The sequence below is a fragment of the Pinibacter aurantiacus genome, assembly GCF_019130065.1.
GTDB lineage: Bacteria > Bacteroidota > Bacteroidia > Chitinophagales > Chitinophagaceae > Pinibacter > Pinibacter aurantiacus.
Genome location: NZ_JAHSPG010000017.1, coordinates 57672 through 154327, shown reverse-complemented (window position 1 = coordinate 154327; position 96656 = coordinate 57672). Strand labels below are relative to the sequence as shown.

71 protein-coding genes (1 of these 71 only partly in view) are annotated in these 96656 nt (G+C 42.6%); 45 read left to right on the top strand and 26 right to left on the bottom strand.

The annotated features are described in order from the left end of the window. Positions 1–131: 131 nt before the first annotated feature. Together KTO63_RS23745 and KTO63_RS23740 are read right to left on the bottom strand one after the other, a co-directional pair. Positions 132–695 (bottom strand): hypothetical protein, encoded by a 564-nt coding sequence (locus tag KTO63_RS23745; protein WP_217794465.1) that lies wholly within the window; start codon positions 693–695, stop codon positions 132–134. A gap of 259 nt (positions 696–954) precedes the next feature. Continuing rightward, positions 955–1449: an Lrp/AsnC family transcriptional regulator gene (locus tag KTO63_RS23740; RefSeq protein WP_217794464.1), complete on the bottom strand. Its 495-nt coding sequence runs from the start codon at positions 1447–1449 to the stop codon at positions 955–957. A gap of 157 nt (positions 1450–1606) precedes the next feature. Here KTO63_RS23740 and KTO63_RS23735 point away from each other — a divergent pair, with 157 nt between their 5' ends. The 8 genes from KTO63_RS23735 (at position 1607) to KTO63_RS23700 (ending at position 14947) form a co-directional block, all read left to right on the top strand. Continuing rightward, positions 1607–2605 (top strand): NAD-dependent epimerase/dehydratase family protein, encoded by a 999-nt coding sequence (locus tag KTO63_RS23735; RefSeq protein WP_217794463.1) that lies wholly within the window; start codon positions 1607–1609, stop codon positions 2603–2605. A 29-nt stretch (positions 2606–2634) separates the two neighbouring features. Next, entirely contained in the window at positions 2635–5076 is a 2442-nt protein-coding gene (ppsA, locus tag KTO63_RS23730) for a phosphoenolpyruvate synthase (protein WP_217794462.1), read from the top strand. 83 nt (positions 5077–5159) lie between these two features. Continuing rightward, entirely contained in the window at positions 5160–5738 is a 579-nt protein-coding gene (locus KTO63_RS23725; protein WP_217794461.1) for a hypothetical protein, read from the top strand. 235 nt (positions 5739–5973) lie between these two features. After that, positions 5974–7167: a FecR family protein gene (locus KTO63_RS23720; RefSeq protein ID WP_217794460.1), complete on the top strand. Its 1194-nt coding sequence runs from the start codon at positions 5974–5976 to the stop codon at positions 7165–7167. 285 nt (positions 7168–7452) lie between these two features. Continuing rightward, positions 7453–10872, top strand: coding sequence for a SusC/RagA family TonB-linked outer membrane protein (locus tag KTO63_RS23715; protein ID WP_217794459.1), 3420 nt, complete (start codon positions 7453–7455; stop codon positions 10870–10872). An 11-nt stretch (positions 10873–10883) separates the two neighbouring features. Then, positions 10884–12224 (top strand): RagB/SusD family nutrient uptake outer membrane protein, encoded by a 1341-nt coding sequence (locus tag KTO63_RS23710; protein ID WP_217794458.1) that lies wholly within the window; start codon positions 10884–10886, stop codon positions 12222–12224. Positions 12225–12240: 16 nt separating this feature from the next. After that, on the top strand, positions 12241–13422 hold the full coding sequence (locus tag KTO63_RS23705; protein ID WP_217794457.1) for a TlpA disulfide reductase family protein: 1182 nt from the start codon (positions 12241–12243) through the stop codon (positions 13420–13422). Positions 13423–13471: 49 nt separating this feature from the next. Beyond that, positions 13472–14947, top strand: a complete 1476-nt coding sequence (locus KTO63_RS23700) for a redoxin domain-containing protein (protein ID WP_217794456.1) — start codon at positions 13472–13474, stop codon at positions 14945–14947. A gap of 266 nt (positions 14948–15213) precedes the next feature. Here KTO63_RS23700 and KTO63_RS23695 read toward each other — a convergent pair whose 3' ends face one another. Next, entirely contained in the window at positions 15214–15819 is a 606-nt protein-coding gene (locus tag KTO63_RS23695) for an RNA polymerase sigma-70 factor (RefSeq protein ID WP_217794455.1), read from the bottom strand. A 141-nt stretch (positions 15820–15960) separates the two neighbouring features. Next, a complete protein-coding gene (gene katG, locus KTO63_RS23690; protein ID WP_217794454.1) occupies positions 15961–18228 on the bottom strand; it encodes a catalase/peroxidase HPI in 2268 nt (755 codons plus the stop codon). A 469-nt stretch (positions 18229–18697) separates the two neighbouring features. On the opposite strand from katG, the gene KTO63_RS23685 reads away from it, so the two are divergent. Continuing rightward, entirely contained in the window at positions 18698–19897 is a 1200-nt protein-coding gene (locus tag KTO63_RS23685; RefSeq protein ID WP_217794453.1) for an OprO/OprP family phosphate-selective porin, read from the top strand. A gap of 156 nt (positions 19898–20053) precedes the next feature. Here KTO63_RS23685 and KTO63_RS23680 read toward each other — a convergent pair whose 3' ends face one another. Further along, positions 20054–22306 (bottom strand): DUF5703 domain-containing protein, encoded by a 2253-nt coding sequence (locus tag KTO63_RS23680; RefSeq protein WP_217794452.1) that lies wholly within the window; start codon positions 22304–22306, stop codon positions 20054–20056. Between the two features lie 212 nt (positions 22307–22518). Between KTO63_RS23680 and KTO63_RS23675 the strand changes: the two genes are divergently transcribed. Next, a complete protein-coding gene (locus KTO63_RS23675; RefSeq protein WP_217794451.1) occupies positions 22519–24576 on the top strand; it encodes an alpha-glucuronidase in 2058 nt (685 codons plus the stop codon). A gap of 109 nt (positions 24577–24685) precedes the next feature. Further along, a complete protein-coding gene (locus tag KTO63_RS23670; protein WP_217794450.1) occupies positions 24686–25969 on the top strand; it encodes a glycosyl hydrolase family 8 in 1284 nt (427 codons plus the stop codon). Positions 25970–26344: 375 nt separating this feature from the next. Here the strand turns inward: KTO63_RS23670 and KTO63_RS23665 are convergent, their stop codons facing one another. After that, positions 26345–28267 carry a sialate O-acetylesterase gene (locus tag KTO63_RS23665; RefSeq protein WP_217794449.1) on the bottom strand — a complete coding sequence of 641 codons (1923 nt, stop codon included), beginning with the start codon at positions 28265–28267 and terminating at the stop codon, positions 26345–26347. A gap of 350 nt (positions 28268–28617) precedes the next feature. Here KTO63_RS23665 and galB point away from each other — a divergent pair, with 350 nt between their 5' ends. After that, positions 28618–31326, top strand: coding sequence for a beta-galactosidase GalB (gene galB, locus KTO63_RS23660; RefSeq protein ID WP_217794448.1), 2709 nt, complete (start codon positions 28618–28620; stop codon positions 31324–31326). A gap of 445 nt (positions 31327–31771) precedes the next feature. On the opposite strand, the gene KTO63_RS23655 is transcribed toward galB, so the two are convergent. After that, positions 31772–34108 (bottom strand): S9 family peptidase, encoded by a 2337-nt coding sequence (locus KTO63_RS23655; RefSeq protein WP_217794447.1) that lies wholly within the window; start codon positions 34106–34108, stop codon positions 31772–31774. 208 nt (positions 34109–34316) lie between these two features. On the opposite strand from KTO63_RS23655, the gene KTO63_RS23650 reads away from it, so the two are divergent. From KTO63_RS23650 to KTO63_RS23620, 7 genes are all read left to right on the top strand, one after another. Next, complete coding sequence (locus KTO63_RS23650) at positions 34317–35693, top strand: redoxin family protein (RefSeq protein ID WP_217794446.1); 1377 nt, start codon at positions 34317–34319, stop codon at positions 35691–35693. A 217-nt stretch (positions 35694–35910) separates the two neighbouring features. Next, positions 35911–36501: an RNA polymerase sigma factor gene (locus tag KTO63_RS23645; RefSeq protein ID WP_217794445.1), complete on the top strand. Its 591-nt coding sequence runs from the start codon at positions 35911–35913 to the stop codon at positions 36499–36501. Between the two features lie 85 nt (positions 36502–36586). Next, the gene (locus KTO63_RS23640) at positions 36587–37603 is read left to right on the top strand and encodes a FecR family protein (protein ID WP_232373314.1); all 1017 of its coding nucleotides are present in this window, start codon (positions 36587–36589) and stop codon (positions 37601–37603) included. Positions 37604–37641: 38 nt separating this feature from the next. Next, the gene (locus tag KTO63_RS23635; protein ID WP_217794443.1) at positions 37642–41160 is read left to right on the top strand and encodes a SusC/RagA family TonB-linked outer membrane protein; all 3519 of its coding nucleotides are present in this window, start codon (positions 37642–37644) and stop codon (positions 41158–41160) included. A gap of 19 nt (positions 41161–41179) precedes the next feature. Beyond that, entirely contained in the window at positions 41180–42625 is a 1446-nt protein-coding gene (locus KTO63_RS23630) for a RagB/SusD family nutrient uptake outer membrane protein (protein WP_217794442.1), read from the top strand. A 17-nt stretch (positions 42626–42642) separates the two neighbouring features. Beyond that, complete coding sequence (locus KTO63_RS23625; RefSeq protein ID WP_217794441.1) at positions 42643–43404, top strand: DUF4843 domain-containing protein; 762 nt, start codon at positions 42643–42645, stop codon at positions 43402–43404. Positions 43405–43529: 125 nt separating this feature from the next. Continuing rightward, complete coding sequence (locus KTO63_RS23620) at positions 43530–45065, top strand: PKD-like family lipoprotein (RefSeq protein WP_217794440.1); 1536 nt, start codon at positions 43530–43532, stop codon at positions 45063–45065. 167 nt (positions 45066–45232) lie between these two features. On the opposite strand, the gene KTO63_RS23615 is transcribed toward KTO63_RS23620, so the two are convergent. Beyond that, positions 45233–45664, bottom strand: coding sequence for a DUF1493 family protein (locus KTO63_RS23615; protein WP_217794439.1), 432 nt, complete (start codon positions 45662–45664; stop codon positions 45233–45235). Positions 45665–45668: 4 nt separating this feature from the next. Further along, positions 45669–47138 carry an amidohydrolase family protein gene (locus tag KTO63_RS23610; protein WP_217794438.1) on the bottom strand — a complete coding sequence of 490 codons (1470 nt, stop codon included), beginning with the start codon at positions 47136–47138 and terminating at the stop codon, positions 45669–45671. Positions 47139–47347: 209 nt separating this feature from the next. Between KTO63_RS23610 and KTO63_RS23605 the strand changes: the two genes are divergently transcribed. The 12 genes from KTO63_RS23605 to KTO63_RS23550 all read left to right on the top strand — a co-directional run bounded on the left by KTO63_RS23605 (position 47348) and on the right by KTO63_RS23550 (position 65129). After that, positions 47348–48925 (top strand): Na+/H+ antiporter, encoded by a 1578-nt coding sequence (locus tag KTO63_RS23605; RefSeq protein WP_317195796.1) that lies wholly within the window; start codon positions 47348–47350, stop codon positions 48923–48925. Between the two features lie 306 nt (positions 48926–49231). Then, positions 49232–49795 (top strand): RNA polymerase sigma-70 factor, encoded by a 564-nt coding sequence (locus KTO63_RS23600; RefSeq protein WP_217794437.1) that lies wholly within the window; start codon positions 49232–49234, stop codon positions 49793–49795. A gap of 374 nt (positions 49796–50169) precedes the next feature. Continuing rightward, positions 50170–51300, top strand: a complete 1131-nt coding sequence (locus tag KTO63_RS23595; protein WP_217794436.1) for a TlpA disulfide reductase family protein — start codon at positions 50170–50172, stop codon at positions 51298–51300. Between the two features lie 387 nt (positions 51301–51687). Next, entirely contained in the window at positions 51688–52893 is a 1206-nt protein-coding gene (locus tag KTO63_RS23590) for a FecR family protein (protein WP_217794435.1), read from the top strand. Positions 52894–53157: 264 nt separating this feature from the next. Continuing rightward, positions 53158–56553, top strand: coding sequence for a SusC/RagA family TonB-linked outer membrane protein (locus KTO63_RS23585; RefSeq protein ID WP_217794434.1), 3396 nt, complete (start codon positions 53158–53160; stop codon positions 56551–56553). 37 nt (positions 56554–56590) lie between these two features. Then, positions 56591–58093, top strand: a complete 1503-nt coding sequence (locus KTO63_RS23580) for a RagB/SusD family nutrient uptake outer membrane protein (RefSeq protein ID WP_217794433.1) — start codon at positions 56591–56593, stop codon at positions 58091–58093. Positions 58094–58124: 31 nt separating this feature from the next. Then, positions 58125–58949 carry a DUF4843 domain-containing protein gene (locus tag KTO63_RS23575; RefSeq protein ID WP_217794432.1) on the top strand — a complete coding sequence of 275 codons (825 nt, stop codon included), beginning with the start codon at positions 58125–58127 and terminating at the stop codon, positions 58947–58949. A 95-nt stretch (positions 58950–59044) separates the two neighbouring features. After that, on the top strand, positions 59045–60457 hold the full coding sequence (locus KTO63_RS23570) for a PKD-like family lipoprotein (RefSeq protein WP_217794431.1): 1413 nt from the start codon (positions 59045–59047) through the stop codon (positions 60455–60457). A gap of 366 nt (positions 60458–60823) precedes the next feature. Continuing rightward, positions 60824–61294, top strand: coding sequence for a hypothetical protein (locus KTO63_RS23565; RefSeq protein ID WP_217794430.1), 471 nt, complete (start codon positions 60824–60826; stop codon positions 61292–61294). Between the two features lie 291 nt (positions 61295–61585). After that, positions 61586–62278: a sugar transferase gene (locus KTO63_RS23560; RefSeq protein WP_217794429.1), complete on the top strand. Its 693-nt coding sequence runs from the start codon at positions 61586–61588 to the stop codon at positions 62276–62278. A gap of 18 nt (positions 62279–62296) precedes the next feature. After that, the gene (locus KTO63_RS23555; protein WP_217794428.1) at positions 62297–63964 is read left to right on the top strand and encodes an ATP-binding cassette domain-containing protein; all 1668 of its coding nucleotides are present in this window, start codon (positions 62297–62299) and stop codon (positions 63962–63964) included. 112 nt (positions 63965–64076) lie between these two features. Then, entirely contained in the window at positions 64077–65129 is a 1053-nt protein-coding gene (locus tag KTO63_RS23550; RefSeq protein ID WP_217794427.1) for a glycosyltransferase family 4 protein, read from the top strand. Here KTO63_RS23550 and KTO63_RS23545 read toward each other — a convergent pair. Genes KTO63_RS23545 through KTO63_RS23535 form a run of 3 tightly spaced genes read right to left on the bottom strand, consistent with a single transcriptional unit; the run spans position 65064 to position 68137 of the window. Further along, entirely contained in the window at positions 65064–66233 is a 1170-nt protein-coding gene (locus KTO63_RS23545; protein WP_217794426.1) for a glycosyltransferase family 4 protein, read from the bottom strand. The genes KTO63_RS23550 and KTO63_RS23545 overlap by 66 nt on opposite strands. Continuing rightward, complete coding sequence (locus tag KTO63_RS23540) at positions 66217–67407, bottom strand: amidohydrolase family protein (RefSeq protein WP_217794425.1); 1191 nt, start codon at positions 67405–67407, stop codon at positions 66217–66219. The genes KTO63_RS23545 and KTO63_RS23540 overlap by 17 nt, the downstream gene beginning before the upstream one ends. Further along, positions 67394–68137 carry a class I SAM-dependent methyltransferase gene (locus KTO63_RS23535; RefSeq protein WP_217794424.1) on the bottom strand — a complete coding sequence of 248 codons (744 nt, stop codon included), beginning with the start codon at positions 68135–68137 and terminating at the stop codon, positions 67394–67396. The genes KTO63_RS23540 and KTO63_RS23535 overlap by 14 nt, the downstream gene beginning before the upstream one ends. Positions 68138–68373: 236 nt before the next feature. On the opposite strand from KTO63_RS23535, the gene KTO63_RS23530 reads away from it, so the two are divergent. The 4 genes from KTO63_RS23530 (at position 68374) to KTO63_RS23515 (ending at position 73714) form a co-directional block, all read left to right on the top strand. Further along, positions 68374–69882, top strand: coding sequence for a B12-binding domain-containing radical SAM protein (locus KTO63_RS23530; protein ID WP_217794423.1), 1509 nt, complete (start codon positions 68374–68376; stop codon positions 69880–69882). Between the two features lie 119 nt (positions 69883–70001). After that, complete coding sequence (locus KTO63_RS23525) at positions 70002–71054, top strand: radical SAM/SPASM domain-containing protein (RefSeq protein WP_217794422.1); 1053 nt, start codon at positions 70002–70004, stop codon at positions 71052–71054. Positions 71055–71393: 339 nt separating this feature from the next. Then, the gene (locus KTO63_RS23520; protein WP_217794421.1) at positions 71394–72851 is read left to right on the top strand and encodes a B12-binding domain-containing radical SAM protein; all 1458 of its coding nucleotides are present in this window, start codon (positions 71394–71396) and stop codon (positions 72849–72851) included. A gap of 17 nt (positions 72852–72868) precedes the next feature. Then, positions 72869–73714 (top strand): class I SAM-dependent methyltransferase, encoded by an 846-nt coding sequence (locus KTO63_RS23515; protein ID WP_217794420.1) that lies wholly within the window; start codon positions 72869–72871, stop codon positions 73712–73714. A gap of 135 nt (positions 73715–73849) precedes the next feature. On the opposite strand, the gene KTO63_RS23510 is transcribed toward KTO63_RS23515, so the two are convergent. From KTO63_RS23510 to KTO63_RS23500, 3 genes are all read right to left on the bottom strand, one after another. Further along, positions 73850–74782 (bottom strand): hypothetical protein, encoded by a 933-nt coding sequence (locus KTO63_RS23510; RefSeq protein ID WP_217794419.1) that lies wholly within the window; start codon positions 74780–74782, stop codon positions 73850–73852. A 140-nt stretch (positions 74783–74922) separates the two neighbouring features. Next, on the bottom strand, positions 74923–76002 hold the full coding sequence (locus KTO63_RS23505) for an AI-2E family transporter (RefSeq protein ID WP_217794418.1): 1080 nt from the start codon (positions 76000–76002) through the stop codon (positions 74923–74925). Positions 76003–76218: 216 nt separating this feature from the next. Then, positions 76219–76422, bottom strand: coding sequence for a hypothetical protein (locus KTO63_RS23500; protein WP_217794417.1), 204 nt, complete (start codon positions 76420–76422; stop codon positions 76219–76221). A 503-nt stretch (positions 76423–76925) separates the two neighbouring features. Between KTO63_RS23500 and KTO63_RS23495 the strand changes: the two genes are divergently transcribed. The 6 genes from KTO63_RS23495 to KTO63_RS23470 all read left to right on the top strand — a co-directional run bounded on the left by KTO63_RS23495 (position 76926) and on the right by KTO63_RS23470 (position 83362). Continuing rightward, positions 76926–79226, top strand: a complete 2301-nt coding sequence (locus tag KTO63_RS23495) for a GH92 family glycosyl hydrolase (protein ID WP_232373313.1) — start codon at positions 76926–76928, stop codon at positions 79224–79226. A 172-nt stretch (positions 79227–79398) separates the two neighbouring features. Next, the gene (locus tag KTO63_RS23490; protein WP_232373312.1) at positions 79399–79896 is read left to right on the top strand and encodes a GtrA family protein; all 498 of its coding nucleotides are present in this window, start codon (positions 79399–79401) and stop codon (positions 79894–79896) included. A 45-nt stretch (positions 79897–79941) separates the two neighbouring features. After that, on the top strand, positions 79942–81123 hold the full coding sequence (locus KTO63_RS23485) for a BamA/TamA family outer membrane protein (RefSeq protein WP_217794415.1): 1182 nt from the start codon (positions 79942–79944) through the stop codon (positions 81121–81123). Positions 81124–81272: 149 nt separating this feature from the next. After that, positions 81273–81812, top strand: coding sequence for a YbhB/YbcL family Raf kinase inhibitor-like protein (locus KTO63_RS23480; RefSeq protein WP_232373311.1), 540 nt, complete (start codon positions 81273–81275; stop codon positions 81810–81812). Between the two features lie 161 nt (positions 81813–81973). After that, positions 81974–82561 carry a TetR/AcrR family transcriptional regulator gene (locus KTO63_RS23475; RefSeq protein WP_217794414.1) on the top strand — a complete coding sequence of 196 codons (588 nt, stop codon included), beginning with the start codon at positions 81974–81976 and terminating at the stop codon, positions 82559–82561. A 60-nt stretch (positions 82562–82621) separates the two neighbouring features. After that, on the top strand, positions 82622–83362 hold the full coding sequence (locus KTO63_RS23470; RefSeq protein ID WP_217794413.1) for an SDR family oxidoreductase: 741 nt from the start codon (positions 82622–82624) through the stop codon (positions 83360–83362). A gap of 152 nt (positions 83363–83514) precedes the next feature. Here KTO63_RS23470 and KTO63_RS23465 read toward each other — a convergent pair whose 3' ends face one another. The 6 genes from KTO63_RS23465 to KTO63_RS23440 all read right to left on the bottom strand — a co-directional run bounded on the left by KTO63_RS23465 (position 83515) and on the right by KTO63_RS23440 (position 88612). Further along, positions 83515–84195 carry a phosphatase PAP2 family protein gene (locus tag KTO63_RS23465; RefSeq protein ID WP_217794412.1) on the bottom strand — a complete coding sequence of 227 codons (681 nt, stop codon included), beginning with the start codon at positions 84193–84195 and terminating at the stop codon, positions 83515–83517. A gap of 303 nt (positions 84196–84498) precedes the next feature. Beyond that, on the bottom strand, positions 84499–85101 hold the full coding sequence (locus KTO63_RS23460) for an NTP transferase domain-containing protein (RefSeq protein WP_217794411.1): 603 nt from the start codon (positions 85099–85101) through the stop codon (positions 84499–84501). A gap of 289 nt (positions 85102–85390) precedes the next feature. Then, positions 85391–86704, bottom strand: coding sequence for a hypothetical protein (locus KTO63_RS23455; protein WP_217794410.1), 1314 nt, complete (start codon positions 86702–86704; stop codon positions 85391–85393). A 113-nt stretch (positions 86705–86817) separates the two neighbouring features. Continuing rightward, positions 86818–87444, bottom strand: coding sequence for a hypothetical protein (locus KTO63_RS23450; protein ID WP_217794409.1), 627 nt, complete (start codon positions 87442–87444; stop codon positions 86818–86820). A 10-nt stretch (positions 87445–87454) separates the two neighbouring features. Further along, positions 87455–87949 (bottom strand): RNA polymerase sigma factor, encoded by a 495-nt coding sequence (locus KTO63_RS23445; protein WP_217794408.1) that lies wholly within the window; start codon positions 87947–87949, stop codon positions 87455–87457. 225 nt (positions 87950–88174) lie between these two features. Then, entirely contained in the window at positions 88175–88612 is a 438-nt protein-coding gene (locus KTO63_RS23440) for an Hsp20/alpha crystallin family protein (protein ID WP_217794407.1), read from the bottom strand. Between the two features lie 217 nt (positions 88613–88829). On the opposite strand from KTO63_RS23440, the gene KTO63_RS23435 reads away from it, so the two are divergent. Further along, a complete protein-coding gene (locus tag KTO63_RS23435) occupies positions 88830–89243 on the top strand; it encodes a BrxA/BrxB family bacilliredoxin (protein ID WP_217794406.1) in 414 nt (137 codons plus the stop codon). A 399-nt stretch (positions 89244–89642) separates the two neighbouring features. After that, entirely contained in the window at positions 89643–90797 is a 1155-nt protein-coding gene (locus KTO63_RS23430) for a prolipoprotein diacylglyceryl transferase (protein WP_217794405.1), read from the top strand. A gap of 258 nt (positions 90798–91055) precedes the next feature. Here KTO63_RS23430 and KTO63_RS23425 read toward each other — a convergent pair whose 3' ends face one another. The 4 genes from KTO63_RS23425 to KTO63_RS23410 all read right to left on the bottom strand — a co-directional run bounded on the left by KTO63_RS23425 (position 91056) and on the right by KTO63_RS23410 (position 94543). Next, on the bottom strand, positions 91056–92618 hold the full coding sequence (locus KTO63_RS23425) for an acyl-CoA mutase large subunit family protein (RefSeq protein WP_217794404.1): 1563 nt from the start codon (positions 92616–92618) through the stop codon (positions 91056–91058). Between the two features lie 184 nt (positions 92619–92802). Further along, positions 92803–93405: a DUF1801 domain-containing protein gene (locus KTO63_RS26335; protein WP_232373310.1), complete on the bottom strand. Its 603-nt coding sequence runs from the start codon at positions 93403–93405 to the stop codon at positions 92803–92805. A 103-nt stretch (positions 93406–93508) separates the two neighbouring features. Further along, complete coding sequence (locus KTO63_RS23415) at positions 93509–93928, bottom strand: SRPBCC family protein (protein ID WP_217794403.1); 420 nt, start codon at positions 93926–93928, stop codon at positions 93509–93511. Positions 93929–94006: 78 nt separating this feature from the next. Continuing rightward, entirely contained in the window at positions 94007–94543 is a 537-nt protein-coding gene (locus KTO63_RS23410) for a DUF7935 family protein (protein WP_217794402.1), read from the bottom strand. A gap of 198 nt (positions 94544–94741) precedes the next feature. Here KTO63_RS23410 and KTO63_RS23405 point away from each other — a divergent pair, with 198 nt between their 5' ends. Together KTO63_RS23405 and KTO63_RS23400 are read left to right on the top strand one after the other, a co-directional pair. Next, positions 94742–95092, top strand: coding sequence for a HesB/IscA family protein (locus KTO63_RS23405; protein WP_217794401.1), 351 nt, complete (start codon positions 94742–94744; stop codon positions 95090–95092). Positions 95093–95359: 267 nt separating this feature from the next. Further along, positions 95360–95986 (top strand): class I SAM-dependent methyltransferase, encoded by a 627-nt coding sequence (locus KTO63_RS23400; RefSeq protein WP_217794400.1) that lies wholly within the window; start codon positions 95360–95362, stop codon positions 95984–95986. Between the two features lie 151 nt (positions 95987–96137). Here KTO63_RS23400 and KTO63_RS23395 read toward each other — a convergent pair whose 3' ends face one another. Continuing rightward, positions 96138–96656, bottom strand: the 3' portion of a protein-coding gene (locus KTO63_RS23395) for a hypothetical protein (RefSeq protein ID WP_217794399.1). Its footprint extends 18 nt past the window's final position; only the last 519 of its 537 coding nucleotides appear in the window; its start codon lies beyond the right edge, outside the window; it ends in the stop codon at positions 96138–96140.

Below are 96656 nucleotides of genomic sequence, written 5' to 3'. Positions count from 1 at the left end.
CGTTCTATCGAAATTAGTTTCTAGTAATTCTAGGGAAACGGATTAATATTTATCTAAAGGTTCTTTGCGGTTCAAAAAAATGGTAGCATACCAGACTATCCGTTTTTATAGACATCCACTTACTTTAAGCCCTACAAATACTTCACACCCGGCAGCACCTCCAGTTTCTTTGCCGCTATTTGCTTCAAACTATCATAGTTATCAATCCCCAATTCCGCTTTGGAATAATAGATCGCTTCGTACAAATTCTTTTCCGGAAATATAAACAGCGAGTCTTTGTTCTCCACCCAATATTTGTAGTACTCCCATTTTATTTCAGATGTGTGGGATTCCGTTTTGAAGAGAAGTCTTTTATCATCAAAATAAAACTTGATGGCATTGTTTACTTGTGAGAGTTTTCGAATGGTGCGTATTTTCCAAAGTTTTCTTTTTTGTTTCGTTACCAGGAAAGCGAAAAACATTATCAATAAAAAAGCAACCAATGTTGAAAGGATGGCTTTTGTAGTAACTTTCGCAAACACGACTGTTTGAGTATCTGTCAAAAATTGGGATTCAATAAAAAGAAAGAGGAACGCGGCGATCATGTAGATCAATCTTCGATACCGGGAATACCTCACATACATTTCCCTGTCGATTAAAAAGGAGAGCTGGTCATTCAAATCAGGGGTTGCCCGCGGTAATTCAAGTGGTTTCATATAGGATCGGATATTGAAACTTGAATATAGAAAACTTTACCGAAACTTGAAAGCAACTACGTGTAAACACTTAGATAATTGAGAATTGAGAATTGAGAGTTGAGAGTTCTTTGTAGTTGAACTTTTCGAATTTGAGGCTAAAATTTCGTATTTTAGACGATTAAATTTTTCTCAACTCTCAACTCTCAACTCTCAACTCTCAACTCTCAACTCTCAACTCTCAACTCTCAACTCTCAACTCTCAACTCTCAACTCTCAACTACTTCTTCGCTTTCTTCTTCACCGGTTGCCTCAGCGGAAACGCAGTCTCCACCTTGCCTTCTGACAATACAAACACCGATTGTACCGTACCAACATTCGGAAGCGTTGCCAGTTTATTTACCAGGAATTCATTGTACTCGTGCATGTCGCGAATGGCGATCTTTAAAATGAAATCAAACTCGCCGGTCATGTGGTAGCATTCCATCACCTCCGCAAAATTGCTCGACTCTTTTTTGAAGTTGTTCAGCATCGTTTGAGAATGTTCTTTCAGGTGAATAAGCGTAAAACCAATCAGGCCCCTGTCAACCTTCGCCCGATCGAGCAGCGCCACATACCCTTTGATAATTCCTTCTTTCTCCATTCGGCGAATGCGCTCATAAACAGGAGTGGGGGTTTTGCCAATTTTATCAGCTATCTCCTTGGTGGTCAACCTCGCATCGTGTTGCAATAGCTGCAGAATCTTGATATCATCATCCTGAAGTACGTATGACATGACAGATATTTTTTCTACAAATATGAGAAATGATCGAAAATAAAATTGTTTTTATCTAAAATAACTAACCTTTTTAGATTTATATGCTGCTGATTTCTACTTAAGAAGTCATTTCGTCCAAATGTGCAAAATTTGAGGTTCTAACGAGATTGAAATTATGAAACAGGAAAAGATCCTTGTAATCGGCGCTTTTGGTCAGCTTGGAACCGAGCTTGTACCTGCCCTTAGAACACTTTATGGTGAAGCCAATGTTATAGCTTCAGACGTTCGCGAACCATCGTCTATGAATGCTATTCAGGGCCCTTTTGTATCCTTTGATGTATTGGATAAAAAATCACTGGAAACGATAGTAAGACGTCATCACATTGCCCAGATATATTTGCTCGCCGCCATGCTTTCGGCAACCGGCGAACAATTCCCAACAAAAGCCTGGGATCTGAATATGCAGAGCCTGATCAACGTGCTGGAAGTGGCCAAAGATCAGCATTTGAACAGGGTTTTCTGGCCAAGCTCCATCGCTGTTTTCGGAAAGAGTTCTCCGAAAAAAGACTGCCCACAGGATGGTCCATTCGACCCAACAACTGTTTATGGAATCAGCAAAATTGCCGGCGAACACTGGTGCAATTACTACTACGAAAAATATGGTGTAGACGTTCGCTCCATTCGCTATCCTGGCTTGATCAGCTATACCGCAATGCCGGGTGGCGGAACAACGGATTATGCAGTTGACATTTTTCATCAGGCACTTGCAAAAAACGAGTACACCTGCTTCCTGCGCCACGACTCCGCACTGCCGATGATGTATATGCCCGATGCTGTTAGAGCAACGCTTGAACTCATGGAAGCGCCGGCCTATCTAATTAAGAACCGTCATTCATACAATATCGCAGGTGTCAGCTTTACCCCGGCTGAACTTGCAGAAGCCATCCGTACCTACCTGCCTGATTTCACCATAAGTTATCGTCCGGACAGCCGCCAATCCATTGCAGATTCGTGGCCGGACTCCATCGATGACACGGCTGCTTTCAGAGATTGGGGATGGGAGGCACGTTATGGAATTTCTGCCATGACAAGGGAAATGCTTCAGCACCTTGCGGCCCGCTATCCCTCAACAGGTGAACGTTCAGAGCTCCTACACCCTGCCGTATTCGCGTAGCTTTTCTTTCACCAATAAATTGCTTGCTTATGAAGGATCAACGTATCATCCTGCCACTTGAAAAAGTTGGATTACAGGATATCGCAATCGCCGGTGGCAAATGTGCCTCACTCGGCGAAATGATCAGTAACCTTTCCAGTCTCGGTGTTGAAATTCCGGGAGGCTTTGTGATCACAACGGACGCTTATCACCAGTTCCTCGAACAGAGCGGATTGGGAAATATGATCCAAGAGGAAATTGCTCGTATTAATTTCGACAGTGTAGAATCGCTAAGACGAAGCGGTTCAAAAATCAGGCATGCCATCAGCAACGCCAAGTTTCCGCACGAGCTGAGTCACCGCATTATTGCAGCGTACGAAGAATTGTCGCATCGCTATGATCAGTCGGCAACAGACGTGGCCGTTCGTTCTTCCGCAACAGCAGAGGACTTGCCAGATGCTTCTTTTGCCGGACAACAGGAAAGTTTCCTGAACGTGCGTGGCCCTGCCGCATTGATCGACGCCGTGCGTAACTGTTTTGCATCGCTGTTTACAGATCGTGCCATCAGCTACCGTCACCAGTTTCATTTTGATATTCTGGAAGTGGGCCTTTCTGTTTGCGTGCAAAAAATGGTGCGTTCAGATCTGGCTTCATCAGGCGTTGCCTTTTCCATTGACACGGAATCCGGCTTCAAAGATGTGGTGTTGATCAATGGTGCATTTGGTCTCGGCGAACCGATCGTGCAAGGTGCCATTTCTCCAGACGAGTTCCTTGTATTCAAACCCACTCGTCGCGCCGGCAAAGCATCGATCATAGATAAAAAACTGGGCGTGAAAGATCAGCTCATGATCTACGGCGATGATACCGATTCACGCACACGCATGATCCCGACAGATAAAACGCAACAGCAAACCTTCTGCTTAAAGGATGAGCAAGTGCTTCAACTGGCAGACTGGGTAATGCTGATCGAAGACTATTATACAAACCTTAAAGGTCACTGGAGCCCGATGGACGTAGAGTGGGCAGTAGATGGCCTTTCAGGCAAATTATATATTGTACAGGCAAGACCAGAAACGATCCATTCACGTAAAGCCGCCGGAAAGTTCACCAAATACGAAGCGGATACATCCTCTGCAAAACTGCTTTGCAAGGGCATCGCAGTAGGCGATGGCATTGCATCCGGACGCGTGAACATCATGTATTCCCTCGATAAAAGAGTGGAAGGGCATGAGTTCCAGGCAGGTGATGTACTGGTAACCGACATGACCGACCCTGACTGGGAGCCGATCATGAAGAAAGCTGCGGCCATCATCACCAACAAAGGCGGTCGAACCTGTCACGCGGCTATTGTTGCCCGTGAAATGGGCGTGCCGGCGATCGTTGGTTGTGGCAATGCAACTGATCTGCTGCAAGCGCAACAGCTCATCACTGCAAGCTGTGCAGAAGGAGATGAGGGTTTTGTGTACGACGGTGAAGTGCCAGTAACTACAACGGTTTCCTACATCAACGATCTTCCGTCAATCGACACGCCGCTGATGTTGAACATTGGTTCTCCATCCATGGCATTCAAATATGCGCACCTGCCGCATCGCGGAGTGGGACTAGCTCGCGAAGAATTTATCATCAACAATTTTATACAAGCGCATCCTTTGGCGTTGCTCAACCATCAATCGTTGAATGACACCAGCCTGAGCAATTCTATTCGCAAACTCACCCGTGGTTTTGCCAGTGAAAAAGAATATTTCATTCAGAAACTTTCCTTCGGCGTTGCGAAAATTGCTGCTGCATTTTACCCGGAAAAAGTGATCGTTCGTTTCTCCGATTTCAAGAGCAACGAATATTACAACCTGCTCGGCGGACATTATTTTGAGCCATCCGAAGAAAACCCAATGATCGGTTGGAGAGGAGCGTCACGCTATTATTCCCCTGATTACAAACCTGCGTTTGGATTGGAATGCGAAGCCATTCGCCAAGTTCGTGAAGTGATGGGGCTGGATAATGTGGTTGTAATGATTCCGTTCTGCCGCACCGTTGAAGAGCTAATGAAAGTGCAGGAAGTAATGAAAGAATATGGTTTGGAGCGCGGCCGCCACGGCTTGCAACTCTACCTCATGGCAGAGATCCCAAGCAACATCATCCTCGCCCGTGAGTTTGCCAAACACATTGACGGCTTCTCCATAGGCTCCAATGATTTAACGCAACTTACGCTCGGACTCGATCGTGATTCTTCGCTCGTTGCGCATCTCTACAACGAACGCAATCCTGCGGTGAAAGAGCTGCTGCGCATGCTTATCCGCACTGCGAAAGAATGCGGCGTGAAAGTGGGCATCTGCGGACAAGGCCCTTCCGATTTCCCTGACTTTGCCCAGTTCCTTGTTGAAGAAGGCATTGACAGTATTTCCGTAACACCGGACTCAGTTTTCAAAACCATCCAAGCGATCCATAACATAGAAAAAGCGTCTGACCGGCAAAATGCCAGGTTGTTTGTTTGAGTTTCAGCCGGCCGCGTAAGCGGCCATTTTTTTTGCCCTGATTTTCTTTTTCCGTTGGCTGAAGCCAAACGGCAATGAAGTAAGTGCCGCAGTCAGAAGCGCCGTTAACAGTTCGCAAAGCAAAATTTAATGTTTCAGTCGTAAATGAAATTAAACGAGGTAAAACACAATTCAGTGCTGTTTGGTTTCAGCCAAATGGCAATGAAGTAAGTGCCACAACCAGAAGTGCCGTTAACAGCTCGCAAAACAAAATTTATGTTTCAGTCGTAAATGAATTTAAACGTGGTAAAACACAATTCATGGCCGTTTGGCTTCAGCCAAATGGCAATGAAGTACGTGATGCAATCAGAAGCACCGTTAACGGTTCGCAAAACAAAATTTATGTTTCAGTCGTAAATGAAATTAAGCGTAGTAAAACACAATTCATTGACGTTTGGCTTCAGCCAAATGGCAATGAAGTACGTGATGCAATCAGAAGCACCGTTAACGGTTCGCAAAACAAAATTTATGTTTCAGTCGTAAATGAAATTAAACGTAGTAAAACACAATTCATTGCCGTTTGGCTTCAGCCAACGGAAAAAATGAAGGATTTTACCCTTGCGCAGGGTTTTGTTGCCGTTGGCAACAAATTTAACATGTCGCCCAGCTGGGGCTGGCTCTAATGTTCTACCTTCTTTCCCTTTCTACTAACGTGCCGCCCCGCTGGGGCTGGAACTCTATAATCAAAGAACCCGAACAATCGGCTACCAATTCTTAATTCTTAATTCCTAATTCTTAATTCCTTCCCTCAACCTGACCGCCCTCTAATTATTAATTATTAATTATTAATTTTTTTTCCCTCGAATAGTCCTATCTCTCCGCAGCGTTGTCTATTATATTATAAAGCCATAGATACCCATGCTTAACGAAGCAAACAGGGTGCAAGACCTTTTTAGAAAATATATTGACGGATCAGCCACAGTAGCGGAGTTGGACGAATTAGATGCATATTTGCAGAACGAAGAGAACAACACCACATTCCAGCAATTGCTCACAGAAGAATTGGAAAACACCGCACCTGCCGCAGTATACGACGAAGAAAGGTGGAACACCGTAATAAAAAGATTTTTGCCGGATCAAGGCTACCCTCTGCAAACGACCGAAAGAAAACCTCGTTCTCTTTTTGCAAGAATTGCAGTAGCAGCAGCGATCGTCATTTCATCAAGCACAGCCGTTTATTATTTTCAACATAATAAATCGACGCCTGTAGCAACACCAATGATCAGCCAGTTTGGTAATGATAAATTGCCCGGCGGCGACAAAGCGACATTGACACTTGCCAACGGATCAGTTATCGTGCTGGATACTGCTCACAATGGACTATTGACCGCGCAAAACGGCATAACCATTAAAAAGCTAAACAATGGCCAGTTGCTGTATGATGCATCAAACGTTGCGAGTGCAGAAGACGAAAAAGCATTCAACACCATTGCAACACCTCGCGGCGGACAGTATCAACTGATATTGCCAGACGGCAGCAAAGTATGGCTGAATGCAGCTTCAAGCTTACATTTTCCGGTAGCATTTAATAGCAAAGAAAGAAAAGTGGCACTGACCGGTGAAGCATATTTTGAAATAGCGCAGAATGCAAAAGCACCGTTTAAAGTGGATACAAAAAACGGTGAAGTGAATGTGCTTGGCACGAGTTTCAATATCAATGCATATGACAATGAAACGGCAGAAAAGACAACATTGATAGACGGAAGTGTGAGAGTGAATATATCAAACAACGCTGTGCTGTTACAACCCGGCAAACAGTTGCAATACACAAAAGCCACGAAGCAATCAACGGTGAACGCAAACGTAGAAATTGACAAAGTACTGGCATGGAAAAACGGAGAATTTCAGTTCACCGGAGCGGACATAGCAACGATCATGCGGGAAGTGGAAAGATGGTATGATGTTGATGTAGTGCTTGAAGGAAATGTTTCCACTGAAAAATTTGTCGGCAAGATCCCGCGCAACATGAAACTATCGCAGTTCCTGGAAGTACTGGCGCTAAACGATGTTCATTTTAAAATTGAAGAAAAGAAACTGATTGTAAAACCATAGGACAATTAATAATTAATAATTAGTAATTAATAGGGTCGGATGCATTACAGAATGCAGCTTACATCTTAAAGTTAAAAACGCTTGATATCAAAAGAAAAAGGCCCGATCAAAGTTTCGGAAATATTAATTCTTAATTCTTAATTATTAATTCACTCTTAACGCTCGGCTTAACTCATTGTGATACTTGAAAAAACCGGCACTGTTAGAGGCGGTGCCGGCGAAGAATTCAGGTAAAACACAATCAACGAAAGACTGCTTATTATTTCACCTAAACAAAACAAAACTATGCAATTGACTGCACATTGCAAAGGAAGGGGTGTGGGTAGAAGTGAACGAAAACACCGCGTCCTTTTCACTACCAAAACGAAGTTGATCATGAAGTTTACGGCTATTTTACTATTAGCTGCGTGTTTACAGGTTAGTGCCAGAGGTTTCTCGCAGCTGGTTTCTATCTCTCAAAAAAATGCATCACTGCAAACAGTTTTTAAAGAGATCGAAAAACAAACGGGCTACCAGTTTTTTTACAAAGAAAACGTACTGCAACACGCATCTACAGTTACTATTAATGTTAAGAATGCAACACTGAAACAGGCACTGGACGCATGTTTCAGCAACCAGCCACTTACGTATGGCATTGTTGACAAAATAATTGTTGTTAAAAACAAGCAACAGGAAGCTCCCAAAACAGAAGTATTAACCGCGCCGGAGGCACAGCAAATTGCTGAAGGCATCCGCGTGAAAGGTGTTGTAAAAGATAACACAGGAAGGCCTATCGCCTCTGTATCTGTTGTTATTCCCGGCACACCGCTTGGTTCCATGACCAATGCAAGCGGTGAATACCTGATTGACAATGCTCCTGAAAACGCACAACTTTTATTTTCCTACATCGGTTTCGAATCACAAACCATCAATATCAAAGGAAGAGCGGTTATTAACGTGACGCTTGAACTTGCTAAAGTGGCGATGGACGAGATGGTGGTGATCGGCTATGGCACTACAACAAAACGTTTGAATACAGGTGCTGTCTCCTCCATAAAGTCAACAGACATTGCCAAACAAACGATTGACAATCCATTGACAGCCATGCAGGGCCGCATGCCCGGTGTAGTAATTACACAAGACAATGGATTGCCCGGTGGTGGCGTGCGTATGCAAATACGTGGCCTTGGTTCAGCCGGTGCAGGTACCATTCCTCTATACATTGTGGATGGTGTGCCCTTCACTTTATTCAATGGCGGACAACCAGTATCAGATGCACTAAACGCATACGGTACCAGTGGTGCAAATGGCAACATTAGCCCGTTCAGCATGATCGCTCCGGAAGATATCGAGCGCATTGATGTATTAAAAGACGCTGATGCTACTGCCATTTACGGCTCCAGGGGAGCAAATGGCGTGGTGCTCATCACTACAAAAAAAGGCAACAAAGGAGGGAAGACTCTTTTCAATTTCAATGTTAATAGTGGCATTGCAAAAGTGAATCATTACATACCAATGATGAACACGCAGCAATACCTTACCATGCGAAGACAAGCATTTGCAAACTCTGGTGTAACGCCTACTGTAAGCAATGCGAAGGACCTCCTTGTATGGGATACCACGGCTTATACAGATTGGCAAAAGTGGGCCATTGGTGGCACCGCGCATACAACAAATGCAACAGCATCTGTATCTGGCGGTAACCAGCAAAACTCGTTTTTGTTCAGTACTACTTACAGAAGACAGGGAACCGTTTTCCCGGGTGATTTTATCAACAACACGCTATCAAGCAGGTTGAATGCAGGACACAAAAGCTTGAACGGGAAATTCAGCATCGACGCGGCTATCAGCTATTCTTACATGGATAGTAAAATACCGCCAGTGGACCTGAGTACGTTCTACAACATGGCGCCCAACTATCCAATTTACAATAGCAATGGCAAGTTTAATTTTACATTGGAAAATCCTGTTGCTGATCTGCTAAAAAAATACAGTTCGCAAACAACCAATTTTATCAGCAGTGTAAATATCGCTTACAAAATTTTGCCTTCTTTAACGGCTAAAGCAAACCTTGGCTATACCATTACAGGTTTGGAGCAAACAAAAACCAATCCGGCCAGCTCGCAAAACATTTCTGCTACTGCGACACCAGATGTGATAGCAAAAGCCAACAAGCTTACTTATGCCAACAATACAAACACCAACTACATAGTAGAACCGCAACTCGAGTACCTCAAAAACATTAGCAACGGAAAGTTGCAATTACTTGCCGGTACTACGTTTCAACAAAATAAATCAAACGGTGTTTACTTATCCGGATCGGGTTATAGCAGTGAAGCGCTGATCACCTCTATCAGCAGCGCGGCTACTGTAACAGCCAACTACAGCAATTATTCTCTTTACAAATACAATGCGGTTTTTGCAAGGGCAAATTATAACTGGGAAGACAAATACATTCTCGATGGAACATTCCGCAGAGATGGCTCTTCCCGTTTTGGTCCCGATCATCGGTTTGGCAACTTTGGCGCAGTAGGTGCCGCATGGGTGTTTACGAAGGAAGATTTTATGAACAAAGCAGACTTCCTGAGTTTTGGTAAGTTGCGTGCAAGCTATGGCATCACCGGAAATGATCAAATCAGCAACTATCTGTACAATGCTTTGTATAGCTCCGCATGGTCAGGTTACAGTTACATGGGCACTGGTACGCTGGTGCAGTACAGTCCTGCAAATCCTGAGTTGCACTGGGAATCAACAAAGAAGCTGGACATCGCACTGGAGCTGAGTTTCCTGCGTGACCGTATATCATTGAAAACAGACTTCTATCAAAATCGCTCAGGCAATCAGCTGTTGTACATTTACATGCCTTCACAAAGTGGGTTCACCAGTTATACCGGCAATCTTAATGCCTTGATTCAAAATAAAGGCTGGGAGTTTGAATTGAACACAACCAATATTTTGAAAAAAGATTTCACCTGGACAACCTCGATTAACCTAACGCTTAACAGAAACAAATTGCTGGAATTCCCTGATCTTGCTACGTCAAGTTATGCCAGTACTTATGTGATAGGGCAACCAATTGATGTGCCTTTATTGTACCATTTCACCGGTATTGACAAAGCTTCCGGCATCCCTACATTCCTAGATGTAAACAAAGATGGTTCCATTGGTTATTCAGATGACCGCCTGCCAGCAAAAATAGGCACGCCTTATTTTGGCGGTATAACAAACAGCTTCTCTTACAAAGGATTTACCTTAGATTTTACATTCCAGTTCAATCACCGTTATGGTTATGTAAACAATACGCTGAACGACTACCACACATCTTACTATCCTTATGGTTACAGCTACTATAATCAAAGTGCACCGATAGTAGATTCGTGGACACCTTCGAATCCAAATGCGAAGTATCCTGCAGCTGGCGTAAACTATAGCAATGATATATCCAATCTTGCAGGATCTGATTTTAACTGGGGCAATACATCGTTTGTTAAGTTTAAAACACTAAGCCTCGCTTATAGCCTGCCAAAAAAATGGCTGAGCCGCGCGGGCATCTCTACAGCATCCATATATGCGCAGGGGCAAAACCTGTACACATGGGCTAAACAGAAATACACCTATGACCCGGAAACCACACAACCCGGTACAGGAAGTGGTTTGGGCACCGGAACGTATATCGCGTTTCCACAACTGCGCACCATGGTATTAGGACTTAATGTTTCATTCTAAAAAAACAAATCATGAAGTTTAAAAATATAAATACAGTTTACATATCCATCGGCGCATTACTATTGGTAAGCATTTTATTTTCTTCTTGCGAAAAATATGTTGACATACCAAAAGCGCCTAACCAATTGCTGGTGACAGATGCTTTTAAAGAAGATGCGACGGCAACAAGCGCTGTCCTTACACTGTATGGTAATGACAATACCACAAACAGCCTTGGCTATTTTTCATTTTGCGGCGGATTAGAAGCCGATGAATTGGAGAACGCAAATGACAATGACCTAAGCATGAATGAGTTTCAAACAACTGCTCTTTCTATAAAAAACGCTACGGTACAAAACTATCTGTGGTCTACTCCATATGCTGTGATAGGTGCAGCAAACGTAGCGATTGACGGTTTGAACAATTCCAAGACTCTTACTCCTTCAGTTAAAAATCAGCTACTTGGAGAGAGTAAGTTTTTTAGAGCGTTCACTTATTTCTATCTGGTGAATTATTTTGGGAAAGTTCCTTTGTCCCTTAGTGGAGATGCCAACGCAAATGCCTTTTTGCCAAGGACGAGTACTGATTCTGTGTATGCACAAATTGTAGCGGATCTGAAAGATGCGCAAACACTTTTACCAGCAACCTACGTGGGCACAATGCGTGCGAGGGTAAACAAATATGCAGCAACGGCTTTGCTGGCAAGGGTTTACCTGTATATGAGTGATTACACAAATGCTGAGATACAGGCATCTAACGTAATTGGTGCTACGGATATCACCTATACCATGCAGGATATTGATCATGCATTTCTAAATACCAGCAACGAAGTAATTCTTCAAATTGCCACTACAACAGCTTGGTCGAGTTTGCCAATATTGGGTACCTATTACAACTCTTATCAGCAATATGTTTTGGCTCCATCATTCACCTTTGAAGCTGGAGACAAACGGGCCGCGTCGTGGACAGATGGCAATATCATTACAAAATACAAGATGGCCGGAAACGAATACAACATTACGTTGCGCCTGGCTGAACAATACCTTATCCGATCAGAAGCACGTGCGCAACTATCAAAAATTAGCGGCGCACAAGCTGACCTTGATTCAGTAAGAATAAGAGCGGGTCTTGCCAAAACATCTGCTTCCACAAAAGATGATCTACTAGCTGCTATTGCAAGTGAGCGAAAAGTAGAACTTCTTGGCGAGTTTAGCCATCGCTGGTTCGACCTGAAACGTACGGGCAAAGCAGATCAGGTAATTGGCGCATTAAAACCCGCAACGTGGAAATCAACTGCAGTATTGGCTCCTATACCTTCAGATGAAAGATTTAAAAACCCATCGCTTACGCAAAACGATGGTTATCCCAACTAAATACAAATAACAATCATTGGCTGTCGCAGATGTAAAATCTGTAACAGCCAATGATTACAAACTACAATACCAGGAAATGAAATTATTGTTTCAAAAAACAATGATCAGCGGAGGGCTGCTAATTTGCGCTGCTTCATTGTTTGCCCAACAAAAAAATTATTCCATTACAGGCAGCATAAAAGGTTTGCAAAATGGTTGCGCCAAACTTGTGCACATGGATGGTGAAAAGAGAATAGTGGATTCTGCCAAAATAATTAAAGGCAAATTCTTACTCAAAGGAAAAGCCCTTCCTTATAGCGACTTCTATTTTTTCTCCGTTGATAAAACGGGAATCTCTCAAAGGTTTTTTATGAATGGCGGTTCGCTACAACTGTCTGGCAACAAAGATTCCAGCACTGCAACTGTTAGTGGAACTCCTTTAGTAGCCGAATATGCTGTTTACGAAAATAGCATGAAAGAAGTGATGAGCATGATGGGCGACAATGCACGCAAAAGTTATGAGTGGGCCGATAATGGAAAGAAAAAACTAACAAAAGAGCAGGATAGTATTTTGAGTGCAGAGTATCGTTATGCAGAAAAAAAAGGACAGGCAATCATCGAAGATTTTATCACCAAACATCCCAACTCTGATCTTAGCGCTTACCTGGTTGCACAATTCTATTCTTACCCACAGCAGGCAGCGGATCAGGCAAGACTATTTACCACGCTTACAAAAAGTGCACAACAGTCGCACTATGGTAAAGCTGTAGCAGAAGCGGTAGAGGGCGCCGCAAAAACTGCCGTTGGTGTAGATGCACCAGGATTTGTACAACAAGATACTTCAGGCAACAATGTATCATTGGCGTCATTTAAAGGTAAGTATGTGTTGGTAGATTTCTGGGCAAGCTGGTGCGGCCCTTGCCGTAAAGAAAACCCGAATGTGGTTAAAGCTTACAACAAGTATAAAGACAAAAACTTTACAATCATTGGTGTATCACTTGACAATGATAAAGCCAAATGGGAAAAAGCAATTTTGCAAGACAACCTCACGTGGGTTCATGTATCGGACCTGAAAGGATGGAAAAATGCAGCTGTGCTGGATTACTATGTAAAATCAGTACCTGCTAATTTCCTGGTAGATCCTAACGGAAAGATCATCGCAAAAAACCTTCGCGGCGAGGACCTTGAAAAAATGCTTGAAAACAAATTATTGAACTAATCGCCGCTCGTATGTGCTCCAGCATGCATGCGGGAAACAAATGCAAACAATGAAAAAAAATACAACAACTGTAGGCATTGCAGTAGCTGTAATGATGACCCATAGCGTTTCTGCACAAAATGTTACAGATAGTACAAAGAAATATTTTGCAAGTCTTTTGAAATCAGGCAACGAAGCTGATAAAGCATTACTCCAGACAAAGCTGTATGATCTTTTACAAACAAAGGACGAAGAGAACTGGTCAACAGCAAGCAATTATTTCTATCAACTGGGAAAAGCAAAAACTTCCGATTCTATTTTCAATGCGCAGAAAGTGAAATTTCCTTTGGGCATGGCAATGAGAGGAGAGGAAGTTACCGCAGTGTACGACGAAAAAGATCCTGTAAAAAAAGAAGCTGCCTACAAAGCATGGGTGAAAAAATTTCCTGTACCTAAAAATACAGGCACCAATAACATCGTGTACGACTACGCACGCAATGCCGTTGCCATGGCCTATGCAAATGCAGGTAACACCGCAAAAGGCCTAGACTATACGAACATGGTTGAAACCAACCTGTGGAAAGGAAATGCATACATGAGTCTCGCAGAGGCTATGATGAAGCAAGGCAACTACAAAGAAGTAGAATCTCTTTGTAAACGAACCCTTGAAAGCGTAAATGAGTTTAAGACTTTCCGTAAAGATGAAGAAGGAGCGGGCTTTGCCCGGATTGCTTTTGGTGGCGCGAATGCTATGTATGCAAAGGCACTGGCAGCACAAAAAAAATACAATGAGGCATTGCCTTACATTAAAACTGCCTATGACAGCAGCGAAAGAGTAAGCCCTGACACCTATCAAACGTACGCAGATGTTTTGAGCGCACTCAACAAAAACAAAGAGGCGCTTGATATCATTAGCCAGGCAACGTTAAAGGGTCTTGCAACGCAACCAATCAAAGACAAAACAAAAGCATTGTATGCAAAAGTTTACGGAAGCCAAGAAGGGTATGATGCATACATTGAAAAGCTGAACAAAGAAATGGTGGCAAAAATGTTGCAGGAAATTCCTTCAAAAATGATCAGCAAACCTTCGCCACAATTCACATTGAAAGACGTAGACGGCAAAGTGGTATCGCTTGCAGATTACAAAGGCAAGACGGTAGTGGTCGATTTTTGGGCAACATGGTGCGGCCCTTGCAAAGCCTCATTCCCTGCAATGCAAATGGCCGTGAACAAATACAAGAATGATGCGGATGTTGCATTCTTGTTTATTCATACATGGGAGAAAGGAGCCGGCGACGCTTCTGCGGCAGCAAAAAAATACGTTACAGATAACCGCTACACATTCGAAGTGTTGATGGATTTAAAAGATTCAGTGTCCGGAGAAAATAAAGTGGTATCAGCCTATGGCGTAAACGGCATTCCTTCAAAATTTGTAATCGACAAAGCGGGTAATATCCGTTTTCACCTCACAGGCTTTGAAGGCGGCAACGATGCAGCAGTAGAAGAACTTTCAGCAATGATTGAATTGGCAAAGAAGTCATCGTAAATAAAGAATATAAAAAAATACTTCGGGCGCTAAGACACCGATTAATGTTAACATCGAAAGTCTGCAATGGCCGCAGAACACAAACACCCCCACTTGTCATCCCGACGAAGGAGGGATCTGAGTCTTGCACTAACAGTCTGTTCGAATAAACACCCAGATCCCTCGTTCCTCGGGATGGCAAGCAAAATTCGAGTATTGACTATAACATGCAAAAAGTGGCACTAGGTTAAACTAAAACGTCCCGAAACAAGTTGTCGGGACGTTTTCTATTTAAGCGATTTCATAATCATAAAAGTAATTGCCAGCGGAATTTCATTGTTCCTGTTCAGGTAATGTCGAATAAATTTCAGCGCTTCCACCAATTGATTCTTCACGGTGTTTTTAGAAATGTTCAGCTTCTCTGCAATTTGCTCATGGGTTAGTCCTTCGTGCCTGCTAAGCTTGTAAATCTTTTTTCTTTGCTCAGGCAAACTTTCAACAGCGGCCTGCACTAGTGATTCGCTTTCCTTTGCAAAAATCTCTTCCTCCGTTACGTTGCTCACCTTGGCACTTGTGGCACTTACCTGTAAGATGCGACGCGTTTCCGCAACAGCTTTCTTAAAATAATTCAGCGTTTTGTTGGTCGCAATTGTGTAGATATATGCCCTGAAATTTTCCACCTGCGTCATCTGTGCTCTGTTTAGCCAAACACTGATAAACACTTCCTGGATGATCTCTTCAGCAAGCGCTTCGGACTTTGCAATTTTTAAAACGAAGGGATAAATACTGCGGTTGTAATGATGATAAATAGCGCTAAAAGCATGCACGTCGCCCAATGCAACAAGGTTAAGCAGATGCTTTTCATCGGGTAATATTTTACTGGCTACTATCATCAAATGGGAAATAAATTTACTCAAATTTAATGACAGTAAAGCTAGTGGAGAATTGAAAGTTGAGAGTTGAGAGTTATTTTATTGCAGAAATCATCATAGAACGCAACAACTCTCAACTCTCAACTCTCAATTCTCCACTCACTAAAACTTATCCAAATTCATCACCTTGCTCCATGCGGCAACAAAATCATTCACAAATTTGTCACTTCCATCAGCACTTCCATACACTTCCGCAAGAGCTCTCAATTCAGCGTGGGAGCCGAATACAAGATCTGCGCGTGTTGCGGTCCATTTCACTTCACCTGAACCACGGTCGCTGCCTTCAAACAATTCTTTATCTGCTGAAACTGCTTTCCATGCCGTGTTCATATCCAGCAGATTTACAAAGAAATCATTGGTAAGCTGACCCGGACGTTTGGTAAACACACCATCTTTTGAACCATCAAAATTTGTATCGAGCACACGCAAGCCGCCCAGCAATGCTGTTAATTCCGGCGCAGTGAGCGTAAGCAAGTTTGCTTTGTCAATCAGCAGAGATTCTGTTGTTGCAGGAAATCTTCCTTTGCGATAATTGCGGAACCCATCTGCAATTGGTTCGAGGAAACCGACAGACTCAACATCTGTTTTGTCCTGCGATGCATCCATGCGACCAGCAGTAAAAGGCACGGTAACATTATGTCCCGCATCTTTCGCTGCCTTCTCAATAGCTGCACAACCTCCAAGCACAATCACATCTGCAATGGAGATTTTTTTACCGCCTGATTGTGCACCATTAAAATCTGCCTGAATTTTTGCCAAAGCATCCAGCACTTTTTGCAACTGTGAAGGGTTGTTTACCTTCCAATATTTTTGCGGCGCCAAACGAATGCGTGCACCGTTAGCACCACCACGTTTGTCCGAGCCGCGGAAGGTAGAAGCCGAGGCCCATGCTGTAGAAACCAATTCAGATACTGTCAGTCCTGATGCTAAAATTTTTCCTTTCAAATCAGCAATATCTTTTTCATCTACCAATGCGTGATCAACAGCAGGAATAGGGTCCTGCCACAACAACTCTTCTGCAGGAACATCAGCACCCAGGTAACGGGCACGAGGGCCCATATCACGATGTGTCAGCTTGAACCATGCACGTGCGAAAGCATCTGCAAATGCATCAGGATTTTCCAGAAAACGTCTTGATATTTTTTCATACACCGGATCAAATCTCAACGACAGATCAGTTGTAAGCATTCTTGGCAAATGTTTTTTTGAACCATCGTATGCATCGGGAATAAACGCCTCTGCATCCTTCGCCACCCATTGATGTGCGCCGCCCGGACTCTTTGTAAGTTCCCATTCAAAGCCAAACAAGTTCTCGAAGAAGTTATTGCTCCATTGTGTCGGCGTTTTTGTCCATATTACTTCAAGACCACTTGTAATGGTATCTGCACCTTTGCCGGAACCAAAACTATTGCTCCAGCCAAATCCCTGCATATGCACATCAACCGCCTCAGGCTCTTTGCCCACGTGCGTTGCAGGAGCAGCACCATGCGTTTTCCCAAAACTGTGACCACCTGCTATCAGCGCCACTGTTTCTTCATCATTCATGGCCATGCGACCAAATGTATCACGGATATCTTTTGCCGCTGCAATAGGATCGGGGTTACCATCAGGTCCTTCCGGATTTACATATATCAGGCCCATTTGCACCGCCGCTAATGGATTTTCCAGATTGCGTGAATGAATATCTCCATCCGCATTATCATCGGAAACAGTTACACCATGTCCTTCCACCACACCCGGCGAGCCGTGCGCATAACGGATGTCTCCTCCGAGCCATGTCGTTTCGGAACCCCAGTACACAGATTCATCTGCTTCCCACGCATCTTCACGACCGCCTGCAAAACCGAACGTTTTGAAACCCATTGATTCCAAAGCAATGTTGCCCGCAAGAATCATTAGATCTGCCCATGAAATTTTGCGACCATATTTCTGCTTGATCGGCCAAAGCAATCTGCGGGCTTTATCCAGGCTAACGTTATCGGGCCAGCTGTTGAGCGGCGCAAAACGTTGCTGACCTGCACCCGCACCACCGCGGCCATCCTGTACGCGATAAGTTCCGGCGCTGTGCCATGCCATGCGAATAAAAAGGCCTCCGTAGTGACCAAAATCTGCCGGCCACCAATCCTGCGAATCAGTCATGAGGGCATGCAAATCTTTCTTTACCGCTTCAAGGTCAAGCGTTTTAAATTCTTCGGCATAATTGAAATCGTTAGCCATTGGATTTGATAACGACGAGTGCTGACGAAGTATGTTCAATCTTAACTGATTGGGCCACCAATCCCGATTGCGTGTGCCACCACCGCCAGTGCTGTTCTTCAAACTGCCATTGTGAAATGGGCATTTACTGATGTCGTTTGTTTCCTTTTCCATTAGTAGAATTTTATGGTATTAAATAACTTATGATTGAGCGTCGCACATTGTACGAGATTGTAAAAGTATGGTTTTGAGCATATAGTCAAAATCAATTGATTCTATATTCAGATAGCCAAAAACTATATCAATTTGAAAATTTGAAGATTTGAGAATTTGAAAATGATGGTTGCATCTGCGTAATAACATCTAAGGCAGGGGATGTGTTCGGCAATTTGAAAATTTGAGGATTGGGAATAGGGAACGCAGATTTTCATGATTGTCATGATTCTTGATGATTTGAAATCTGATTAAGTCTATTAAATCTCAAATCAAAGAATCATTTAAATCATGACAATCATGAAAATCTGCGTTCTACTTTGAATGCAGCACAGAAAGCATTCTCAAATTTTCAAATCTTCAAATTTTCAAATTACTCAACAATCTCCTTGTATTTAGTGTATTACAACCCGACCAACCTATGCAGGCAATGAACAAAATCCTACTATCATTTTTTGTATTCATTTTACTACACAATTACACAGTTGCTCAAAAACTTTTGACGGATAGCAGCAAAGCCGTTTCAATAAAATATGGCGATAAAGGCTTTGAATTCAACACCGCAGATGGCAAATTTCAATTACAAATACAAGGCCGTTTGCAATTTCGTTTTGCAACTCCTGAGGATCAGGACCCTGTAACTTTTGATGATTTTAGTGGAGAAAAGAAACCTTCATTTAAAATTAACAGGGCACGTTTAAAAGTTGGCGGTCATGCATTTAAGCCCTGGATAAAATATTATTGGGAATACGAGTTAAGCCAATCAAACTTGCTAAACTTTACTATTGCCATTGAAAAGTGGGAATGGCTGAGGTTTCAGATCGGGCAATTTAAAGTAGAATACAGCCGCGAAAGGAGAATAAGCAGCGGTGAACAACAAATGGTTGACCGATCTGTGATCAACCGTGCTTTTACACTTGACAGGCAACAAGGGGCTGAATTTTATGGACACTTGAAAGGCAAAGGATTGGCTGATTTCAACTACTGGGCGGGGGTTTTTACTGGTACTGGTCGAGGCAACACCGCAAATGATGACAGCCATCTGATGTACTTTGGAAGATTGCAGTGGAACTTCATGGGACGTTATCTTGATTTTGAGGGAAGTGATCTTGAGATTCATGAAAAGCCTGCAGGGGTACTTGCCATTAATGGCGTCACCAATCAGAGCCCCTACACCCGTTTTTCACAAGCAGGGGGTGGCTCGTTGGAAGGATATGAAAACGGGCAACCGGGGCAGTACAGAGTGAACCAGGCAAATATTGAAACAGCATTTATGTACAAAGGTTTTAGCTGGCAAAACGAGATCCATTGGAAGCAGATCATTGACAAATTCAACAACGACTACACCGACAACCTGCGTGGCTATTATGTACAAGCCGGTTATTTTTTTCATGAAGTTTTTGACTGGTGGCCCAAGCCGTTGGAAATGGCATTTCGCAATGCTGGCTATTTCCCCAATAGCGAACAGGACCAAACAAAAAAAAGAGAAAACTCACTCGCATTCAACTGGTTCTTCAATGGCCACAAGAATAAGTTAACTGCAGAAACAAGTTATTTCAACTACGATAAAACCGGAAACATTCCTGCAGATGAGTGGCGGTTTCGCCTACAATGGGATATTTCCTTCTAATTTGAAAATTTGAAGATTTGAGAATTTGAAAATGGAGCTGTTCGTTTCTCAAATTAAATTCATTCATTCTCGCAATGCAAAATGTTCAGAACTAATAATGAAACCTGCACTGAAAGCATTTTCAAATTTTCAAATCTTCAAATTTTCAAATTGATACTATTTCGCCGGCATTTTCAGAATAACATCTTTCTTCCTCGCAGCTGGCACCACTTCCATCGTTGCAATAGTTTCCCCTTCGCTTACAATACGAACAGTTGTATTGTCAAATGCATGCAGCTTGCAATCTACATTCCATGATTTTGGAAGCGCTGGCAACGCGAGTATCTGTTGATTTACATTTTGCAACAACATGTTTTGTAAGCCGATAGCCAAAGCTCCGCCATTATCAAAATCGGGAACATAATCACTGCCGGGTTTCCAGAACGCCGGAAAGCGCACATCTTTTTCAAGCGAGCTTACGTTCTTCATCAAATACGCTTTCGTTTCATCAGCAAGCCCCAAAAGTGGCGCCTGTATTACATCTTGTGTCCAGCAGTTAGATTGCTTAAAAATGCGGTCGTTGAAAGTATTCAGTGCTACATCGAGATCGGGATGTCCAAGTCCATACAGTTTAAATGGAAAGATGACATAGCATTCAGGGTTCTCAAAATTGCGACCTTTACCATATTCTTCAGCTGGCAGAATTTTCTTTTTGTCGTGCGTCATTGGTATCGCAGGAAGAGATGCAAGACAATTGTTCCATTCATTTCTCAATTCGTGAGATACAAAATTGGCGGGCAAAGAATCAAGCTTTGTGATCGTGTATTTCAATCCTGCGATATAATCCACCGGATTCAGGCAGTCCCAAAATTGTTCAGTAGCGTTTGCAGGAATAAAACGCAAACTTTGATTGATGCGCGGCCAATGCTGGTCAAAGAACCGTATTGCCTGCGTAGCAAAAGGCACAATGTATTGTTGCGCAAATGTTGCGTCCTTTGTGTAATCGTAATAGTCCAGCATTTCAGAAAGCATTTCCAAAGCGCCAGAATAATGATAGCGAATCCATCTTGTATCAGAAGCCTTTCCCGGATTATTCCATCCCCAATCATCCTGGATATACATGCCAAAGAAATTATACGTTTCCGGAAAAAATGCACCACCATGTCCGTAGTACGCTTTGGTGATGTCGGTTTGTAGCGGCAACATTTTCATGTACATATCAAACCATGGTTTTTTCAAATCAAAATCTCCCGACGCTGTCAGCGGCCAATAGAACAGGCGCGTGTTTTGATACCAATAACCCGGTCCCCAATTGCGGTAGTCGCCGTTTTTTCCTTTGTAGTCAAATGTAAAATTGCCACCGTTGAATTTCGCGGGATACGCGCCACGACTTTGGCACGCCATCATAAAACGTTGCAACAAATAAGCCCTTGTAACTTTCGTAGCGTCTTCATCTCCGCTAAGAAATATCCAGCTTCTGTTCCAGAATGCATCCCACCACGCGTGGTGATTGTCGAGCATTGTTTGAATATTTTCTCTGTCAATGTTGGAAACGAGTTGTTCAAGTTGCGCATCCCAATCCTTGATCGTTTGCGTTTGTGCAGTATAAGGATAAATGGCGATCACAAAATTCTTTCCTTGCTTAATGGACGTTAACGTACTGTCGTTTTGAGGTTGCATTCCATTTCCCTTTATGACTGCACCGAAGGTCCGATGCAAGTACGGATCAGCATATTTTCCAATCAGGGATGAAACGTTCTGCTTCGCCAATATCGTGTCGAAGAAAGAAGTTTCATTGCGATGGTACCATTCGATTCTATCAGATTTTTTCACCAGCACATCTGCACTTTCTGAAGGTTTTACAGGACTGCCCAATAATCCCCTGAAACTCGAAGCAATAGGATCATCTGGTGACGCAAGGGTAAACGGCTGCGGACGCATCAACTCTGTTGTGCAGCTTACTGAAATATTTTTGTCGGAAGTAGTCTCGATGCGAACCACCGGCTGATTGGCGTCGATCCATATTTTAAGCTTCACCCTGTTTCCTTTTTTACCAGCGAAAATTTCAATTTCACCTTTATACAGATTTAGTGTCTGTTCAAAATTTGTGTCCGTTGTAAAAGGATTCGGCGACATTTTCACTCTTATTCTTCCCACTTTTAGTAAGCGAGTTGCCTCGCTCCACGTGTCAGATTTTCCGATATACAACATCAGGTTTCCATCTTTTTCCACCCAAACATTGGCAGTAATATCACCATTGCCCAAAGGCATCGACTCCATTGAGCCCGTGGTACTAAGTGTGTTCCATGTCACATTGTACCCATTCAGTTTTTTAAGGACATCATCCGGGAGTTGTTTTTTAGGAGCAGTGTTTGCGAAAGAGAAGTTTACAATCGTAACGAGCATTAAAAGGACTTGCAGTTTTTTCATATCAGCATTTAAAAGTGAATGCAGCGAAAATAGTGTTCTGTTCTTAACAGAGCAGTTAATTAAGGATTAACCGAAGGAATTAATTGAAATTAGTGGAGGTTGAGAGTTGAGAATGGAGAGATGTTGGAACCCTATATTGAAATAGTTTTTACACAGCTATTAACTCTCAACTCTCAACTCTCAATTCTCAACTATTACCTAAATTGCATCATATGAAATCTCTATTCTCCTGCGTGTTTTTTCTTGCCACTTTGACACTTCGTGCACAGGACGGACATTCACTTTGGCTGCAAAATAAGGCATCAAAATCAGTGACGGTTATTTGCACCAAAAAATCACCCACATTGTCTATCGCCATCCGGGAGCTGAAAGATGGTTGGCAAGGCAAGGCTGATGCCTCTTGTACTTTGTCCATTAAAAAAGATAAAACAATAAAATCCGACGGCTTTAAGCTAAGCGAAAACGCTGTCGAGGCGAATACAGACAAAGGCATTTTATACGGAGCATATGAATTGTTGCGTAGGCAACAATTGCAGGAAGCCATCACCGGTGAAGTAGAAAATCCATCTTATGAAATTCGCATCCTAAATCATTGGGACAATCCCGATGGTTCAGTGGAACGCGGATATGCTGGCAATTCTATTTTTTGGCGCAGCAATGATGCGCTGGTTGTTACGGAACAAGACAAAAAATTATGGCAGGAGTACGCACGGGCCAATGCATCTGTTGGTATCAACGGAACGGTATTGAACAATGTGAATGCATCGCCACTGATATTGTCCGCAGACTATCTCAATCGTGTAAAAGCCATCGCCGAAGTATTGCGACCTTATGGTATAAAAGTTTATCTCTCCGTAAAATTTTCGTCTCCTGCTTTGTTAGGCAAATTGAAAACATCAGATCCACTGGATGCAGAAGTGATCGCATGGTGGAAGAATAAGGTGAAAGAAATATACAGCATCATTCCTGATTTTGGCGGCTTACTTGTGAAAGCGAGCAGCGAGGGACAGCCCGGCCCGCAAGACTTTGGGCGCACACATGCGGACGGAGCCAACATGCTGGCCGATGCATTGAAACCTTATGGCGGCATTGTTATGTGGCGCGCATTTGTGTATAGCCCAAATGACAAGGACCGTGCAAAGCAAGCCTATAACGAGTTTATGCCACTCGATGGAAAGTTTAGCGACAACGTGATCATACAGGTAAAAAATGGCCCCATCGATTTTCAACCGCGGGAACCATTCAGCGCTTTGTTTGGTGCCATGAAGAAAACATCCGTGATGCCCGAGTTTCAAATAACACAGGAATACCTCGGACATTCCATTCACCTCGTTTTCCTATCGCCCATGTGGGAAGAATGTTTGCAAAGCGACACCTACCAACAAGGCGAGGGTAGTACCGTCGCACGCTGCACAGATGGCAGTATCTACAATCAAACATATACCGCCATTGCAGGGGTCGCTAATATTGGCCTGGATGCAAACTGGTGCGGCAATGATTTTGCGCAGGCAAACTGGTACGCATTCGGACGCCTTGCATGGAACGTGAATTTTAAAAGCGCGCAGATTGCAGATGAATGGCTCAAGCTTACATTTTACAATGCAACTTCCAATGAAACAAGTGCAACAAGTTATGCAACAGAGTGGACAAGCAATTTTCTTTCGCCAGTTAAACAAATGATGCTCGACAGTAGAGAAGCAGCCGTGAACTACATGACGCCGCTTGGTTTGCATCATATCATGGCAGCCAACGAACATTACGGCCCGCAGCCTTGGTGGGCACCAGAAGGAACGAGAGCAGACTGGACGCCACCATATTATCACAGGGCATCAAAAGATGGCATTGGTTTCAATCGCACAACAACAGGCAGCGATGCAGTTGGCCAATACCACGAACCGCTCGCATCACAGCTGAATGATCCGAAAACTTGCCCTGAAAATTTATTGCTTTGGTTCCATCACTTACCGTGGAACTACAACATGAAAGATGGCCGCATTTTGTGGGACGAATTATGCTATCGATATGATAGTGGTGTGCAGCAGGTTCGCTCGTTTCAAAAGACCTGGGACAAAGCGCAATCTTATGTCGACAGCGTTCGCTTCAAGTCAGTGCAACAAAATTTACGCCTTCAGTGCCGCAATGCCATTTTATGGAAAGATGCATGCCTGCTGTATTTCCAGCGGTTCAGTCAACTACCGATTCCTTACGATATTGAGCGTCCCGTTCACGATCTTGATGATATCATAAAGAATGACAGACGTAATTATTGATCCGGTTGCTTCAGAATAATCTGCAGGACTTTTGATTTAAACATTCTGCGTATTAATTTAACAGTGATAACATCATCGATTAAAACGTTCTTCAATAAACGAAGCCATCATGAAAAAATATGCGGTTCTTTTGTGTGCACTATCTATGTTTTGTTTTACCCACACATTAATTGCCCAAAAACAAAAAGCAAAGAAATCAAACAAAGCAACAACCGACGCATTTTACACAGGCACATATCCCAACCTTTTTAAGCAAGCAGGGTATAATCAAACAGACATTGACAGCAAACTTGCGAAAGCATACCATGATGTTTTTGAGGGGCCCGACAAAGTTTATTTTGAAGTAGGCGATTCAATGGCCTATGTATCCGATGTAAAGAACCACGATGCACGTACAGAGGGACTTTCATACGGCATGATGATAGCGGTGCAATTGAATAAAAAAGATGTTTTCGATCGCATCTGGCGCTGGACAAAAAAATATTTGCAACACCAGGACGGTCCGCGACAAGGCTATTTTGCATGGAGCATTGAGCCTAAAACACTCAAGAAAAATTCTGACGGAACGGCTTCTGATGGTGAATTGTATTTTGTAACCGATCTGTTGTTTGCGGCCAATCGCTGGGGCAACAATACTGGCATCGACTACTATCACGAAGCAAGAATCATTCTGGATGCCATGTGGAGCAAAGATGGAACGGGCGGCATTTATAATATACTCAACACAACTTACAAACAAATCACCTTCACACCGGAGGAGAAAAATTATGGGTGGACAGATCCTTCTTATCATTTGCCTGCCTTTTTTGAAATATGGGCAATGTATGCGAAAGATGGCCACGAACAATTTTATAAAGACTGTGCAGATACCTCGAGGGCCTTCCTGCACAGAGCCTGCAAAGCAGCTACCGCATTGAATTACGACTACACTGAATTTAGCGGAGAAGCGCATTCCACACCATGGATGCCGCCGGCATTTCGCTTTGATTCATGGCGCGTGCCGATGAACATCACAATGGACTATGTATGGTTTGGAAAAGACAAAGAGTGGCAACAGGATTATGCAAAGCGTTTTCAAAGTTTCTTGCGATCAAAAGGCATTGATAAGTTTGATGATCAGTTTAACATCGATGGATCGGCCCCTGAGTTTATTCTTCCCGCAGGTGGCATTAAAAAACTACGGCACTCACTGGGACTTGTTGCTACATCTGCAGCCGCGTCTTACATGGGGCAAGATAAAAACTTCGATTTTGTTCATGCACTGTGGAACGCAAAACTGGAACCTTACGAGGATGGTTATTTCGATCCTTATTATGATGGACTGTTGTATTTATTCAGCATAATGCATTTGAGCGGGAATTATAAAATCATTAAGCCAGCGGGAAGTAACTGAATAATTGAATCATTGAATTATTGAATTATTGAATTATTGAATTATTGACGGAAAGCCCGCATCGTCATTGCGAGCCACAGCACACTTGGCGCGCCTGTATGTTTACGGGGTACTTGCATATAGGCAAGCGTGGCGAAGCAAACTCGCAAAGTGCGCGGAGATTGCTTCGACCGCTTGTTGATTGTTTGACTTTGCCTAAATAACTCATCCACTCATCCTCCGCAGGTCTCGCAATGACGATGCGGCTTTTACTCAGCTATTCGACCTTCAGTTACTCAGTTATCCAGTTACTCGGTCATTCAGTTATTCAGTTACTCAGTTATTCAGTTATTCCGTTATTCAGTTACTCAGTTATTCAGTTATTCCGTTATTCCGTTATTCAACCCCTCCCTCAAACGGCGACGCCGGCAAGCCTTCCTTGTTATACAAATTCGGATTCACCGGATTATCGGCCCATGCATAGCGAACGTATTTGGGTTCACTCACATTATCACTCCAGACGATGATCTTGTCACCTTCAATTTTTGCATTTGCCCACACAAACTTTTTATCTGCGCCCGCAATGGCAAACTCTTGCAAAGCCTCACCATCATTGGTAGTTAAGCCGCTTCCTATACTGGTGAAAGAAATAATCATCTTATTACCATCAACACGAGACGACTGATATAGCGGTCCTGAATAAATGATGTTTTCACCGTAAGCAATTTTCTCCGCGGCCAGTGCAAGTCTGTCGCCAACTTCTTTCTTTCTATCCGGGTGAATATCGTTCCATTCGCCAAGATCAATCGTAACTGCCATTGCAGTGTTCGGCACAGACAATGAATTGCGTTGCCTATCACGAAATGCGGCCCATTGACTTTCAGACGGCAGGTAATTCATGTCCATAAATCCCGGCAACTGCACATACAAAAAAGGAGCGTTGGGATTGTTCCATTTTGTTCTCCAATCATTGATCATGGAAGGTAGCAACTTCGCGTACTGCGCTGCATTGCCGGAGTTTGCTTCCCCCTGGTACCACACAAATCCTTTAACGGCATAACCAATAGCAGGAGCGATCATCGCATTGAACAAAGCAGCAGGTTGGTAATGCAATGCAATGCCTCCACCAAGGCCTTTGGTTGGCAAAAACACTTGTCCCACTTTGTATTGCCAGTAACCTTTAAGATCAATTGTATCATTGCCCGCAATCAGTTGATAAGGCTTATCAGGAACAAAACCGCCCTTGTCAGAATTGTTCGTCACCTTTATTACGAACAAATTTTTGCCTGGCTTCAAAACATCTGCTGGCACAGCATACCGCCGTTGCGGATACATGTAACCCGTGCTACCAACCTGTTTGCCGTTGATATACAAAACATCTGCATCTACAATTCTGCCCAGAAAAACTTTCGCAGCTTTGCCCACCATAGAAGCGGGCACATCAATTTCTTTTCTGTACCAAACAATGCCATCCAGATTTTTCACACCCTGATCCTCCCAGTAACCAGGAATATTGATCGTTCGCCAACCCTTTGGTTCATACGCGGGATCAAACCATTTCACTGAGCCCTCAAGTCCTTTATCTTCAGAGAGCGTGGCGACTTTGGTTTTTACATTTCTGTTTGTTTCATTCACGTAGGCAGTGTCTTTATTTTTCGCGAGCGTTGAAAGGATAGAAGGGAATTCCTTAAAACCATCTTCGCTGATCCATGCTTCAATAGGAGTGCCGCCCCAGCTTGCATTGATCAATCCGATAGGTACATGATATTTATCGTATAATTTTTTAGCGAAGAAATAAGCGACAGCAGAAAACTGCAGCACGTCAGTAGGATTCGCAGACTTCCAGTGCGCATCAGAAAAATCCTTTTGCGGAGCTACTAAGTTTGTAACAGAAGGCACCAAAAACTGTCTTATTTCAGGATAGTTTGAAGTCGTAATTTCATTGGCATATAACACACTGTGCAAGCTCATCTGGTGCACCATGTTCGATTGACCGGAGCAGAGCCACACATCACCAATCAAAATGTTGTTGAGTGTAAGATGATTGCTCGCATCAATGTTCATCGTGTAAGGCCCACCCGCTTTCATCGGCGGCAGGAGCAGCGACCAATTACCAGCGGCATCTGCTTTAACACCAGACTTTTTCTTATTGAAAGTGATGTTGATCTTTTCATTCGGCGATGCCCAACCCCATATTTTAATCTTCGCATCCCGTTGCAGCACCATGCTGTCTTTGATCAGTTGAGGCAGCTTAACCTGAGCGTTCGTACCCAGGTAGCACAGTAAAGCAAAAGCAATCGTGTTGGCAAGTCTTTTCATTCTAATGAATTGGCTTTGAGTGAAATTACCCATTGTTAGCTTCAAAAATATAAAAAATCGGAATCATTGCAATCGGTTGCATATATTTGGCTGAAAATAGATTTTAGGTGTAGTGAATACACTTAATTTGAAATACAACGACGTTATCGCAGCGGAGAGCAAATAAATCAACGCGAGTTGTTTGTCATCCCGAGGAACGAGGGATCTGGGAGGAACACGACCAACCGGTTTGTGCGATACTCAGATCCCTCGTTCCTCGGGATGACAAACAACCTTCTTGTATCGGTTTCAAACACCGGAATAATGCATCCTCGCTGAATTTTGTAACGTCGGCACAACACACTCTGCCTATGTTCATCAATCAACGATTCTTGCGTATTGCTGTTTGCCTATTACTGGCAATACTTTCAGTTGTTTCAAACGCTCAAACCAGGCAACGTATCAGCCTAAACAATGGCTGGAAGTTCATGCGTTATGATACAGAACCAGACAAATTAATATACGACGAACGCCCTGTTGTTACGGATAAGAACGACAACAAAGTTGCTGATACGAGGGCCTCGGAATCAGGAATGGCAGTCACTTCGAAGGATGCATTGAAAGCGTGGATACTGCCCACGGCAAATGATTTCATCAAAGATCCGTCAAAACATCATCAACGCCCACAAGGTGATCCCGGAAAAGATTTTCCTTTTGTTCAAAATAATTTTAACGACGCACAATGGCTAAGCGTAACTCTTCCGCATGACTGGGCCATCGACAAACCTTTTTACAAAGAAGAGAATGCAATTGTGGGCGGCGGCATGGGACGCCTGCCAATACAGGGTGTTGCGTGGTATCGAAGAAAACTAAATGTCTCTTCAAACGACCTTAATAAATCTATTTACCTTGACATCGACGGCGCCATGTCGTATGCAATGGTGTGGCTCAACGGAAAGCTCGTTGGTGGCTGGCCTTACGGTTATAATTCATTTCGACTTGATCTTACACCTTATATAAAATCGGGAGAAAATCAAATAGCAATCCGCCTGGACAATCCTGCGAACTCTTCACGCTGGTATCCCGGTGCCGGTCTGTATCGCAACTTGTGGCTCACCAAGGTTGATCCAGTACACGTAGCACAGTGGGGTACTTTTGTTCGCACAAAAAACATTTCAGCAAACGCAGCAACTGTTGATCTTTCCGTTTGCGTGGCAAATACTTCAGCAACCGAACAAAACTTGAAAGTGTCAACTGACATCTACGCACTGAACAACGCTTTTGTAAAGACAGGAAATGCAATCGCTTCCTTTCAATCAACAGACATAACTGTAAAAGCGGGAGAGAAGCAAACGATAGAAAAATCTGTTTCACTAAAAAATCCAAAACTCTGGCAACCTTTACCAGTAAAGGATCGCAGCATGTACACGGCAGTAACGCGAATTTATAAAAATGGAAAAATTATTGATGAGTATGAAACACATTTCGGTATTCGTTCTTTGCAATTTGATCCCCTAAAAGGTTTATCGGTAAATGGCCTGCCGCTACGTATACAGGGTGTAAACCAGCACCATGACCTTGGTGCATTGGGTGCAGCATTCAATGTGCGCGCAGCTGAACGACAACTGGAAATGTTGCGTGACATGGGTTGCAACGCCATTCGTCTTGCTCACAATCCTCCCGCACCGGAGTTGCTTGAACTCACCGATCGCATGGGCTTTCTCGTAATTGATGAAGTATTTGATTGCTGGGAAAGAGGAAAAACACCACTCGATTTTCATTTGATTTTCAGTGATTGGCATGAAGCAGATATCCGTTCATTCATCAGAAGAGATCGCAATCACCCTTCTGTTATGGCATGGAGCTTTGGCAATGAAGTGGGCGAACAATACACCAGCGATGAAGGTGCAGCCTTAGCCAAACAATTACACGATATTGTGAGAGATGAAGACAGCACACGCCCCGCAACGGCATCCATGAACTATGCAAAGCCAGATATGCCATTTCCAAAACAGGTTGACATCCTTAGTTTAAACTACCAGGGAGAAGGCATTCGCGACGCGCCGGCTTATAGCCATTTGAAAGGCATACGCACATCACCTTTGTATCCGGCATTTCAAAAACAGTTCCCGGAAAAAATGATCGTTAGCAGCGAAACGGCCTCTGCGCTTAGCACACGCGGCACTTATATATTTCCCGTGATGGATGGCATCAGTGCCCCCGTGAGCGATTCCACAGGTGGCGATCCTGTAAATAAAGCAGTGAGTGCATACGATTTGTACACTGCAGCTTTTGGCGCATCGCCCGATAAAGTGTTTTACGCACAAGATCATAATCCTTACGTGGCGGGTGAATTTGTTTGGTCGGGCTGGGATTACATTGGCGAACCAACGCCTTATTATTCTGCGCGCAGTTCATATTCCGGCATCATAGATTTAGCGGGTTTTAAGAAAGACAGATTTTATCTCTACCAGGCACGCTGGCGCCCTGAGCTGGCAATGGCGCATATTCTGCCACATTGGACATGGCCCGATCGCATAGGTAAAGTAACACCTGTTCACGTGTATTCATCAGGTGACGAAGCTGAATTATTTCTGAACGGCAAATCGTTGGGTAGAAAAAAGAGAGGACAATATGAGTATCGTTTCCGTTGGGATGATGTGGTGTATGAACCGGGAACATTAAAAGTAATCACTTATAAGAAAGGCAAACAGTGGGCGATTGATGAAGTAAAAACCGCAGGTGCTGCTTACAAGCTTGTGTTGACCGCAGACAGAAAGAACCTGAATGCAAATGGCAAGGATCTTTCGTTCATCACTGTTTCCGTTGTAGACGAGAATGGAGTAGTGGTGCCTGAAGCCAGCAACAGCATTAAGTTTGAAGTATCCGGTGCGGGTGAAATTGTTGCCACCGATAACGGCGATCCTGCGAATCTTGTTTCATTCGCGTCAAAAGAAAGAGCGGCCTACAGTGGATATGCATTGGCAATCGTAAAAGCAAACACGAAGTCCGGAACAATAACAGTAAAGGCAAGTGCGGAAGGTTTGCCGAGTGCGGTGATAGTTGTTACAACAAAATGAGGGGCACACGGATGACACAGATGAGACTGATTTACACGGATTGTTGTGTAGGGAAATTTATAAAAGGAAACATCGTTTACTAGCGACCATTGTAGTAATGTCGGCGACGATGAATCGGCCTCTTAAAGCTACACGTCATTGCGAGACCCGGCAAAACATACAGCTTGCATTCATAAGCAGAGATACTGCCTCAAGGTGCGGGGCGAAGCAATCTCCGGCAGACTGCTGAGATTGCTTCGCCCGGTCTCTGTAGTGCCACACACTTTTGTTGTCAAATTATCACGCTCTAACGGTCTCGCAATGACGTGCACCTTTAATTCTCAGTGCGATGGTCGTCATGGTTGCGAGCGAAGAAGCCTAACGCTGAATGCCAAACGCCCAACGCACTTCAGGTGTATCAGGCGTTTGGCGTTCCGCGTTAGGCATTAGGCATTAAGCATTCCCCCTACATCACACGTCTATCACCAGTCACCTGCAACTTATACTCTTTAGGATGTTCGGCACCCAAAAGATTCGTTACAAAATAATCCCAACGGCGACGCATCATGTAATATGAATTTTCACCGTAGCCGTGATGTGCATGCGGAAATACAACCAGGTCAAAATCTTTACCTGCTTTTTCTAACGCATCTATCACCAGCATGGTGTTGTATGGAGGAACGTTGTCATCCATCATGCCATGCGCCAGCAACAATTTCCCTTTTAATGTTTTAGCATTGAGCTGGTCCGCTTGTGCGGTGTAGTTATCACTTCCATCTGCATTTTTTTTAAGTAAGCCAATGTAGCGCTCGCCCCAGTCATCTTCATAATTGCGATTGTCGTGATTGCCACTCTCGCTGATACCCACTTTAAAGAAATCAGGATACCTGAACATGGCTGTGGCAGTTGCAAAGCCGCCACCGGAATGCCCCCATATGCCAATGCGTGTAGTATCGAAATATGAATAACGCTGAGCGAGTTGGCGAATGCCGCTCACCTGGTCGGGCAGTGTGTTGATGCTTAGATCAGGAAAATACATATCCTGGAAACTCTTGCTGCGCAAAGGATTGCCGGACCCTTCCAATACCAATACACAAAATCCCAATTCGGCCAATGCCTGGTTATCGCCACGGGCAGAGCTAAAATCCCAGGTGCCATTCATGCTTCCTCCCTGCGGGCCGGGATACACGTAGTCAATAACAGGATATTTTTTGGAGGGATCTAAATGTGTTGGTGTAAACAGCAAGCCATACAAATCAGTTACGCCGTCATTTGCCTTAACGGTTATTGGAGTTGGCGCCTTCCAGCCAATCGCATCCTTCAAACGTGATACATCTGTGCGTTCCACTTCTATTATTTGCTTGCCGTTTTGATCAAGTAAAACCGTAACAGGAGGCACATCAAGTTTGGAATAAGTATCAACGATATATTTTCCGGAAGCGGAAAAGAACACGGTGTGATAACCTTCTGCTGGTGTAAGCAGCGTCATTCCTTTGCCGTCAAAACCAACTTTATATAGCTGCCTGTAGTAAGGGTTTTCTTTTTCTAAACCACGGGCGTAGAAATAAATAGAACGACTTTTCTCATCCACTTTCAGTATATCGCTTACCATAAAATTGCCTTTGGTAATTTGATTTTTCATTTTACCAGTGGCAACATCGTATAAATATAAATGCCCCCAATTATCTCTTTCAGAAAACCAAATGAGTTCATTGGTTTTGGGCAAAAATTTCCAGTTAATGGTTCCCCAGCCGGATTGATATTGCGTAGTAACATTTTCTTCGAACACTTCACGCACATCGCCGGTGTTGGCATTGGCAATGCGGAATTTTTCATTTTTATGATCGCGGGAAGTAGAAACAAATGCCAGCCAGTTGCCGTCATCGCTCCAGTTCACATCATCAAAAGTACCACTGCTTGAAATATCATCGCTTAGTGTAGCACGATGCGGATCTGCTGCGACTTTCAGCGTAATAACTTTTGGATTGCTTACTTCAATAATCACTCGCGTGATCATCGGAATATGCTCGTCACCAGGCAGCGGGTACTTCCATTGCTCCATTTTGGGGTGCCCGACATTTGTAGTGACAAGATACATTTCACCAACCTGTCGTTGATCTTGTTTGAAGGTTGCAATTTTTTTTGAATCGGGTGACCACAGGAGAATCGCTTCATCACTATGCTTCCAGCCTGCATTGTCAGTGGCGTACCCAAAATCTTCGACGCCGTCCTGCGTGAGTTGTGTTTCTTTGCCGGTTTTGGTATCGCGCATCCAAAGGTTCCAGTCTTTAATGTAGGCAGCTTTGCTACCATCGGGCGAAACTACTTCCGGAGCTTCGTTTGCGCTTGCATTGCCCTTATTGGAGTTACTTTCCGCCTTTACAATGCTGTAGTCTTGAAGATTCACTTTCCATTGCTGTCTGAAAGCATAGAAAGTAACAAAGCGGTTGTCATCAGAATAGGTGAAATAGTTGAACGGTAAAGCATCTGGAAACACTCCAATAGGAGCCACGGAAGATAGCGATGATGCAAGTCGTACGGCATCAAAGGCAGGCGTTTTTGTTTTTTTAACCGGATCAACAAGCACAAATTCACTTCCCTTCGGAGTAAGCGTACGATACCAGAAGCGATCGCCGGATATCCAGTTGGGAGAGGAGAAAGTACGGTCAAGATATTTGTGAGTATTATAACCCAGAAAACTTTCTGCACGCTGGTAGTCCTGCAGCGTAACAGCGTTTTGGGCATAGGTCGTTAGAAAAGAGCTGCATACAAAAGATGCGGCAATGAAATGCTTTATAGTCATATTTAATCTTATAGAAGGCCACAAAATAAGGAAAGTTTGCTTTAATGCACGCTTAAGGCCAAACACCAAACGCTTAATGCCTGATACACCCAAACGGCGTTCGGCGTTAAGCGTTCGGCGTTCAGCTAAAAAAAACAAAACCCGTCATGGGGTAAAACAGCACCGTTCACTCGTCTATACGAATGTCATAAACTATAAAAGCTTTATAATGAAGAAATGCTCTGCTTTATTGCTGCTGATGGCAGCTTGCTACACAACCGTACTCGCAACCGTACCACCCGCGAAATTGTTTTTACTGACCGGCTCCTTTCAAAAGAATTATACTGCCGACATGATGCTGATGAAAGTGCATGAAGGCAAACGCATTCCCATTGCCACCGCAAAACCCGGCAAGGACAAGGATTTCGCTTTCGCACTCTCCAATCCGGAGGAAGGTTTTTACTATATAGCAGAAGGCAAAGGCAACAATCCCGTGAGGATCTATGTAAAAAGCGGAGATGCTTTGTCAGTCGAAATAAATGACGAGGGTTACAAAATGATAACCGGCTCGCAGGAAAACAAACTGCTGGCAGATTGGGCCGCAGCGTCCTCTGTTATTGCCCGCCCTGCATTTCAGTTTACAAAGATCAACATGGAATACCAGGAGTATTTTAAAAATCTGAATGTTTTTTTACCCGAGGCAAAAAAGTTCAATCAAAAAATCACCACGCCCAATAAAAAATTCAACGCACTGATGAAGATGGCGGTTGACATGGATGTGGAGCTTGATGCCATGCATTACTTGCTGGTACCACATTCTACGCATCCCACAAAAGCAGAGTATCCCGATTTTTACGCTCAGATTATAAAAAGTCCGAAATACACTTCTGCTTCTGTTTTGCAACTGGGGGAAACAGTTGAGTACATGGGAAACTACTCAACCTTCTGCACACTCATGGGTGACAGGAATGCACCTGCTCCGGCAAACCGCACCGAATGGGCAGCGAACCTGTTTGGCAATGACACTTTGAAAGGAGCGTATGTAGCCAACAACATGAGTCGTTTCAAGTCTTACGAAGAGTTTACAAGCACTATTGATCCTTTAAAAAAATACCTGGTAACCGATTCAATGAAAGCTGCGTATTTCAATACCATGAAGGCGATGAACAACTTTAAGAAAGGAAGTGCTTCTTACAATTTTTCTTATGAAGATATTAACGGCAACAAAGTGAGCATGAATGATCTCAAAGGAAAGGTAGTACTGATCGATGTTTGGGCCACATGGTGCGGCCCATGCAAAAAAGAATTGCCATTCTTAAAAACATTGGAGGAAGAAATGAAGGACAAGAATGTCGTGTTTGTAAGCATTTCCGTAGATGAACTGAAAGACAAAGAAAAATGGAAAACCTTCGTGCAAACGCAGCAACTGGGCGGCACGCAGCTATTTGCCGCGGGCTGGAGCGACATCGCAAAATTCTACGACATCAACGGCATTCCACGTTTTATGGTGTTTGACAAAGAAGGAAAGATTGTGACTGTAGATGCGCCAAGGCCGTCGGAGGCAGCGTTGAAGACGCTATTGAATGAAACACTAAGAGAAAATTAACAATTAATAATTAATAATTAACAGGGCCGCCTTTCTTCCGAATATCGTATTACTGACTGTTTAAAAATAAAACCACTTGATTTCTCTTTCGGATGCAGCACCTATTAATTTTTAATTATTAATTATTAATTGTTTCAAAAGCGCTGGCTCACCACCAGTGCTTTTTTGATATAAACCAACTATATGCTATCTTCATTTGCTAACTGTTGAGAATCTAATGAACGACTCTGGCATGGAACAGCCGCAGGAGATGTGGGCTGCATTTTTAAAGGGCGATGATAGTGGTCTGGAAAAGCTTTACCAGCTTTACTTCGATCAACTATATGCCTATGGCTTCCGATACTGCGCCGATGCAGTATTTGTAGAAGATGCCATCCAGGACCTGTTTATAAAGTTCATCAATACCCGCCACAAGCTCACACTGCCTGTATCTGTCAAAAACTATTTATTCCGTTCGTTTAAAAATCTGCTGATCGACAAACTTCGTGCAGAAAAAAGATTGAGCGCCAACGATTCTCCCTTTGAATTTACACTGGCAGTAGATGACACGGTAATGGAAAAAGAACAGGCAATGCTGCTGCAGCAAAAATTGCAGAAAGCAATGGAACAACTCACAGCAAGACAACGGGAAGCCATTTATTTAAGGTTCTATGAAAATTTTTCTTACCAGGAAATTTCTTCAATCCTCGATCTTTCACCTAAAGCCACCTATAAGCTAATGGCCAGGTCCATAGAGGCTTTGAGGGTCATTTACAAGGCAGGGGCCGCCATTATTCTTTGGGCTTTGCAGGCTTCTTTTTTGTTTTGAAAAAAAATATTTTAAAAAAGTTGTGAACCAGTGGGGTAAAAAAACAACTCTAACCGTCTTTATAACAATTACTCCTTTGAAACGTATGAAGCAATACCGGAATTATACTGTAGAAGATATTTTGCTCGATGATGATTTTCTCGCCTGGGTGCACGGCGAACAAAATGCCCATGCGCGGGCCTGGGAGAACGCAATGGAGGAACATCAGCAATTGAAATCGTTTTCAGAGGAAGCAAAAGTTTTGCTTGGCACCATACAACCATCGGCCATACAATCAGCGGCTGGCGCTCAGTCCAGGGTGTGGGACAATGTTATTGCAATGGCGGGCAAACAACCTGCTAAAGTAGTAGGAATGAACAAATGGTGGAAATATGCAGCAGCAGCCGTGGTGATCGTTACAGCAGGAGCGGGGTATTGGTGGAGCATCAATCGCGATGTAACAGTGACAACAAGATACGCAGAGATGAAAAAAGTTGAGTTGCCCGATCATTCCATAGTTACATTGAATGCAAACTCGACACTACGTTATTCTAACAAATGGAACACTGGAAAGCCACGTGAAGTATGGCTGGATGGCGAGGCATTCTTTGAGGTTAATCACGTCAACGGCTTTGAAGTTACAAAGGAGAGCAGCAGGTTCATTGTACACACGGACCAGTTAAACGTACAGGTTTTGGGAACATCCTTTAACGTAGACAACAGGCACCAGATAACGACTGTGGCGCTTAACAATGGTAAAGTGCAGCTCGATTTGAAAGACAATGAACGTTCCAAAATAGTGCTGGCACCGGGGGACGTAGTAACGTTCTCTGCTTCAAAAAAAATACTGCTGAACCAAAAGGTAGTGCCGGATAAAATTAGCGCCTGGAAAAACAACAGGCTTGAATTCGACAAAACACCAATGAGAGAGGTGATCACAATGCTTGAAGATAATTATGGTTTTAAAGTGAAAGTGGAAGACGATGAGGTGTACAATAAAACCATATCAGGTGCTGTTTCCACCGAAAATGATACGATATTGCTCGCTTCAATCAGTGCTGCTATCAACATGCAGCTGGAGAGAAAGGGAAAAGAAATCGTGATTCGCAACGAACAACCTTAGCCGCTTTTTACATACTTTTTTTCAAACCAAAAACTGACATGAGAAAACATCTTCTGTGTTTTATCGCCTCCGCATGCGTGGCGGTGTCGCCAGGGTATATACCAGCCCAAAACATAGCCTACGCGCTGAACACCAATTCCCGCGTACAAATAACCGCTGCTACGGCAGACAGTTCTCTCAGGGACCTCTTGCAACAGGTACAAAAACGCTATCACATCAACTTATTGTTTGAAGATAAATTAGTCAATGGCATTTCCGCCAATTATGATCTGGCTTCATCAAACGAACCCGTAGAAACGGTTTTAAAGAAATTAGTTCAGCCACATGGATTGAAGGTCATCAAGATCAATGACACCAATTACAGTATCGTTTCAGGAAGAAAAAAAACTACGTACGTAAGACCGACAACCACTTACAATGTAGCAGACACAGGCGGGGAAAGGATCATCGTGAGGCAACCTGGTCCGCCAGACATCGTCAATGTTCAAGCTATGGCTGCTAAAGTCTACGGCGATAAGATCTTAATAACAGGAACTGTAGTAAACGAAAATAACGAGCCATTGCCAGGTGCATCAGTCTTCGTAAAGGGCCGGCCAAACAATGTTACAAGAACCGATGGTACAGTTATGGTTGGCAACGTCAGAGCGCTTGGCGGCATCACAAATGAAGCGGGAGAGTTTAAAGTTTACCTGCCAGAAAACACCAAGGAAATCTTTGTACAGTATGTAGGATACGAAACGAAAACCATTGAAATCGGCAACAAAACGAATTTCTTTGTTGCCATGAAGAAGGCCAGCAAAAAGCTTGATGACATCGTTGTAACAGGAATGTTCGGTAGAAAAAAAGAAAGTTTTACCGGTGCCACTGCAACATTTACTGGAGAGCAATTAAAAGTTGTCGGCAACCAGAACCTCATTCAAAGCCTCAAAACCCTTGACCCATCTTTCATTGTAATGGACAACAACGTGCAAGGCTCTAACCCCAATTCCTTGCCAAACATTGAGATCCGCGGTCAAAGCAGCATCAGCAGCAGTGCTTTAAAAGACGAATTCAACTCAGACCCCAACCAACCTTTATTTGTACTCGATGGCTTCAGGGTTTCTCTGCAGATAATCAATAACCTTGACATCAACAGAATTGGAAGCGTTACCATTCTTAAGGATGCAGCATCTACGGCACTTTACGGTGCACAAGCCGCAAATGGCGTGGTGGTTATTGAAACAAAAAAGCCACGTCCCGGGAAGATGCGTCTTTCTTACTCCGGCGATTTCAACGTGCAGGCTCCTGATCTTTCGGGTTACAACATGATGAACTCAAAGGAAGAATTACAGTTTGAAAAACTGGCGGGCCGTTATACCATGGGACCAAACACCGCATCATGGGCGAACCAATACTACCTCGATGATTTGTACAGCAAGCACCTCGCTTTGGTACAACAAGGCACTGACACGTATTGGCTAAATGAACCGGTTCAAACGGGATTTACTTCAAACACGAATTTATATGCAGATGGCGGAGACGCCACAACCCGCTATGGCCTTGGATTCAACTACAAAAATATTTCCGGGGTAATGAAAGGCTCCGGAAGACAAAACTGGGGAGGCAGCTTTGATTTTAGCTATCGCAAAGGAAAATTCAACCTCTCCAACAAACTTTATCTTAACGGTTACAATGCCACTGAGTCGCCCTATGGTTCTTTCTCAAACTTTGTAAAAGCACCGGCTTATTTTCAAAAAAGAGATTCATTAGGCATTGCTCAAAAATACCTCGAAGTAAGCAAAGATTATTTAGGCTCTACATTCTATGTGTTCAACCCATTGTACAATGCGTTGTTACCAAGCACCAACAGTACAAAGTCATTTGGCTACAATGAAAATCTGCAACTCATTTACACCATTCTTCCTGAGTTGCAATTGCAGGGAGCCATTTCCATTAACCAGAATACAACTACCGGAGTTACTTTTATTTCCCCTGAAAATACTTTGTTCCAGGATAGCAGCATTTTTACCAAAGGAAAATACACCAACAAAAAGACTAGCGGATTCAATTACCAGACAAACGTGATGCTTACCTATGGCAAACTATTCAACGGTGTACATCAGGTAACTGCCAATCTTCGTGCAGAAGCAGAACAGACAAGAAATGAAATGATTTCTTTTACTGCAGTAGGTTTCCCTGCAGGAAGCACAGGCAATCCCGCTTTCGCGTTTAGTTACCAGAACAATTCCAAACCAAGTTCCACAACTTCTGTTTTTCGTCGCAACAACCTGCTTGGAAGTTTAAACTATTCGTTTGACAACAGGTATTTTGCAGACTTCACGTATCGTCTCGATGGATCAACGGCCTTTGGTTCTGATAACAAATTCAGTCCTTTCTGGTCAATAGGAGCAGGATGGAACATCCATAATGAAGCGTTCCTTAACAAAGCAAAATGGTTGAATACATTGCGCTTAAGAGCTTCCGTAGGAACAAGTGGCAACCAAAATTTTGGAGCCATCACTTCGATAGCTACGTATGTGTATGACAGTTACATCAACCAATTCGGACAAGGTGTTGATCTTGCGACACTGGCAAATCCGAATCTTTCATGGCCGCTTACAACTTCAAAAAACTTAGGTCTCGACTTACAGGCATTTGAATCAAGATTGTCATTAACAGGTAATGTCTATACCAAAGTTACTGATCCTATGATCGTTATGGCGCCGTTGCCTTCTTCTACAGGCATTAACAGTTACCCGCTGAACACCGGCACATTATCTACAAAGGGAATGGATCTGGGCGTTGGTTATAAGATCATCAACAACCTTAATAAAAGGATCATGTGGACGCTGGGTGGAACCATTGGAATGCTCGAAAGCAAATTTCAAAACTTCAACAATACGCTCGCGGGTTTAAACAAACAAAACCAGTTAAATAAATCGCTTGAAAGATATATCGATGGAAATAGTCCAACCGATATATGGGCAGTGCGTTCTGCAGGCATTGATCCCTCAACAGGGCAGGAAGTATTTATTAAGAAAGATGGTCAATACACGTTTACTTACGATGTAAATGATGTGGTAAAAGTAGGCAACACACAGCCGAAGGCGCAGGGTGTAATCAGCACCAACTTTCGCTACAAAGGTTTCACATTCAGTGCAGCGGTACGTTATAGTGTTGGTGCAAGCGTATACAATTCCGCACTGTTCAACAAAGTTGAAAACATCAGCTATCTCTCTGTCGGTAACAACCAGGACAAACGTGCATTATACGACCGCTGGCAAAAGCCGGGAGACAACGCTCCGTTCAAAGGAATTTATCTCGTAACGTCAAAATTAGAAGGAGCTACGCCCATCTCATCCCGCTTTGTACAAAAAGAAAATTATATATCCGGTGAGTCATTCAGTCTTGGGTATGATTTCCTTGGTCAGAAATGGATCAAAACACTGGGCATGGAAAGTTTCAGGATCACTGCTTACGCAAATGACATTTTCCGAGTGTCCACGGTACAAAGAGAACGCGGCATTGAGTATCCTTTTGCCAATACATTTTCCTTCAGTGTAAACGCAGCATTTTAACCCTTAAACAATTGAAAGAATGAAAAAACTAACACTATATATTTCAGTTCTGCTGCTGATGATAGCGTCACTATCGTCCTGCAAAAAATGGTTGGATGTAAAACCTGAGAATGTGTTCACCGAGCAGCAAATATTCAGCACACCACAAAGTGTGTACCAGGCACTGAATGGCATTTACCTGAGCATGTCGAAATCCAGCATGTACGGCGCCAACCTTACCATGTTGGTTCCGGATGTAATGGCGCAATACTACAACGTTGGCTCCAGCCATAAATACTATAACTTCTCATCATACGGCTTTTCCCAGGATGTCGTAAAAACGGTAACTGACGAAATTTGGACGAGCTCTTACGTGTGCATTACCAACGCTAATAGTTTTGTTGCGCAGCTTGATAAATATAAAGGCGTCGTTACACCTTCGCAGGATTCAATACTAAGAGGAGAGGCGATAGCACTGAGGGCATTTTTCCACTTCGACATGCTTCGTTTGTTTGGGCCGATGTACAACACGGCAGATTCTATTTTACCATCGATACCTTATTACAAAAAAACAGGTTCGTCTTACAATGGTTACCTGCCTGGCAACAACGTTATGGACAGCGTGTTGGATGATTTGAAAACAGCGGAAGCCCTTTTATCAAACGATCCTGTGATTACGTTTGGCGTAGCCGGAAATCCTGACCCTAATACCGATGCATTTTTCAGGAACAGGAACTTGCGCATGAATTACTACGCAGTGAAAGCTTTACAGGCAAGGGTATACATGTACAGGAACGATAAGGCAAATGCTTACCAGACTTCGCAGTTGGTCATTGCAAATGCACAGAAATATTTTCCATGGATAACATCCACTGCAGTTCTTTCAAATAAAGATAATGCTGACAGACTGTTTTCTACCGAAATGATCTTCGCCGTTCAATCGCTTGAAATGTATGGTAACTATAACAAGTATTTTGCACCGGCAAATTCAGACGGTTCAATACTTGCACCACTCGACGGCCGCCTTAATACAATGATGGAATCTTCCACCTATCCAAACGATTACAGATTGAACCCTTGCTGGATCTACCCGACAGCGAGCAGCAAATCCTACAGAACTTTTTACAAGTTCGCAGATGTTTCCAATACAGACCTCAAATTCCGTTATATGATGCCATTGATCCGCATCAGCGAAATGTACTACATCGCGGCAGAAACAGCACCGGACAATGCCACGGCGTTTGGGTTACTTAACACAGTGCGCTATAACAGGGGAGACGCCAACATTCCGGGCACTGCGGTACTTGCAACAGAAATAAAGAAAGAATATCAAAAAGAATTTTACGGTGAGGGACAGTTATTTTATTACTATAAAAGAACCAAGACTACAGCGATTCCGAACGGCTCTGCAACGTCGGGCAATGTTACGATGGATAAAACAAAGTATGTAGTGCCAATCCCTCAGTCTGAAACAAATTTTCATTGATCTTTTAAAACAGAAATATGCAAATGCTAAAATATACAGGCGCGTTAACATTACTCTTGCTCATGTTTGCAAGTTGTAAAAAACAAGGCATAATGACCTACGAGGGCACAAATGATGTGTACTTCAGGTCCAACTATGCAAACAGTGTAGATACCGGAGTAGTGTCATTTGGTTTCACCCTTTCAAGTATAAAGGACTCCATTGTAAGAATTCCTGTTGCTATTATGGGACAGGTTTCCAATCAACCACGGTCAGTGAAAGTAATCATTGCAGACAGTTCTACAGCCGTTGCAGGAACTCATTACGATGCATTGCCTGACTCATTCAAAATAAGAGCCGGCAGAACGGTTGATACATTATACCTGAAAGTGCATCGCACAGCAGATCTTCAACAGAAAGGCGTTAGTATTATTTTGTTGTTGCAAGACAACAGTAATTTTTCTACAGCGATGCAATGGAAGATCACCAACAGCATAACCGGCGCACGTTTCAGCTATATCAAATACAAGATCATTCTCAACGATATTTTAGAAAAACCAGCACAGTGGCTCTCCGGGTACCTGGGTACATTCAGCCGTACAAAAGTTTATCTGATGTCGCAGGTACTCGGTTTATCGCCCAAAGAGATCAGCGATATAATAGGTCTGAGCACTTCAATACCTGTGCAAAACTATTACGGCCGCACAATGCAAATTTATCTCAATCAACAAAAAGCAGCAGGAACGCCTGTTTACGAAGACGACGGTACGTTGATGGCAATGGGTGCCTCTGTGCAATAGAAATCGGGAGTTGTTAGTTGATAGTTGTTAGTTGTTAGACTTCAATGACGACTATTCAACCCAAAGTCTAACAACTAACAACTCAAAACTCAGAACTCAATACTCAAAACTTCAAAACGAGCTTCATGTATATATATAAGAAAACCTATTGGCTAATTGCTATAACAATGCTCACAATGCTGGGCGCATGCTACAAAGACAAAGGCAACTATTCTTACCAGGATATCAATCAGATTTCTGTAACGCTCGACAGCAGCTACGTCGTTGTATATGGCGAGAAGCTTAGCATTAAGCCCATCCTGAAATTGACGATGGACACAGAGGCAACCTCCTACGACACTGCAAAATATTCGTATGAATGGTCAACGCTGGACGGTGGCGCGTTGTACGCCAGCCAAAGAAAAATACTGGCAAAAACGCATGACCTGGATGCCGCTGTTGTTATTCAGCCGGGCGCAAATTATACTTTGTACTACAGGATCACCGATAAAAAAACTGGCGTACAGGCGCAAGGCACTGCCAGGCTTTCCGTTGTAACCAGCATATACGAAGGGTTTCTCGCTCTATGCGAAGTAAACGGAAAAAGTCGCCTTGACATGGCTTCATTTAATAAAGGTGCATACACCATTATTCCAGACGTTCTGGGTTATACAGGATCTCAACTACCGACGACAGCAAAACCTGTAGGTGTAACCTTTTTCTTCCAGGCCGCAATAACCAACACTAGTGCTACAAAAGGCATTTATATCAGCACGGAAGATGGTACAAACCGAATAGATCCCGAAACTTTCAAATGGGATCTGACAATGAATATCCAAACTGATATGCTTTCGAAGGTACCATCGAATTTCTCTGCAGATGCATTTATGCCAGGTAGCAGTTGCAGTTACATGCACAGCCCGGCAGGAAATCTATATTATTATTTGCGCACTTACCAGATGTATTTTTCCAGCATCATTAACATTGCAACAGGAGAGACCGATCCATTTACAGCATCACCGTTTATGGCCGCAGCACCCACGCAAGCAGACTTATACGGCACTGTGCTATACGATACAAAAAATAAAAGATTTTTGCGTCACGTTCCAGGAGCAACAACCTGCTCGCCCATGCCAACAAGTATGCCTTTGTTTGACTACAAAACAGGCATGGATCTCACCTACATGGAATGGACGCCTTACAATGGAGGCGAGGTAACAGCAGTACTGCGCAACGTGGAAGCAGGCAAATCATATCTTGCAAAATTTACACTGTCATCATCCATCAATCAAACTTACTATGCAGAGATCACTGCAACAGATTTTGACAAGGCTGAGAAATTTGCAGTAAGCCCCGACTTTAGTTATTTGTTCTATAACGTAGGAGGCAAAGTGTACGAATACGATCTTGGACTTAAGAAAAGCACCCTAATGATCGATCAGCCAAAGCCTGTTACACTTTTAAAGTTTCAGCATTTTTTCAGTGGTGCGTATACATCCGGAAGCACAGGCAAACAAATACTGTACAACAAGCTGATCGTTGCTACTCATGATGGTGTAAGCGCTACGTCCGGCGGCACAATTGACTTTTACAACGTGCCACAGGTAAATGGTCCGTTAACACTATTCCAAAGCTTAACAGGATTCGGAAAAGTTAAAGACTTGACGTACAGGGAACGCTAAACGCTTAATGCCTAACGCTCAACGCAAAAGCAAAGAGTCCGGCAGAGCTTGAAGCTTCCCGAACAATTAACAGGAATAATTGCCTCAAATATCTCTCGTGTGTGAAGCCCGCTGCAAAGCGGGCTTTTTATTTTGGTAACGAATTGTTGTGAAAATATTTTGCTGTGCTATCTCTTTATACAGGTGTAAACGCCAAAAGCAATAAACAACAAAATCACAACCAGGTTTATAAGACCGTCGTATCGTCTTTTAGGTAGCGTATGCGGGGGATAGGTAAGACTCCACTTCCCGCTATTGGCACTCTCCAACATCACTCGTGGAGTTACAGGAATATGTTCAACCTGTTCATAAGGAGCCTTAAAAAATGCTCGTCCAATACTATTTTCGTATCCCTCTTCTTCTGTGTGAAAATACCACAGATACGAACTCATGTCCACTTTAAACTTTGCGCAATACTCAGACATTAGTTCATCAAAATCATCGCCCCAACATCCCAGATCATTTGATATATCACTGTCTGGCTTTATTTCTGAAACGTCACATCCCGATTTCTCTGCAATAAGATTTACAATTTCGTCCAGTGTATAGGGTTCAGTCATTTTGCTAATTTAAATCACGGATAAACAGAGTGGTGTCCTTATCCACTTGAATATTTAATCTTTTAACTTCTTCCAACTGATCCTGTAAATATATTGACGAAAGAAAACGTCCATGTAAAACCACCCCATTTATTTTCCTGGTGTTGGTTATATCTTCCAGCGGATTACTATTCAGCAAAACAAGATCTGCAACTTTGCCTTTTGCAACGCTGCCGTATCTGTCGGTAATTTTAAAAAATGTAGCAGGGTTTACGGTCGCGGTTTGCAATGCTTCTATGTTAGACAAACCTCCCTTCACAAGCAGTTCCAGCTCATCATGTAAACTAAAACCGGGATAAACATACGGGTTGGTAAAATCGGTGCCAGCAAGCAACTTCACACCGTTCCTTTGCAAAACAGCGGCCATAGAAAGCCACAAGCCGTATATCTTTTTCTCTGCTTCGAATACAGCTTTGCTTTCCCCATCAAAAGTGTAGTTCCCGTTTGGGTTCCAATACGCTACCGTATATTTACTGAGATAAGGATTATACGAAGTGTCGATCATCACTGGATTGTCTTTGTAAGCACCACCTCTGAGCACCGTAAACGTAGGGCATATCCATGAATTGTATTGGCTTAACTCTTTTGCTATTTGCTCAAACTTTTTTGGATTGTAGGTGCGCAGTACGAATTCATCATACCCCAACCATGTATTTATACTGCTGTCCTTCACTTTATCAGTGATCACGTCCATTAAATAATCACTGCTGTCAGAAGCTAATTCTATCATGCCCATCATATGCTCCTGGCTATACTGCCCGGCCTTTGCAGCTTCAAGTATAGTCACTCTCCATGGCACATGTCCCTCGAAAGCAAAGTGCTGCTTGTTGCAAACCTCTGCCAGTTTGAAATAAATATCGCGTGGCAAATTTTGATACACCTTAATAAAATCATGATGCTCCCTGTAATGCAGAGAGTCAACAATTCGTTGAACATCCGCCACTGTCTTTATGGAAAGCGACCTGTCCCATACCGGTTTTGGCCCATCTACAATGGGGCCCGACGAAAATATTGTCGGCCCGTTGATCGCGCCTTCTTTGACTTCCTTTCTCCATGCGGCAACGGTTTTGGCGTCATCCCACATTTCACGCACACCAGTAACACCATTGCCAATCAGCAATGGGAAAAAAAGCTTGTCTCTATACTTTGTAACCGCATGTCGGCTCCACATATGAACATGCATGTCCCATAGGCCGGGAATTAAGTATTTGCCACTACCATCGACGACCTGCGTTTTTGCAGGAAATTTCGTTTGGTTGTGGGCAATCTTAATGATGAGGGAATCATGGATCAATACATCCATATCGCTCACTATTTTCCCCGACTGAACATCGACAATGTTCACTTTTTTAATGACGAGATCATGCGTTTGTGTGTAAGAAAAAAGGCGGGCGAATAACGCCAGCAAAAACAGGAAGAAGGTTTTGGGCTGCATAACGGTTCTGGAATTAAGGTTTAAAAAATCATTATCACTAAACCGGCTACATGAAAATGTAAGAAATCTTATTTAAACAAGCAACCGGAGAACGCCTAAAGCTAAACGCCCAATGCCTAACGCTTTGTGTCCCGCGTTAAGCGTTAGGCTTTAAGCATTAAGCATTAGGCTTTAATCCTTAAATTTACCCACACTTAAAAACAACACCCGTGATCGAATATTTTCCATTTTACCTTCTCATGATCCTTGCGATTGTGCTGATCATAATGCTGGCAAATAAATTGAAAGTCGCATACCCCGTGCTGCTTGTGGTTGCCGGTTTATTGACAAGCTTCATCCCCGGCATTCCGGTCGTGCATATAGATCCTTCTTTGATCTTCATTATTTTTCTGCCACCACTTTTATATGAAGCAGCATGGGCAATATCGTGGAAAGAATTGTGGCACTGGCGCCGCATCATCACCAGCTTTGCTTTCATTGTAGTATTTCTAACAGCGCTCACTGTTGCGTTTGCTGCGAACTCATTCATACCGGGCTTTTCATTAGCACTCGGTTTTTTGCTCGGCGGCATCGTTTCTCCACCCGACGCGGTAAGTGCCAGCGCCATCCTGAAATTTGTGAAAGTCCCCAAGCGCATGGTCTCCATACTGGAAGGGGAAAGTTTACTGAATGATGCATCATCACTGCTTATTTTTCGCTTTGCATTGATTGCAGTGGGCACCGGACAATTTGTTTGGTACCACGCCGCACTGAGTTTTAGCTGGATGCTGATCGGTGGAATAGGCGTTGGATTACTGATCGGTTTTATTTTCATGAAAGTGCATAAATACCTGCCAACAGATGCCAACATGGATATCGTGCTCACCATCATCACACCATATATAATGTATATGATTGCAGAAGAAGTACATAGCTCCGGTGTGTTGGCGGTTGTAAGCGGAGGGCTGTTGCTGTCAAACAAAAGGCATCATTTCTTAAGCAGCGTGTCGCGGTTGCGTGGCGCCAATGTTTGGGAGAGTTTTGTGTTTGTATTGAATGGCATTGTGTTTTTGCTCATCGGTCTCGACCTGCCGGAAATCGTAGCAGGGTTGAAGCAGGAAGGAATTAGCGTTGGTTCTGCATTGGGTTATGGATTGCTAATTACAGCAGTGCTGATTGTTATAAGATTCATCTCCACGTTTGGCGCAGTCTTCACCACACTGATCGCACGTAACTATATTACCGTTGCAGATAGGAGGCACCCCGGCTGGAAGGCCCCGATATTGCTTGGTTGGACAGGCATGCGCGGTGTGGTCTCGCTCGCAGCTGCATTGTCCATTCCGGTTGAATCAAACGGCGCACCATTTCCGCAAAGAAATTTGATCCTGTTCATCACGTTTATTGTGATCTTAACAACACTGGTGGTACAAGGCTTAACGCTTCCTTACCTGATCAACAAAATGAAACTGCCTTCGTTTGACGATTATATTCCGGAAGAGGAAGAAGAGATCATCATCAAAAAAGAACTGGCAAAGCATTCGCTGAACCACCTCACCACCAACTACAATGGCCAGATTGAAAACCATAGCATGCTGCGACAAATGGCGCTCAAGTGGCAGGAAAAAAGCACCGAAGATTATGACGAAGCCATCAACGCAGAAAGCAAGGCCATTTATTTAGACGTACTGAACCAGCAACGTAAATGGCTGCTCAATAAAAACCACACCGACGTACATTTCGATGAAGACGTCATCCGCAAGTTCTTGCACCAGATAGATATCGAAGAGGAGAAGCTGAAATTAATTTGAGAATTTGAAAATTTGAAAATTTGAAAATGGAGCTGTGCAGCACCGCTTATTTATGTGTAGCCTTTATAGGCATTCCCGGCGAAACACGTCTTTACTTTTGACATTGGCATGCGCGACAAGTTGAATGTCCACCAATTTTATAGACTTTTTCACCCAAAGAATTTTCAAATTTTCAAATCTTCAAATTGTCAAATTATTCATTATCAGCAAATTACCTCAGCGCCACCTCCGCCTTCTGCAATCGATTGCTCAAATTGGCGAATTTTAACGTATTTTAGTTTCCAGATTATCACCATGTAAACTGCTATGGCTCAAGAAACTAACATGCAAATGGAGGAAAGTGCGTTCCGTGAACTTTTTGATCAATACAATAAAAGAGTTTACGGATATGTGCTGGCTATAGCAAAATCACACATCGCAGCAGAAGAACTTACACAGGATATTTTCATCAAGCTCTGGTTAAGCGCACATCTCTTAAAGAATGTCACCAATCTCGATAACTACATTTTTACGCTCGCAAGAAACCGCACACTAAATTATTTACGTGCTGTTGCCAACAACGACAAACTGATCAGCGAACTGCAATCATACCTCGAACCTGATTACAACAGGAACAATGTGGACGATCACATTACCAGCAACGAATACCGCAAGATCTTGCAGGAAGCATTGTCACAGCTGCCTCCGCAGCAAAAACGTGTCTACGAGTACAGTCGCAACAAGGGCATGAGTACGCAGGAGATTGCACTTGAAATGGGTATTGCTCCAAACACCGTAAAGAAACACCTGACAGAAGCGCTCCGGTTTATCCGCACAAAAATGTCCCTCAACAAAGCAGCTATTATTTTAGCGATCTTCCTGATTTCGTAGAGAAAGAACGCAGATCTTCATGATTGTCATGATTAGAAAAGATTTTTTTATTTGGCTTTCAGAGCATTTTGCGAAATAGTTTTTCCAAACTTCATAGTGATTATGACCAATAAAGAAAGGTCGCTTGTTATACCGACGAAGGAGGGATCTAAGTGATTACATAAACAGCATGCTAGCGTCAAACCCAGATCCCTCCTTCGTCGGGATAACAAGCGACATTGTGTAGTTTTTCAAACAGCCTGGCAAATCTCAGCTCTTGAAGCCGCAACAATTTTCAAATCTTCAAATTTTCAAATTTTCAAATTTTTTCTCCTCGACTACTACCTCCATCGCTTTCACGTGTCTGTCTATAACAACAAAACTTTTAACACAACATGATCAACGCGAAACAAGCTGCATATACACTATTGCTGGCCGGAGCATTTTGCTCTGCAAATTTCCATGCAGAAGCGCAGAAAAAAGACTTCACTCTAACAGGACACATAAAAGGATTGCCAGATGGTGAGTTGTACCTCGCATACGGCACCATGAAAACGATGAAAGCCGATACAGTCGTGGCAAAAAATGGCAGTTTCGTTTTCAAAGGAAAAGTCTCCGAGCCAAGCTACGCCATGCTTTTCAATAAAACTTACACCGTTAAGATCGATCTGTATGTAGATGCCGCAGCACCGGTGACCATCAAGGGAAACATGGATTCTTTATACGATGCAAACGTGCAGGGTTCAGCAGTGGTAAATGAATATGCCAAGTACAACCAGGCACAGAATGATACCCGCAAGCCTGTTCAGGTAATATATGAGCAATGGATGAAAGCCTACAATGACAAGGATTCCATAGCGGTTGAAAAATATAAGACACAGTTCAACAGAGCAAGAAATGAACAAAGCGATATCTCAAGGAAGATGCAGCTTGACTTCATACAGGAGCACCCAAATCATCCGGGAAGCGCGTGGGAACTGATGCATTATCTGGACGGCAAAACATTGGAAAAAAGTAAAGGGCTGTTTGGAAATTTGAGCAAAACAGTGCAGGCATCTGAGCAGGGAAAAGAAGTTGCAGCACGCATTGCAACATTGAGCAGAATCTCTGTAGGGCAGATGGCGCCTAACTTCCAGCAATTGACCACAGAAAATGCGCCGGTTACTTTGGCTGCTTACAAAGGCAAATATGTGTTGCTGGAGTTCTGGGCAAGCTGGTGCGGACCTTGCAGAGCGGAGAGCCCAAATTTGCTGAAAGAATACAACCACTACAAAGACAAAGGTTTTGATGTACTGGCTGTATCGCTTGATGATAAGAAAGATAAATGGGTGGAAGCAATCAAAAAAGATGATATGCCATGGACGCAGGTTTCTGATCTGAAAGGTTGGAAAAATGAAGTGGCGGGATTATATGGCATCAACGCCGTGCCCGCAAATTTCCTGATCGATCCAACAGGCAAAATTGTCGCGCGCGACCTGAGAGGCGAGGAGCTGGGTAAAGCGCTGGCGAAGATTTTCCCAATGTAGGAGATAAGGAAAAATTCAAAAGTAAAAAGTAAAAAAGCGTGTCGGATTTATCAAAGACCTGGCGGGTTTTAAAACCTTGTCGGGTCTTTTTTAGTTTTTCGGGCGTCCTGTTTGTGCAACCTTTTTTAACCACAGAGGATACGGAGATTTTTTTCACGGAGGAAAGGAGATTAACGTACCGGACCACACTGGTTCCTAAAACGCTGCGGGTTCGGTTTTTTACTTTTTACTTTTTATTTTTTACTTTTTTTCTCCCTCCACTACTACCAATCAACTTTTCAAGTGTCTTGCTATAGAGGAATACGATTTTGCTATCCATATTAAATAACCAAAACCGCTATTACTGCCTTAAAAAACGCAGCAAAGCAAGTTGAAAAACGTCACTGCATGACAAATTCGAATGACAGACTGGACCATCTTTTTCGTCGTTATATAAATGATGAGGCTACTGCTGCAGAACTACAGGAGCTGTTCGACATTATTAAAAAGACTTCCGGTGACGAGCTGGGAGAGGGCCCTGCACGTGAACTCTGGCATCAATTACAAACCGATCAGCAGGAATATACAGTTGACTGGAACGCCATGTACAGCAACATCACCGCAGAAAGCAAGACGCCGGTTTTACCTTTGCACACGTACATCCAAAAACCTTCCCGCAACCGCAAGTGGTTATTGGCCGCTTCAAGTGTTGCTGCCATGTTGCTCATTTCCGCAGGCATTTATTTCCTCAATAGCAAAAAGGATACGCCGGTTGCCACCGCGCAATTGCAATCAAAATTTGGCAATGATGTAGCACCCGGCAGCGACAAAGCAATGCTCACACTGGCTGATGGAAGTGCCATTGTTCTTGACAGTGCCAACAATGGCCTGGTTGCAAAACAAGGCAACAGTAACATCGAAAAACCTGCAAACGGACAATTGGTTTACAACGCAGCAAAAGCAACGGACAACATCGCTGTTCAATACAATGTACTCACCACTCCAAGAGGTGGGCAGTACCGCATCGTACTACCGGATGGAACCAGGGTGTGGCTGAATGCCGCATCCTACCTGAAATTTCCCACTGCCTTTACAGGCGACAAAAGAAATGTGGAACTAAAAGGTGAAGCCTATTTTGAAGTAGCACAAAATGCAACACAACCATTTGAAGTAGCCGTAAACAACATGCAGGTGCAGGTTCTGGGCACCAGCTTTAACATTAACTGCTATGATGATGAAAGCAATATCAAGACTTCACTCATCGATGGAAAAGTGAAAGTAGTAAGTGAAAACGATGCCAGCATTCTCGCGCCCGGACACGAGGCCATTATGAATAAAAACACCAATGATATAAAGGTTGCGGCGGCAGATGTAGAAGATGCCATTGCATGGAAAAACAATCTATTCTCTTTTCAAAATGCGGACATCCCAACCATCATGAGGCAGATTGCAAGATGGTACGATGTGGAAATAAGTTACGAAGGAAAAGTGTCGACGGAGAAATTTGTAGGTGAAGTGTCACGCAACAGCAATGTGTCGGAAGTATTGAAAATACTGGAATTGAACAAGGTTCATTTTAAAATAGAGGGTAAAAAAATAACTGTATTACCGTAAAGAGTTGAGAATTGAAAGGGGAGTGTTGAGGGTTGGTCGCTGCATTTTGAACCACCCACTCATAACTCAAAACTCACTACTCAAAACTTTTCAAAAGCTTAATTATTTAAACCAAAACCAACTAATGAGTTAACACACAACACAACCACTGGATTCCCATAAAAACAAAAGCCGGAAGTGCTGCTACACGACCGGCGGAAGTTGGGGATCATCAGAAATTTTGAGACAAAACTGCTATTGACTAATCCCAACCATTACAAAAGTATGAATTTAACTGCTTTTAGCGGGCGCGTGTTAATACGCGACCTTGCGAAAAACAAAATTTTCACCGTGATGAAACTGACTGCTATTATTTTACTTGTGGGTTGCTTACAGGTATCTGCCGCAGGCTATTCTCAAAAAGTGACCATTTCGAGAAAAAATGCGTCGCTCGAAACGGTATTTAAGGACATTAAGAAACAAACAGGCTACCTGTTTTTTTACAATGCAAAAATACTGGAAGCTGCACATGAGGTAGACATAGACCTGAAAGAAGCGCCGCTGAATGATGCACTTAAGGAAACACTTAAAGGGCAGCCATTCGCTTACAGCATTGTAAACAACACCATTGTTATTACCTATAAAAAAGAAGAGGCAGCCCCGCAGGTAGCAGCCGCTTCGGTAATATCAGATGTTCGTGGTAAAGTAGTAGATGACAAGACCGGACTACCGGTAGCGGGCGCCACCATTAGTTTAAAAGGCGGCAAACAGATCATTGCCAGCAACGGCAAAGGCGAGTTTGCCATTCCTTATACGCCGGGCATGACCATTACAGTAACCTCTGTTGGCTATGAGAACCAGGAAATAAAACTAACGGACAGCAGCTCCATAACAGTAAGGCTTACTCTAAAACCAGAAGCTCTCGATAAAACAATTGTAACCGGTTACCAGGTACTGAAGAAAGATAACTTTACCGGTACAGCTATTACTGTTTCCGGCGAGGATCTTAAGAAAATGAACCCGCAGAACATGCTGCAAAGTATTTCTGTGTACGACCCTTCATTTAAAATCGTCGAAAACAATATAGTGGGTTCTAACCCAAATTCACTTCCGAACATTACTGTTCGCGGAAGTACCGCATTGCCGTCAGGCTCAAATGAAGTATTGAGCAGGGACAACCTGAAAAGCAATGTGAACCTGCCAACTTTTATAATGGATGGTTACGAAGTAAGTCTCGAAAAAGTATATGACCTCGATGTTAACCGCGTACAATCCATTACCATATTGAAAGATGCCGCAGCTACCGCAGTGTATGGATCACGCGCTGCAAACGGCGTTGTTGTGATCACTACCAAAGCTCCGAAAGAAGGAAAGCTTTCAGTGTCTTACAACTACGAGCTAAATGTAACAAGCCCTGATCTTAGCGACTATCATGTTTTAAACGCAACGGACAAACTCGAGTACGAAAGGCTGGCGGGTCTGTACAGCCAGAGCCATGTTCAGGGAGCGTCACAGGACGACCTGGATGCGCTTTATTACCAAAGAAAAGAAATGGTAGTAGGCGGCGTAAACACTTACTGGCTCTCTCAACCATTGAAAACAGCTATTGGTAACAAGAACTCTTTATACATCGAAGGAGGTACAAGCACCATGCGTTATGGTCTTGAGCTTCGTTATCAAACTTCTCCCGGAGTAATGAAAGGTTCCGGCAGAGACAGGTACAGCGCGGGTCTTAGCCTTTCTTACAACCCTGGCAAAAAAATCATGTTCCGCAACGCGCTTACCGTAACACAGGTTAATGCAAAAGAATCGCCTTACGGAAGTTTCGTGGACTATGTGTCGATGAACCCTTATTATCCAAAAACAGATTCTGCCGGCAACATCATCAGAGTGATTGATAAATGGCCGGGAACAGGCCTGGCAAATGGAGGCCAGGTATTGAACCCAATGTACAACGCGACACTCGGCAGCTTTAACAGAACAAAATATCTTGAGCTGATCGACGCGCTTTCATTGGAGTGGAACATTACCAACAATCTGCGTTTGCGCGGCTTGGTAAGTTTGACTAAAACAAAAACAGATCAGGACGCCTTTACTTCACCATTTGCCAACGAATTCTTTTATTACTCAACACAGGATATTAAAAAACGCGGTCGTTACACTTATGGCAACGACGACATGACCGCTGTTGATGGAAACATTATGCTGACCTACAACAAACAGCTTGGCGGTCACTACATCAACTTTGCATTGGGTTCAAATATCCGTTCGGTGATTGATGACTATAAAGCGTTCACCGCAATTGGTTTTTCCAACGACAGGTTCAGCAATATCGGTTATGCAAACGCCTATCCTGAGTCGTCAACTCCTTACAGTTCTTACCAGCAGGAGAGACTGGTTGGCTTCCTTGGAACGCTTAACTATACTTACAGGAACAAATACCTTTTAGACTTCTCATTCCGTGAAGATGGTTCTTCAAAGTTTGGAAGTGATAATAAAATGGCGCCTTTCGGAGCATTGGGTGTTGGCTGGAACATTCATAAAGAAGATTTTTTCCGGTCAAACATTTTCAGCCAGGTAAAACTGAGAGCAAGCACAGGTATCACCGGTGCGGTATCATTTCCTCCGGATATGGCGATCACCACTTATAACTATTACACCAACAACTGGTATTCAACAGGTGTTGGTGCGGCAGTACGCAATATTGGTAACAACAACTTGCAGTGGCAAAAAACACAAAACTTCGATGTTGGTCTTGACCTCGGCTTGTTGAATGATCGCATCATCATTTCTCCGAGATATTATTACAAATACACAAAGGGCATGTTGTCTGATATCATATTGGCGCCGTCAACCGGGAGCTCTACGCAAAAAGCAAACCTCGGCGACGTAGAAAATTATGGTGCAGAGTTGAATGTGCGAGCAATTCTCTACAGACAAAAGAATTGGAACATCAGTTTGTTTGCAAACATGACGGCAAACAGAAACCAGGTAACAAAAATTTCCAACTCACTTAAAAAGTACAACGACAACGCGGACACTGCACAGGTTGGCTCCATGAAAGGTGTGCCTCTTGTAAGATACGCAGAGGGTCAGTCACTCGATGCTATTTATGCGGTAAGATCAATGGGCATCGATCCGGAAAACGGTAGAGAGATCTACATGAAAAAAGATGGAACACTTACTTATGACTGGGATGTAAAAGACAATGTGCCTATCGCGGTAACTACGCCAAAAGCAGAAGGTTACTTCGGAACAAGCTTGTCCTACAAAGGATTCATGCTGAACGCCACATTCTACACGAAGTTCGGCGGTTATCTCTACAACCAGACATTGGTTGACAGAGTAGAAAATGCCGATCCGAAAAAGAACGTGGATCAAAGAGTGTTCGATGAGAGATGGAGACAGCCAGGCGATAGAACTTTTTACAAAGACATCGCTAACCAGGACAAGACTCAAACCACTTCAAGGTTTATACAGAAAGACAATGTTTTGCAACTACAGTCATTGTACTTCTCTTATGACTTCGATAAAAGAGTATTTGAGAAGATCGGCATGAAGAATCTGAGAATTGCCCTGACCGCAAACGATGTGTGGCGTTGGTCGTCTATCAAGGCAGAAAGAGGTATCAATTATCCGTTTGCAAGAAGCTTCACGTTCTCTCTGCAAACATATTTCTAAACCGGTGTGCATGTAGTTAAACACTAAAAGATAAAGCATGAAAAAAAATATTCTAATCATAATAATAATTGCAACGGCATTTACATCCTGCAAAAAATGGCTCGACGTAACTCCGCAGTCGCAAGTATCGGAAGATGATCTTTTTAAAACGGAACAAGGTTTTGAAGAAGCAATGAACGGCATCTATTCCCGCTGTGCACAGGGAGATCTGTATGGCACCGAGCTTACGTTCGGCTTTCCGGATGTACTGGCGCAAAACTTCTCCATTGAGTCTGCATACGATGAACGCAGATACTTGCAAACATCTTTATACAATTATAAAGACGCAGATTTTATAAGCAGGAAAGACAATGCATGGAAAGGTTTATACAACGCGATAGGCAACTGTAATCTTATACTGGAAAATGTAGACAGCAAAAAGAACCTGTTTACAGATATTGGTCATGATCTTATTAAGGGAGAAGCGTTGGGAATGAGAGCCTACCTGCATTTTGATGCGCTGCGTTTATTCGGGCCATCATTTGCAACAGGTGCAAGCACAAAAGCAATTCCTTACGTAACAAGTTTTACCAACAAGGTTACAAACTTGTCAACTGTTACTGAAAGTCTTGATAAAATGATCGCAGACCTATTGCAGGCAAAAGAATTGTTGCGTCCCGCCGATCCGATCATGAGCGCTTCTTACAGAGTGAACTATCCAAATATTACCGATACACTTAAATACACCGAAGAATCATCAACTGATCTTTTCTTACAAAACAGAAGACACCGCTTTAACTATTATGCGGTTTGTGCAGAACTGGCAAGAGTGTACCTGTATAAAAACGACAAAGCGAATGCACTCGTAAACGCAATGGAAGTGATCAATTCGAAGAAATTTCCATTTACCGACAAAGCAGATTTCATCAACTCTGACATCAAGCTTAAAGATAGGATCATGTACAAGGAGTTAATTTTCACTTTCTACATTCCTGACATGGTGGATGATCTTTCACTGATGTTTAACCAGGGAAACAAAAGCTTGCTCATCAAACAAGCCGGTGCTCAATTTATGTACGAAACTGGCGGCGTAGTGGGAGGCAGCGACAACCGCTACAAACAATGGTTCGCAACAGTGGATGCAGGCGTAGCCAATCTCGCTTTGCAAAAGTATGTGCGCAATCCGGATGTGAAAGATGACGACGCAACGGCAAACAGGCACCCGCTGATGGCACCCGCATTGCGACTCAGTGAAATGTTTTATATAGCTGCAGAATGTACGTACGATGCAAATCCACAACAAGCGCAAGGACTGGTTGATTCAGTAAGAACCGCTCGAGGCATCGATGCGCATTTGGCAACCAATTCCAAAGATGAATTCTTGAATGAACTGGTAAAAGAGGCCCGTAAGGAATTTTATGGGGAAGGCCAAATATTCTACATGTACAAACGCCTCAACAAAGCCATTGTAGGATTAAATGGGGGATTCTATGGCCCTTCAGCCAACATTTTTGTGTTGCCTTTACCAAATGATGAAATAGAATTCGGACAACGAAACTAACAGTGTATTCATTCATTCAAAAATTTCGAGCATGAAAAAATTATTTCCCATCATACTACTTGTACTTACAGTTGCTTCCTGCAAAAAAGCGGAAGAGCTGAAGTACAACAGTACGGACAACATTGTTTTCGATTTCAGTTCAGAAGACAAGGACAGCATTGTGTACACATTTGCATATACACCGGATCTGGCACGTGACACTATTATGATACCAGTTCGCATTTCCGGCGTTCAAACAAACACTGACAGAACTTTTATCCTTAAAGCAATGCCAGATTCTTCTACGGCGTTACCGGGCAAACATTATGAAGCTTTCAAAGACAGCTATGTGATGCCGGCAAACAAGGGAAGAATTTCTATTCCATTGGTTATTTATAACACCGATAGCGCATTGCAGAATCAATCTGTTAAGCTGAAATTTAAGTTATATGCAAATGACAATTTCGGAACGTCACTGGTAAAAGAGATCAACGGAATGGTTATTTTTTCAAGCACACTGGAAAAGGAGTACTGGTGGACTTACTATCTGGGCGATTATTACTCCCGTACAAAACATTTGCTTTTTCTTATTGCTACTAATGGCGTAAGAGAATTGACCGTTCCTCAACCGAATACACCATTTTTTGATATTCCGAAAAACTTATACATTATCAGTCTACTCACTTCGTTTATGGCCGACCCGGCAACATGGGTAAAGAATAATCCGGGACGGGATTATGTGCTGGATAAAATTAAGGACAGCGACGACTACTATTTCTATAGCATCAACAATCCTGCTAAGAAAATATTGTATAAGAAAGATGATGGCGCCAGCACTTACCATTTCATTGATGAGTTTGGGCGTAGGATAAATTAAAAAGTAAAAAATCAAAAGTAAAAAATGAGAGCAACTGTGTTTTGCAAGCGTTTGACTTTTGATTTTTAAATTTTAAATTTTAAAAATTAACGAGCATGAAGAAATTATTAATCATCATATTTTCCATTTCACTAGCGGTTGCTTTTGACTCCTGCTACAAGGACAAAGGCAATTATACATACGATATACCCGAAGAACCAGTGGTTACACATCTCGATACTGTGTACAAAGCCGTGGTTGGGGACAGCCTTATTATTACGCCGACCATTACCGTAAAAAACAATGCATCATTAAGCTTCGACTGGCGCATTGGCGGTCCTAATGTGGCCGATCAACATTTCTCGGGCTCTTCTTTACGAACGCTTTACGGATTAGGCACAGGCAGATTTTATGGTCGCTTAACCATTATCAATAACGATAATGGCATGCGTTACTTTCACGACTTTAAAATAGATGGCATTACCAATTTCAGCCTCGGAACAGCCGTGTTAAGCGTTGAAAATAATGTAACACAATTCTCATTTATCAAACCCGATGGTACAGTACAGGCCCGGATATATGCAACAGTACAGGGAGAGAATTTGCCTGCAAAACCGTTGGTAATGGTACCTACGGTTCATCAGCAAATTCTGCCCGTAACCATTTCCAGCTATTGGGTAATGACGGAAAATGGCGGTGTGCAAATAGGTGCCGATTCTTTGAAACGTGCAAAAAACTTAGCTGGCAACTTTTTTAACGCGCCGGATACAACGAAGGTATCAGAAATGTCCGGCACGCAACTTGGGGTAATCACAGGTGTTATCAACCATAGGCTGTATGCTGGTTTCTGGCAAACATGGAACATGGCGCCCATCTATGGCATGTTTGGTGTAGCCTGTGATGGCGACTACACTTTGGATAATGGCCTCATCTATGCCAGCGGAAGCACTGGTGACTATTACATAGGATATGATGCGGTAAAAAAGAACATCATCCGCTTTAACGTATATGGACAACCGATGTATTTTGGTACGCAATATAGTGTCATCGGCTCAGCCTTTGATCCAACCAATGTTGGCCTCAACCTGGTAACGATGATGCAGGTGAATAAAGGCAATTGTTTTCTGTTTGGAAAATCATCCGACGGCACCTTGTATGAGTTGAAGTTCACGGCAAACTTCACAGGGCCGTTCCAGATTACGACTTTATACAAGCGTGCATTCATTCAGCCGGCATTAATTACAGCAACAACAAAATGGCAGGCAACTGACGATGAAATATTCTATTTTAACTCGGGCAGCAAAGTATACAGATACAATCCAACCAATCAAAACCTTACAGCACTTACAACAGACTTTGGCGGCAAAGATGTTACCATGATCAAATTAATTGATCAGAATACACTGGTGGCGGGCGTTGAAGGCTCTTTGTATTACCTGAACATCAGCACCGGTAAAAACGGTGATTTGATTAAGAAAATAGACGGCATCCCGGGTTCGCCCGTTGATATGGCAGTAAGGGCACAATAGTTCTTTCTTCTCATGCGTTTAAGTGTGTTTTTTGCACGGCCCATTCGAAAGGATGGGCCGTTTTGTTTCTTACCGACGCGTTGGAAGTGTGAGTCTCTATTCCACCACTAAGGCACTAAGGGCACTAAGTTCCACTAAGAGAGGTCTAATTTTAAACAACCCTTAGTGAGGCTTAGTGCCCTTAGTGCCTTAGTGGTAATCTCAGAGACCCCAAATAATCCGACCTTCCCAAGTAGTTGAGGGAAAATCTTTTTTCTAACAGTAGTATTATGTAGATTTAATTTTATCATTAAACCTCGTAAATCCTAAATCAGTATGATTGCAATCCGTAAGTTTCTTTTTATAACCTTAATCACTGTATCAATAATGGCATGCGAACAACACGGAAAAATTATAGTTCAGGATGTCCGGATAACAGAGTCAGTCGATGATCTAGCACCCCCGGCGCCAGAAGAGATTTCGCATTTCAAAACCTTACAAGACTGGCTGGTTAACATTTGCGACAACAGCAAACCAGAAAAAAAGATTGACAAATTTAAACTCGGCCTTTTCGAAGGGAAGGACGAAAAAATACTTTTCTTAGTTGGAACCAACACCTACAAAGAAGGGGAACATCAATCAGCAACGCGTATTGAGTTTGAGCCCGCACACAATTATTTAAAATTGCCGGAACGCGACTACAATAGTCTTGCCCATGATGAGCTTGTAAACAAATTGATCAGTCAACTGAAAGACTTCGCCAACACAAACACATTTGAAAATTCATTTCTCTCCAAAGCAAATTCGATTGTCTTTGAAACGAATGGAACAATAATCTGGTCGAAGGAAACTAACTGACCCGTTGTAATACTTTAAAAGTCTAACTCGCTCTTTCACCACTAAGACACTAAGAACACTAAGTTTCACTAAGAGAAGCTGAATTTCAAACAAGCCTTAGTGTAGCTTAGTGCCCTCAGTGCCTTAGTGGTAAATCTGAGAGTCACAACATGCGTTAAGCTTTTGGCATTCAGCGTTAAGCATTTAACAAAAGAAAAAGCACCTGTCAGGCAACTATTCTTGTAACCTCTCGTATATACTTACAAAGACGGATCACTGAGCGATTGATCATCCACTTATAGCAAGTACATTATGAAGGGACATGCCGACTCTTATACCGACGTGGCTATACAGCTGCCTGTGCGAACCTCTGAACTCAACGTTGTTTATCGCGACGAAAAGTTGTGCTCACCATTGGACAGAACGTACAACAAACTACTAAAAAGAACTGTTGACATTCTTGTCTCGCTATTTGCCATCGTATTCATTCTGTCATGGATGACACCCCTTGCCGCCATCATCATCAAAATAAATTCCCGCGGGCCGGTATTTTTTATACAAAAGCGCCATATGAAAAATGGACAGGTTTTTAACTGCATCAAGTTCAGGACCATGATTGTAAATGCAAATGCAGACACAGAAGGAGCCCATGAAAATGATAAAAGGATCACCCTGACCGGCCACGTATTTCGCAGAACACATTTGGACGAACTGCCCCAGTTCCTCAATGTTTTGATGGGAGATATGTCCTTTATCGGCCCGCGTCCGCAAATGATAGCGGAGAATCTACGCAACGAAGTATTGATAGATTCTTATTCATCCCGGCACTTTGTAAAGCCCGGCATCACAGGTCTTGCACAATCATATGGCCAATACGGCTACTCTGAAAATATTGAAACATTAAGCGAGCGGCTGGAAATGGATCTTTACTATATCAGGAACTGGTCACCCAAAATGGACATAAAAATTATTGTGCGCACCGTCGCTACGGTTTTCTTTTCCTAAAGTATAATAGCCTGCCACATGAAGCTGATCATCAAACATATTTTTAAGGCACTTACCCCGGAGGAAAGAAAGCAGCTATGGTCCATGATCTTTCCGGATATCCTGCTAACCTTGCTGGACGTAGCTTTCATGGCTGCGCTGGTTTGGCTCACAGCCATGTATGCAGGAACAAAGAATGCATCTGTTGAAGCCGTAAGCAATTTCTTCGGAAAAGATTCCCTGTGGCCGATTGCGATCTTTTTAATGCTATTCATTGCTAAAAATATTTTCGCGGGAGTGGTACTCACTAACCAATTTCAGTTCATCTACAAAGTGGCACTGAGAATCTCCCGCAACAATCTTATCAGTTATTTTCATTCAGATTACGCAGAGCATGTGCAGACAGCACCGGCCATTTACGTGAGAAAAATTTCACAGGAACCGATTGAGTTTTGTTACTACGTATTGCGCAGCTTCCAGCAAATGGTTGCCCAAATCATTTTGATATTCATAACCATCACAGCAGTGCTATTGTACAGCCCGGTTATTTTTTTACTATTGTTGATCGTATTGCTGCCACCCGTTATCATGTGCTCATCACTGATGAAACGTAAAGTGGATAACGTAAAAAAAGTTGTAAAGAAAAACAGCGAGCAGTCTTTGCAATATTTGCACGAAGCCCTTGCTGCTTTTGTAGAGAGCAATGTGTACAATGCACAATCATTTTTTACGGAACGCTATGTTAACCACCAGCAGCTGATGAACGAAGGATTGGCATCACAACAAAGCATACAGGCGCTGCCTTCCAGATTCATAGAAGCATTTGCCGTTGCAGGCTTGTTCATTCTCGTAGTGATCAACAAAACACTATCAGGAACTGTGCATCTGGAAGTAGTGACGCTCGGCGCGTTCATTGCCGCAGCGTATAAAATTATTCCCGGTGCAGTGAAGATATTAAACAGCATCGGTCAAATAAAAGCTTACGAATTTACCATACATCCGCTTGCTCCACAGCAAAAAGCAGAAACAAATGACAACGCTGATACCAACATTGATAAAGGGATACAACATGTCGCATTCGAAAATGTTTCCTTTGCCTACAGGCCATCTACACCTGTATTAAGCTATTTCAACCTGTCCTTGCATCGTGGGGACATAGTTGGCATACACGGACTTTCGGGGAAAGGAAAAACAACGGTAGTCAATTTATTGCTCGGCTTTTTGTCGCCATCATCAGGAGCCATCAATATCAACGGAGTTAACACAACCACAGAAGATCGTAAAAAGATAACGCATTTGATCGCCTATGTAAAGCAACATCCTTTTCTGTTCAACGACTCTGTTTGGAACAATATAACATTGGGTAAAGAAGAAGGAGAAAATACCGAAGTTGAAACAGTGCTTCAGGCCACCAGCATGCAGCAAATTGTTTCCTCTGGTTTTGATGCGCAGCAAACACACATCGCAGATGCAGGCAGGGACCTGAGCGGCGGCCAGCGTCAACGCATTACCATCGCACGCGCGCTGTACAAGAATGCCGACCTTATTATACTCGATGAACCATTTAAAGAACTCGACGAAGCGTCGGAGATCAAACTGCTCAACTACTTCCAGGAACTCGCATCGCAGGGAAAAATCATTATTCTGATCACACATAATAAAAGCAGTTTGCATTGGTGTAATAAGATGGTGGAGATTGATGAGTGAACTAAAGCAGGAATTAGAAATTAGGAATTAGGAGTTAGAAGCTAGTTCGCAATTCCTAAATTTTGCTTCTTTACTAATTCCTAATTCCTAATTTCTAATTCCTGATACCAGCATGAACAAATCGACTCTCATAATTCTCACCCCCGGTTTCCCCATAAATGAGGCAGATTCGGCTTGCCTTCCTTCCGTTCAGGTGTTTGTAAAGAATCTGCAGAAAAATTATCCGTTGCTTAATATTGTCATCATCACTTTTCAGTATCCTTTTGTAGCAAAAAGATATGTGTGGAACGGCATCCAGGTCATTGGTGTGGGTGGTGCCAACAAGGGAAAATTGTTCAGGTTAAGGGTTTGGATAAAAGTCTGGCGCATACTGAATGACTTGCAACATCAACACCATATCATCGGCATTCTTAGTCTTTGGCTGGGCGAGTGTGCCTTGCTGGGCAAGCGTTTTGGCAAAAAATACGGCATCAAATATTACACATGGTTACTTGGGCAGGATGCAAAAAAGAACAACCGTTACAAAATGCTGATGCGATCGTCCGGTGAGGAATTGATCGCCATTTCAGATAGCGTTGCAAAAACTTTTGAAGAACATTACGCGATCAAAATTGCTAATGTTGTGCCCATTGGTATTGATGGAAACATGTTTACTCATACACCAACCGAACGCGATATCGATATAATGGCCGCAGGCTCTCTCATTCCCCTAAAGCAATATGATGTATTTGTTGAAGTGGTAAAACAGGTAAATGGAAGTTTCGGTAAACTAAAAGTTTTGCTTTGCGGGGAAGGGCAGGAGAAAGCAAAACTGCATGATCTTTTAGAACAACATCATTTGCAGGACAATGTTACTTTAACAGGCGAGTTACCACATGCCGAAATACTAGTCAATATGCAGCGAACAAAAATATTTTTACATACCTCTTCCTATGAAGGCTTTAGCACTGTTTGCGCAGAAGCCGCTTATGCCGGTGCATACGTAATCAGCTTTTGCAAACCAATGCAGCACGATATACCACACTGGTTCATTGTTAATACTATTGATGAAATGGTTGAGCAAACCATTTCTCTTTTGAAAAACAGTCAGCTGAAACATTCAAGCGTTACTGCTTACGGGATCGATGACACGGTCACCAACATAATGCGGCTGTTTGACAAGTAGTGCAGTACAAATATCACAAAGCTCGGTTGCTATTTTTTCAAATGAATAGTTGGCTCTAAAATGACCGGCTACTTTCCGTGACATTTCTTCCACATCGTATTGATCGAGAATTGTTAGCAGCAAACTCAGCACTTCAATATCGCCTGGAGGAAATAAGAAACCAGTTTCTCCATGTTGCAAATAACGTTGCATGGTTGGAATGTTGGTGGCTATTGGCACACAGCCACAGGCCATTGCCTCCAGCAAAGCATATCCGCCATATTCATGATGGCTTCCGGTAATGAAATAATCAGCCGCATTGTACCACATATCCAATTCATTTCTATCTCTTTTTCCAAGCAAGTGAACATGCGCCAACAGTAAATCGTTCTGATTCACTAAATCGGTTACGGCCCAAAGCAAATCTTCTGTTTGGTAGATCATATATAGCTGTGCATCGCCGTTGTAAGAAAGATATTTTGCGAACGCATGCAAAATGGTAAGAGGATCCTTGTTATCATTAAGTCTTCCTACCCAAAGAAAAACAGTTCCTTCAGATTCAATGCCAGCCTGCAATCTCGCTTTCTTTTTATCTTTCTTTTGAAAAGTATTAGAGCCTTCGGGTAGCAGCAGAATTTTGTCCTGGTAGCCTATTAAGCCAAGCTGCAGCCTTTCTTCTGCATATTCAGGTGTATTGAAAAGATAAGCGTCAATGTATTTATCGGCAAAACGTTCAAACATTCTTTTCACCACGGAGCGGGCACATCTTTCACCATGATGCTGGGCAAGAATGCGTGTTTTGCTTTTGGCAAACAATCGCAACATCAACACCTGGAATGGAAACGAGAGCCCCTGGGTAAGCACAATTTCGGGCTGTCGCTTTCGTATGTACAAAAATGTTTTTAATGGAAAACTGAAAAATCGATTGTTGTTTTTAAAGAAATGATAAGGCACACCATTCACAACTATATGCTCTTCCTTGCATGTATGCTTCACCACCTCAACAGCCACACACTTTTTAATATGATCGACATAACCAAGTGAAGCCGCCTGCGATATCACAAGCTCTGAACCGCTTGCAAACTCCTTGTTGACAAAGAAGGTAAGATCAATGAGTGTGAACATAGGAAGGCGATTTTATTTGAACAATTTCTACCGGGATGATCGCTTGTGGGTGATAGGAGCGAATACTAGTAATGAGCTGATGAATATTGCCTCGCACATATTTTATTGCACCATTCACTGAAACCTGTTTGAAATCTTTGAGGGAGATGTGTTGCTCCTCTATCTGCTGCAACAAGCTTTCATCAAACAACTGAATTTCTCCTCTCTTGATCACGAGCAAAATCATTTCCGGTGTTATCGACAAAACTGCATCCCAACCTTCGTGATTTCCCTTGTCTGCAACAACAATATCTGCCTGCTGATTTTTTGCAATTTTCCCGAGCTCTTTCATTTTCCAAACCTCGGCAGGGGCAGAAGTGAGTGATTCAAACAGTTCCTTGTCAGTAAGAGAGCCGTCTTTTCTGGCAATCCGTATCTGCTGCCATATATCCCAACTAGCTGTTAGAGTAGAATCGCTGCCAAAAAGAACCGGAGTAAGTTTCTTAAGCTGACTGATGTTGGCCGTTTGTCCAAACATAAAATAATTCGATGCAGGGCACCACACCAATGCCTTGAATTTTGTTGCCTGCATGGAGGTCATGGCTATTCCATGCACTGCAACAATTTTCCGTTTGATGTAGTTGTTGCTAAGCAGCGTCTTGATTTCATCGTAAGCACTGGCATCAATTCCTTCCCCTGTATGTATCACCACCGGCTTTTGCAAGTTGGAGATATTGTTCAGCTTCATTCGCCAGTTTTTTTCAAAAGCAACGGAGTGTAGCGACTGGCAATGTTGAAATACTTCAATCACAGGCTGGTCAAATGAATGCTCGACCCCATGATCAACAACTGTTGTTACGCCGCAAAGCAGATTTTTATACAAACCCCATTCAGCACGTAAAGCCTGCGGTATTTGCAACACTTCATCAATCTCCTTTTTGTATACCGAATGAATGTGTTCGGCCCACTCCTGGTAGTTGTCATACACCACATCACCCAACTGTGGAAACAAGTTAAAATCCAGGTGATCATGCGAATTAATAAGTCCGGGAATAGCCACCGCATTAGTGAAGGTGATAGCATCCTCTTCAATAACCTCGTTATCCGCGTTAACCAGGGAAACAATTTTCTCTCCGGATAAATGAATATCAGAGACTTCATTTTGATTGGCAATATGGACGTTATGCAACAGCATCGATCTTCTTTAAATGCATGCCATAAATGATAGGAGTATTGAAAAATCTCTCGAACACATGCAGCGCATTTTTCTGTTCATAGTAATGTCGGTGCGCATCGGAAATTTTGATGTGACGAAAATGAGCGATTCGCAAGTCATTCACCGCCGCCAGTTGCCGTATAAAGGCAATTGGATGCACATAGTTGTGAATGCTTATCGATCGGTTTTTGTATGAAAACGTGCGTTTGCCGCCTTTCGCAAGCGCCTCGGGATGATAATCAGTAAGAAAGATATCGCCGCACGGCTTTAATATCCTGTTCCATTCTCCAAATGTTTCATCCATTCGCTGCATGTGCGCGACGGTGAGGGTGCAAATGATGACATCGAAAAAGCCATCCGCAATTTCAGGATAAAGATTGCTGTTTGTTTTTCTCGTGATAGCATCCGGATATTTTTCCTTCAGCTTTTTCAACATTCCTTCCGACACATCAAAGCCTACTAACAGTTCAGGTTCGTACGACAACAATTTCTGCCAATGCCTTCCAGTGCCGCAACCAATATCCGCAATTCTTTTTCCCGCAAGGTCAACATCGTCCAGTAAATCGTACAGTACCATCTTATCGAGGTCCAGCATCAAATTGCCGGGTTGCTCGTCATACGAGGCCGCCCAAAGGTCATAAGCTTTTTCCGGTTCGTGATCTTTGGTCTTAGGAGTAAACAAACGTTTAAAATAGGAGGAGATTTGCATGATAGTATATACGGGGAAAGTGGGGTTTCAGTTGCCTGAACCGTTGGGAATTAATAATTAATAATTAAGAATTAATAGGTGCCGCAACACGATAACTAACTGGCTTATTTATCCTCGAAAAAACGGGATCACCTTCACTCAGAAATGCCGCCGTGTTAATTATTAATTATTAATTATTAATTGCCCCCGGCAACCTTTCCCAATTTTCCTCGTATTTATTGTCATAATCAAACCTCATGGCTGTTCACAATAAGATTTTGCTTTTTAATCCAAGGAGTGCAAAAATCACTTTTCGCGTACCCAACTCAATTCTAAACATCGCCGCATCGGTAGAGGGCAAATATGATTGGGTGGTTGTTGATGGAAACAGGGAAGACGACCCTATGGAAAAGATCAGCAACTATCTATCCACCGGCAATTTCAAATACATTGGTTTCACCGTAATGCCCGGGCCGCAACTCCGGCAGGCCGTTGCCTTTTCAAAAAAAATCAAGGAATTGTTTCCCAAAACGATTATGATCTGGGGAGGCTATTTTCCCTCTCAGCAATACAATGCTGTCCTGAAATCGGGTTACGTAGATTTTGTGGTAAATGGCCCTGGTGACCATTGCTTTCCTCAACTGATCGATGCGCTGGAAAACAATACGCCTTACGAGCTGATCAAAAACATCATTTATCGCTCAGGCGATGACATCATAAAAACCCGAAAGGAAGACCTGATAGAGCAGGACACATTGCCACCATTGCCGTATGACAAATTACATACGATGTACCCAATGGAAAACTATCTCGGCAAAACGTACCTCGGTAAAAAAACCTTCGCGTATCACTCCAGCATTGGTTGTCCGTTTACCTGTTCATTTTGTTCCGTTGTGCCTATCTACGAAGCAAGATGGAAAGCCAAATCGGCACAACATGTTTACAACGACCTCAAATACATCAAAGATAAATGGGGGGCCGATGCGATAGAATTTCACGACAACAATTTCTTTGTATCTGAAAAAAGGGTGGTTGAATTTGCGAGACTCATTAAGCCCGAAAAGATGATCTGGTGGGGAATGGCACGGATAGATACCATGAATAAATTCTCCGATGAATCGTTGGCGCTGATACGCGAAGCAGGCTGCAGGATCATTTTCTTTGGAGCAGAAAGTGGTAACGACGAATTGCTGAAACGCATGGATAAAGGCGGCACACAAACCGGCGCGCAGATCGCTGCATTTGCTGCGAGATTGAAAAAGTTTGATATCATTCCTGAATACTCGTTTGTTTTAGGCATGCCTGCACCAACGCCTGAGCTCGTTGAAAAACAAATTGACGATGACATTGCATTTATAAAAAAGATCAAGAGCATAAACCCTTCCACAGAAATTGTTCTATACACTTACAGTCCTGTGCCTACAGAGGGTTCGGAGTTGTTTAAGGAAGTGCAAAGCAACGGATTCCAGTTTCCGCAAACGCTGGAAGATTGGGTGAGCCCTCATTGGGAGAATTTTGACATGCGCAAAAACCCTCTCACACCATGGCTCACACCGGCAATGATCGACAAGATCAGAAACTTTGAAACAGTGTTGAATGGGCGCTATCCAACTGTTACAGACATTCGCCTCACCAGTTTAAGAAAGACAGCCATCAAAGCAGTCGCAACATTGCGTTACAAAATCAATGTCTATCAATATCCATATGAAATCAAACTATTGCAACGCATTTGGAAATACAGGCAACCGGAAATACAGGGGTTTTGAGGAAGTTGAAAATGGTAGGGGCGAATTGCATTCGCCCTGGCAATTGAAAGTTTCAAGCCAACAAACAAACGAAACAAGCAAAGCCTAACAACTAACAACCAACAACTCAAAAAGTATTCATGCAGCAATCCCTATATCAAACATACCAGCGGTACAAAACTTTGCGGACAAATGTGATCACCACTTTGCCCATTGTTATCCTGATGCCGCACAGCGCCTGCAACTGCCGCTGTGTGATGTGTGACATTTGGAAGCACAACAATCATCTGAAACAGTTAACGGAAAAGGATGTTGAGGGCCTGATCCATTCGCTGCAAAAATTCAAAACTGTCGAGGTCGTAATGTCCGGCGGCGAAGCGATCCTTCACCCGGCATTTTTTTCGTTATGCGCGATCCTGAAAAAGCAAAACATCAAAATCACTTTGCTTACAAGTGGACATGCCGTAAAACGTCATGCTGAAAACCTGGTGAAGTATGTTGACAGCATTATTATTTCCGTTGATGGAAATGAAGAAATACATAACAAGGTCAGGAACATTGAAAACGCATTTGCTAAAACAAAAGAAAGCATAGAAGCAATAAAGGAACTGCAACCCAATTTCAAAATCACAGGACGTACGGTCATCCATCAGTTGAACTTTCGCATTTGGCCACAGATCATCGATGCTGCCAAACAGTTGCATCTTGACAGCATAAGCTTTTTGCCTGCGGATGTAACAAGCAATGCCTTCGATCATACCGAACAATGGAAAGAAGAAAACAAAGACAAATTGCTGATCGATCAGGCATTTTTACCGGAATTAAAATCAGTTATTGATGGCATGCTTAAAACACATGCAAATGATTTTGCAAAGCGCTTCGTTTTGGAATCATCGGCCAGGATATGGAGCATTTATCAATACTATGCTGCCTTTGCGGGCCTTGCAGCGTTCCCTTACAAGCGATGCAATGCTCCATGGGTCTCTGCAGTTGTTGAAGCCGACGGCTCTGTAAAACCGTGTTTCTTTCACGATGCTTTTGGCAATATAAAAGATGATTCACTCGACAACCTTGTAAACAATGAACAAGCCCTGAATTTCAGAAAGTCGATAAACATGGCAGAGAATGAAATATGCAGAAAATGTATCTGCTCATTGTATTTGCCTCCGACGGTGAAACCGGGCGGCAATTAGGAATTAGAAATTAGGAATTAGGAGTTAGAAATAAGGAGTTCGTTTAGTTAAGCTGTTTGAAAAATTAAAAGCGTCTCGCTTGTCATCCCGACGAAGGAGGGATCTGGGTCTGACATAAACGTGCTGCCTAAGTAATACTCAGATCCCTCCTTCGTCGGGATGACAAGCAGTCTTTTTTTACTGGTTATGAACACCACGTATTTGAAAAAGGTGCTTAACTAAACGACATTGAATTAAGAATTGTTTGTGTGTTGCATTGAGTATGTTATGAACCATCCATTACGTTCGGAGTCGTATCACTCAAAACTCATAACTCACAACTCATAACGGGAAAAAACAATGAAAAAAATACTATTCACGCACTCATATTTTTTGCACTTTGATAAAAAGCAGGAAGCCATTGGCAAACCATATGCGCCGCTGGCAACCTTGTATGCTGCAGCATGGATGCGTGCAAACGGTTATGAGGTTTCACTATTCGACACCATGTTTGCACAAAACGCAGATCAACTGATAGAAGCGTTAAATACAGACATGCCAGACCTGCTGGTTATTTACGATGATGGATTTAACTACCTCACTAAGATGTGCCTGACCAACATGCGTGAGGCAGCGTTCCGTATGATCAATCTCGCAAAACGATGCAGCATTCCCGTGATAGTGTCCAGCTCCGATGCAACAGATCATTATGATCAATACCTGCAGGCCGGAGCAGATTTCGTTTTGATAGGAGAAGGAGAGATGACTTTGCTGGAACTTACCAATGCATTGGCATCCGGGACGAATGATCTGCACAATATTCCAGGCATTGTCTTTCATGAAAACGGAACCACTACAACAACCGCAAAACGAAATGTTTTGAAAGACTTGGATAGTCTGCCGCAACCCGCGTGGGACCTGGTTGACATCGACCGTTACAAGGAAATTTGGATGAGACATGCTGGCTATTTTTCCATCAACATAGCAACCACAAGAGGGTGCCCGTTCAAATGCAACTGGTGCGCGAAACCAATTTATGGCAACCGCTACAATTCGCGTTCGCCACAAAAAGTAGTAGAGGAGCTGAAGTATTTAATGGAAAATTACGGCTTCGAGCATGTTTGGTTCTGCGACGATATTTTTGGTTTAAAACCCGGATGGGTAGAGGAGTTTGCAAAACTTGTACAAAAAGAAAATTTGTCCTTTACATTCAAAATACAATCACGGGCCGATCTTCTTTTGCAACCGGCGTATGTAGCTTCACTGCAAAAAGCAGGTTGCGAAAATGCATGGATGGGAGCGGAAAGCGGCTCGCAAAAAATACTGGATGCAATGGATAAAGGCATCACCGTTGAACAAATACGTGAAGCAACAAGCTTGCTAAAGATCTACGAAATAAAACCTTCATTGTTCATTCAGTTTGGCTATTTGGGTGAAACAAAAGAAGACATAAAGCTTACCATAAAAATGATCAATGAGCTAATGCCTCATGAGATCGGCATCTCCGTTTCGTACCCTTTGCCGGGAACCGGCTTCTATGAAAAAGTAAAAGCTGCGATGCAGGAAAAGCACAACTGGACGGACTCCGGAGAGCTTGCACTGATGTTTAGAAATACATATGCACCATCATTTTACAAACAACTGCACCGTTATGTGCACAACAACTATAAAAAACACATCGCTACTATAAAATGGCGCGAGTGGTTGAAACAGTCCGGCAAGAGTGATATAAAGAAAATGCTGTCCGCTTTCTACTATTTTCCGGCAACGTGGTTTGACAGAGTAAGATTATTTTCACTGCAACACAAGAAAGCATGAATGAAATTCCGCATAAAATGATTCAACATAACGAACAACTTGCAGCTGTGGCTTTCGGTAAACAGTCCTCCGTTTTCGATGCGATATACAGCGGCAACACGATCGTACAATACAAACGTGAACGGGTGCGGGAAACGGTGATGAGCTATGTACCGAAAGGTTCGCATATCCTTGAGCTGAATTGCGGCACAGGCGAGGATGCTATCTTTTTTGCGCAAAACGGATACGCTGTTCACGCCACGGATATCTCACAAGGCATGCTCGAAAAAACCGAAGCTAAGGTTCTCCGGCAAGCACTTGGTGATAAGATTAGTTTTGAGCAATGTTCTTACACCAATTTGCTATCGCTTAAACCGGGCAAACAGTACGACGCCATCTTTAGCAATTTCGGAGGCTTGAATTGCACCAATGAACTAGACAAAGTATTGTCTTCTTTCAATACGATTTTGAAACCGGGTGGCATTGCGTGCCTGGTCATATTGCCAAAGTTTTGTCTGCTCGAAACCTTGCTGATTTTCAAAGGAAAATTCAAGACTGCCATGCGCCGTTTCTTTAGCAGCAAAGGACGATCTGCACACATAGAAGGAGAACATTTTACCTGCTGGTATTACAACCCATCTTACGTGAGAAGTATATTGAAAGATGATTTTACCGTTGAAACTGTTGAAGGCCTGTGCACCCTGGTTCCACCTTCTTATATTGAGCATTTTGCGGAAAGATATCCGCGTATGTTTAACTTTTTGAAAACCGCGGAACAACGTTTGAAATCAACATGGCCCTGGAGATCGATTGGAGATTATTATATTATTGTGCTGCGGAGATGTGAGCACACAGATGACGCTGGTTGGGCTGATTTACACTGATTTTTTTTCAGCTCTTTCTTTACCACTAAGGCACTAAGAACACTAAGTTACACTAAGGGTTCGTAAAAATTTAAACATCTCTTAGTGAAACTTAGTGCCCTCAGTGCCTTAGTGGTAAATATTTGTGACTCCAAACTACCTCGCTTCTCCAGCGCTTTTCATCGCGTGCAATTGCTGAAGTTGCAATAACTTCTCTTGATGTTTTGCAAGCAACTTAATTGGAAACCCTGCAGGATCGGGCTTTGAATAGTGTTTGTGTGCAGTCATACTCATTACATATCCGTGATCATTCAATTGACCGGACCTTGTTTTTTGCTGCCATCTTTTTGCTGTTATATTCATCAGGTAATTGTCCAAAGTATTTCCCCATTTACCTTTGAAACAAGTCTCCAACAATAATTTGAGGGGGTTGGAACCTATGTCCTTTTCCCTGTAAATACGCATGAAATGATTGGGTAGAAATTTCGCTGTCCAGTTATTTGTTTTGAAAAAATCATCAAAAGCTTTGGTGCCCTGCAATGGCATGAGCGTAACAATTTCAGTGGCGGTAAAAATATTCTTCTCTACAATATCCAGCTTCCCTTCATCAATATAGTAGTTCATGCACAGGTAGTGCTGCTTATTGAAAAGATAACTCAGCTTCTTTAACAAATGAGTAAAAGTGCGTGCCAACCAAACCCGGTTATGTGATGTAATAATGAACAAATCAATGTCTGCATCATCTTCTGCAAAATACTTCGACAAAGAACCGGAAATAGCGACCCCTTTCACAAACGGAAAGTGACTTAGCAAAGCAGCCACTCGTTTTCCCGTGTCAATAAGCTTTATTGCTTTTGAATATCCTTCATTGCGACGACGGGCATATTGTTCATCCTTAACGAGGCTGTAGTATTGCTGCACCCTGTAAACATGGCCCGACAGCAAAAGCTCACTGAGTTCGTGTTGCAGCACATCTTTTGTACATTGCACAGGCAGGAACAAAAAAATTTCTTTTTGTGTAAGGGGGTACCTGAAGTTGTCAAAATACGCAAGGGTCGCCAGTATTTCTTGTTGTACGTCGTTCACCATTTCATTTCTTTAGTAAGGACTATATAAGTATATACGGCCCTTACAAGAAAAGGTTGCTTTCGATTTTTTTAAAGCTCAGTTCGATAACAAACGGATAACAAACGGGAATATCCGAAATGTGATGTACGAAATGTCCACAATTAATTATTAATTTTTTCACCTTTCGCTTTTTCCAACCACGAGTTGAAAATGGTATAGAACACGGCGAGTATAATCGCCCCTTTAAACATGCCGGTAAAGCCCCATGCTACAAGGCCACCAATAACGCCGAGGAACAAAACAAGAAAAGGAAGTTTACCGCTTCTGGCAATGAGAACGGGCTTCAACACCGCATCAACAATTAAAACAGCCACGCCCCAAATCGCAATAAAAATGGCGCCGCCGCTATGTCCCTGCATAGCGAGCCAAACAACTACAGGTATGAATACGATCAGCGGACCGACTTGTATGAGCACCAAAAAATAAACAATAGCAGCAAGACCAAGTGCAAAAGGAATGCCTTCAATCGCGAAACCAATCCACGAAGCAACAGCTGCTATAAAGGCAGTGCCCATTACTCCAATGGCTACACCTTTTACAGCCTGCGCAGTTGCATCGACCAACGCATAACCATTCTCTTTGCCAAACATGTGGGTAAGTGTTGTGCGTACCGGCACCATTATTTTGCGACCGCTTACAAGAAAAACTGCCGACACTATAATGCCCGCAATAAACTCTAATGCAACTCCCAGCATTCCCGCACCGCTTGTCACCACACGATGCAATAGCATTCTTAATTGCGGCTCGTAAGCACCTACAGTCTCTTTGGGCCGTTCCTGCAATTGCTGCCAGAACGCATCGATGTCGTCACCAATAAATGGAATGTTTGTGATCCAACCGGGAAGAGGAGGCAATCCATTTTCCCTTGCATTGCCTATCCAATGGATCGCTTCTTTTACGTGCAAACTCAATGCAGATATCATGTAGATCACCGGCACCGCAATGACCGCAATTAGCAAAATGGAATACACAACAGCTGCCAATTTTCTTCTTTGCCCAAACAATTTTACCAGCCTGTCAAATGGCTTTGCGAACGACACCGCAAAAATGATGGCAAAAGTAAACACGCCAAAGAAAGCCTTCAGCACAGTAAACAAAGCATAGAGCAATCCAAGCAGTAAAAGCAGTATCAATACTGTCTCCGTTATTCGCTTCGAATTTGGCTGCAAAGGCTCGCTCATGATGATAGATTTTCGGTAAGTAGAGTTAATATACGGAGAATAGTGGAGAGTTGAGAGTTGAGAGTTGAGAGTTGAAAGTGGAAAGGCAGGGCAATGTAATAATACGAACTCGATGTCTTTTAACCTAACTCTCAACTCTCAACTCTCCATTCTCAACTAAAAAAAGCGCCTGCAACAGAACATGCTACAAGCGCTTTCAAGCTATAGGTAAAATTTTTATTCAGGTAAAATGGGGCCGAATCGAAGCTTCTTGGCCGCGATTGTTTTACTCGGGTACAAAATATCATGTGCTGTTTCATAACCTTCGTCAGACGCCTTTCTGAGTTTACGCGTTGTATTCATTTGTTTAGACGCATATACCACAAAAGCAATCAAAGCGAACGATGCAACTCCAAGCATGAAAGAATCTCTTTTTTTCATAATAATAATTTTTCAGACAGTTAAGCCATTATAAAATTGTTTTTACGGGTGTCAGAAATTATTACCAATTACGTGCCATGAATGCTGAATGCTAAATGCATAACGCAGGAAGTCTGAGGATACAGGAAACTGAGCGTTAAGCCTTAAGCCTTAAGCATTAAGCATTAAGCATTAAGGCCTCTCTTCAAATTACGAAAAAAAAGCCACTCTGCAATATTTTCATGATAAAATAGCGCTTAGACATGCATGGCTGACTATCTGCCCAATAAAGAAAACTTTAACAGGATTTCCTTTGTTTGCGTCTCAATATTAGCTTCTTAAAAGGGCGTTAATTTCTTTCAAAAATTTTAAGGGTGAATGCAATTTGCCCCACCATTTTCAATTTTTCGTAGAGACAAGGCATGCCTTGTCTCTACAATTTTCAATTCCTATCACCCATCTTGTTAATAAACTACATTCAATAGCAAATGTGTATTTACATTGAAAGTGTTATTTTGGCGCCGATGAAAAAAGTATATTCTGCCATAGTTCTGCTCCTGTCATACTCAATCAATGCAAACGCACAGGATGCGGCCAGTTATGTAAATCCATTTATCGGCGCGAGTACCAGCACGGATGCTGCAGGTTCTTATCACGGCCTTGGTAAAACATTTCCCGGTGCCGCCACCCCATTTGGTATGGTGCAGGTAAGTCCCAATACCATAACCGGCGGCGACAATGGTTCAGGATATAGTTACGAACACACCAGCATTGAGGGTTTTGCGTTCACGCAAATGAGTGGTGTCGGCTGGTACGGCGACCTTGGCAATTTACTTGTCATGCCAACAACAGGCCCTTTGAAAACATTTGCAGGAACAATAAAGAAACCAGAAAATGGTTATCGCTCTTTCTATGACAAGAAATCAGAAAAAGCATCGGCAGGTTATTATTCCGTTCAATTAACAGATAACAATATCAAAGCAGAAATGACCGCTGCTCCGCATAGTGGCATGTTGCGTTTTACATTTCCCGCAAACAATCAATCACGCATTCAAATAGACCTCGCCAGAAGAGTAGGAGGAACCTCTGTCAAACAATATATAAAAGTAGTAAACGATCACACTATTGAAGGCTGGATGCAATGCACACCAGATGGCGGCGGCTGGGGCAATGGTGACGGCAAACCAAACTACACAGTGTACTTCTATGCACAATTTGACAAGCCTTTAAAAGAGTACGGTGTTTGGAGCGCAGACATTCCTGATGACTGGAAAAGAAAACGGGACGATGTTGAAAGTGATCGATACCACGAAAGAGTAGCAAACGCTGCTGTTTTAAAAGGCGTTGGCGAAAAAGAAGGAAAACACCTTGGATTTTACACAGAATTTGCCACGGCAAAAAATGAGCAGGTGCAGATGAAAGCAGGCATTTCTTTTTGCAGCATAGAAGGCGCAAAAAAGAACCTGGAAGCTGAGATCAAAGATTGGAACTTTGATGCACTTCGAAAAAAGACGCATGAACACTGGAACACAGCGTTGGGAAAAATAAAGGTAGAGGGCGGCACCGCAGAAGAAAAAAGCATTTTCTATACAGCGATGTATCACACCATGATCGATCCCAGAGCCTATGCAGATGTGGATGGTAAATACGTTGGTGGTGATGGCAAAGTGTACGATACCAAAGGTTTTACCAAACGTACCATTTTCAGCGGCTGGGATGTTTTCAGAAGTCAGATGCCGTTGCAAACGATCATCAATCCTGCAATGGTAAATGACCTGCTGAATTCATTGATCACACTGGCAGATCAATCGGGCAAACAATACTATGAAAGATGGGAGTTCCTGAATGCTTATTCAGGCTGCATGATCGGCAATCCCGCTGTATCGGTTTTGGCAGATGCATATGCAAAAGGCATTCGCAATTATGACGTAGGAAAATCTTATCAATACGCACTGAACACCGCTGCAAAATTTGACAACGGAGAAAAAGGTTACACGCCCGGGGGAATATCAGAAACACTTGAATATGCTTATTTTGACTGGTGTTTATCGCAGCTTGCAAAGGAATTGAACAAACAGGATGATGCTGCGAAATACCTGGCGAAATCATTTGACTACAAAAATATTTTCGACAAGGAAAAAGGTTGGTTCCGGCCCAAAGATGAAAATGGCAACTGGCAGAAATGGCCGCAGGAAGGGCGTTTGACGCAAGGCTATGGCTGTGTTGAAAGCAATCCGTATCAGCAGGGTTGGTTCGTACCGCAGGATATTGACGGCATGACCGCATTGATGGGTGGGCGGGAAAAAGTGAAAGAGGATCTTGTAAGCTTCTTTGAACATGTGCCCAAAAACATGATGTGGAACGATTACTACAATCATGCAAACGAGCCCGTACATCACGTGCCGTTTATTTTCAACAAAATCGGCTATCCATCACTTACTCAAAAATGGACAAGAACCATTTGTTCCGCGGCCTATCATAATTCTGTGGAAGGACTGGTGGGCAATGAAGACGTGGGGCAAATGTCGGCATGGTACGTTTTGGCTGCAAGTGGCCTGCATCCGGTATGTCCGGGCGATAACCGTTATGAGATCACGAGCCCGGTTTTTAAAAAAGTAACCATTCGGCTGGACAAGCAATACCACACCGGAAAGCAGTTTACGATTGTGGCCCAGAACAATTCTGCCGAAAATATTTACATACAAAGCGCCAAACTGAACGGCAAGCCATATAACAAATGCTATTTGATGCACAGCGATATTATCGCCGGCGGCGTGCTGGAACTCCAGATGGGCAAGGAGCCAGGTACAACGTGGGGTAAATAAAGTAAAAATTCAAAAGTAAAAAGTAAAAAGGGTTTCACATTTCCGGAGCCGTTTTTTGACTTTTTACTTTTTACTTTTTTTTTGTTCAAAACCCGCACTACCATTAATTCTTCGTTATTAATAACAATTTACCTTTCAAACGCCTTATATTCGCTCCGAAAAAACAAATTGTTTGAAGAATAACATTACCGCATTAATAGATTTTTTCTATCCTCCGTTTCGCAAGTTTATTCCAATACAAACTTTTCGTTACCTCGCCTGCGGTGGCAGCAATACGCTGCTCGACATTTTTGTTTATTTCATCAGCTACAATTTCATTCTGCATAAACAGAACTTTGTTTGGGGCCCGCTCGTAATCAGCCCATACATCATGGCATTCATCATGTCTTTCGCAGTGAGCTTCCCCACTGGATTTTTCCTCATGCGCAATGTTGTTTTCCATGACTCCAATCTTCATGGGAGAGTGCAATTGTTCCGTTATTTCCTGCTCGTGGTGGTTTGTATTTTCATTAACTACGTGAGTCTGAAAGTTTTGGTGGAAAATTTTCACATTTACCCAACCATTGCAAAGATCATTACCACCTTTATTGTTGTTTGTTTTAGTTACCTCACGCAAAGAAATTATACGTTCAAGGTGAAGGAAGGTGCAGAAAAGGGTTCTTCGCTTTAATCAAACAAAATGTCGTTGTAATTGTCTGTATATGAGACATTTTACATGGCAACACCAAATCAGTTCCGACAACTCATTTTTGCTGCAGCATTTATAGCAGTATCGATCCCATTGCAGGCGCAGTTCCTGAAAAAAATACAGCGCGATCTTTACCTAAAAGATTCAGCACGCATTGCACAAAAGAAACCCTTGTTCCTCCCGTTTCCCGTTATAGGCTATGCCCCGGAAACAAAGTTCCAATATGGAATTGGCGCAGTCTATAGTTTTTACCTGGACAAAACTTCGAACATTACCAGGCCGTCTTCCCTGTATTCCTACAACATGTTTACAGTAGAAAGCCAGATACAGCTGATCCTGCAGGGAAGCCTGTGGACGAAAAACAACATGTGGCACATGTTTGTCAGCGGCATCTACAACGACTTTCCGGCGTACTTCTATGGCATCGGTGCGCATACACATGAGGCGGACAAGGACCTGATTACGGCAAAAAGATTCAGTTTCCTGGCAGGAGTGGAACGCAAACTGGGAAAACATTTTTATGCTGGCGGCGGGTTGGGTTTGCAGTCCGATGAGTTTACAGACCAGGAAAAAGGCGGCATTTTTGATACAACAGCCTACGTTGGCAAGGACGGTGGAAAGCTGGCTGTTATCGGTTATGAAGGAATCTACGACTCACGCGATTACGAAAACTTTACGACGAAGGGAACATATGTTCGTCTGATCGGATGGACAAATTTTGCCTACAGCGATTGGAACTATACCACCATCACACTTGATGCGAGGCAATTCATTCGCATCAACGCAACACAAACCTTAGGTTTTCAGGCAGCGTACCACACCACACAGGGCAGGACCATTCCATTTTATGCCATGTCAAAACTTGGCGGCTCCAGCTACCTGCGCGGGTATTATGCGTGGAGGTACAATGACCAGAATCTGGTGATAGGACAGGCTGAATATCGCTACCGTCCGTGGGCAAAGAAAAAAGACAAGGGTTTTATTTCAGACACACGAATAATATTTGCATTGTTTGCGGGAACAGGAACAGTATATCCCAACAAGGGTTTTACGTTCAACGATTTTTTTCCAAGTTTTGGAGGCGGTATCCGCTATATGTTTGACCCACTTGCAAGGCTCACTTTGCGGTTAGACATGGCCGTGGGAAATAAGCGACCCGGCGAAGACATCAGCAAAGGACTTTACATTTCGTTAAATGAGGCATTTTGAAAGATGCATAGTCGCAGCAAAAAGCTAAACGCTGAACGCGTAACGCTTCATGCCCTTCCTGCGTTCAGCGTTACGCGTTAGGCGTTAAACATTAAGCGTTTTTTTACTTTTGCCTTTTTACTTTTTACTTTTGAGAAAAGTAATCTGATATGAAAAGAACAATCACCATTGCTGCACTCTTGTTTCTGGTGTGCAAAATGTGCATTGCACAAACCTTCACTTTAAAAAGCAACGATGTAGGTGGACAAGCTACGCAAAAACAATTTGCGAATACATTTGGCTGCCACGGGCAAAATATTTCGCCACAACTTTCATGGGAAAATGCACCGGCAGGCACGCAGAGTTTTGCAGTAACCATGTACGATAAAGATGCACCAACAGGCAGCGGTTTCTGGCACTGGGTGGTTTTTAATATCCCTGCGAATGTAACAGAGCTTAAATCCGGCGCCGGCGACGTATCGAAAAATCTAGCTCCTGCAGAAGCCATTCAAAGCAATACAGACGCGGGAATGCCAGGCTATATTGGTCCTTGTCCACCTCCGGGTGCTGCACACCAGTATCTTATTACTGTATATGCATTGAAAACAAAATTGCAACTGGATAAAAACGCCACTCCGCCTTTTGTTGGTTTCAACCTGAACATGAATGTTTTAGCACAGGCTTCGATTGTGTTTTATGCGAAGCAGTAATTGAATAACTGAGTAACTGAATGACTGAATAACTGAGTAGTTGAGTTGCAATTTTGCACTTCGACTTTCAACCACTCAGTTATTCAGTCATTCAGTTATTCAATTATTTATTTGGAAAATAATACCAATTGGTATAATTTTACACCTGCAATCATCAAGACATGAGCAAAGCGGATAGAACAAGAGAATTTATTATAGAAAAAACGGCGCCTATTTTCAACGTAAAAGGTTACGCCGGTACTTCTATATCTGATCTCACCGAGGCTACGGGATTGACAAAAGGAAGCATTTACGGCAACTTTGAAAACAAGGATGAAGTGGCACTGGCTGCGTTTGATTGCAACTACAAAAAAATATCTTCATACCTGAAAGCGGAAATGGACAAGCATTCATCTTATAAAGAGAAGCTGCTTGTGCACGCCAGCTTCTACGAAAACTTCTTTAAAGCGCCATTCCCCGACGGAGGCTGCCCCATCCTGAATACCGCGATTGAAGCGGATGATACTCATCCACAACTTCGTGAAAGAGCCAGTGAAGCGATCTCTTCCTGGAAAAATAAGATCATGGAACTGATCAAAAAAGGAATCGACAATAAAGAATTCAGGCCCGATGTTCCACTCGAACAAACGGCCATCTCGCTGATCGCCTTAATCGAAGGAGGTATAATGGTCGCTAAACTCACAGGCAAACTTAATTACAGAAAACTCATTATGCAGTCTGTCGAAAAAGCGATTAATGATTTGACCTGATATTTTTTTGAGCAAAAATATACCGATTGGTATTTTTTATAAACATAAAACAATAATAAAATGAAAACAGCAGGAAATACGGTGCTCGTTACAGGTGGCAGCGCCGGAATTGGTTTCGAGATCGCCAAATCATTTGTGCAAAAAGGAAATCATGTGGTCATTACCGGACGAAACAAAGAAAGACTGGATAAAGCGGTGGCCAAACTACAGCACGCGACAGGCATTGTAAGTGACGTGAGCAACGAAAAAGATGTTGAGCTGTTGGTGACAAAAATTGAAAAAGATTTTCCAAACTTAAATGTGGTGATCAACAACGCAGGTTATGCTTCTTATTACAAGCTCGATGCGAATGCCGGCGCTTATGAGAAGGCATCGAATGAAATACTGACGAATTATCTCGCCATCATTCGCCTCAATGAAAAATTGCTGCCGCTCTTAAGCAAACAAAAAGACGCAGCCATTGTAAATGTTTCTTCTATCGTTGCATTTTCACCGAGTCATCGCTTGTCGACTTATGCAGCCAGCAAAGCAGCTTTGCATTCTTATACGCAGTCGTTGAGATTCAGTTTGAAATCTACTGGTATCAAAGTGTTTGAGCTGATGCCTCCTTTGGTGAACACAGAATTTTCACAGGAAATCGGTGGCGAAAACGGCATTCCACCATCACAGGTTTCTTATGAACTGTTTGAGGCACTTGAAAATGATGATTACGAAATTCACGTAGGGCAGACAGCAGATTTGTACAGGTTGTTTTTATCTTCTCCGGCAGAGGCTTTTAAAACAATGAACGCTGCGGAGTAAATGGGTGCGCGAGGGTTAAACATTTTTTCTACCACTAAGACACTAAGGACACTGAATTTCACTAAGAGAGGTCTAAATTTTAAACACCATTAGTGAGGCTTAGTGTCCTTAGTGTCTTAGTGGTAAATCCCGAAGCTTAAACTTAAAACAACTTACAAGGCTGCGGCCCTCAACTTTCTATGATCATAAATCCGAATGCAGACAAAGCAAAGCGACAACCACATCACATTTACCAGCAACGAACCCACTACATCACTGGCAAAATGCACGTTGAGATAAATTCTGCTAAGCCCAATAAGCACAGCCATTACAGCGACAAGAACAGAAAATAAAACGCGAATGATTTTGCTGAACGGCAACGTCCACAGCAGATAAATAACAATGCCGCAAAAAGTAAAACCCACCATTGAATGTCCGCTCGGAAAACTAAACCCCGCCACATAATCGAGGTGTTTAAATGGCGGCCGTGCACGCTGAAAAACATTCTTAAGCAACGTACTCAACACCAAGCTCACAGCAGCAATAGAAGCCACCAGCGCTGCAGTATTTCTTCTTTTTGTGCGAAACAAATAAAACAGCATCAGCAGATAAACTGGTATTAAAAAGATGCCCGTACCCAACGAGGTAATGAAAAGCGCAATAGCATTATTAGTGGGAGAGTGAAGGCGATTGACCTGCTCGAACACTGCGGAATCGAACAAGTCTTTTTTATTAACAACTATTTGATCTGCGATTATAGAAAACAGGATAAAAGAAATGACGAACAACGAGATCGCTAAGATAAAATCCTTTGTAAAAATCGCGATCCATGAAGGTTTGAGTGGTTGATTCAAATGGTTTTGTTTTGCGCGAATTTATTGTTGTTTGGATAATATCGTTTGTTAAAACGCAACTCCGTGAATGAGATTGCTTCGCCCGATCGTTTTATGCTTATCTCGCCGAAAATGATTTACAATCATTCTCCGCAGGGCTCGCAATGACGATGCGGTCTTGTTTAGGTCTTATCGAGCAGCATAGTTAATGCAGCGTTTCGCGGATACACGTCATTGAGAGGCCTGCAAAATCACAATATAGAATAGAAAGATGCTGTTACACTTTCGGGGATCGCCGAAGCAATCTCATGGGCAGAACGGAGTCTAATTTTTCTTTATCATCGCCTGAATCTTCTCTCTCTCTTCCGGTGTGTTTGCATTAATTTGTTCGTTGGGAAATTCATTTTGTAGCAACTCAATATCATTGTCTTCCAGAACGTGTTGCAAGCTGTTAAAGCCCTGTGCCACGCGTTTGCGCAGCAGTTCTATTCCCGCTGTTTCCCAAATGGTAATGACCGGTTCCGGTAAATGATTCTCGGGACCAATAAATGTCGTTGCAATTTTTTCATGATTTCTATGTGCCACGAGTGACTTCAACGAACGATTGGTAAGTAGTGGAAGATCACATGCAATCAGCAACCACGCAACATCCGGAAAGGCTTTGTTGGCCGCCAGCAATCCCGCAGCGGGACCTTTGCCTTCATCGCCATCAAAAATCAAATCATAACTTTCGAACAACGCTTTCTGATCTTCCCGGCAAGAGATCATTATTTTATCTACCAACGGCATGAGCGCGTTGTACAGATAAAGCCACTGTGGCATGTTGTGATATTCCAGCAAGGATTTATCCGTCATCATCCGGCTGCTTTCACCGCCACATAAGATCAGGGCATATAAGGGCTGCTTGTATAAGGAAGGCGTTTGCATACTTAAAATTACGATTCTTTGAGGCAAATAATTTAGCAAAACAGACGCCCATATGCCTCGTTAATGTCCTACGGACAATACTGGCCTTTCTCTAACATTCCCTATTGATATTGATGCCCTGCGGGCATAAACCTTTCCCGTAGGGAAAAAATATCAATAGAAATCAAACAGGAAATGGGCGAATTGCCCGTAGGGCATTAACACTTGCGAGCTGGTCCTTCCCGAAAAAAATTGATTTCTCGCCTCGAATCCCAAATAAAAAAGAGCCTCTTTCGAGGCTCTTCACAATTTATTTTTTGCTTTTCTTTTTGCTCAGGCGATATTTTTTGTTAACCGCAGGGCTATTGAAATATTCGTTCAGTTCTTCTTCACTAATGCCGTTTACAATTTCAATAGGAATATCTACCAGTTGGACTTGCGCGGCTTGCAGTTCATCGCGCAACTTATTTGTTTTCTTTGTAATGTCCGGATCACGCTCACCAATCAATGCATTATCACGCAGCATGTATTCAAGTCTTTTGATCGCTCCGCGCACAAGGCTTGCCTGGTTCTGATCATATGTTTTTGTCGGCGACACTGCCTCTTTCACCGGAACGAGCGTAACACCCACTGTTGGAAGAATTTTTCCCATGTTCGCAGCACTGCTTCCCGTCGTTGATGAAGTCGCCAAAACAGTGCCCGTCATCGCGGTGGTGGCAGATGTAACATCAAAAGTTGTTCTGGCACCTTTGTTTTTCTTCACCGTCTTGTCCAACTGAAGGAAAACGAATTTAAGCTGCAAAACATAAGTGCTGATGGACTTCGCAATTGCTGCATGTTCCTGTACGGCGTAGGGATAGTTAAGCGCATTTCTCACCACCACTTTAATGGTAGCCGTATCTCTTACCATGAACTTCGTTGCACCAACAAAATTCAACATTACCACTTTCACTTTTGCAGAGTCTCCGTCTTTTACGAAATCGTATGACGGCACCCACGTAAAAGTATCGTCACAACCATGAATAGTTGTAAGAGGTTTTAATGGAAGGCTGGAGAAAAAGCTTACTCTTTCAATAGGAAAACTTCCATTGTCGCACTGTATTTGGAACGACACAGTATCACCTTCGTCTACGGTCAGCACAGAGCCAACAGTTGGTTTAACCAGCGAAGGAATAATGTCTGTACTATAAAAGACAAGTGTAAAAGAAGTGTCAACCCTTTCTTTTGGGTTCAGCGTATTCTGTACACCAAGGCTCACTCTATAATCGTAGTCATATTTTAGTTTTCCCGAAAGGAAAAAACTTTTTTCTGCTTTGAACGTTAAGATGCCGTTGTCCTTGTTGATTTTCAAACCAAGGGGAGCATTTTTCAGGAACCAGAAATAATCCCTGCTTTCCCTGTTGATATCCAGCTTGTAATTGAGTGTAGAGTCAACATGAAGCGTGATGTACGGATTGAGATTTAGTATACGTAGCGTAGTGTCGACTTTTTCAACCAGGGTGTCTATACCCACTGGTTTTACAGTGTCCGGCTTAACACGTGGAGTGGAATCGGATTGAGAAAAAGCGGTCTGACCTAGGATACATAATAACAATACTAAAAATTGAACACGAAATCTTCCCATGAAATAATGTTTTTTAGCCTGTTTTTCTTAAAAACAACAATGTGTAATCGATACAAGAATGCGCAATATTAGCGCTTTTATCGGCTAAAAACTCTACAAACGTCAATTATTTATTATTCATTTTCAAGTTCTTGAATCAAATTTTCCAACAAATGCAGGTGTTCGCCGTATAATTTTTGCAAATAAAGTTTTGTAAAAAAATACATGCCAAGGCTGAACAGGCAATAACAAATGATAAGTGGCAGCCACAAATGGGAGAACATATAGGGGGTGAAAATTGACTGATTCGGCGTAACGGAAATGAATTCAAAAAGAAAAACAAATACTGCCATACAAAGACAAACGGGCAACAATATCATGCAAAACCGAAAATAATGTCTTACATAAGCTTTAGTCACCGAATGGGTGTCTATAAGATTTTGTTTTACGGAAAGATCATCGTCCAATCTGTGCAATTTTACACGAAGCGCCAGCAAGGCAAAAACAAACGCAATACTTACGCAGGAAAAAACGCCAAAATATATCCTGAAACTAAACGAAGGGTAGGCAAGGGCAAAATATACGAAAGCAACAGACGCCACGATCGCCAGTGCAGTTTCTGTTACAACGCTCTGTTTTATTTTTTTCACAACGCTGTTGACCTTCATCAACAGAGCACTTTGCAAAAGATCCGGCTTCTGATAAAAACGGTTGTTTTCCAGTTGCAGTTTTAGTTGATCCTTAAATGCATCGAGTTCCATCGCAATATTTTTATTGATTGTTCAAATATTTTTCACTCTCTTCCTTTAGTTTCTTTTTTAGCCTGTTCATTTTAACCGCTACATTATTGGCCGTGATGCCAAGCACATTTCCCATTTCACTATAATTATAATCATCGAGGTAAAGGGTTATCAGCGCCTTGTCGATATCTGAAAGCTCATTGATAGCCTTGTACATGGCTGCCAATTGCTCATCCGCCTCAGGTTGCTGCTCATGCGGAAATGCCAGGGAGTCCACTGCATTATCAACCTTTCTTTGCCTGTTTTCTTTTCTTTTAAAAGTCAGAGCAGTATTGAGCGCCACACGATAGAGCCACGTAGTGAAAAGCGAATCACCCTTAAAATTCCGAATGCCTTTCCATGCGTTAAGGGTAATTTCCTGGAAAAGATCCTCCTTGTCCGTACTGCTTTGCGCGTACAGATTGCAAACTTTATAAATTATGCGCTGGTGATTAGTAATTAATTCTATAAATTCTTTCTCTTCCATCAAGGGGTGCCTGAAGCGTTAGTAACTCAAAATAGGAAAATATTACAGAGGAGTGGAGATTAACTGAATAACTGATTAACTGAATAACTGAGTGGTTGATTTTCGTAGCGCAACATTGGAATTAAACATTCAGTTATTCAGTTAATCAATTATTCAGTTATTAAAAATAAAAGCGCTCCGTGGGAAACCCACGAAGCGCCATTTATGAAGAAAGATGCGCAAAAATTATTGAACTGAAATTTCTCTGGCAGTTTCTTTCACTTCTTCCTTTTTAGGAACAAACAACTTCAAAATGCCATTATCATACTTCGCCTCAATACCATCCGCTTTCAGTTTGTCATCCAAAGTAAAGCTGCGCTTAAAGCTTTGGAGTGAAAATTCGGTACGAACTGACTTTGCATCTTCTGTTTTAGTTTCTGTTTTCTTCTCGTAGCTGATGGTCAACAAACCATTGTCTACGCTAATTTTAAAATCTTCTTTGTTTCTACCTGGGGCATTTACTTCAATGTTGTAACCATTTGTTGTTTCAACAATATTTACCGGAGGTTGGTTAAAGCTGTTTTTCACTTCCTTATTCCAGAAGTTTGGCAACTCGTTCAATAACTCATCAAATACATTGTTTACTGATTTTTGCAGTGGGTTGTTAACTTTTACGAATGTCATAGCTATTATTTTTTTAGTTTTTTAAAATTCGCTTTGATGAATCCTATTTTTCAAATGGCGTACCAAGGCCAAAAACCGCTCAGTTTGGCATTTTTTTACAGCCAAACAAGACAAAACGTCATTTAACTGTAAAATTCGCTGCCACAATTGCATAAAATGCTTTGCTTTTATCTTTTTCGTAATTTTGCGGTATCATAAAATCTTAAAAAAGTAAATAATGTATCCAGAAGAGATAGTTATACCAATGAAAGAAGAGTTAACTGAAAATGGATTTTCAGAGCTTTTAACCCCATCCGAAGTTGATGCACAGCTTTCGAAAGATGGTACAACATTGTTAGTTATAAATTCTGTTTGTGGTTGTTCAGCAGGTACAGCACGTCCTGGTGTATTGATGGCCGTTGCAAATGGCGCAAAAAAGCCTGATTACTTAACTACAAGTTTTGCAGGATTTGATGTTGATGCGGTAAGAAAAGTAAGAGAGCATTTAATGCCTTACCCACCATCTTCTCCATCTATCGCATTGTTTAAAAATGGCGAACTGGTGCATTTTATCGAGCGTCACATGATCGAAGGAAGATCTGCACAAATGATCGCTCATAACCTGATCGCAGCTTTTGATACATATTGTTAATGGGGTTATGAGTTGTAAGTTTTAAGTTATAAGTGTTGAATTTTCGAATTTGTCTTCTTATAACTCAGAACTTAAAACTTAGAACTTTTTTTGGCTTTGTTCATAGTGATTATCCCTTCTCCTTTTTTGGAGAAGGGTTTTTTATTGGTCGGTTTCCGAGATAAATACCACCGTGTAATCCCAATTAATAATTAATAATTAATAATTGATAGCGCCGCATCTTTTACAGAATGTCGCTTTTCGGCATCTTAAACATATCGCTTTTGTGTTTTCCACCGACGGCAACACCTCTTAATTATTAATTATTAATTCGCTACTTGGCGAATTGGCTTTACTTATAACTTATTACCCAAAACTTACAACTTTTCTGTATCATTGCTTCTTTAATCGATAAAATACATGTATCCGAATTTATACTACGCATTCAAAGATTTGTTTGGAGTTAATTGGACGGGCCTGAGATTTATTAATTCATTTGGTTTCTTTGTTGCACTTGCTTTCATTGGTGCTGCGTGGACATTAACGCTTGAATTGAAAAGAAAAAGCCAGCAAGGACTTTTGCACTCTGAAGAGCAAAAGATAGTAATCGGACAACCGGCAAGCACCTCTTCACTTTTATTGAATTTCGTTCTCGGTTTTTTACTAGGATACAAGATCATAGGTGCGTTTTTCTCTAATGCAGAAAATCCACAAGAGTTTATTTTTTCCTCACAAGGCAACTGGATCGCCGGTATTTTACTAGGTGGTCTTTTTGCGTTTATAAAATGGTATGAAAAAAACAAACAAAAGCTGGCAAAACCTGAAGAAAGAATCATCCGTATATGGCCACACGACAGAGTAGGAGACCTTGTGATCTTTGCAGCAATCTTTGGTTTCGCAGGTGCGAAAATTTTCCATAACCTGGAGAATTGGGATGAGTTAATGCGTGATCCTGTTGGCTCTCTGCTTTCTTTCAGCGGGCTTACTTTTTATGGCGGCTTGATTTGTGCGGCGCTCGCTATCTGGTGGTACGCAAAAAAACATAGTATTGGTTTCTGGCATTTGAACGATGCGGCAGCACCGGCTTTGATGCTGGCATACGCGATTGGCCGTATTGGTTGTATGGTTGCCGGCGATGGTGATTGGGGCATTGCAAATACAAAGCCTAATCCATTTTCCTGGTTGCCAAACTGGATGTGGTCATTCAGGTTTCCTCATAACGTAATAGGCGAAGGTGTTCAAATTCCGGGCTGTGTGGGACAATATTGCGCTCAACTTCCGGAGCCTGTTTACCCAACTCCTTTTTATGAAACAGTGATGTGCCTGATCCTTTTTGCATTTCTTTGGAGCATTCGCAAAAAAGTTAAAACACCGGGTATCTTATTTTCAATTTATCTGATAGTTAACGGGATCGAACGCTTCTTGATCGAAAAAATAAGAGTGAATACAAAATATAATATCGACGGCTTTCACCCAACACAAGCAGAGATTATTTCCTTCTTAATGGTGATCACCGGCATCGCGTTGATCGTTTATTTGTCGAGGAAAAAACCGGTGGTAGAAAAGGTTAGCTAGGCGAGACCATCAATCACCACTAAGACACTAAGGGCACTAAGCCTCACTAAGAAGAAGACGCTAAAAGCGTCTTTTTTTATTAATTAGAAGAACACAGAATAATATTGACAGCGAAATTAGTAGACTATTGAAACACACAGGAAAGGAAGTTTTTTTCAAACTTCCTTTCCTGTGTAAAAAAATATTTAACTCAGTGGTAAAAAATCTTAGTGAAGCTTAGTGTCCTTAGTGCCTTAGTGGTGAACCGGAGACTATGACCTACCTGTGTTCCCCAAACACACTTCTCAGCTCATCTGCAATTTCACCCAGCGTGCATTTGTTTTCAACTGCTTCAATTACAGTAGGCATGATGTTATCACCGCTGTTTGCTTTATCATTCAATTCCTGTAAAATAGAATCGCATTTCGCCGGATTACGGCTATGACGCAAATTATTCAGCTTCTGTATTTGTAATTGCCTTATGCTATCATCAATTTTAAATGAAGGCGGACGCTGGCTTTCGTCGATCGCGAATTTATTTACACCTACGATGATCTTTTGTCCCGTTTCAATACTGCGTTGGTATTCGTATGCACTGCGGGCAATTTCATCCTGGATAAAACCAGCTTCAATAGCGCTTACACTGCCGCCCATTGCATCAATCTTAGCGATTAGTTGCCATGCTTTTTCTTCTACTTCGTCGGTTAGTGTTTCTATGAAATAGCTTCCTGCTAACGGATCGGCAGTATCTGCGATACCGCTTTCATATGCGGCAATTTGCTGTGTACGCAATGCAATTCTTGCAGCTTCCTCTGTTGGAAGATTCAAAGCTTCGTCGTAACCGTTTGTGTGCAAACTCTGCGTGCCACCAAGTACCGCAGCCAATGTTTGAATGGTAACGCGACTGATATTATTAAGCGGTTGTTGTGCAGTTAAAGTACTTCCACCGGTTTGTGTGTGAAAACGCAGCATCATTGCCTTAGGATCTGTTGCACCGAGCGACTGCATGATCTTCGCCCACATGCGCCTGGCCGCACGGAACTTCGCGACTTCTTCAAATAAATTATTGTGTGCATTGAAAAAGAAGGAGAGGCGTTTGCCAAATACATTTATATCAAGGCCTTTTTCAAGCGCCGCCTGAACATAAGCCTTTCCGTTGCTCAAAGTGAAAGCGATTTCCTGAACGGCTGTACTGCCTGCCTCGCGGATATGATAGCCTGAAATAGAGATAGTGTTCCATTTTGGTAAGTCGGTACTGCACCATTCAAAAATATCGGTGATGATGCGCATCGAAGGTTTTGGCGGATAGATATAAGTGCCCCTTGCGGCGTACTCTTTCAAAATATCGTTCTGGATGGTGCCGGAGATTTTTTTCAAGTCGGCACCTTGTTGCTTTGCAAGTGCCACATAAAATGCGAGGAGGATAAAACCCGATGCGTTAATGGTCATGGACGTGGAAACATCTTCCAGTTTGATGCCATTAAAAAGTGCCTGCATGTCTTCAATGCTATCGATGGCGACGCCCACTTTTCCCACTTCACCTTCGGCCAGTGCGTGGTCGCTATCGTAACCAATCTGTGTAGGTAAATCAAATGCTACGCTCAGCCCCATTACGCCCTGGTTGAGCAGGTAATGATAGCGTTTGTTACTTTCTTCGGCGGTGCTGAAACCTGCGTACTGGCGCATGGTCCACAGCTTGCCTCGGTACATGTCCGCTTGTATCCCACGGGTAAAAGGAAACTCACCGGGCAGCTCTTTTCCGGCATGTGCAATTTCTCCGTTTGGCGAATACACTTGTCTGATCTCAATACCGGAATCGGTAAAACATTTTTTTTCTGGCATTCTAAAATTTTAAAGCAATCAATAGGGCGGTGAAGGTAGGGAATTTTGGGAGTTGAGAATGGAGAGTTGAGAGTTGAGAATGGAAAGTTGAAAATTGAAAATGAGTGGATAGCAGATGGCGGTAAATAACCCTCCTGGTCTACCGATAACTCTCAACTCTCCATTCTCCATTCTCAACTCTCAACTATTTCTTAAACGCCAGTCCTTTCTCAGCCAGCGCGGTTCGCAGCTTTGGCATCGTACTGGGTCCCATTCCGTGGAATGTAAGAATTTCGCGTTCTGTGTATTTCGAAAGTTTTTGCAAAGTGGTGATGCCGTTATTTTCCAACGCTCTTCTTGCAGGAGCTACCAGCGTTGAAAGGAAGTCTTTGTCAGCAAGCTTGTTTTTTTCTGCCGTCTTTTTTACAGTTGCTTTTTTAACGGTCTTTTTTAATGCGGCTTTCTGATCAGTTTCTGCGACCCTGAATTGTACGATCTGCGTAATTAAATCAACAGGCAGTGGCTTGTCGATAGGAAACTGTATAGCACCTTTTGAGTTTTTGAACGATTGTATTTCCTTTTGAAAATTGGCAATGCCGGATGAAGTGGGATAGAAGCCTATGTGATTTTTATATCCGGCAAAGTACACCAACTTACCATTTTGCTCGAAAGCAGGCATACCGTAACTAATGACCTCTTTTGCTTTTGGCGCAGCCTTCTGCACGGTCTTTCTCACTTTTTCTAAAAGCTTCTGAATGTCTGCTGGAAAAGCAGCAATGTAGGCATCGATGGTTTCGGCTTTATTCATCGTGATAAGTTAAAAATAAAAAATTCAAAATTCAAAAAGCGTTGAAATTCAAAAAGCCTGACTGAACTGGACTTTTTGAATTTTGATTTTTGAATTTTGATTTTTATCGTTCGACGTAATTCTTGAAGTTGTCCAAAATCGCCTGCCAGCCTGCTTGTTGCATTTCAAGCGGATTCTCGTCCTCAGCTTCGAAGGTTTCAACAATTTCTGTTTCACCATCTTCTTCCTTAAAAACAACCTTTACCGTTCTGCCGTCGCCCATGGTATATTCGATCAGTTCTTTTTCCACCACCTCATCGTAAACGCCACCAAAATCAAAACCAAAGCTGCCGTCTTTCGCTTCCATTCGATAAGAAAAACTACCGCCTTTCCGAAGATCGTTTTGCGCTTTGGGCGTGTGCCAGTCGGGCGAGGCATTGTTCCATTGCTTCACTTCTTCTGCGTTAGTAAAGCTTTTCCAAACCTTATCGAGCGGAGCATTGATAACGGCTTCTACTGTGAGGTGTGATCTTTTTTGATCCATGGTATTTTATTTTGGGCCGAAGGCCAAACGCCTAACACAGCTCGTTGCATTGAGCGTTAGGCATTAAGCATTCAGCATTTACTGCATTATCTTCTTCGCTTCAAAACTCAGCGCTTCCTGTACTAGGCCATGCATTGAACCCTGCGGTTGGCTCATGATCACTTCAAGAAGTTTTCTGTTGAGCTCTTGCCCACTAGCATCTGGCGGCAATATTAATGCCACCTGGTTGATGAGGTGAATATTCTGCTCTTTTAATGTTCTGATGGCTTCCCAAGCCTGACCTGTAACATAAATCTGCTGGGAAAGGTTGTACTCAAATTCCTGGCGAATCGTGTTTGTCAGCAATAACTGCATTTCCGTCTTGTTGGCATCAGGTTGATTAAGGCGGCTAATGAGGTTTGGCAATGCAATTCTTTCCGCCAGGATCACCAGCCTTTCATACGCTTGCAATTGCAGAGAAGTTGACGCATTTGCTTCGGGCCTCGCCGGTTTTTCAGCTTCCGTCTTTTTCAGTTCTTTTTTGTCGCGCAGGTAATAGAAAAAGTAAAGGCCTCCGATTATTACGGCAAGTGCAATAACTACTAAAACCATTTGGGTTGTACTTAAGAAATCCATTGTGTATTTATTATATCTGGTTGTGGCAAATGTAAATAAACGGGAAAATAGTTGAATTATTGAATCATTGAATTATTGAGAAAGAAAATAACCCAATAACTGAGTAACCGAATAACCGAATGTAATCGGAGTATCATTCTTTCTCAATTATTCAATTATTCAGTTACTCAGTTATTCAGTTATTCCTAAATTTGCTTCATGGAAACAACTACAGAAACAACTGCTCCGGTAACACTCACTGAAGGTGCAGTGAAGGAGCTGAAAAGACTAATGGACGCGGAAGGTTTCGATAAATCCCAATTTCTGAGAGTAGGAGTAAAAGGCGGCGGCTGCAGTGGCATGAGTTATGTGCTGGGTTTTGACGCTAAACTGGAAAACGATGAGACTTTCGATATCAATGGCATTTCATGTATAATGAATAAATCCCACGGACTTTACCTTATGGGTATGCAAATTGACTGGCAGGAAGGTCTGAATGCAAGAGGGTTCACTTTTACCAATCCGAATGCCAGCAAAACATGCGGATGCGGAACTTCATTTGCCGTGTAACATTTTCTCGATACTTTTTAAAGTGCCGGACTTCCGAGTCCGGCATTTTTATTTAATCGATAGAATCTAATTAAATAATATAGTAAACAACAATAAACAACTGAAATTCTGACATTTAATATCATTTGCGGCTAATTTATTTTATGAATTTGGCTACTGAACTTTGTTGCTTTTCTTCCCGCTCATTATAATTTTTCTTAAAGCGTAAACCGGCATTTGAAAACTCTGATAGCTTTGCTGATTATCAATACATTTTAAATCAATAGTATGACAAACGCATGGACCAACAGATGGGACGAGAGATACGCAACCGAGGATTTCGCTTACGGCACCAAGCCCAACAATTACTTAAAGGAGCAGCTGGCCAAACTCACACCGGGAGCGATCCTTTTTCCGGCGGAAGGTGAAGGACGCAATGCGGTATTTGCTGCAATGCAGGGATGGGATGTTTCTGCCTTTGATATTAGTGTTGAAGGTCAAAAGAAAGCACTACAACTGGCTGCGGCGAATAAAGTGTCAATTGATTACGAGGTTGGCACATTAGAAGAGTTACCCTACAAGCCCGAACAGTTTGATGCGATTGCCCTTATTTACGCCCATTTTCCTGCCGATATAAAATCTCTTTATCACAGAACGCTGAGCAAATATTTACGTAAAGGAGGCATCGTGATTTTTGAAGCATTTAGCAAGAAACATCTTGACTATCTCGCGAAAAATGAAAAGGTTGGAGGCCCGAAAGATCTCGGATCTTTATTTTCCATTGAGGAAATTAAAGCTGACTTCGACAATTACCATTTCCGCGAACTGGCCGAAGTAGAAATCGAATTAAATGAAGGGTTGTTTCATAACGGCGTGGGCTCTGTGGTGAGGTTTGTAGCGGATAAAAGGGAGTAAAATTAACAATTTGAAAATTTGAAAATTTGAAAATTCATTTGGTGCGTCATTTGTTGTTTGTTATTCCCGTTCCCAAGGAGTGATATTAAAGAATTAGACAGATCGAACTGAATCATTTTCAAATTTTCAAATTCTCATATTTTCAAATTGATCAAAACGTGCATTTCTTCGTTTTGCAAAACGACAACATTTCCGACAGGCCATTTACGCAATGGCGCGGATCGTGGTTGGAGCAGCAGTTGATCTGTTTGTATTCCATTACAGCACCATATTGTGGAAATTGATAATCGTTTTTCTGATTATTGTCTTCACCGATCGTGTAAGCCTGTTTCATTTCTAGTTTATTGTCATCCTTCACCATCACTTTTACAAAACAGAAATATTTTGCGCCTAATGTGTCGATAATTGTTTTGAATAAGATTTCTTCCGGCTTCGATTCGGAGTAATCAACATAGTAATCGGGAAAGCGTAACGAATCTTTGCCGGTTACGACCAACAAACTCATTCGCTGGTTATCATCTATCGAAAAAAATGAAGTTGACTTTTTATCCTTATCCTGGTATTTCCAGATATTATTTTGCAGTGACTTCACCACGACCATGGTTTTTGCCTGGTTGCTGCTGGGATTTTGTGCCGCAAGATTAGAATAACAAGCCATTACTACGCAGCT

Excerpts from the sequence above, each read along its gene's own strand:
- KTO63_RS23745 (WP_217794465.1), bottom strand. The coding sequence starts at position 695 with ATGAAACCACTTGAATTACCGCGGGCAACCCCTGATTTGAATGACCAG.
- KTO63_RS23740 (WP_217794464.1), bottom strand. The coding sequence starts at position 1,449 with ATGTCATACGTACTTCAGGATGATGATATCAAGATTCTGCAGCTATTG.
- KTO63_RS23735 (WP_217794463.1), top strand. The coding sequence starts at position 1,607 with ATGAAACAGGAAAAGATCCTTGTAATCGGCGCTTTTGGTCAGCTTGGA.
- ppsA (WP_217794462.1), top strand. The coding sequence starts at position 2,635 with ATGAAGGATCAACGTATCATCCTGCCACTTGAAAAAGTTGGATTACAG.
- KTO63_RS23720 (WP_217794460.1), top strand. The coding sequence starts at position 5,974 with ATGCTTAACGAAGCAAACAGGGTGCAAGACCTTTTTAGAAAATATATT.
- KTO63_RS23715 (WP_217794459.1), top strand. The coding sequence starts at position 7,453 with ATGCAATTGACTGCACATTGCAAAGGAAGGGGTGTGGGTAGAAGTGAA.
- KTO63_RS23710 (WP_217794458.1), top strand. The coding sequence starts at position 10,884 with ATGAAGTTTAAAAATATAAATACAGTTTACATATCCATCGGCGCATTA.
- KTO63_RS23700 (WP_217794456.1), top strand. The coding sequence starts at position 13,472 with ATGAAAAAAAATACAACAACTGTAGGCATTGCAGTAGCTGTAATGATG.
- KTO63_RS23695 (WP_217794455.1), bottom strand. The coding sequence starts at position 15,819 with ATGATAGTAGCCAGTAAAATATTACCCGATGAAAAGCATCTGCTTAAC.
- katG (WP_217794454.1), bottom strand. The coding sequence starts at position 18,228 with ATGGAAAAGGAAACAAACGACATCAGTAAATGCCCATTTCACAATGGC.
- KTO63_RS23685 (WP_217794453.1), top strand. The coding sequence starts at position 18,698 with ATGAACAAAATCCTACTATCATTTTTTGTATTCATTTTACTACACAAT.
- KTO63_RS23680 (WP_217794452.1), bottom strand. The coding sequence starts at position 22,306 with ATGAAAAAACTGCAAGTCCTTTTAATGCTCGTTACGATTGTAAACTTC.
- KTO63_RS23675 (WP_217794451.1), top strand. The coding sequence starts at position 22,519 with ATGAAATCTCTATTCTCCTGCGTGTTTTTTCTTGCCACTTTGACACTT.
- KTO63_RS23670 (WP_217794450.1), top strand. The coding sequence starts at position 24,686 with ATGAAAAAATATGCGGTTCTTTTGTGTGCACTATCTATGTTTTGTTTT.
- KTO63_RS23665 (WP_217794449.1), bottom strand. The coding sequence starts at position 28,267 with ATGAAAAGACTTGCCAACACGATTGCTTTTGCTTTACTGTGCTACCTG.
- galB (WP_217794448.1), top strand. The coding sequence starts at position 28,618 with ATGTTCATCAATCAACGATTCTTGCGTATTGCTGTTTGCCTATTACTG.
- KTO63_RS23655 (WP_217794447.1), bottom strand. The coding sequence starts at position 34,108 with ATGACTATAAAGCATTTCATTGCCGCATCTTTTGTATGCAGCTCTTTT.
- KTO63_RS23650 (WP_217794446.1), top strand. The coding sequence starts at position 34,317 with ATGAAGAAATGCTCTGCTTTATTGCTGCTGATGGCAGCTTGCTACACA.
- KTO63_RS23645 (WP_217794445.1), top strand. The coding sequence starts at position 35,911 with ATGAACGACTCTGGCATGGAACAGCCGCAGGAGATGTGGGCTGCATTT.
- KTO63_RS23640 (WP_232373314.1), top strand. The coding sequence starts at position 36,587 with ATGAAGCAATACCGGAATTATACTGTAGAAGATATTTTGCTCGATGAT.
- KTO63_RS23635 (WP_217794443.1), top strand. The coding sequence starts at position 37,642 with ATGAGAAAACATCTTCTGTGTTTTATCGCCTCCGCATGCGTGGCGGTG.
- KTO63_RS23630 (WP_217794442.1), top strand. The coding sequence starts at position 41,180 with ATGAAAAAACTAACACTATATATTTCAGTTCTGCTGCTGATGATAGCG.
- KTO63_RS23625 (WP_217794441.1), top strand. The coding sequence starts at position 42,643 with ATGCAAATGCTAAAATATACAGGCGCGTTAACATTACTCTTGCTCATG.
- KTO63_RS23620 (WP_217794440.1), top strand. The coding sequence starts at position 43,530 with ATGTATATATATAAGAAAACCTATTGGCTAATTGCTATAACAATGCTC.
- KTO63_RS23615 (WP_217794439.1), bottom strand. The coding sequence starts at position 45,664 with ATGACTGAACCCTATACACTGGACGAAATTGTAAATCTTATTGCAGAG.
- KTO63_RS23610 (WP_217794438.1), bottom strand. The coding sequence starts at position 47,138 with ATGCAGCCCAAAACCTTCTTCCTGTTTTTGCTGGCGTTATTCGCCCGC.
- KTO63_RS23600 (WP_217794437.1), top strand. The coding sequence starts at position 49,232 with ATGGCTCAAGAAACTAACATGCAAATGGAGGAAAGTGCGTTCCGTGAA.
- KTO63_RS23595 (WP_217794436.1), top strand. The coding sequence starts at position 50,170 with ATGATCAACGCGAAACAAGCTGCATATACACTATTGCTGGCCGGAGCA.
- KTO63_RS23590 (WP_217794435.1), top strand. The coding sequence starts at position 51,688 with ATGACAAATTCGAATGACAGACTGGACCATCTTTTTCGTCGTTATATA.
- KTO63_RS23585 (WP_217794434.1), top strand. The coding sequence starts at position 53,158 with ATGAATTTAACTGCTTTTAGCGGGCGCGTGTTAATACGCGACCTTGCG.
- KTO63_RS23580 (WP_217794433.1), top strand. The coding sequence starts at position 56,591 with ATGAAAAAAAATATTCTAATCATAATAATAATTGCAACGGCATTTACA.
- KTO63_RS23575 (WP_217794432.1), top strand. The coding sequence starts at position 58,125 with ATGAAAAAATTATTTCCCATCATACTACTTGTACTTACAGTTGCTTCC.
- KTO63_RS23570 (WP_217794431.1), top strand. The coding sequence starts at position 59,045 with ATGAAGAAATTATTAATCATCATATTTTCCATTTCACTAGCGGTTGCT.
- KTO63_RS23565 (WP_217794430.1), top strand. The coding sequence starts at position 60,824 with ATGGCATGCGAACAACACGGAAAAATTATAGTTCAGGATGTCCGGATA.
- KTO63_RS23560 (WP_217794429.1), top strand. The coding sequence starts at position 61,586 with ATGAAGGGACATGCCGACTCTTATACCGACGTGGCTATACAGCTGCCT.
- KTO63_RS23555 (WP_217794428.1), top strand. The coding sequence starts at position 62,297 with ATGAAGCTGATCATCAAACATATTTTTAAGGCACTTACCCCGGAGGAA.
- KTO63_RS23550 (WP_217794427.1), top strand. The coding sequence starts at position 64,077 with ATGAACAAATCGACTCTCATAATTCTCACCCCCGGTTTCCCCATAAAT.
- KTO63_RS23545 (WP_217794426.1), bottom strand. The coding sequence starts at position 66,233 with ATGTTCACACTCATTGATCTTACCTTCTTTGTCAACAAGGAGTTTGCA.
- KTO63_RS23540 (WP_217794425.1), bottom strand. The coding sequence starts at position 67,407 with ATGCTGTTGCATAACGTCCATATTGCCAATCAAAATGAAGTCTCTGAT.
- KTO63_RS23535 (WP_217794424.1), bottom strand. The coding sequence starts at position 68,137 with ATGCAAATCTCCTCCTATTTTAAACGTTTGTTTACTCCTAAGACCAAA.
- KTO63_RS23530 (WP_217794423.1), top strand. The coding sequence starts at position 68,374 with ATGGCTGTTCACAATAAGATTTTGCTTTTTAATCCAAGGAGTGCAAAA.
- KTO63_RS23525 (WP_217794422.1), top strand. The coding sequence starts at position 70,002 with ATGCAGCAATCCCTATATCAAACATACCAGCGGTACAAAACTTTGCGG.
- KTO63_RS23520 (WP_217794421.1), top strand. The coding sequence starts at position 71,394 with ATGAAAAAAATACTATTCACGCACTCATATTTTTTGCACTTTGATAAA.
- KTO63_RS23515 (WP_217794420.1), top strand. The coding sequence starts at position 72,869 with ATGATTCAACATAACGAACAACTTGCAGCTGTGGCTTTCGGTAAACAG.
- KTO63_RS23510 (WP_217794419.1), bottom strand. The coding sequence starts at position 74,782 with ATGGTGAACGACGTACAACAAGAAATACTGGCGACCCTTGCGTATTTT.
- KTO63_RS23505 (WP_217794418.1), bottom strand. The coding sequence starts at position 76,002 with ATGAGCGAGCCTTTGCAGCCAAATTCGAAGCGAATAACGGAGACAGTA.
- KTO63_RS23500 (WP_217794417.1), bottom strand. The coding sequence starts at position 76,422 with ATGAAAAAAAGAGATTCTTTCATGCTTGGAGTTGCATCGTTCGCTTTG.
- KTO63_RS23495 (WP_232373313.1), top strand. The coding sequence starts at position 76,926 with ATGAAAAAAGTATATTCTGCCATAGTTCTGCTCCTGTCATACTCAATC.
- KTO63_RS23485 (WP_217794415.1), top strand. The coding sequence starts at position 79,942 with ATGGCAACACCAAATCAGTTCCGACAACTCATTTTTGCTGCAGCATTT.
- KTO63_RS23480 (WP_232373311.1), top strand. The coding sequence starts at position 81,273 with ATGAAAAGAACAATCACCATTGCTGCACTCTTGTTTCTGGTGTGCAAA.
- KTO63_RS23475 (WP_217794414.1), top strand. The coding sequence starts at position 81,974 with ATGAGCAAAGCGGATAGAACAAGAGAATTTATTATAGAAAAAACGGCG.
- KTO63_RS23470 (WP_217794413.1), top strand. The coding sequence starts at position 82,622 with ATGAAAACAGCAGGAAATACGGTGCTCGTTACAGGTGGCAGCGCCGGA.
- KTO63_RS23460 (WP_217794411.1), bottom strand. The coding sequence starts at position 85,101 with ATGCAAACGCCTTCCTTATACAAGCAGCCCTTATATGCCCTGATCTTA.
- KTO63_RS23455 (WP_217794410.1), bottom strand. The coding sequence starts at position 86,704 with ATGGGAAGATTTCGTGTTCAATTTTTAGTATTGTTATTATGTATCCTA.
- KTO63_RS23450 (WP_217794409.1), bottom strand. The coding sequence starts at position 87,444 with ATGGAACTCGATGCATTTAAGGATCAACTAAAACTGCAACTGGAAAAC.
- KTO63_RS23445 (WP_217794408.1), bottom strand. The coding sequence starts at position 87,949 with ATGGAAGAGAAAGAATTTATAGAATTAATTACTAATCACCAGCGCATA.
- KTO63_RS23440 (WP_217794407.1), bottom strand. The coding sequence starts at position 88,612 with ATGACATTCGTAAAAGTTAACAACCCACTGCAAAAATCAGTAAACAAT.
- KTO63_RS23435 (WP_217794406.1), top strand. The coding sequence starts at position 88,830 with ATGTATCCAGAAGAGATAGTTATACCAATGAAAGAAGAGTTAACTGAA.
- KTO63_RS23430 (WP_217794405.1), top strand. The coding sequence starts at position 89,643 with ATGTATCCGAATTTATACTACGCATTCAAAGATTTGTTTGGAGTTAAT.
- KTO63_RS23425 (WP_217794404.1), bottom strand. The coding sequence starts at position 92,618 with ATGCCAGAAAAAAAATGTTTTACCGATTCCGGTATTGAGATCAGACAA.
- KTO63_RS26335 (WP_232373310.1), bottom strand. The coding sequence starts at position 93,405 with ATGAATAAAGCCGAAACCATCGATGCCTACATTGCTGCTTTTCCAGCA.
- KTO63_RS23415 (WP_217794403.1), bottom strand. The coding sequence starts at position 93,928 with ATGGATCAAAAAAGATCACACCTCACAGTAGAAGCCGTTATCAATGCT.
- KTO63_RS23410 (WP_217794402.1), bottom strand. The coding sequence starts at position 94,543 with ATGGATTTCTTAAGTACAACCCAAATGGTTTTAGTAGTTATTGCACTT.
- KTO63_RS23405 (WP_217794401.1), top strand. The coding sequence starts at position 94,742 with ATGGAAACAACTACAGAAACAACTGCTCCGGTAACACTCACTGAAGGT.
- KTO63_RS23400 (WP_217794400.1), top strand. The coding sequence starts at position 95,360 with ATGACAAACGCATGGACCAACAGATGGGACGAGAGATACGCAACCGAG.